Below are 115,343 nucleotides of genomic sequence, written 5' to 3' on the forward strand. Positions count from 1 at the left end.
TCGCGATCTCTCGCTGCCCGCCGACTTCGACGGACCTGAAACCACCACGCCGTGCGCGCGCGTGGCCGACATCGACGGAGTCCCGATGTCGGCGTTGTTGTCCGAGGCCCCGAATCCGCGCGCGGTGATCGTCGCGCTGCACGGCGGAGCAACGAACTCGGCCTACTACGACTGCCCGGGCCACCCCGAACTGTCGCTGTTGCGGTTCGGGTCTGCGCTCGGGTACACCGTGCTCGCGCTCGACCGGCCGGGCTACGGCACTTCTGCACCGTTCGCGGTCGAGATCGCCCCCCACCAACGACGCGTCGACCTCACCTATGCGGCCATCGACCACCACCTCGGGTCGCGCCCGCGCGGCGCCGGCGTCTTCGTGTGGGCGCATTCGGCCGGTTCGGAGCTCGCAGTCCGCATGGCCGCCGACGAACGAGGCACCGACTTACTGGGTATCGAGCTTGCCGGCACCGGTCGCGAACACCAGCCGGTGGCGGCGGAAATCCTGGGCACGCCGCACCAGCCGGCACCACCGGAGGCCGTGCGCGAGTTGCTGTGGCAACCGAGCCACCTGTACCCCACCGAACTGATCGGCGGCGCACCTATCGCCTCATCGACTCCCCGTTACGAGTCAGGTGTCCTGGCGACCTGGGCGCGAATCGACTTTCCGGCGCTCGCGGCGCGGATACGAGTTCCCGTCCACTTCACCGCCGCCGAGTTCGAGAAGGTGTGGCGAATCGACTCCGCTGCACTGCAAGACATCGCGGCCATGTTCACTGCTGCGCCCCGCGTCACTGTCAACGAACAGGCCGGCAGCGGGCACAACCTCAGTCTCGGCCATGGAGCCCCGGACTACTACGCGAAGGTGTTGTCCTTCGTCGAGGACTGCACACACAGCACAACGGGAAAGGACGACTGATGCACGCCGTCGATGTTGCACTGCTACTTGTCAGACTGGTTGTCGGAGTGACCATGATCGCGCACGGACTGAACCATTGGCGCGGCGGTGGCCGTATCGAAGGGACTGCCCGCTGGTTCAGCGGACTGGGTCTGCGGCAGGGCAAGCTGCAGGCGTGGCTGAGTGTTGTCACCGAAATCGGTGCGGGCTTACTTCTCGTCATTGGCCTACTCACACCACTCGCCTGCGCGGCGGTCATCTCGGTGATGCTCGTGGCGGGAATCCTCGCCCACCGGCCCAACGGGTTCTTCGTCTTCAAGGAAGGCTATGAATACGTCCTGGTGCTGTCGGTGACCGCTCTGGCGTTGGCAATGCTCGGGCCGGGAGAGTTCTCGATCGACGCCATCGCAGGCATCGACATCGCCGGCTGGGCCGGTGGGGGCACCGCACTGGGTCTGGGCGTCGCATCGACGGCGGGGCTGCTTGCAGTGTTCTGGCGACCGCAGCCGCGAGAGGTCGTGGCCGCATGATTCCTAATCTCGAATCGGAGGAACACTGATGCGCGTCGGATTCATCGGACTCGGTAGCCAGGGCGCGCCCATGGCACGCCGCATCATTCATGCGGGCTACGACGTCACCCTGTGGGCGCGCCGTCCCGATGCTTTCGTGCCCTTCGCCGACACCGCCGCGACGTTTGCCGACTCCCCTGCCGACCTCGGGGCAGCAAGCGATCTCGTGTGCATCTGCGTGGTCAGCGACGACGACGTCCAGGAGGTGGTCGCCGGTGAGGACGGTGTACTCGAGGGAATGAAGGACGGCGGCGTGATCGCCATCCACAGCACGGTGCACCCGGACACGTGTCACAACCTGGCTGCCAAGGCGCGGGAGCGCGGGGTCTCCGTAGTCGATGCTCCGGTGAGCGGCGGCGGATCGGCGGCCACCGAAGGGCGTCTGCTGGTGATGGTGGGAGGAGCGGTCGACGACTATGACCGCTGCCGGCCGGTGTTCTCGATGTATGCGAACCCTGTCGTCCACCTAGGTCCGCTGGGCGCCGGACAGGTCACGAAACTGCTCAACAATCTGCTCTTCACCGCCAACCTCGCCACGGCGGCCAGCACCCTGAGCCTCGGGCAGTCACTGGGTGTCGACCCCGCCAGACTCGGTGAAGTCATCACACACGGGACAGCCGACAGCTTTGCACTCAGCCGAATCGTCTCTGCCGGCGGCACTCTCGATCGCATCGCGGCGCACGCAGGCGAGCTGCTCCAGAAGGATGTCGGGCTGGTGGCCGGTCTCGCGGCCGCGGCGGAGGTCCCGACGGGAATCGCGATGGCCGCCGCAGACACCACGCTCACCCTGATGGACCACCCGAGATGAGTCGCGTCGGATTCATCGGCGCCGGGCGCATGGGACTCCCCATGGTGCGCAAGCTCGCCGAAGCCGGTCACGAAGTGCGCGCGCTGGGCCGCTCGCCCGAAAGCCGGGCCGCTATCTACGCGTCGGGGGCGGAGGCATTCTCCGATCTTTCCGAGATCGGCCAGGGAGCCGATCTCGTGACGGTATGCGTATTCAGCGACGACCAGGTTCGGCACGTGTGCCTCGACAGCCCGTTGCTGGCGGCCATGCCGAGCGGCGCCGTCCTGGCGGTCCACACCACGGTGAGTCCCCGCACGGTCGAGACCGTCGCGGAACGTGCAGCGGCACACGGCATCGACGTGATCGACGCCGCGGTCAGCGGCGGGCCACCCGATATCGCAGCCGGGTGCTTGACCCTTTTCCTCGGCGGACCCGAGGGCGCTGTGGCACGAACTCGCCCGATACTGCAAAGCTACGGCGATCCCATTCTCCATGTCGGCCCCAGCGGCAACGGTCAACGCGTGAAGCTGGTGAACAATGCACTGTTCGCGGCACAGATCGGACTCCTCGCCGAAGCCGCCGACCTCGGCAGGCAGCTCGGACTAGACGAGTCCGTGCTGTTGGAGGCCCTTCCCCACGGAAGCTCCGCCAGTCGGGTCATGGGCAGGGTCGCGGCGAGAGGCTCGGTGGGGTCCTTCCGAAGCGCGGTCGGTGAGTTCCTCGACAAGGATGTGGCCGTAGTCCGTTCAACCGTCGCCGAACTCGGCGGTGACCTCGGAATCCTCGAAAAAGTCATCAGCGCTGGCCATCCGGTGCGGTACCCCCGATGAGCACTTCCGTACTGCCGGCGCGGCAGGAGGCGTTGTCGATGAACGACGCCGAGCACCCCATTTCGCACACCCGATCGCCGCGGATCTCCCCATGGACCGCGGAATGACGTCACCAAGGAGGTCCTCGTGGAGGGTCTGACAAACAAGGTAATCCTCGTCGCCGGTGCGGCCACCGGCCTGGGCGCCGCCTCTGCGCACCGGTTGGCACAGTGCGGCGCACGGGTCGTGGTCGGTGACCTGAATTTTCCCGGTGCCGAGAAGACCGCTGCAGCCATCAGCGAGGCCGGTGGTCAGGCGGTCGCCGCACAGTTCGACATCTCCGACGACGAGTCCGTCAAGGAATTGCTCGCGTTCTCCGTGCGGACCTACGGACACCTGGACGCAGTCCACATCAACGCCGGGGACATGGCGGCGGTGTCCAAGGACACGAATATCGTCGATATCGACCTCGAGATATGGGACCGCACCATCGCCGTCAATCTCCGCGGCCACATGCTCGTCACCCGCCACAGCATTCCGGAGCTTCTCGCCCGAGGCGGTGGGACCATCGTGTACACCTCGTCCATCGCGTCCTTCACGGGTGATCCCGAACGCCCGGCCTACTCCGCGACCAAGGCGGGTATCAATGCCATGGCGCGGCACGTTGCCTCTCGCTGGGGCCGGGAGGGCATCCGCGCCAATGCCATTACTCCCGGATTGATCCTCACTCCTGAGATCGAGCAGGGGGCCTCGCCGGAGTTGCTGCAATCTTTGATCGCCCGATCCCGCAGCCCGCGCGCGGGCAGGCCGAGCGACATCTCGGGAATGGTCGCCTATCTGATGTCCGACGACGGGGCGTGGATCAACGGTCAGGTCGTCAACGTCGATGGCGGCACTGTCCTGCGCTGAACGGTGTCGCTCGGTTCCCGCCCACGACCGGCCCCACCGCAAACTGCCGATTCAACCGCGGGATCTAGATTCTCACAAATGAAAGTACTATTCTCATTAGTGACTGGCGCCACTGCCGGATATTTCTGCGCAGTGCAGGAGAGGACTTCCAATGAACATTGACGACTTGGTGATGGTCAGCATCGACGACCACGTAGTCGAACCAGCCGACATCTTCGAAAAGCACTTCCCGAAGAGTCTCATGGACCAAGCTCCCAAGCTGACAGCCCACCCGCGGAACCCCAACGTGCAGGCCTGGATGTTCCAGGACGTCGTGGTCGGCAGCTCGGGGCTGAACGCCGTGGTCTCCTGGCCCAAGAACGAGTGGGGAATGGATCCGACGGGCTACGCCGAGATGCGCCCCGGTGTTTACGACATGAGCATGCGGGTACGGGACATGGATGCCAACGGCACCCTTGCCGCAACACTTTTCGCCACCTTCCCGGGATTCGCCGGCACCCATCTGGCCAGCCTGCCGGACAAGAAGCTGTCTCTCGCTGCCTGCCAGGCGTTCAACGACTGGGTCGTCGGCGAGGTCCCCAGCACCTACCCGGGCCGCTTCATCCCGCTCGGCATCATCCCGTTCTTCGACATGGACGCGTCGGTCAAGGAGATCCACCGGCTCGCCGCGATGGGCTGTCGATCCATCAGCATTCCCGAAACGCCCTACGGTGTCGGGTTTCCCGACTTCAAATCGGGTCACTGGGACCCGGTTTTCAAAGCGTGCGTGGAGCACAACATCGTCCTCAGCCTGCACATCGGCGGCGGCTTCGGCCTCGTCAAGCGGCCAGAGGGTTTCAACATCGACGACATGATGGTCTTGACGCCCCTCATCTCGACCATCGCGGCCAACGACATGATGCTCAGCGGGGCTTTCCAGAAGTTCCCCGACCTCAAGGTCGCCATGAGCGAGGGTGGTGTGGGCTGGGTGGCGCCGTGGCTCGACCGGCTGGAGCGGCATATCGAGAACCAGTCGTGGACGGGCATGAGCTTCCTTCCCAAAGGAATGGGCCCTACGGACGTGTGGCGAAAGAACTTCCTGGCGTGTTACATCACCGAGCCGAGCGGTCTGAACAACCGTGAGCGGCTGGGCATCGACACCATCGCGTGGGAGTGCGACTTCCCGCACTCCGATTCCACCTGGCCGAATTCGCCGGAGATGCTGATGGAGGAGCTCGCCGCCTCCCGCTGCACCGACGAGGAGATCGATAAAATCACCTGGAAGAATGTTGCCAGGTTCTTCGATTGGGATCCGTTCGAGCACACTCCTCGCGAGCAGGCCACCGTGGGAGCCCTGCGTGCCCGCGCCACGGACGTCGACGTGAGTGAGACGTCCAAGGAGGAGTACCGCCGACGCTACGAACTCGCGAACTCTTAGGCCAGGAACCTTTTACACGCATGATGCCCGCCGACCGGAGTCGGCGGGCATCATGCGTAGAGGGTCGATCCGCTTCACGTCAGAGTTTGACGACAACCGTCTTGGTAGCGGTGAAGGCGTCGAGGGCCTCGTACCCTTTCTCACGCCCGTATCCGGACTTCTTGAAGCCGCCGAAGGGAAGTTCCACACCACCACCTGCGCCGTAGGTGTTGACGTACACCTGACCTGCCTCGATGTCCGCGGCCATCCGGTGCGCCCGAGAAAGGTCGGAGGTCCACACCGAGCCGAGCAGCGCATACTCGGTGCCGTTCGCCAGTGCGACCGCCTCCTCTTCGGCGGCGAAGGAATTGACCACGAGAACGGGCCCGAAAATCTCCTCCTGAGCGATCGGTGAGACCGGATCCACGTTGTCGATGAGGGTCGGCGCGAAGTATGCGCCGCCGGCGAGCGATTCGTCGTCAGGGACGGTGCCCCCGAACACGACTTCACCCTTGGTGAGATCGTCGACCATGGATTTGACCCGGCCCTGCTGCTTGGCGGACACCAGCGGACCGAGCTCTTTGTCGTCGACACCGGCTCCGATGGTGACGTGGGCGAAGCGTTCGGCGACCCGATCGACCATTTCGGTATGGACGGACTCGTGAACGAGCAGACGCGAACCTGCGGAGCAGGTTTGCCCGGCGTTCTGCAGGATTGCCTTCGCCACCGCCGTGGACGCTGCGTCCAGATCGGCGTCGGGAAAGACGATCTGCGCGGACTTACCCCCGAGCTCGAGTACCACGGGAACGACACGGTCGGCGGCCGCACGCGCGATCACCGCGCCGATCCGGGTGGACCCGACGAACCCGACGTGGTCTATCCCGGTATGCGTGGACAGTGCCGCACCGGTTTCGGCGCCGATCCCGGTGACGACGTTGAACACACCGGGCGGTAAGCCTGCCTCGATAGCCAGCTGCGCGAACGCCACCGCGGTGCGGGGTGTTTCGTCCGCCGGTTTGGCCACCGAGCAGTTGCCGGTTGCAATGGCGGGTGCCACCGCGCGCGCGAGGAGTTGCATCGGGTAGTTCCAGGCCACGATGTGGGCGGTGACCCCGAACGGCTCACGCCGGGTGTACACGTGCAGGTCGGCCGAGAGCGGAATCGACTGACCGTAGTAGGTGTCGATCGCGTGCCCGTAGAAGCTGAAGTAGCGTGCCGACACGTCGACGTCGTTGCGCGCCTGGCTGAGAGGTTTGCCCGAATCCTCGCTCTCCATCCGCGCAAGGTGTTCCTTGTCGCGCAGGATCAGGTGTGCGATACGGGTGAGGATGTTTGCACGATCCTCGGGCTTGGTGCGCCGCCACCACCTGTTCGCCGCACGGGCAGCGAACACCGCGGAATCGACCTGCTGCGCCGTGGCACGTGCGACGGTGCCCAGGGAACGGCCCGTGGACGGGTCGATGTTCTCGTACCACTCGGGGGAATCGACAGATACTCCATTGATGAACGACCGTGTAGTCGCCATGATCGTGGTTCCTTCCCACTCAGGTTGCGTTGTCGGCATCCGACGAGAACATCGCCCGACGCTCGTGCAGAAAGTCGTGCGGATAGCCGAGCCGCACACGTGTGGCCGCGTCGAGCCGCTCCATATGTGAGTCGTCCAGATGGACACTCAGTGCGCCGAGATTATCGTGGATCTGGTTCACGGTACGTGCGCCGATCGACGGCATCAGCCCCTGGCGCAGCACCCAGGCCAGCGCCACGCGCGCGGAGGTGGTTCCGAGTTCTTCCGCGATTTCGACGGCGGCGTTCACACCCCGTTGGTGAGACAGGGACAGCCGCTCCATACCACCGGGAAGCTTCCCGGCCAGTATCCCGCGTGCGAGCGGACTCCACGCGTAGACAGCCAGGCCGAGTGCCCGCGCCATGGGCAGGAGCTCTCGGTCCGGAGTCCGTGCGACGAGCGAGTATTCGACCTGCATGCCGCAAAACGCGGACCAGCCCCTCAACTCGGCAATAGCGGCCGATCGGGAGACGACCCAGGCGGGCGTGTTGGTCACGCCGATCGCGAGGACCTTGCCTGCTCGCACCAGGTCGTCGAGTGCACGCAATGTCTCTTCGACGGGAGTGCACTGGTCCCACGCATGTACCCACAACAAGTCGACATAGTCGGTGCCCAGCCGTCGCAGGCTCGTCTCGACGCTGCGACGCAGGCTCTTGCGGTGGCTGCCGCCCGAGTTCGGATCGTCCTTGTGGGTCGGCAGTGTGAATTTGGTACTCAGGACGACAGAATCGCGCTCGCCCGCTACCAGTCGCCCGACAATCGACTCGCTCGCGCCTTCGGTGTAGTTATTGGCCGTGTCGACCACGTTGCCGCCCGCGTCGCGGAAGGCACTGTAGATTTCCCGCGACGTCTTCTCATCCGCGCCGAACCCCCACTCCGTCCCGAATGTCATTGCACCCAGGCAGAGCTCGCTGACACGAAGGCCGGACGAGCCCAGCACACGCATCCCCATTCCCCTCCTGCGATCCGAGTCAGGCATCGTCGTCCACCACCCAGTTCACAAAACGATGGAGGGGATACATACCGTCGTGAGGGCTGCCCATGCTGCCGGTGAGTGCGCTACCCAGTTTCACGACACGCTGCACGCCCGCCGTGGCAAGATGATCGCGCACCTCGGCCTTCCGGTGTGTCGGGTAGATGCCGACCGTCTGCGTCGCCACCGTCGCGAAGGCGGCGGCGTCGCCCATCGACGCGACCGGCACGACGTTGACCGTCTTGTTCGTCGGGTGGAAGTCGACCGGCTCGGGCGAGCGCACAACCAGGCCGCTACCGTCGTAACCTCCCCAGACCCGATAGTCGGGTTCGAGGAAGCGCATTCCCTCCACCTCCTCACGAATGTCGCTGGGAGTCTTCGGCCCGGTTGCCTCCGCGAAGTCCCGGTCGACACCGAGTCGTGCGGTGAGCGCGGCACAGAACCGGTCGACCTGCCCGATGTCACCCTCGACCGCGATGTGCCGAGCTGCGACGCATGCGTCCTGGTTGAAGATCGTGGCGTCGGCTGCGGCGAGTTCGGCCACCTGCTGCAGGGTCTCCTCCGATGCGAACGCCTCTCTGCCGACGATGGACATCGACACCTTGGGATCGAACGAGATCAACTGGAACCCCGGCCCGGCGTACTTCGCGGCGTTCTCGATCGCGGAGCCGCCACCCCAGGCCACCAGCTTGTCGAAGTACTGAGAGCGGTACAGCACGTTCTCGACCTGCGCGTCGCCCCCGCGCCAGTAGACAGCCGACATCGATCGGAGAATCGGGTGATCGGGCTCGATGTCCGACATGGTTCGAAGTACGGCAACCGTGGTGAAGGGATCAGCAGAGGGCATCTTGAAGACGTTCACCGCCTTGACAAGCGCCGCGTCGGCGATCGAGGTCATGGCTGCGCTCGGTGAGTTCCCTGCGAGCATGTGGACGAGCCGAGGCGGGAAGGCCCGAATCCGGCTCACCCGTCCGTTCGGATCGGTGCGCTCGACCCATCCGTCGAGTAGATTCCGGTCACCGAACGTGCGGTCGAGCCGGTACTCGAGCGCCTCCCTGGTCAGGAACTGCCCGGGCCTGGCGAACGTATTCTCGATGATCCGCCGGGGCAGCGCGCTGACCTGCAGGGTCATCTCGAGGGACTCCTGCAGATATTCGTTCGTTTCGAGCGTGAGATGTTTCGCGGTCTCGACGAGAAAGTCGATGATCTCCGAGAGTGGAACGCCGAAGGCCGGGCCCTGCTGGGTGCGCGGAACGAACAGTTCGTCGAGCTTCAGGCGCGGCGTGGCGAACGGCACGCCGAAGTCGCGGGAGAGATATTCGGTGTCGTCACCCCAGATCAGCTTGCCGCGCACGAAGTGGGGTACACGGATCTTGGACGTACTCGGGGTGAGAGTGGTTGTCGTCGTCATGGTTTCGTCCTCAGTCCTCGATGAATCCGCGGACGTAAGCATCCGTGGTGCCGGCACAGGTGATCTTGTCGTCGTCGACCAGATCCGAGTACCGAGTGATGTCGGGGGCGATCGAGGGCCCCGATCGGCCGCAGGCGCACGCGTCTAGGTCGACGCTGATCTTGTCGCCGGTGATCGTCCCGCCCCAGCGCCCGTCGACGGTCGTGTCGAAGAATGCGGCACGACCCTCGACCTGTCCGTGCGATTCCGGTGCCGGCGCCTCGCCGTTCTTGTCGAGTACGAAGAGTACGAGTCCGGACGGCACGTGGTAGCGCTCGGCGGAACATCGGGGAAGACGCAGATTCAACTCCTGCATGGAGTAGTAGTGGAAGAACCTGCTCGGTGAGATATTCAGCATCCGGTAGATCTGCGCTTGATAGTCGGCAGGCAAGGAGTGGCCCTTCAATCCGCCGCCCACCGTCAGCGCATTCTCGCCGGTGATGTCTCCGTCTTTCGCTCCGAGCTCGCGCAGTATCTCCGTGAGCCGAAACAGGCTTGCGAACTGGGAGCTGAAGAAGATTCGCTCCGAACGATGTTCGAGTATCTGCTCTGCCCAGTAGTGCAGGCGCCGCTCGTTCTCCGCCTGCCGCTTCGCGGCCTCTGCCTCGTGCGCCGCGAGCTCGTCCGGTGTGGCGGTCCCGTCGGCCATCGCCTTGCGCACAGCGGACAGGCGCGCCATGTAGGCGTGGTGCCCGGCGGCGGGGGGCGCGGACGGAAAGGGTGGGATGCCGTCCGGTCGGCCGTAGGAGCCGAGGAGCAGGTCGCGCATGGCATTGTGTCCGCTGAGCCCGGTTTCCGGACCGACAGGAATGAAATGCCACGTGCGTTCCGGCGGTAGACCGAGATCGGTCAGGCCGTCGAGCATGTTCTGCAGCGACACTTCCCGGTCGCGCGGAGACTTGTTCAGAAAGGAACTCTTCCCGCTGGTGCCGCTCGAACTCGACACCAGATGTCCGGCAGCTTCCAACCTGTCGATCAGGCCGTCGACGTCCGCGACGCCGGACAGGTCGACGTCGGTGACCCGGTGGGTCGAGAGGGAATCGAGCCAGCGAGTGAGCTGCCGCCAATTGCCCTTCGCGATCAGCGATTCGGGGTAACTCTTGTAGGCCGTATGCGGGAAGAGCAGGGGAATCATGTCCTCGCGGGACGCGATTCTCTCGATTCCCTCCGCATCTGCCCGCTGCGCGAGAAAGGGCACCTGCCGGCGCCGCTCCTGAAAAAGCGCATCCAGCGTCTCGATGACATTCCGCTGTTTCGTCGTTCCTGACATTGTGCCTCCGGCGTCGTGAGCGAAAATAACTTTACCCTCGGTCAAGTTTTCTTAACTTTACCCACGGTATAGTTATTCTGTCCACACGCCGTCCCGATCTCGGCTGGCAGACTTACCGGCATGACGTCGCCGAAGTCCCGCTCTCGTACAGACCCCACGCCACACCGCGGCGGCCGTCCCACCCGGGAGCAAGCCACGCGGATCGATCGAAGCGTCCGAGAAAGGGCGCTCGAGCTCTTCCTCCAGTACGGCTACGAGGGCACGTCGATGAATGCGATCGCCGAGGCGGCCGGCACCACCAAACCGTCCCTGTACGCCCGCTTCCCCACCAAGGAGGCAGTCTTCCGCTCGGTACTCGAATGGGCGATACAACGCACCGACTGGCCAGTTCCCGAACCACCCGCGCCGAGCCTCGACGACTTGGAGGAGGCCTTGACCGCGATCGCGTCCGCCGCGCTGAGTCGGGCGCTCGAACCGTCGATGATCAGGCTCGAACAGATCGCCATTGCCCATGCTTCGCACTACCCGGAGCTCGCCCGCCGGACTTTCGGTACCGGATTCTGGCCGCGCAAGCAGCTCGTGGTCGACCTACTCAACCGGCACGCGGCAGACGGCTCGATCGTGGCCGAAGACCCCGACCTGCTCGCGGAACACTTCCTCGGGATGGCCTCGGTCGCGCCGGCGCGCCTCGCGTCCTTCGGCATCGTGCACGACCCCGAGGACCGGGCACGCCACACCCGTTCGGCGGTGCAGCTCTTTCTTCGCAGCCTGCGGCCCGTCGACGACGAACGGACGTGAACCGGAGAGCCACGGCCGGCCGGCGCATTACCGCCCGGCTGCTCCGGCTCTCAGGCAGAACACGGTGATGCGATCGATGTCGGTAGCAGTCGGCTGAACCCGCCGCCAGAGGTAGTCCGACAACGTGCCGATCATCGCGTGCGCCGCAAGGGAGGCATCGAATTCGGGCGCCTCGCTTCCCAACTGCCTGAACGGTTCGTGCAGCAATCCGGCCAGCGGATCGCTGGCCGACCGCAGGCCCGACGCCGCGTCCTCGCCGAGACTGCCGGCATTCCACAGGACGGCGCGCGTGGTTTCCGCGACCTCACCGGCAGCCTGGGAGATCACACCCTCGACCCAGCGACGAACCTTTGCCTCAGGCGTGGACTCCTTGTTCATCTGGTGCGCAACGTATTTCCGCAGCCGCTCCGTTCCGTCCTCGAAGAGCGCTGCCACCAGTGCATCCTTCGACCGAAAATGACGATAGAACGCCTCGTTCGACAGGCCGGCCGCTGCGACAATGTCCGCGACCCGCGGGCGGGTGGTCGTTCCACACGCCCGCATCACCTCGAGCGCGGCGTCGAGCAACCCACGGATTTCCATGGCATAGATCGCGCCGCGTTTGGCCAACGCGCGCTGGGCAATACGGTTCGCAAGATCCTCCATCGCGCTAGTGCGCTTCGGCTGGGCCGCGCGAAAGCCGCTCGGGGCGGGCCCAGCACCGCTGAAGCCCTGGCTGCGCCACACGACTCACCAATTCGATCCGAAGGCCCGTCGTCGCGCTGCGATGGAAGGTGAAGAACGGTTGCCCGTCGGAACCCACCCGGGTCGCCTCGGTCACGAAACCGAAGCGTACAAGTTTTTCAGCGTCCGCCGCGACGTCGTCGGACCAGTAACCGGCGTGGTGAATGCCCGGCGCTTGTTCCCACAGAGTTCCGGGGACGCTTCGCACCACTTCGATTCGAGGTGTGGTGACGGAGTATGCGCAGCTGAGATCGACGACGGTGTCACCGTCCGGCACAGTCACCGCGATCGGACCACCTATTTCGTCGCCCCACTCGTACCCGAACAGGGCGCGTAGCTCCATCCGGGTCGCTTCGGGTTTGTCGGTGACGATGCCGAGATGAAAGAGATCCTCAGCCTTCATCGGCCGGTCTCGCCCAACTCCGCGCGGCTTCAAGAAGCAAACTCCGAAAAATAAGAATTGCATTTGTGTTCACGAGAACGATATTCTCATGCTGACGAAGGAGGCGCAATGGCGTGGGATTTCGAGACGGACGCTGAGTACCAAGCGAAACTGGACTGGGCGGATACGTTCGTACGCGACGAGGTCGAGCCACTCGATCACATCTGGGAGCACCAACAGTTCGTTCCCCTCGACGGGGCGCGACGCAAGGCTATCGACCCGTTGAAAGACCAGGTTCGGAAACAAGGTCTCTGGGCCACCCACCTCGGACCCGAACTCGGCGGCCAGGGATACGGAGCGCTCGAGTTGGCGCTCCTGAACGAGATACTCGGCCGATCTTCGTGGGCACCGATCGTGTTCGGGTGCCAAGCGCCGGACACCGGCAACGCCGAGATCATCGCCCATTACGGCACCGAAGCACAAAAGGAGCGCTATCTGCAGCCGCTGCTCAACGGCGAGTTGTTCTCCACCTATTCGATGACCGAGCCCCAGGCAGGCGCCGACCCAGCCCAGTTCACCACGCGAGCGGTCAAGGATGGGGACCACTGGATCATCGACGGCTGGAAGTACTTCTCCTCCAACGCCAGAACCGCATCCTTCCTGATCGTCATGGCCGTCACGAACCCCGACGTCAGCGTCTACAAGGGCATGTCGATGTTTCTGGTCCCGGCGGATACGCCCGGAATCGACATCGTTCGCAACGTCGGCCTGTACGGGGAAGCCATGAACGACGGTACCCACGCCCTCATTCACTACGACGGTGTCCGGGTTCCCGAAGAAGCAATGCTCGGTGGAGAAGGTCAGGCTTTCGCCGTCGCTCAGACCCGTCTCGGTGGCGGCAGGATCCACCACGCCATGCGGACGATCGGTCTCGCACAGAAGGCCCTCGACATGATGTGCGAGCGCGCCCTCAGCCGCGAAACCTCAGGTAGCCGCCTCGCGGACAAGCAATTCGTCCAGGGCTATATCGCCGACTCCTACGCTCAGTTGGCCCAGTTCCGGCTCTTCGTGCTGCACACGGCCTGGAAAATCGACAAGTACAACGACTACAAGAAGGTTCGGAAAGACATCGCCACCGCCAAGGTCGTCATGCCGACCGTTCTGCACGACATCGCCTGGCGCGCGATGCAAGTACACGGAGCACTGGGCGTGACCAACGAGCTGCCGCTGTTCCAGATGATTCACGGCGCCGCCGTCATGGGCCTCGCGGACGGCCCCACAGAGGTGCACAAGACCACAGTGGCCAAGCAGGTACTTCGCGATTACAAGCCCAATGACGACCTCTGGCCCTCGGAATGGATCCCGAAGAAGCAAGAAGCCGCCAAGGCGAAGTTCGCCGAGTACCTCGAACTGGAAGTAGGAAATTTGTGATCGACTTTCAACGCCTGTCGGACTGGATGGACGGTCAGGGCCTTCGCAAGGGTGCCCCGCTCGAACACCGATACCTTTCCGGCGGAACACAGAACGACATCTACGAACTGACCCGCGAAGACCTCCGCTGCGTGATCCGGATACCACCGCCCGAAGCTCCGGCGAACCGCGACAAGGGGATTCTGCGGGAGTGGCAGATCATCCAGGCACTCGAGGGCACCGACGTGCCACACACCGAGGCCGTCGCCGTGTGCGAAGACGCATCGGTCCTCGGCCGGCCGTTCTACCTGATGGGATTCGTCGACGGTTGGTCACCGATGGAGAACAGGAACTGGACCACCCCCTTCGACACCGACCTCGTGGCCCGCGCCGGACTCGGTTACCAATTGGCCGAAGGCATCGCCCTCTTGTCCGCGGTCGATTGGAAGTCCAGGGGTCTCCAAGACTTGGGCCGCCCCGAGGGCTTCCACGAACGCCAGGTCGACCGCTGGACCGGCCTTTTCGCGAAGATCAAGGGCCGCGAACTCGACGGTTTCGATGTGGCTACCGACTGGCTGCGCAACCACAAGCCGCTCGATTTCGTCCCCGGCATCATGCACGGCGACTATCAGTTCGCGAACGTCATGTTTCAGGACGGTGCACCGGCGAAACTGGCCGCGATCGTCGACTGGGAAATGGGCACGGTCGGAGACCCCAAGCTCGACCTGGCTTGGATGCTGGAGGGCTGGCCTGCGGACACCAGCACCCCGGAAGCTGCCACCTGCAGCTACGTCAACCTGCAGGGGATGCCGTCGATGGATCAGCTGGCAGGACACTATTCCGACGTCTCGGGACGCCAGGTCGACGATCTCGACTACTACCGGATCCTCGCCAAATGGAAGTTGGCGATCATTCTCGAACAGGGATACCAGCGTGCAGGCGACAACGAAAAGCTCCTCGCCTTCGGGCCCATCGTCGTCCAGTCCATGATCGCGGCCGCCGAGCTCGCCGAAACGACGGAGTACAAGTCATGACCGACACCGCAGAACTCGTACAGGAACGCCACGGCGCCATTCTGGTCCTTCGCCTGAACCGACCGGAGGCACGGAACGCACTCACCGGCACGCTGATGCGTGACCTCGGCACCGTCGTCGTGGAGGCCGAAGCTGATCCGGACATTCGCGCCATCGTCCTCACCGGCGCGGGCGACCGCGCATTCTGTTCGGGGATGGATCTGCGCTCCTTCGCGGAAGAAGGCGAGGGTGGCTTCAACTCCGAGGGTTACGCGCGACTGGCTTCCGGTCAACTGACCCTCCCGGTTATCGGTGCGGCAAACGGCACGGCCATCGGCGGCGGACTCGAGCTGCTGCTCGGGGCCGATGTCATCGTCGCTTCGTCGACCGCCAAATTTGGCTTCCCGGAGGTCAAGCGGGGTCTGTTCCCCGGTGGCGGCGGAACGACCATCGGCACGAGACTCCCGTTGCACGCCGCGCTGGAGATGACGCTCACTGGCGACTTCATCACCGCAGACCGTGGATACCAGCTCGGATTGATCAATGCTGTGGTCGAAGCTGATGCTGTGTTGGACACCGCCTTGGAGTACGCGGCGCGGATCGCCGTCAATGCACCCCTCGGACTCGCTGCCTGCAAGGAACTCGTCCGTCTCTCGGTCTCCGATGCTGCCCGGGCCGCGGAACGGCTCACCGACTGGCAGTCGATCGTATTCACCAGTGCAGACGCCAAAGAGGGCGCCGCGGCGTTCATCGAGAAGCGCGCACCGATCTGGCAGGGCCGGTGATCTGAGAGTGCGTGCCGCAGTCTGTTCCTCGTACGGGCCCCCCGAGGCTGTGAAAGTCGAAACGCTTCCCTCACCTCTGTTGGAGGCGGGTCAGGTGCGGATCAAGATCGGAGCCGCAGCCGTTAACTTCTCAGATGTGCTGCTGATCGCCGACAAGTACCAAGTCAGTGTCCCACCACCGTTCACACCCGGGAGTGAGTTCGCGGGCGTCGTCGAGGAAGTGGCCGAAGGAGTCAGCGCAGTCTCCGTGGGCGACCGGGTCACCGGAACCGGGTTTGTCGGTGCCTTCGCCGAGGAGATCGTCGTGGCCTCCGACAAACTCACCCTCAAGCAGATCCCGGACGGCATCGATGCACGCGTCGCCGCTGCCTTCGGCGTCGCACACCGCACGGCCTACCACACACTTCGCTCGGTGGCCCGCCTGCGGCCTGGGGACGAGCTGATCGTTCTCGGAGCGGGCGGCGGAGTCGGCCTCGCCGCTGTTCAACTCGGTATCGCACTCGGTGCGTCCGTCACCGCGGTCGCATCGAGCACCGACAAGCTCGTCGTCGCTGCTTCATATGGAGCCGGCCACCTCGTCGATCACCGATCCGGAGATCTGCGCACCCGGCTGAAAGAGGCACTTCCCCAGGGCGCAGACGTGGTGGTGGACCCCGTGGGAGGCGACCTCTCCGAGCCCGCCCTCCGCGCGCTACGCCCGGGCGGCCGCTTCGTTACGGTCGGCTACGCCTCCGGCGTCATCCCGTCCATCCCTCTCAATCTGGTATTGGTCAAAGGAATTCACATTTCCGGATTCCAGTTCAAGGACATTCCAGCCGACGAATTTCATCGCAACGAACAGGAACTGACCGACCTGCTCCTCGAGAATCGTGCAGTCCCCCACATCGGCGCCTCCTATCCGCTCGAGGGCACGGCTGACGCTCTCCGGCTCGTCGCCGACGGCAAAGCCATCGGCAAGGTACTCATCGACTGCGAGCAGTAGTCCGGTGTGACTCCTCCGATGCAGTCGGAGGAGTCACACCGATGACCAAAAACCCAGCCGGTCAAGCTATGTCGGATATCGACCAGGACGGCCAGTTGAGCAGCTCGTTGTGGCGGAAGGTCTCCGTGGCACCGATCGAATCGACCGAAACGGTAGCCGCCGCGAGGGCATGAGCCTTGAAAGCTCTGGCGGCCATACTCAACCGGTGGCTGCCGGCACCGAATCTCTCGTCGAGGTCATCCGGGAAACTATCGCCGAGCAACAGGACCTCGGTCTGGCCCTCGTCGAGGTTGTCGAGTACACCCCGCCGCACGCGGGAGTCGGTTTGGTACAGATCCGCCGACACTGCGATCACCTGCGGACAGGGACCGTGAGGGGAAGCCAGCGCCGATTCCAGGTCGAGTGTGATCGCTCCGAGAATCTGGAGTGGCCGCGCGTCCGAGTGGTCCGCGACGATGGCCGAGACATCCCAGCCTGCCATCGCCTGGTCGAACAGCCACCCTCCGGCGAGCCTCACTACGTCGACCACGTTGGGTGCGACAACAGCAACCCGGTACCTCAGGCTCCGCTGTCGGGCACGAGCTGTCGAGTCAGCGATCGTGCATACTCCCTGAATACGTCGGTCACGGGGATCGAAGGGTCGAGTAGCCATGAGGTCTCCATTCCTCTGAGAAACGCAACAATCTCTACGGCCTTGAGTGCCGGGTCTACATCGGTTCGGTATCGGCCGGCGCGTTGACCACGCCGGATGCCTTCTGCCACGGCCTCGACAGAGGCCCTGGCTCTGCCGAGTAGGCGGTCGTGCAGCGGCGCGTTGGAATCGAGGTTTTCGATCTGGAGGGCGGCGAACATGCCGATCAGCTCCGGTGAGCGCTCAAATCGCTCGGCGACCCGCTCGATCTGCTCGATGAGATCACCCGAGCGGTCTGCGTGAGCGTCGTCGTCGGCATCGCGGGCGTCGAGCACCGCGTGCAACAGCTGCTCCTTCGACTCGAAGTGATGCAGCAGTCCAGCGGGGCTGACCCCGACCGCCTTCGCGATCTGAGCCAACGTCGTGTTGCGCCAGCCGTTCCGCGCCAACAGCCGCTGAGCGGCGGTGATGATCAATTGCCGTCGATCCTCGCCCTTCGCCAGAAGCGTGTCATACGGCCGTGGTTCCGACACCGGACTCCTTCGTTGGACCAACCTACTGAACACACAGTAGGTCAGTTCGACCGGTGTGACAAGGATCTCTTTTGTTGTTACGCGTGGCTACAGTCACATCCGGTCGTCACAGTCCTAGAGACTTGGCGATGATTACCTTCATCACCTCGCTCGTTCCCGCATAAATCCGGGCGACGCGCGCATCCGTGTAGAGGCGGGCTATCGGGTATTCGGTCATGAAGCCGTAGCCGCCGAACAGTTGCAGGCACCGATCGACGACACGCGCTTGCATCTCGGTGCAGAACAACTTGACCCTCGCTGCGTCGGCACCGGACAACTCGCCGTCCACGAGATCGAGCACCGCCCGGTCGATCATCGACTGTGCTGCCTCGACCTCGGCGGACATGGCCGCCAGCTCGAACTTGGTGTTCTGGAATGAAGCGACGGGCGTGCCGAACGCCTTACGTTCCTTGACGTACTCGATCGTCGTCATCACTGCCGCCCGCGCCTGGGCGACCGAACCGACCGCCACTGTCATTCGCTCCTGCGGCAGATTTCGGCCGAGGTAACCGAAGGCGGCACCCTCCTCACCCAGCCGGTTGGCCACCGGAACGCGGACGTCATCGAACGACAGCTCGACGGTGTCCTGCACCTTGCAGCCCATCTTGTCGAGAATTCGACCGCGCGTGAACCCGGGCATGCCGTCCTCCACAACCAGCAGGGTCAGTCCCGCGCGCCGATTGTCCGGATCGGTCGACGTCCGAGCGACGACGATCACGAGGTCGGCGAGCAATCCCCCCGTGATGAACGTCTTGGCACCGTTGACGACATACTCGTCGCCGTCCCGCACTGCGGTGGTGCGAACCCCCGCGAGGTCGGACCCCGTACCCGGTTCGGTCATCGCGATGGCCGTCAGCAACGTGCCTGCCGCCAGACCGGGAAACCAGCGGCTCTTCTGCGCGTCGTCGGCATACGCGAGAAAATACGGAAGGATGACGTCGAGTTGGGTACGGACCGTGCTCAACGTAACCAGAGCGCGGGCCGCCTCCTCCTGCAGGATGACGTTGTAGCGGTAGTCGGGCAGCCCCGCTCCCCCGAACTCCTCGGGGATGGCGGTACCCAGCAATCCCAGGGATCCGAGCTGCTCGAAGACCGCACGTGGCATCCGCCCTGCCTTCTCCCAGATCGGATAGTCGGGGACCACTCGCTTCTCGATGAAGTCGCGGGCCAGTTTTCGGAAAGCTTCGTGGTCTGCGGTGAAAACGTCTCTGCGCATGTCGATTCCTTCCCTTACGCCGACAGCTCGACCAGGGTGGCATTGGCGGTGCCGCCGCCCTCACACATCGTCTGGAGGCCGTAGCGGATTCCGTTGTAGCGCATGTGATGAATCATGCGGGTCATCAGAATGGCGCCCGATCCGCCGAGCGGGTGACCCAGCGCGATCGCGCCGCCCAACGGGTTGACCAGAGCGGGATCGGCACCGGTCTCCGCGAGCCAGGCCAGCGGCACCGAGGCAAAGGCTTCGTTCACCTCGAAAACGCCGACCTCCGGGAGGTCGATGCCCGCCTTGTTCAGCACCTTCTCGGTCGCCGGAATCGGTCCGGTCAGCATGAGGACCGGATCTGCCCCTGTGACGGCACCGGCGCAGTACCGCACGATCGGCGTCAACCCCAGTTCGCGCGCCCTGTCCGGTGTCGTGACGAGCAGAGCGGCGGCCCCGTCGGCGATCTGCGAGGAGTTGCCTGCGTGGATCACACCGTCGTCCTGGAATACCGGCTTCAGGGCAGCGAGCTTGTCGACGTCGGTTCCCCGTCGCACACACTCGTCGACGGCGATCACGCCCGACTCAGTGGATACGGGAACGATCTGGGTGTCGAAGGCACCGTTGTCCAGAGCGGTTGCCGCGCGGTCGTGTGAAAGACTGGCGAACTCGTCGAGCCGGCTCCGGGACAGACCCCACTTCTGGGCGATCATTTCCGCGCCGATACCTTGGTTGAACTGGAAATTGTCGTAACGGGCAAGCGCTTTGGGCCCGTACGGCGCGCCGGAAGCTTTCGCCGCTCCGAGCGGCACCCGGCTCATGACCTCGACACCGCCTGCTACGACGACGTCCTGCTGCCCCGACATCACCGCGTGCACCGCGAAATCGATCGCCTGCTGGCTCGACCCGCACGCTCGGTTGATCGTCGTTCCGGGAACGGTTTCGGGCCACCCCGCCGCGAGTACGGCGTACCGGCCGATGTTGCTCGACTGATCTCCGACCTGAGAGACGCACCCCCAGATCACATCGTCGACGATGCCCGGATCGAGCCGGGTGCGTTCGGCGAGCGCTGTGAGAACCATTGCCGACAGGTCTGCCGGGTGCACGCCGGACAGTCCGCCGTTCCGCTTTCCCACCGGGGTACGGACCGCCTCGACGATTACTACCTCACGCATTGACTTCTCCTACTGTCGGTCTGTCCATGGATCGAAGGTCGGTGGCGTCGCGCGCACGGGCGACCGCCCAGCGACCCGTGAAATGTGGTTCGCGTTTCTCTGCGAAAGCGGCGTATGCCTCCGGAGCATCCGCGGTGGCGAAATTGACCATCTGCGCGCGGGCCTCGTTCGCCAGCGCATCGCGCATCGTTCGGTCGGCTCCCTCGTTGAGCAGCGCCTTGCTCTGCGCGAGTGCAACCGGCGGGCCTGCCACCAGTCGCTCGGCGAGGTGGGTGACGAAACCATCGATGTCCGCGGCCGGCACCACCCAGGTCACGAGATTGAGGGCGTGTGCTTCTTCGGCGTCGATCATCTCGGCCAGCAAGGCAAGTCGCTTCGCCTGCTGTAATCCCACCAGTTTCGGCAGCAGCCAGGAGCCGCCCAGATCCAAGGACAACCCACGCCGCGTAAAGATCTGGGAGAACTTCGCTTCCGGCGTGGCAATCACGAAATCGCATCCCAGTGCCAGGTTCCACCCCGCACCGACAGCCACACCGGTCACCTTGGCGATCGTCGGTTTCGGCAGCTCGTGCAACAGCATCGCTACGTCGGTCAGGCGCCGCATCTTGTCTGCCGGGTGGTCGTCGCTCGGGACAGCGATGTCAGCGCCCGAGCTGAATGCCCCGCCGGCCCCGGTGACAACCACAGCACGTACCGCACGATCGGTTCCGGCTGCGACGAGCGCATCCCGCAATACGGCCCACAATTCCGCGTTGATGGCGTTCTTGCGTTGCGGCCGGTTGAGCGTCAGAGTTCGCACGCCGTCGCGGTCCCGGCACAACAGTATGGAACTGTCAGTCACAGTGTTTCCCCTTCACGAGCACATCAGCGGTAGACCGGCCCGACGGCGCCCTGCTCCCGCAGCCGGGAAAGGTGGGCTTCGGCGATCCCGAACTCGGTGAGTACGGAGTCGGTGTGCTCCCCGAGACCCGGCACCGCCGCCATCGGAGGGTCGTAACCGGCGATGATGGGCGGCGGCAGCAGTGAGGGGATCGGCCCTGCCGGTGTCTCGATCTGCCGCCAGCGATCGCGCGTAGTGAGCTGCGGATGCCCCAGAACCTCACTCGGGAGGTTGTACCGAGAGTTGCCGATACCCGCGGCGTCGGCAATCTTCTGCACGTGGGCAAGGTCGTGGAGCGCACACCATGCACCGATGGCCTCGTCGAGCTCGGCACGGTGCGTGACCCGGCCGGAGTTCGTCCCGAATCGATCGTCGTCGGCAAGGTCGCTGCGCTGCAGTATGTCCCGCGCCAACCGCTGCCATTCCCCGTCGTTCGTGGTGCCGAGTACCACGGTCTGTTCATCGGCCGTCCGGTAGGCGCCGTACGGCGCGACCGCAGGCGACGACATTCCGAGCGGCTGCTGATCTACCCCGGAGTGCCGTGTGTAGGTGAGGGGGTAGCCCATCAGTTCCGTCATCGTGTCGAACATGCTGACCGTGACCGCGCCGAAGCGAGCACCCAGTTCAGGGCGACGCCCCTTCGCGCACAGCAGAGCGAGGATCGACAACGCGGCATACAGTCCAGAACTGACATCGGCTACCGGGGGACCCGGTTTGGCCGGCTCACCCGGAAATCCGGTCACCGCGCATGCGCCCGACTCCGCTTGCACCAGCAGGTCGTACGCTCGCTTGTGCGACAGTGGCCCGCCCGACCCATAACCGTCGATCTCGACCGCGACGAGCTCCGGGTAACGCCCTTCCAGATCTGCGGGCGCGATACCGAGGCGGGAAGTGGCCCCCGGCGCGAGGTTGGACACCAGTACGTCGGCATTGCCGAGTAACCGGTGCAGCATCTCGATCCCGTCGTCGGTTTTCAGGTCGAGTGTCACGGATTCCTTACCGCGATTGGCCCAGACGAAATGGGCCGCAAGGCCGCCGACGACGTCGTCGTAGTGGCGGGCGAAGTCACCACCTCGCGGATTTTCCACCTTGATCACGCGGGCACCGAAGTCCGCGAGCGTCTTGGTGCACATCGGGGCGGAAACGGCCTGCTCGATCGTGACGACCGTGATGCCTTCGAGTGGGCCGCCCGACGCCGCAGGCTCGGCCATCACATCACCATGCCGCCGTCCACCGGCAGCACCTGCCCGGTGACGAAGGAGGCGGCATCGGAGGCGAGGAAGACGAAGGCACCGGCGATCTCTTCGGGTTCAGCCCAGCGTCGCAGCGGGATGCGGTTCAGCATCTGGGCGGCGAACTTCTCGTCCGTACGTATGGTTTCCGTCATCGGGGTGGCAGCGAGCGGTGCCAGCGCGTTGACGAGGATGTTCTTGCGGGCCAGTTCACGCGCCAGCGATTTTGTCATGCCGATGATGCCGGCTTTGGCGGCGGAGTAATTCACCTGACCGAGCGTGCCGGTGATTCCGGCCGAAGAGGTCACGTTGATGATCCGTCCGGTTCCATCGGTGGCAAGGAACGGAAGTGCTGCCTGGGCGCAGTGGAAGGCTCCGAGCAGGTGGATGTCGAGCATCCGCTGGAAGGACTCCTCCTGCAGATCGGCGAACATGGCCGGTGCAGTCACTCCGGCGTTGTTCACGAGTATGTGGAGGACACCCTCGGTAAAGCCGGCCGCCCTGGCCACCGCCGCGTCGGCGGAGTCCTTGTCGCGGACGTCCAAGGCGATGCTGTCGGCCTTACCTCCGCGCGCCGAAATCTTCTCGGCCACAGACGCGGCGGCGGTGGCATCGACGTCCGTGACGAGCACGGCAGCGCCCGCGGTAGCGAGTGCCTGCGCAACTGCCGAACCGATACCCCCGGCGGCACCGGTTACCAGCGCAGACCGTCCGGTCAGATCGAACAACCCAATATTGTCGGCCATCAGTAGCTCCTCGGCAATCCCAAAGTGTGTGATCCTAGATAGTTCAAAATCATTTCCTGACTGATCGGTGCAATTCGCATCAGCCGGGCCTCGCGGAAGTAGCGGGCGACATGATATTCCTCCGAATACCCCATTCCCCCATGGGTTTGCAGCGCTCGGTCCGCAGCCGCGAACCCGGCCTCCGCGCAGAGATACTTGGCGGTGTTCGCCTCACGCCCGCACGGCTGACCGTTGTCGTAGAGCCAGGTGGCCTTTCGAAGAACCAGTTCGGCCGCATCCAGATGCGCCAAGGCATCGGCGAGTGGAAACTGGATGCCCTGGTTCATTCCGATCGGCCTGCCGAACACTTCGCGTTCCTTGCCGTACTTGACTGCCTTTTCGAGCGCTACCCGGCCGATCCCCAGCGCTTCGGAGGCGATGAGCATCCGCTCGGGGTTCAGGCCGTCGAGCAGATACTTGAAGCCCATGCCTTCCTCACCGACGCGGTCCTCGACGGGAATACGGAGATCGTCGATGAACAACTCGTTGGAGGTGACCGCATTTCGCCCCATTTTTGCGATCGGACGGATGTCCACCCGGCTGCGATCGAGATCGGTGAGAAACAGCGTCATGCCATCGGTCTTCTTGGATACGTCGTCGTAGCGTTGGGTGCGGGTCAGCAGGAGAATTTTCTCCGACTCCATCGCCTTCGAAATCCATACCTTGCGACCGTTTACGACGTAGTGGTCGCCTTGCCGCCGCGCGAAGGTCGAGATGCGCGAGGTATCCAGCCCCGCCCCCGGCTCGGTAACCCCGAAACAGACGTGGAGGTCGCCGGAAGCGATGCGCGGTAACGTCCGCTGCTTGAGTTCTTCGGATCCGTGCACCACAACTGGGTGCATTCCGAAGATCGACAGATGAATGGAGCTCGCGGCGTTCATACCACCGCCTGACCGGGCGACTTCCTCGAGCAGCAAGGTTGCCTCGGTGATGCCGAGCCCGTGCCCGCCATACTCCTGCGGCATCGTCATTCCCAGCCATCCACCGTCCGCGATGGCGTCGTAGAACTCCGTGGGGAATTCGTGTGCGCGGTCCTTTTCCATCCAGTACTGGTCGTCGAACCGTTTCACCAACTCGCCGACCGATTTCCGGATCAACTCCTGATCCTCGGTCAGCTCGAAACTCATGCCACCGGGCACAGCCATTACTCTGCTCTCTCTCATTTCAGCCGACCGCCGACGGGACCGTCGAACACGTCTCTGCGTGCCCTGACCGTTTCCGCTCAGTCGGAGGCGGGAAGGGCTTTTGCGGCCTTGATGGTCATGGGGACGCCGTCGCAGCTCAGCTCTCCCACGCCGGGGGACGTGCACAGCACCTCGAGGGTCTCGCTCGCATCGACATAACGTTTGCCGAGGAGTGTGCGGGGATCGGTCATTCCGGCTGTGGAAGGCCGGCCGCCGGTAGCGGGGAGCATCGGTGTGCCACCGCAGGCGATGAGCGGCGCACCCTCGGCCGGGGCGCGCACGACGATCACTCGAGTGGAGCAGACGGCACTGGCGAGCTGCTCACCGGGACGCAGCGGTGCTGATGTGGTCACGATGAATCTCCCTTTCGACGATGCGGTCAGCGGGCAAGTCGAGGACATGGGGACCGCAGGTTTTGAAGCGGAAGCATCACCGGGCGTCTCCGCTTTCCGACGGGGACACCCCACGATGGTCGCTCTCTTACTAGTTGGAAACTATCCTCTCCATTACAGAGAATCAAGCTATTCACAGTCGGATGCATTCGACGAAGAAGCTGCCGGCCGGGCGGTCACGTCAGCCGAGATCGCACTGCCCGACCCTCGGCGAGGCGTGCCGACGACCGAGGCCGACGGCGCAATTTACGCCAGAGATTGACTATCCGAGCAACCCGTGGAAACCTAGTGCTCATAATTGAGAATGTTATTCTCATCGAGAGGAGGTTACGAATGCCCTTACTGCCCCCGCTGCCCGCAGACCGCTGGGACGACAAAGCACGATTCGCCTTCGCCGGGATGCTTCCCAGGGAACGGCAGAATCCGGAAGGGGCGGGCACAGCGTTGGCGACACTCGCTCGCCACCCTGACCTGACAAAGGCATTTCTCGGCTTCAGCGTTCACCTGCTGTACCGGTCGACCCTGCCCGCACGCCTGCGCGAGCTGGCAATCCTGCGGGTCGCGTATCGCCGCGACTGCACGTACGAGCTGACACACCACACGGAACTCGGCAGAGAAGTAGGACTGTCCGAGGACGAGATCGCCTCCGCGCAGCGCGGCGAAGCCGCCGACGGCTTCGAGCAGAAGTTGCTCGCGGCCGTGGACGAACTCGACGAGACATCCCGCCTGTCGGACCGGACCTGGGCCGCTCTCGGTGAACGTCTCGATGAACGGCAGCAAATGGACCTGGTCTTCACGATCGGCGGCTACACCATGATGGCCATGGCTTTCAACACATTCGGCATAGAGCTCGAACAGGAAAGGTAGACCCGTGCCCCACTTCGCGAAACCAGCTGCGGGAAGCTGGACAGAGAGTTTCCCCCAACTCGGTACCGAGCCGGTCGATTACACCGACTCCACTGATCCCCAGTTCTACGAAGACGAGCGGGTCGCAATCTTCAAGCGCACCTGGCTGTTGGTCGGGCGCGTCGAACAGGTGCCGAAGACCGGTGGTTACTTCACCAGAGAACTGAAAGCCGCCGACACCTCACTGATCATCGTCAAGGGGGCCGACGGCACGATCCGCGCCTTCCACAACGTCTGCCGTCACCGCGGTAACAAGCTGGTGTGGAACGACTTCCCGCAGGAAGAAACGGCGGGCACCTGCCGTCAGTTCACCTGCAAGTACCACGCGTGGCGCTACAGCCTCGAAGGCGAGCTCACGTTCGTTCAGCAGGAGGGCGAGTTCTTCGACCTGGACAAGAGCAACTACGGCCTCAAGGACGTGCGCTGCGAGGTCTGGGAAGGCTTCATCTTCGTCAACCTCGATCCCGAAGCCGTATCACTGGAGGAATACCTCGGCGACTACGGCCAGAGCCTCAAGGGTTACCCCTTCCACGAGATGACCGAGGTCTACAGCTACCGCTCCGACATCGCGAGCAACTGGAAGCTGTTCATCGACGCGTTTGCCGAGTTCTACCACGCCCCTGTGCTCCACCAGAAGCAGGCAACCAAGGACGAGGCCGACAAACTCATCGGCTACGGCTTCGAGGCACTGCACTACGAGCTGCAGACTCCCCACTCGATGATCTCCTCCTGGGGTGGCATGTCGCCGCCGAAGGATCTCAACATGGTCAAGCCGATCGAGCGAGTCCTGCGCAGTGGTCTCTTCGGTCCGTGGGATCGTCCCGACATCGAGGGCCTCGATCCCTTGCCGCGCGGCATCAACCCCGCCGGCGCAAAACCATGGGGCATCGACGAATTCGAGATCTTCCCCAACTTCTCGCTCCTGTTCTGGGCACCGGGCTGGTACCTCACGTACCAGTACTGGCCGACAGAGGTCGGTCGCCACACCTTCGAGGCGAACCTCTACTTCGTTCCCCCGAAGAACACGCGCGAACGCCTCGCGCAGGAGCTGGCTGCGGTGACTTTCAAGGAGTACGCACTCCAGGATGCCAACACCCTCGAGGCAACCCAGTCGATGCTTGCCACCGGCACCGTCACCGACTTCCCGCTCTGCGATCAGGAAGTTCTTCTTCGCCACCTTCACAAGACCGTCAAAGATTACGTCAAGGAGTACCGTGATGGCTCTGCCAACTGAGTTCGCCGACCTCGAGCCGTACGCCGGCTGGGCCCTGCAGACCGAGCCCGAGCGCTACGCAAAACGCCTCGCCTCCACCATGCCCGAGATGCAGGAGTTCTACGACGCCGCGTTCGGCCGCCTCGAAGACGCGATCACGTATTGCGACAAGTTCGACTTCGACGACCTGCCCGACGACGCCCGCTCCCTCGTGCACCTGATGCAGTCGCTCGTCATGGTGTCGTTTCCGATCGAGGTGTGGAAGCAGGCCCGGGTGCCCGACAGCGGCGCGGCGTGGGTCGATCTCATCAAGGAACCGGTGGTCTGACATCATGCTGACACTGAAGGCGGCCGGGCTACTCGACATCGATTCCGGCGAGATCATCCGACCCGGCATTCTCCGCATCGAGGACGATCGCATTGTCGGTGTCGGCTCTGACGCCGGCAATGCCGGCGACCACGTGGAAGGGGAGGTACTGGATCTCGGCGACCTGATCCTCCTTCCCGGCTTCATGGACATGGAGGTCAACCTCCTGATGGGTGGACGGGGAGAGAAGCCCGTGTACTCCACCGTGCAAGACGATCCTCCGCTGCGCATGCTGCGTGCGGTGGGCAACGCCCGCCGCACGCTGCACGCCGGTTTCACCACCGTCCGCAATTTGGGACTCTTCGTCAAGACGGGCGGCTACCTACTCGACGTCGCGCTCGGCAAGGCGATCGACGCCGGCTGGGTGGACGGTCCCCGGATCGTGCCCGCCGGACACGCGATCACCCCCACCGGTGGACATCTCGACCCCACGATGTTCGCGGCGTTCGCCCCCGGTGTTCTGGACCTCACCATCGAGGAAGGGATCGCCAACGGGGTCGACGAGGTACGCAAGGCCGTCCGCTATCAGATCAAGCACGGCGCACAGCTGATCAAGGTGTGCGTCTCGGGCGGGGTCATGTCACATACCGGACTTCCCGGTGCGCAGCACTATTCGGATGAGGAACTTCGGGCCATCGTGGACGAGGCTCATCGGCGCGGGTTGCGCGTCGCGTCGCACACACACGGCGCGGATGCGGTGCGTGCGGCGGTGGAAGCAGGCATCGATTGCATCGAGCACGGCTTCCTCATCGACGACGACGCCATCGACCTCATGGTCGAGCGCGGCAGCTACCTGGTGCCCACCACCCGGCTCGCGGATGCCATGGACGTCTCACACGCCCCTGCCGATCTGCAAGCCAAGGCCGCCGAGATGTTCCCCCGCGCACGCACTTCGGTGCTTGCGGCATACAAGGCAGGCGTGAAGATCGCCGTCGGCACCGATGCACCCGCAATCCCTCACGGGAAGAACGCCGACGAACTCGTCGCCCTCGTGGAGCGAGGTATGCCGTCCCTGGCGGTGCTGCAGGCGGCGACCACCACGGCCGCCGATCTGATCGACGTGACCGACCGTGGACGGCTCGCGGAGGGCCTGTTGGCCGACATCATCGGTGTTCCCGGTGACCCGGTGGACGACATCACCGTGACCCAGAATGTGCGGTTCGTCATGAAAGGCGGCAAAGTCTATGTCAACAAATGACGACCTGATGGAAATTCAGCAGTTGCTCGCCCGCTATGCGGTGAACATGACCAAGGGCGACGTCGAGGGGGTGGTCGGTGTCTTCACTGCTGACGGCACCTACAGCGCCTTCGGTGACGCATTTCCCCTCGATCAGTTCCCCGAACTGGTTGCTGCAGCACCCAAGGGCCTGTTCATGACCGGTACCCCCCTCATCGAGTTGTCCGGCGACACGGCAACCGGGACTCAACCACTGTGCTTCGTCGACGAGGCGACACACGACATGCGAATCGGGTACTACAACGACACCTATGCCCGGACCACCGACGGCTGGCGGCTTCGGACACGGGCCATGACGTTCATTCGCCGTAGTGGAGCGCATGATTCGGGGCGCCCGCACGCCTTCGAACGTCCTGGCGCATGAACGTCACAGAATTTCGGGCAGGTCTGCGCGCCTGGCTCGAAGACAACGACCTGTCCGCCGGGCCCGATCATTCGCTCGACGGACAGGTCGCGCAGTTGGCCCGGGTGCGTGGCGCTCTTTACGACGCAGGTTGGATGCGCTACGGCTGGCCCACCGAGGTCGGCGGTGTAGGCGGGCCCGCGGTGCTTCGCGCCGTCCTCGGCGAGGAGGTTGCGACCCGCGACCTGGCCGAGCCAGGAATCTATTCGATGATCGAAGTGCTCGCTCCGACCATGATCTCGTACGCGCGCCCGGAGTTGGCGGCCGAGATGGTGCCTTTGCTGCTCAGCGGCCGTGAGCAGTGGTGTCAGGGCTTTTCCGAACCCGGGTCGGGGAGCGACCTCGCGTCGCTGACCACCCGCGCGGACCCCCGCGGTGACGGCACATGGGTGATCAACGGGCAAAAGGTCTGGACGAGCCTCGCCCAATACTCCACCCGCTGTGTCCTACTCACCCGCACCGCGCCGGGTCATGGCGGTATCACCGCCTTCTTCGTCGACATGAACACACCAGGCATCACCGTGAGGCCGTTGCGCACGATGCACGGCGTCGACGAGTTCGCCGAGGTGTACTTCGACGATGTGGTCGTTCCCGAGGATCGCATGCTCGGCCGTCCGGGCGACGGATGGCGGGTGGCCATGGACCTACTCCCTCACGAACGGTCCACCTGCTTCTGGCACCGAATCGCCTATCTGTTCACCCGTCTCGATCGCTTGCTGACGCAATCGGATGCCGAGGCTTCGGACGACGACGATCTCGGTGCGGCATACCTTGCGCTCCACACCGCTCGGTGCCGCTCCCACGCCACCCAGCAGCGGCTGGCGGACGGAGCCTTACTCGGCTCGGAGACCTCCATCGACAAGGTATTGCTTGCCACCGCCGAACAGCGACTGTTCGACACCGCCCGAGACCTGCTTCCCGGGGTGCTCGAACTCGGCGAGAACGAGTGGCGCACGGAATTCCTGTATTCCCGCGCCGCAACCATTTACGGCGGCACCGCGGAAATACAACGCAACATCATCGCGCGCCGGCTACTCGACCTGGGGGCGGAATGACAGTGTACGACGTGGAGCTCACCCTCCTCGAGGACACACTTCGCAAAACGATGACCATTCGATCGGGTGCAGATCTCGATACCGCCCTCACCGAACTCGGGTGGCACGACATGCTCACCGAAATGCCAGACCTCGCAGTGCCGATGGTGTTCCGGCTCCTCGGGGAGACCGGCGCACACGGACCCTTCCTCAATGACGTGGTGCTGGACGAGGCGGGACTCCCCGTCGGTGGCGCCGTCCCACTGCCGTACACCGGAGGCTCCTCGGTTCTGTGGGACCGCACCGACAAGGCGACCACACCGCAGCACAGCGCACTGGACAGTGAACTACCGCTGGCGATCGTCGACCCCGGGAGTCCGGTCCCGCTCGCTGCGGGCCGCCGAGCGCTCGGTTGGTGGTTGACCGGTACCAGCCGAGCCATGCTGTCCCTTGCTCGAACACACGCGCTGGGCCGCACACAGTTCGGCCGGCCGGTCGCCGCATTCCAGGCCGTACGGCATCGGCTCGCGGAGACCCTCGTCGCCATCGAGGGCGCCGAAGCAACCCTGGCCGCCGCCACCGACGACCTCGGCTCCCTGCTCGCCAAGGCTGCGGCCGGCCAGGCGGCGCTCACTACGGCTCGTCACTGCCAGCAGGTGCTCGGTGGGATAGGTTTCACGGCCGAACACGATCTACACCGGCACATCCGGCGCGCGCTGGTGCTCGACGGCCTCCTCGGCAGTGCGCGAGAACTCACCCGCGAAGCAGGCGCGATGATCCGGGCCGAAGGATCGGCGCCGCGCCTCGTCCAGCTCTGACGCCGGCTGTGACCGAGCGGTCTCGTCAAAGGCCGCTCGGTCCGGGATGATTCGAGAACCAGAGGCTCTCTTCCCGGAGTCGGGTGCTTCTCCAGCCATCCGGGGTGCGCACCACTTCGTGGTGGTAGTTGCCCCCGCAGTAGGTCATGCCGCTCACGCCGGGTAGTTGCATGGGGTTGAAGAACATTGCCCGCACCTTCGCAGTGGCGCCATCGAGATCGATCTCGATATTCGTGACGAAGTGCTGCGTCAGCGGAACCTGGGTCAGCGCATCCCGGAGAAGGGCGACCACCTCGTCTCGCGGCCCGGGCGGGTACCCGACCGAGCTGTAGTCGAGGTGAGCGTCCTCCGTGAACACTGAAGTCAGCAGCGCCCAGTCTTTCGTGTCGACGGCTCGCGCGTACCGATACATCAGCTCCGCAATCTCGGCCTTGTCCTGTACCACTTGCATATTCATGTGGTTCCTCACCCCTCGACAAGCTCATTGGACCCGCACCCAGCTCACCACACAAGCACTCCGCCGCCTGCAGAATGCGATTCTCGAATATCAGAACGCCCTTTCCAAAGGCACTCGACTCGGGCATAATTCATGGATGACCACTAGTGCTTCCCTATCCCTACATGACCTGACCGGCAAGGTTGCCGTCGTCACCGGCGGATCCCGCGGCATCGGAAGAGCCATCGTGCAGGCTCTCGCCGAGGCGGGGGCCGACGTCGTCATCGCCTCGCGCAAGCTCGACGCATGCGAGCTCGCGGCCAAGGAGGTAGAGACGTCCACCGGCAGTCGAGCGTTTCCCGTAGCCTGTCACGTCGGACGCTGGGACGAGTGCGACCAGTTGATCGAACAGACCCTGGAACATTTCGGAAGGCTCGACGTACTGGTGAACAACGCCGGTATGTCACCGCTGTACGAGAACCTCGACGACATCACCGAAGAGCTGTATGACAAGACGTTCGCTGTCAACCTCAAGGGACCATTTCGGCTCGCCGTTCGAGCCGCCACCCACATGGCCGAAAACGACGGTGGCTCCATCATCAATATCGGTACCGCGGGGTCCCTGGTGGCGAGCGCGCGTCAGTTGCCCTATGCCTGTGCCAAAGCAGGGGTCAATGCACTCACGGTCGGCCTGGCCGATGCGTTCGCGCCGAAGGTCCGGGTGAACGCGATCCTGCCGGGCCCCTTCCTGACGGACGTCTCGAAGTCGTGGGCGCCGGCTGAAGGTGAGGAAGCGTCGTTCGTACCGCTGCGTCGCATGGGAAGGCCGGAGGAACTCGGACCACTCGCACTCCATCTCGCCAGTGACGCATCGAGTTTCACTACCGGCGCTATCATCCGGGTCGACGGCGGCGTCACCAAAAAGGTCTGACGACTTACCGCCCGATGGTGGGCCCCGCTTACGGGGACCCACCATCGGAGTCGACACTTCTTCTGGATCCTTTTTACTGAATTTTCGCTTTCATCTCGTCCAGCTTCATCAGAATCGGGTAGCCACTGACGCTCAAGGCGTTGCCGTGTCCGGACTGATGGATGTCGAACACCGACTGGATTGCAGCGTAGAAGCCCTGTACGTCCAGCGTCTGGTTGACCGCGCGCTTGGCCTGGCGCAGCCCGAACGAGGGCATCGTGGCGATATGTTCGGCAAGTGCCCGAGTCTCGGCGTCGAGTTGATCGCGTGGCACGACCTTGTTCACCATGCCGACCTGCTCGGCTTCCGCGGCCGTCACCGGACGACCGGTGAAGAGAATTTCCTTCGCCTTGCGGGCGCCGAGTTCCCAAGTATGACCATGATATTCGACTCCACCGATGCCCATCATCACCACCGGGTCGGAGAAGGAAGCATCCTCGGCAGCGACGATCAGGTCGCACGGCCAGCACAACAACAGTCCGCCCGCGATGCAGCGCCCCTGGACGGCCGCGATCGACGGCTTCGGAACATTGCGCCAACGCAGCGAGTACTCCAGATAGCGACGGGTCTCCGCCCCGTAAATCCATTCCAGGGTGATCTCCGCGGGAGCCGGCCACCGATCGTTGAGGTCGTGACCGGCGGAGAAGTGTTTCCCCTCGGCACGCAAGACGATCACCGCCACATCAGGGTCCTCCGCCGCCTTGGTCCAGGCTGCGTCGAGCTCATCGAGGAGCGCGCCGTTCTGGGCATTGGCGGCCTCGGGGCGATTGAGTGTGATGGCCGCGATCTTGTCGGCGACCTCGTAGTCGATATACATGTCGGGCTCCTCAGCCTCGGGGTAGGCCGAGCACGCGCTCGGCGACGATCGTGCGCTGAATCTCGGACGTGCCGCCGGCAATGGTGCCGGCGAAGCTCCGCGCATAGCGTTCGAACCAACTCGACGCGAAATGGTCGTTGTTCCAGGGCGTGTACGGTGCCGTCAGCGCGGGGTGGACCAGACCGTCGAACCCGGCGCCGTCCAGCGCGTGCTCCGAAGCGGTCTGCACTGCCTCGGATCCCAGGATCTTCAGAACCGACAGGGCCGCTACGTCCTGCTCACCCCGGTCCGCACGGGCCAGCGCCGCAGAGCCCAGCAGCCGCAGCGCCTGATTGTCCATGGCGAGCGTGGCATAGCGATCACGGTCGAGCGCCGTGACAGGCCGGAAATCCTCGACGAGATCCTGCAGTCGATCGGCAAAACCCAGCCACAACAGGGTGCGTTCGTGGCCGAGGGCACCGTTGGCAACGCCCCAGCCCTGATTCAGCCCACCGACGAGGTTCTCCGCGGGCACCCTGACGTCCGTGAAGAACACCTCGTTGAAGTCGAAGTCGTCCTCGGCACACACGGAGGCGAAGGGACGGCGCGTGACCCCCGGGGTGTCGGTGGGAATCAGAAGCACGCTGATTCCCTTGTGCTTCGGAGCGTCGGGATCGGTGCGGACGAAGGTGAGCAACACGTCGGCCTCGTTGGCACCGGACGTCCACACCTTCTGGCCGTTCACCACGAAAGAGTCACCGTCGTGCACCGCGCGTGTACGCAACGACGCGAGGTCGGAGCCCGCACCGGGTTCACTCATGCCGAGCGCAGCAGTGATCTCGGCACGCAGAATGGGTGCAGCCCAACGTTCCTTCTGTTCCGGCGTACCGAACGACAACAACGAGGCGGCGATGATACCGAGGCCCTGGGGATTGAAGCTGTGATAGATCCGGCGCCGGGAAAGTTCCTCGAGATGCACGTACTGCTGCAGGATACTGGCATTCCGGCCGCCGAACTCGGGCGGGTTTCCGGGGAGCAGCCAGCCGTTGTCGAACTGCATCCGCTGCCAGCGGCGGGCCCACTCCGGAACATCCGCACTGGAGCGGGGTCGTTCCCCCGCCTCGGCCTCGCCGGGCAGATGTTCGGCGAGGAAAGCCAGGAACTCGGCCCGGAATTCTTCGACGTCGGCATCAAAATTGAGTTGCACGGTACTCCTCGGCGATGAGCGCCCGATGTTCGGCCGCGCCGCCGAGCAGGAGCTCGCCGGCTTTGGCGCGCTTGAGCGCGAACTGAAGGTCGTTTTCCCAGGTGAATCCCATGGCCCCGAACAGCTGCAGGCCGTTGCGGAAGACCAGCGACTGGCACTCCCCTGCCGCGGCCTTGGCCATTGCCGCAGCCACACGGCGGCGGGGATCGTCGGCGGCGATCGTGAGGGCGGCATAGTAGGCGAGTACGCGGGCACGTTCGACGGCCACGTGCATGTCCGCTGCTTTGTGCTTGACCGCCTGGAAGGAGCCGATCGGAGCACCGAATTGATTGCGGCCCTTCACATGAACGAGCACTGAGTCGAGAATGCGCTGACAGGCTCCGACCATCGTCAGCGCCATGCCGGTCAGGGCCAGCTGACGAGCGCGCTCCGGATTGGCGGCACTGCGGTCGCTTTCGCTCACGCGAACCCCACTGAAGGTCACCTCGGCAAGGTGCAACACGGGATCGAAGATCAGACTGCGCGTTGCGGTCACCCGTTCCGCGGGAACCACGAAGACGCCGGCGCCCGTGACCACAGCCAGCAGATCTGCGCGATCTCCGTCCATGACTCGGTGGGCGGTGCCGTTCAGGAGCCAGCCACGACCGTCGCGGTGGGCACTCACACCGTCGAATACCGCCGCGCCGGACTGCGCAGGATCGGCACACCCCACGGCCAGAGGAGCGAACTGGGTCATCGTCGCAAGGTAGGGCGTGGGATCGGTAGCTCGGCCCAGCTCTTCCAGGACGATCGCCAATTCGACGGCGACATCGGCTTCCGCCAGCTCGGTCCACCCGAGGTCGACGTACACCTTCCACAGAGGACCGGGGTCACCGCCGTCGTCGACGATCGTGCGGATCAGGGTGGGCGGGCACTCCTTGGCCGTGACTTCTCGGACGGTTTTCTGCCACAACCGCTGATCGGAGTCGAACTCGAAAAGCATCCCGGCTTGCCTCCTTGCCAGAGCTGCGAATGGTCTAGCGAGAATAACATTCTCGCCAGACGAAAGTAAGAGTTTCACTTTTGCCCGAAGCCAGCAGGCTGGCGACCCAACGTCATGCTCCTCTCCGGTACAGTGGATACATGTTTGCTACACACAGAGGGGGGGTCCGGCGGTGACCGAAGTCAGCGAAGAGCCGGCCTGGAAGCAGCGCGCAGTCGAACGCTCCATCAAAACCGCCAAGCTCCGCGCCGAGCAGCGGGTGCAGAAATTCCTCGATGCAGCGCAGGCGATCATTACCGAAAAGGGCAGCACCGACTTCACGGTGCAGGAGCTCGTCGACCGGTCCAAGCAGTCGCTGCGTAGCTTCTACCTGCAATTCGACGGCAAACACGAACTTCTCCTCGCCCTGTTCGAGGAAGCATTGACCCGGTCTGCCGATCAGATCCGCGCCGCGGCAGCCAACGAGACCGACCCACTCGACCAGCTTCGCGTCGCCGTCGAGTTGCTGTTCGAGTCGTGCCGCCCCGACCCGGTGGCGCATCGTCCGCTGTTCACCGACTTTGCCCCACAGTTGCTGATTTCCCATCCCGCCGAGGTGAAGGTCGCGCACTCGGCGCTGCTCTCGCTGTTTACCGAGCTGATGGAGCAGGCCGAAGCCGCAGGTGAACTGCGCGCCGAGATCAACCCGCGCCGAATGGCCGCCATGACGATGCAGACGGTCATGTTCATCGCTCAGTCGAGTGGCGGCAACGACGACGCAACCGTCCGTCCCATTTCCGCCGACGAGGTCTGGGCTTTCTGCTCGCGGGGTTTCGCACACTCCTGACGAGAACGGTATTCTCAACAAGAGAAACATCGATTACAGTCGATGTGTGCCCGAGTTATGGAACGACCTTCTCGCCTGCCTCGATCTGCGCCCCTACCCACCCGACACCGATGACCCTACGGTCGCGGTGTTCGAGGGAAGCAACCAGAAACTGGACTACCACCGACTGTTCGGTGGACAGATCCTGGGCCAGTTCCTGGAGGCGGCTCGTCTCACCTGTCCGAGCAAGAGCGTCAAATCCATGCATGCGCTGTTTGCACGGGAGGGCCGCGCCGACGAGCCGGTCCGGTACGAGGTCACGACTCAGCACGAAGGCCGATCGTTCGCAACCGTGGCGGTCGTCGCCCGGCAGTCGGAACGGGTGGTTGCGACTGCCGCGATCTCCCTGCATTGCGGTGAGGACGGACCCGAACATCAGAGCCTCCCCGCGGTTCCCGCCGTCCTTCCGGAAGAATTCCGGGTACACCTCGACCTTCTCCCGTGGGAAACCCGCGCCGCCGCCGACCTGAACGCGACGGCGGCCACAACACCCGATTTCGAATTCTGGATGCGCACACCGGAAGTCGCTGGCGAGCTGGCCCAGGCCCTCACTGCATACGCCACCGACCTGAACCTTATCGGCACGGCGCTGCGCCCACTTCACGGGCTCAGCCAACTCGGTAACGGCACGGCATTCACCTCTGCCGTCACATCGCACAGCCTCTGGTTCCATCGGCCGTTCCGCACCGACAGGTGGCTCCTCCTTCGCCAGCACAGTCCACTGCTGGCGCACGGCCGCTGCTTCGGCCGTGGCGATGTTCTCACCGAGGACGGGAGCCTCGTCGCGTCCTATGCGCAAGAAGCCCTCCTCCGCATCCACCCGTGACACCCGTTCCGTGGTGGCACGTCGACCGATCAAAGGTGTGACATGAGTGTAAATCCCTTGTCCGAGAACGCTGTCGACTCAACTCTTGCCACCCGGCCGTATCGGGTCGTGCAATGGGCGACAGGAAACATCGGCACCCGTGCACTCCGGGCGGTGATCGAACACCCGACGCTGACCTTGGCCGGTGTGTACGTCCACGCAGACGACAAGATCGGCCGCGACGCGGGCGAACTGTGCGGGCTGCCCGCTACCGGCATCACCGCCACCCGGAGCATCGAGGAGGTCGTGGACTCCGGAGCGGATTGTGTGCTGTACATGCCGCGTGCGTGCGACTTCGACGAAGTGTGCTGGTTGCTGGCGTCGGGGATCAATATCGTGACAACCCGCGGTGAGTTCCACTATCCGGCGGGCATGGACCCCGAGGTACGCGCACGGGTCGAGGCCGCGTGCGAGCTCGGCAACACCTCGATCCACAGCACCGGCAGCAGTCCCGGTTTCATCACCGAAGCCGTTCCGCTCGTGTTGACCTCGATCCAGCGACAGCTCGACAACTTGACGATTGACGAGTATGCCGATCTGTCGCAGAGGGATTCGCCCGACCTCTTGTTCAACATCATGGGATTCGGACGCGCTCCCGGTGGTTTCAGCGAAGCCCGGTTATCACATGCGCGAACGAGTTTCGGGCCCTCGCTCCAACTCGTCGCCGACGCCCTCGGGCAGCCGCTCGATTCCGTGGAGGCGAGTGGCGAGGTTGCCACCGCCCGCCACAGAACCCACATCGCCGCCGGGGTCCTGGAGGCGGGTACGGTGGCGGCCCAGCGAATTACCGCCGCCGGTATGCGGGGCGGCCGGGCACTGTTACGCTTCCGCGCTACCTGGTACTGCACAGCCGACGTCGATCCGGCCTGGGACGTCCGCGCCACCGGCTGGCATGTCACTGTCGATGGGGACGCACCCCTCGACATCGACATCACAATGCCGGTGCCACTCGAACGGATGGGTGCGGTGGCGCCCGGTTACACGGCACACCGCGCTGTGAACGCGGTGCCCTTCGTGTGCGCTGCCGCCTCGGGAATCCGCTCGACCACCGACCTTCCCCAGGTCATTGCCTCACTCGGTTGATCCGCGCGCATCACAGAAGGCCGGGTCTTCCGTCTCGTACCGGAAGACCCGTGTGTCGTGGGCGGCCTCGGACGCGGGAGCGAGCAACAGATCAGCCGCCGTGTAGGGGTCGTGGCGGCCGGCCGCGACCGAGGCGGCAAGGTGCGCCAGGCCGGGATGAGTCCGCAGGCGAGTGTGTGCAAGGGAGAGCACCTGTGCCCGCGCCCGGGCTGTCCGGCGCGCGAGTGTGTCGGCGCGACGGTGGGCCTCGATCACCTCCACCAACGTGGACACGCCCTCGGCTCGTGCGGCGACGAGGGTGAGAATCGGCACGTGGGACTCGGCTCGGAGGTCTCGCACGGTCTGGTCGGCGCCATCGCGATCGGCCTTGTTGACGACGAGGATGTCTGCGACCTCCAACAAACCTGCCTTCGCGGCTTGGATAGCGTCACCTGCACCGGGGTTGAGTATCACGATCGTGGGGTCAGCGATGGCCGCGATCTCGATCTCGGACTGCCCCACCCCCACCGTTTCGAGCAGGATGAGGTCATACGACAGCGCCCCGAGCAGGCGGATGGCCGCGGGCACCGCCGCGGCCAGTCCGCCCAGGTGGCCGCGCGTTGCGACCGACCGTATGAGCACACCCGGGTCGTTGATGTGCGCAGCCATCCGGATTCGGTCGCCGAGTAGCGCACCGCCGCTGTACGGCGAGGACGGGTCGACCGCCAGTACCGCCACCCGCAGGCCCCGCTGCCGATACTCTGCGACGAGGGCTCCGATGGTCGTCGACTTTCCGGCACCGGGCGGCCCCGTCACACCGACCACCCGGGCGGGCGCCGCGGCCGGCGAGTCGACCACCGCGGCCAGCGAGTCGAGCACTTCGGAGCGACGGTTACTCTCGACCAGGCTGAGCAACCGTCCCGCCGCACGCACGGATCCTGCACGCGCTGCCGCGACGAGGTCCGACACACTGGATGACGCAAGGAAATCACTGACGGGTCGGCTCACAGTCACGGCGCTGGAACCTCGATCACCGTCGCCGACCCCATTCCCCCGCCCGCACACATTGCCGCCACACCGATACCGCCACCGCGGCGGCGCAGTTCGTGCACCAGCGTCACCAGCATCCGGGCACCGGTCGCTGCGACCGGATGTCCGAGCGAACAACCACTTCCGCTCACATTGACCCTGTCCGGCTCGATCTCGAGCAGCTTGATAGTGGCAACGCACATCGCGGCGAAAGCTTCGTTGATTTCGAACAGGTCGACATCGGCGAGGGAGATACCCGCGCGGCTAAGGGCTTTCGGGATTGCCCTGACCGGCGCCAGACCGGTGAGTGCGGGGTCGATCCCGACGGACGCCCACGACCGGACGGTGGCCAGCGCGGGTAATCCGAGACGGTCACTCGCAATCGTCAGGACGGCAGCGCCGTCGTTGCCACCGCACGCGTTGCCTGCTGTGATGCTGAACCCTTCGATCTCCGGATGCAGCGGCTTCAGTGACGCGAGTTTCTCCAAGCTCGTCTCGCGCCGCGGATGCTCGTCGACCGAGAAGAGTCCGTGGGGCGTGTCGATGGGAACGATCTCCTCCTTGAACCGGCCCTCATCGATGGCCTGTACGGCGTTGCGATGTGAGCGAAATGCCCACTCGTCCATCTCCTGCCGGGTCACGCCCGCCTCGACGGCCGCGTTCCATCCGACCGTGATCGACATATCCATGGTGGGGGCGTTGGCCTGTTCGGGATGGGTGGGCGGGAACCACGGCACCCACTCGCCGTCCACCTTGAACAGTGATTTCGGCGAGGTGGACGCCGAGTTGACTCCGCCGGCTATGACCAGCTCGTCCATACCCGCCCGGATGCTCGCGGCCGCGCTCTGCACCGCGGCCTGGCCGGCAGCGCAGTGCCGGTTGTGCGCCAGCCCGGGAACCTCGGTCAGGCCTGCGGTGAGTGCGGCGTGCCTGGCAACCACCCCGCCGCCGTACAGGCCCTCACCCAAGATCACATCGTCGATCAGACCCGGGTCGATATCTTCCGCTGCTGCGGCGACGACGTGGTGAGCGAGGTCGTGAGCGGTGGTGTCGCGCAACGTTCCCTTCACGGCAGTGCCGATGGGAGTGCGCAGAGCGGAAACGATGACTGCTTCAGGCATGGGAGTTCTCCAGTTCGGCCACAAGGGTGCGGCGCAGTAGTTTTCCGGTCTCGGTTTTCGGGAGTTCATCTCGGAACACGACGGTGTCCGGGGTTTTCGAGGAACGCAGCCTGTCTTTGACCCACTGCCTGATTTCGGCCGGGTCGGCGTCACCGACGAGAACAGCGACTATTCGCTGTCCCCATTCGGTGTCGGGTATTCCGATCACTGCTGCCTCGGAAATCGCCGGGTGGCGGAGCAGCACGTCTTCGATCTCTGCCGGTGCGATGTTCTCGCCGCCGCGGATGATCGTGTCGTCAGCCCTGCCCTCGACGAACAGGTAGCCGTCCGCATCGAGGTGACCGAGGTCCCGGGTCGCGAACCAGCCGTCCGCGTCGAGCACACTGCGTCCGCCGTATTCGCCGGAAATCTGCTCGCCCCGCACGAAGACCAGGCCGGTCTCGCCTGCCGCGACCGGCTCACCGGTTTCCGTGCGGACCTCGATCTCGATCCCGGGCAGCGGCCGCCCGACCGACCCGAGCCGGTCCCGCACAGCCGGATCGCTCGTCGCGAACGCCGCCCGGTGATCTTCGGGGGACAGAACGGCCACCGACGACGCCGTTTCGGTGAGACCGTAGGCGTTGACGAACCCCGTGTCCGGGAATGCGCGCAGCGCGTGCTCGAGAACGGGCCTCGGAGTACGGGATCCGCCGTAGGCCAGGCTCTGCAGCGTCGGCGTTTCCGCGTCGGCGTCGCCCAGTTCGGCGGCGACGCGGGCCAGCATCGTGGGCACCAACATTGCGTGCGTGATGCCCTCGCGCCGGACGGTGTCAAGCCACACGGTCGGGTCGAACCCGGCCAGATAGACGACGCGACGCCCGGTGTACAGGTTCGAGAGGAGGTTCGTCAGGCCGGCGATGTGGTAGGGCGGAACTGCCACCAACGCGGCATCCGTGTCCGCGGCGGATGCGAACTCCATCGTGTTCAGGACGTAGGCCAGCAGGTGCCGATGCCGCAGCACAGCAGGCTTGGGATCGGACGTGGTCCCGCTCGTGTAGATGATCACGGCGACGCTGTCACCGTCCCACTGCGCGGCAGGCGCTTCCGCGGGCGCGTCCGGCACCACGTCGACATCGACGAGTGCGTCGAGATCTTCGGGGCGGAGGATCACGGCGCCGGCATGGCGATCCTGCAGTGCAGTCAACTGCTGATCACCGAGCCGGTAGTTGAGTGGCACGAACGGGACGCCGGCCAGGGCGGCACCGAACAGGGCGACCGGATAGCCGAGATGATTGGCACCGAGATAGAGCACGGCCGGGTGATCCCGGAACCGGTCGGCGGCGCGGTGGGCGAGGTCGAGGAGCTGCGCGGCGGTCAACGAGCGCTCGTCGACGGTCACAACCGCCTTGTCGCTGTCGGTCGCGGCCATCTCTAGAATCATGTTGATGTTCATGAGAACATGATTCTCTCAGTACAAGAGGCTTACTTGCAAGAAGGGAAATTGCGATGCAGATCATGGGTTGTTCCGCGATAGTCGTCGGAGGCACGGGCGGGTTGGGCCAAGCCACCGTTCGCCGTCTCCATGAGGCGGGAGCCAAGGTGGTCGTCGCCGACGTCGCCGACGACAAGGGCAAGGAACTGGAGGAGGAGCTGGGAGTCCGCTACGTGCGTACCGACGCCTCGGACGAGGAATCCGTCGGGGCTGCGATCGCCGAGGCGGAGTCGCTGGGGCCGCTGCGCATCTCGGTGGACACACACGGCGGCCCAGCCGGGGGCGGGCGGCTCGTCGGCAAGGATGGAAGCCCCATGGATCTTGCTGCCTTCCGGACAACCATCGAGTCCTACCTGATCTCGTCCTTCAACGTCATGCGATTGGCCGCGGCCGCAATCGCCAAGCAGGAGCCGATCGACGACAGCGGCCGAGGCGTAATCATCAATACCGCGTCCATCGCGGCCTACGAAGGCCAGATCGGACAACTCCCCTACTCCGCAGCGAAGGGCGGCATCGTCGGCATGACCCTCGTGGCCGCCCGGGACCTCTCCCCCCTCGGTATCCGGGTCGTGACGATTGCACCTGGCACCATCCTGACTCCGGCCTACGGCAAGGCCGGCGATCAACTCGAGGCCTACTGGGGGCCCCAGGTTCCCCATCCCAAGCGGATGGGCCGGCCATCCGAGTACGCGACTCTCGCCGCATCGATCGTCGAGAACGACTATCTCAACGGCGAGGTCATCCGGCTCGACGGTGGCCTGCGATTCCCGCCGAAATAAGTGCGAATGCGGCGGAGGTCTCGGGAACCGTCGTTCCCGAGACCTCCGCCGCACTCATTCCGGCCGCACGTCGGTCACCAGCGTGCTGGTGCCGGTGTGTCGATGCGCAGCGGGCGCTGGTAGGACAGATCGTCTTTGGCTCGCGTGCCTCTCAGGAACGCCTTCTCGGTGAAGAAGCGCGATTGCAACATCGACGCGTCTGCCTTCGCGCTCCATTCGACGGTCGAGCGCCGCACCGCGATCCGCCACCGACCGTCGCGTCGTTCGAGTCGGTCGAGATAGCGGCCGTTGAGTAGCTGCACGGTGACCCCGTCGTTGAGGAGTAATCCCACCAACACGTAGCTCTCGCAGTGGGCGGTATCGCCATCGATCTCGCACGTGTGGGTGGTGATGTTGTGTGTATGCGCCAGAGAGGTGGCCGCGTGTGCGGCATTCGCCCAGTTCGCGTAGTCCGGTCCTTTGTTGGTGCTGGTGCCGTGCTCGTCGATTCCGTCGTCGTGGTAAGTGCCACACAGGAGATCGGAATCGTGGCGATCGCAGCCACGAGAATGCCTGGCAACGCAGTCGAGGATTTCGCCGCGGTCCATCAAGTACCGCACGTCACGCTGGAGCCTTGCGACATCGTCGGTGGTCATCTGCCTCTCCTTCAAAGATGGTCCGGTGAGTGTGGATGGTGGCCGATGCATGCCGGCTGCATGCGCTCAAGCGACGGCTTCCTCGCCGATCAGGGTGGTCCGGTGCAGCAACCGGGGTGAGGTGGGCGCATAGGGGACAGCGCGGTGCAGCATTCCGGTGTTGTCCCATAAGACCAGGTCGCCGCGACGCCAATGATGTCGCAGAGAAAATCGAGGTTGCGTCGACCAGTCGAGCAGACGGTCGAGAAGTGCCCGCCCCTGCTCCTCGGGCCAGCCGACCACGTGGGCGGCGGTCGCGCCGAGCAGAAGCGACTTCCGTCCGTTGCGACGCGTCCAGATCAGGGGGTGCTCGCGCGTCGGCACCCGCGCCCACGCTGCCCTTTGCTTGTCCGACGGATCAGGGTTGGCCAGCAGTTGCGCCGCTGCGAAGCTGTGCACCACGCGCAGATCGGCGAAAGATGCCTTTTCTTCCTCGGTAAGGGCTTCGTAACTGGCGTAGGTGTTGGCGAACTCGGTGTCACCGCCCTCCTCTGATACCTCGAGCGCGGTGAGGAGCGTCGACTTCTGCGGGACCGCGTCAGTGGCGCCGTCGATGTGCCAGTGAAAGGTGCCCTTGTTGTAGGAAGCCAGGACAGTGGTGGCTGGATCCAGACTGATGGCCGAGATTTCCGGGTGGTTCTCCTGACCACCTACCGGCGCCACGACGACGTCGCCGAGCATGCGACTCAGGGCTACCAGGTCGGCATCTGCGATGTGGGCGTCACGAAAGACCACCACACCGTGCATGTCGAGCAAGGCTCGGCACCGGGCGGCAGCCTGCGCGTCGGCGAGTCGGCTGCCCTCGATTCCCGTGATTTCGACACCGACGGTATCGGTGATGGGGGTGACATTGGCAAACATCAGTTCCTCCTTGGAAATATGATTCTCATATCAAGCTATCAATATTCCTATTTCGATACTACAGTTCTCTCATACAGAGATCTGTACTTGATCGACAGGGCATAAGGCACGGCTGGGGCCGTGCGGCAAGGAGATTCACATGCGTATCGGATTGACCGGCGGCGCCTCATCGACCGACAAGATCGTGCACCAAGCGGTACAAGCCGAGGCGGATGGCTTCACCTCACTCTGGTACGCCAGCACCGTCGCCGGTGATCCGCTGGCGGCGGTGACGGTTGCCGGTCGCGCCACGACATCGATCGAACTCGGAACCGCTGTCCTGCAGACCTATCCGTGTCACCCCCTCCTGCAGGCGAATCGGGTAGCCGCCGTTTCCGAAGCAATGGGCCGTCGCGGATTCACTCTGGGTCTGGGCCCTTCACACGAGTCCCTGGTGCGCGAGGTGTACGGACTCTCCTACGAGCGGCCCGGCCAGAACACCGAGGAATATATACGGATCGTCGCCGCACTGCTCCACGGTGAAGAGGTCGACATCCGCGGTCAGGAGTGGACCACACGGAGTGCCGGCCGCATGGTGCCCCTGGTCCACGAGGTGCCCGTCCTTCTTTCGGCCATGTCACCACGCATGCTCCGGGTGGCAGGGCAGTACGCCGACGGCACCATCCTGTGGATGGCTTCCGCGAAGGTGATCGAATCCCGCGTCGCGCCCGCGATCCATGCCGCCGCGACAGGCGCGGGCCGTGCCACTCCCCGGATTGTCGCCGGGCTCCCCGTGGCGGTTCACGACGACGCCGATGAAGCCCGCGAAGCCGTTGCCGCAACCGCCACCATGTACGCGGGAATGCCGAATTACCAACGCATTCTGGAAGTCGGCGGTGCGTCGAGCCCGGCCGACGTTGCCATCGTCGGCGACGAGACGTCGGTGCGCACCCAGCTGCAAGGTCTCCTCGACGCGGGTGCCACCGACATCTGGGCTGCAGCCTTCCCCGTCGGCCCCGACGCGAAAGCGTCGATCGGCCGCACCAAGGACCTTCTCCGAGAACTGGCCACCACCGACGGGTAATTCCCGGGTCACGGCTCACACGACGAAGGCCTGGTCCCCGACCTCCTCTCGAGTCAGGTCGGAAGATCCGCCGGGATCCAGTTCGGATTGCGCTTCTCCATGAATGCCCGCATACCCTCGCGAGGCTCCGGCGAAGTTTCGAGTGCACCGAACATCGTTTGATAGTCGATGAATCCGTAACGCTCGTTCAACATTCGCTTCACTTGGGCGCGGGCCTCGGGGGACGTCTGCAGGACCTCGCGTGCAGCCTCCAACGCGGCGGCCCGCAGATTCTCGTGGGGTACCACGCGGGAGATCACCCCCAGGCGCTGCGCCTCGGCGGCATCGAAGCGGCGCGCGGACAGCATGAGGTCCCGCGCTGCGGCTATGCCGATGTGCGCGGGAAGAGCCGCTGCAAAGGTCGCATCGGGGATACCGCGGAGGAGCTCGGGCACCCGGAATGTCGCCCGATCGCTGGCAACCGCGATATCGGACATCATCGCGACCACCAAACCGCCCGCCTGACAGATGCCGTTGACGGCCGCGATCACCGGTGCCCGACTGTCCCGGATCGTGAGGAACGGGACCACGTCGTTGCCCGCCAGTCCCTCGGGGAGCGAGTCGCCCGGCTCTGCTCGGCCGCCGAGATCACCACCCGGCGCGAACACGTCGCCGACACCGGTGATGATGAGCGCAGCAAGGTCGGGATCGGAATTCACCAGCCGGACAGCCCGCTTCAGACCGAAATACATAGCCGGCGTGAACGCGTTCCGCGCCGCCGGCCGATCGATGACGCACCAGCCGATCGAACCCTCACGCTCGAACCGCAGGCCACCGGTTCCCAAGTCGTCGCCCATACCCTTCTCAGCTCTTTCCCGCCGTGAGCCGGGCGATGTTGGTCTGGAAGTCGTCGGACTGGAACGTCAGCTCCTCGGCGGTCATCGCATAGTCCAGCGTGGCGAGTACGGCCCGCTCGATATGCATGTTCAGCAACCGCTTCGTGCTCTCGACAGCCTGCCGGGGCTGTTCGGCAATGCGTTTGGCACAAGCGAGGGCTTCGCTCAGCGGATCGGCAACCATATGGTTGGCCAATCCGAGCTCGCATGCTTTCGCCGCGGGTATGCGTGCGCCGGTGAGGGCGTATTCCTTGGCTTGCAGCAGACTGATCTGCAGCGGCCAGGTGAGCGGTCCACCGTCGGCCGCGACCAACCCGACCTGCACATGAGGATCAGCGAGGTACGCCGTCTCGGCCATGTAGACGATGTCACTGAGCGCAACCAAGCTGCAGCCCAGTCCCACAGCCGGTCCGTTGACCGCCGCGATCACCGGAATACGGCAGCGTGCCATCCCGAGGACGAGTTCGCGGCCGTGAGCGATGGTCCGGGCGCGCAGTTCGCGGTCTGCCGCGAGCTCGGCGAGGTAGGCGAAGTCGCCACCCGCAGAGAAGGCTTTGCCGCTTCCGGTGAGTACCGCGGCGCGGGCATCCCGGTCTTCGCTCAGCTGAGGCCACAACCGCGCCAGTCCGGTGTGCAAGCCGTCGTTGACGGCATTGAGCGCGTCGGGCCGGTTCAGCGTGATGATGCGCAGGGCACCGTCCGAGCGGACGTCGATCTCCTCGGGCATGTCGTACATGTCAGACTCCCAATCCAAGAATTCGCGAGGCGATGATGTTCTTCTGAATCTGCGACGTTCCACCCATGACGCTCTGTGCGCGGCTGTACAGGTAGGCGCCCAGCATGTCGGTGTCGCGAGTGCCGGCCTCGGACACCGCTGCGTGCCCGACCGATTGTTCGACCCAGGTCATGAGCAGCTTGTCGAGCGACCCCTCCGAACCGTGCGACACACCGTCGAGCTGTTCGGACAGCCTGCGACGGACATGCAGGCGCAGCATCTCCGTCTGCACTGCAGCCCATGCCAATTCCGCAGAGAGGCTCCCTTCCGACCGGGCGACGAGATCGCGTACGAGCTTGTCGTACCTCGCGGCGAAACCGAGCGTGGAGGGCTCTCGTTCGTGCCCGACCACCGTCATCGCCAGCGCCCACCCTTCCCCCGGCGCACCGACCATGTTCTCCGCGGGCACCGTAGCCCCGTCGAAGAGAACCTGACCGAACTCTTTGGTGACGCCGCTCATCATCTGCAGCGGTCGCTGCTCGATTCCCGGTTGCTTCATCGGGACGATGAACGCCGACAAGCCGCGGTGACGGGGCTTGTCAGGTTCGGTACGGGCGAGCAGCAGACACCAATCGGCCACATCCGAATAGCTCGTCCAGATCTTGTGTCCGTGAATGACGTAGTTGTCACCGTCACGGGTGGCGGTGGTGGTGAGTGCTGCGAGATCCGATCCGGCGCCCGGCTCACTGAATCCCTGACACCAGCGCTCGGTTCCGTCGATCATTCCGGGCAGGAAGGTGCGGCGGAGTTTCTCGCTGCCATGCCTGCCGAGTCCGATCACCAGATACCCGAGGCTCGGCCGGGCGGGTGCGCCCGCGATGGCCAGTTCCTCGTCCAGGATGACGTCGTAGACGGGCGGTAGCTCCTGACCACCATATTCTGCGGGCCACGACAAACCGAAGAACCCGGCGCCGTAAAGCGCTCGGTGCCATTCGGGCTGCCGTTCCCAGTACTCGTCACCCGAAGTCGGGAACGTCTTGGCCGTGTCCGCCAGCCAGGACCGCAGTCGGTCCCGGAAGGCGGCTTCTTCCGGCGAGTCACGAAAGTCCACGGTGTATCTCCTCCAGGCGTACGGGGAACAGTTCGGTGGACGTCAGTGCCCGCCGAAGGTAGACGTGCGCGAGGCATTCCCAGGTGTTGCCGATGCCGCCGTGTACCTGAATCGCCGTCTCGCACACGGTTCGGGCAGCACGCACGCAGTAGATCTTCGCGACTCGCGCAGCCTGCTGCGCCTCGCCGGGAGTCAGCTGGTCGAGCGCCCAGGCTGCATGACGGAGCACGCTCACCGAACCCTCGATCAGCGCCTGACTCTCCGCGAGCAGATGCGCCACGGCTTGATAGGAACCGATCGTGTTGCCGTACTGCTCGCGCATCTTTGCGTAATCGACGGCGAGCGCTTGGGCGCCGCGGGACGTGCCGACCAGGTCGGCGCAGGTGACGAGGACGGCGAGGGCATGCCAGCGCTCGACGTGCTCGGCGGACAGTTCGCCGAGGGGTTCGAACGGCTCGACTATGTCCGCGAATCCTCTGGTCAGGTCCGCTCCCGGAACAACGGCTCCCACTCGACCGGCCGAGATCCGGTTTCCGCTCAGAACGAGGGCGCGTTCGAGTCCCCGCGCGTCGGTCGCTTCCCCGTCGAGGGCCACCGCCCATGTCTGCTGATCATCGGAAACGTGCCGGTGTAAATCATCGGCGAGGACGGGTCCGAGGAAGGGAATATCGACCAGGCCCCGGCCGAATTCCTCGGCGACGATGGCGACTTCCACACCCGACGCCCCGTCGGATCGAAGCGATCGCCACCCTGTTGTGGCCACCGCCTTCTCCAACCGTGCGAGCCGAGTGTCGTCGGCGAGGTCCTGGACCGATCCCGGTCCCAGATCGTCGGCCAATTTGGCTGCGGCATCGCGCAATTGTTGCTGTTCACTTGTCAGACGTACGTCCATAGCGCTCCTTGAGTTCTCGGCGCAACACCTTGCCGGACGGCAGGCGAGGAATGTCGGATACGAAGACCACCCGGCTGGGCCGCTTGTAGGACGCCAACCGGTCTCCCACGAGGGTGATGAGTTCTTCGGCTTCGGTCGTGCCGGTCCGTGCGACCGCGGCGATCACTGCTTCCCCGCTGACCGGGTCGGGGACCCCGAACACCGCACAGTCCACGACGCCGGGGTGCCCGTGCAGCACGGCCTCGATCTCGGCGGGCGCAACCTGAAACCCCTTGACCTTGATCATCTCTTTCGACCGGTCGGTGAGCCGAAGCCAGCCGTCCTCGTCGAGGTAACCGACGTCCCCGGTCCGGTACCACCCGTCCACGAACGCCTCGGCATTCGTCTCCTCGGGCAGGTAACCTGCCATAAGCGAATTCGCTCGAGCCTGAATCTCGCCCGGTTCTCCCACGCCCAGCGGCTCACCGGTCTCGAGCGACACCACCCGGATGCTGACGCCCGCAACGGGGCGTCCGACACTGTCCAGACGGGCCCCTTCGATCGGGTTGCAGGCGATCACCGGTAACTCGCTGGCGCCGTACGCGGGTACCCAGCCGACCCCCGCGCGCCGGGTGACGGTCTCGGCGACGCTCGGCGTGACCGGAGTGGCGCCCCACATGATGTAGCGCAGCGACGACAGGTCGAACGATTCGAGGTCGGGATGCTGGGCAATGGCCAGCGCAATCGGCGCGACGGCCATCTCCACCGTGATCCGATCGGTCTCGATGTGCCGCAGCATCCGGTCCACGTCGAACCGACGGTGCAGCCGCACCCATGCGCCGACCTCGAGTGCCGTCATGATGTTGAGGACGCCCAGGATGTGTGAGGGCGGAGTAAGCACCTGCATCCTGTCCGCCGACGACAGTTGCAGCGCGTCACACCACTGCCGCACGGCGGCACCGAAAGATGCGTGCGTGTGCCGCACGGCCTTCGGCATCCCGGTGGTGCCCGAACTGAACACGAGTAGGGCCTCGGCAATTGGATCGGGTGGCGGAAAGGAGCATTGCGCGGGGTCGACCGGATCGTCGAGGCTCAGCATCGGCAGAAGTCCGGCCAGGACCGGACTGTCCCCGACCGCGAGCGTCGGATTCGTGAGCGCCAGCGCGTGCGCGACTTCGTCATGCTTGTACGCCGGGCTGATCAGCACGACGGCGGCGCCGAGCCGCCAGATCGCTCGAACGGCCACGACGAATTCCGGCCGGTTCGACGACATCAGAGCAACACGGTCACCTGCCTTCACGCCGCGACCGGCCATTTCGGCAGCCAGCCCGTCGGCCAGAGCGTCGAGTTCACTGAGGCTGTATTCGCGCTCCTCGAACACGAGCACGGTCGCTTCTTCTTCCTCGTCGGGGGCCCGGTATCCGATGCCTGCCCCGTCTCTCGTGTGGGAATTCACCATTGAGAAGTCCTATCTCGTTAGAGAGAATGATATTCTCTCACAGTTAGAATCTCAATATCAGGAGGCGACGGGCATGTCGAGACCACCCTTGTTCCAGCGCGCGACCGTGACGCGAATCGTCAAGGAGAGCTCGGACGCGCGCACGCTCGTGCTCGCACCGCACGACGGTCCGTTCTCCTATCGGGCCGGGCAGTTCTGCACATTCCGGGTCGACGTGGACGGAACCGAGCTGTTCCGCTCCTACTCCATGTCGAGCGCACCGGAGACCGATGGCGAGCTGATGACGACGGTCAAACGGGTTCCCGGCGGCAAGGTGTCGAACTGGCTGCACGACAACGTCGCCGAGGGTGACGCCGTCGAACTGACACGGCCCGCGGGAACCTTCTGCCTGCGTCCGACCTCGGCGCCGTTGCTCGGGTTCAGCGGTGGCAGCGGGATCACCCCGATCCTGTCGCTGGCGAAGAGCGCGCTGGCGACCACGGACCGGCATGTCCGGCTGCTGTGCGCCGACCGAGACCACGCATCGGTGATGTTCGACGCGGTACTGAACGAACTCACCGAGCGCTATCCCGACCGGTTCTCGTTCGTACGGCACCTCGACGACCGGGGCGGATTTCTCGACGCTGCCGCCGTACGCCACTTCGTCGGCGCCGAAGGAGATGCCGACTCCTACCTGTGCGGGCCCGAGCCCTTCATGGCTCTGGTGGAGTCGGCCTTGCCAGGGCCGGGCAGGATCTTCAGTGAGCGGTTCGGCGCCGCGGCCCCGACGGCGCCATCGGCCGACGCACCCGATTCCGGGGTCGAGGGAACCGTCTCGATCGTTCTGGGACGGAAAAAGGTGTCGGTGCCCAGAAAAGCGAACGAGACCCTGCTGGAGAGCGCCCGGCGCGCCGGGCTCACGCCACCGTTCTCTTGCGAATCAGGCAACTGCGCCACCTGCATCGCCACCGTGACCGAGGGCAGCGCGACCATGCGGGTGAACGACGCGCTGAGCGACGACGAGGTGGCCGAAGGCTACGTCCTCACCTGCCAAGCCGTGCCCGACACCGGGTCGATCAAGGTCCGCTACGAGTGAACCGGCAGGCCGCCGTGCTCACCGAGGCGCGGCGGCGGCCCGTAATCCGGGTCGAAGCCGGCCACGCGGATGGGGCTTCCGACCAACCGGAAGTCACCGGCAGTGGCGATCATCTCCGGTGTGGCTGCGAGTGCGTCGGGCAGTGAACGCACCGCTGCCGCAGGCACTCCCAACGGTCGCAGCCGGAACTCCCAGCCCGTCGCGGAGTCGGCCGCCAGAGCCGCGGTCACGACTGCGAGGACCTCGTCACGACGTTCCGTGCGCTCGGCCATCGTCGGAAATCCTTCGATCCCCGCTTCCGTAGCGAACTTCCGCCAAAACGCGTCATGTGTGATGAACAGGGCGAGATGGCCCTCCGCAGTCGGAAACAACTGCGCAGGCACGTAGTACGGATGGGCACCGAACGGCATACGTCGCGGCTCGGTGCCTTCGTTGAGATACGCCGACGCGCGGTAGTTGAGTTGCGACAGCATGACGTCGCGCAACGACACCTCCACTTGACCGCCGCGTCCGGAGATGATCTGGGCCAGCAATCCGAGTGCGGCTGCCATTCCGGTCGAGTTGTCGGCAGCGGAGTACCCGGGCAGCGTCGGCGGCCCTGCCGGGTCACCGGTGAGTGCGGCGACACCCGTGACAGCCTGAATCACGTAGTCGAAAGCTGGGTCGTCTCCCTCGTCGAGACCGTAACCGGTGAGCGCGACACAGACTATTTTGTCGTTCCATCGACGCAGAGCGTCGTAGGTCAGGCCGTACCGGTGAATGGCGGACGGCTTCAGGTTGACGAGCAGGGCATGGGATTCGGCCGCAAGTTCTCCGAGACGGGCCTGTCCCTCGGCGGTCGTCAGGTCTACGCAGATACTCCGCTTACCCCGGTTCAGGCTGGCGAAGTAGGCGTCGCTCACCTGCCGCGAGAGGTCACCGCTCGGTGGTTCTATCTTGGTGACCTCTGCGCCGAGGTCTGCGAGCATCATGGTGGCGTACGGACCCGCGAGGATATGGCCGACCTCGAGGATCCGGATGCCCTCGAGTGGCCCCGCAGTCACCGCAACTCCTTGACGAGTTCGGCGACGACGTCCCGGGTACGACGCTTCGAAGCGATCAGCTCGTCCCGGTTGTCGCCGATCGGCAGCAGGCGCATCGACAGGTCGGTGACCCCCGCGTCGGCGTATCGGCGGAAGCCCGCAAGGATGGCGTCCTCGTCTCCGGCGACGCACAGATCACCGATGTCCTCGGCGTCGCCGTATCCCAGGAGCCGCTGATAGTTGGGGGAGATCTCCGCTTCCCCGAGGATCCGGTTGGCGCGCTCACGCGCGGTGTCGACTTCCGAAGGCCGGCAAAGACAGACCGGGACACCCGCGATGATGCGTGGAGCCGGACGCCCCACATTGTCGGCAGCCTTGGTAATTCGCGGGACGACATGGTCGGCGACCGCTCGCTCGTCGGCCATCCAGAGGATGGTCCCGTCGGTTCGCTCGCCTGCGATCGTCAGCATCACCGGGCCCAGGGCTGCTACCAGGACCGGCATCGGGGCCACCGGTCCGATCTCGAGCGGGTTGTGCACGGTGAAGGTGTTGTTCTCGATATCGACCGGGCCGGGTGCGAGCAGCGCGGCGTCCAGTACGTCCAGGTAATCGCGGGTGAACGCGGCCGGCTTCTCATAGGGGAGACCGAGCATGTCCTGAACGATCCAGTGGTGTGAGGGGCCGACTCCCAGCGCCAAACGTCCTCCGGTGGCGGCATGCGCGGAGAGCGCCTGTCGCGCCAGTGCGACGGGGTGTTGCGCCTGCAGAGGTACTACCGCCGTGCCGATTTCGATGCGGGACGTCCTCGTTCCCATCAACGCCACGGCGATCAGCGCGTCGAAGTCCGTGGGGACCTGCGGAACCCAGACGGAGTCCAACCCTGCGCTCTCCGCCCACTCCACGTCGTCCAGCATTCGGGCGACCTTCCGCGCGGAGTCCCCTCGCTCGGGCCCGATCATCACTCCGATTCGCACTGTTCCTCCAGGTCCGAAAATTGTTCTCGCACGCGTGGCCGGGTGGTCGACGCGGTGTAATCGCCTTTCGGCTTCTATGACGAAAGGTCAAGAGGGAGCGGGAGTGCCGGTGAGTGCGCGCACTCCGGTGACCAGATCCTCCAGGGGGGTGCTGGTGGGGAAGACCGCCGCAGCTCCCGCGGACAGCAGGCGCGGAACGTCCTCCTGGGGAATCGTGCCGCCGACCACCACAGCGATGTCACCGGCGTCCGCAGCGCGCAGCGCATCGACCGTTCGCGTGGTCAGCGCCACATGGGCGCCGGAGAGAATGCTCAGACCGACGACGGCAACATCCTCCTGGAGGGCAATCGACACGATGTCCTCGACCCGCTTGCGGATACCGGTGTAGATCACCTCGAAACCGGCGTCGCGGAGTGCGCGGGCGACGATCTTGGCGCCGCGATCGTGACCGTCCAGTCCAGGCTTCGCTACGAGTATGCGGGCGCTCATCAGAACACCACCGGCTGCTGGAATTCGCCCCAGACAGCTTTGAGCGCGGATACCATCTCGCCGACAGTGCAGTAGGCGTTGGCGCAATCGATCAACGGGTGCATGAGGTTTTCGGTTCCTTCCGCGGCGCGGGACAGAGCGGTGAGGCAGGCATTGACCGCCTCGGGATCACGTTCGGCTTTCACTTTCGCCAGCCGTTTCAGCTGCAGCTCGCGCCCTTCGGCGTTCAGCTCGTACGTGGAGATTTCGGGCGGCGGCTCCGGCGAGACGAACCGGTTGACCCCGACCACCGGGCGTTCCCCCGATTCGACGTCCTTGTGCAGCTTGTACGCCTCGTCGGCGATGAGGCCTTGCAGGTACCCGTCCTCGATGGCGCGAACCATGCCGCCGTGCTGATCGAGATCGTCCATGATCTCGATGAGGCGGGCCTCGGTGGCATCGGTCAGCGCTTCGACGAAGTAGGAGCCGCCGAGCGGATCCGCGACACGCGTCACTCCGGTCTCGTAGGCCAGAACCTGCTGGGTGCGCAGCGCCAGGGTCGCCGACTCCTCACTGGGCAGGGCGAACGGCTCGTCCCACGCCGCGGTGAACATCGACTGCACTCCCCCGAGCACCGAAGCCATCGACTCGTACGCCACTCGCACCAGATTGTTCTGTGCCTGGGGTGCGTAGAGGGACGCGCCGCCGGCAACACAACCGAACCGGAACATCGACGCCTTGTCCGTCACCGCACCGTAGCGCTCCCGCACGATCGTGGCCCATCGACGACGTCCTGCCCGGTACTTGGCGATCTCTTCGAAGAAGTCCCCGTGCGTATAGAAGAAGAACGAGATCTGAGGAGCGAACTCGTCGATCGTCATTCGCCCACGTTCGACCACCGTGTCGCAGTAGGTGACTCCGTCTGCGAGCGTGAAGGCCATTTCCTGCACCGCGGTGGCTCCGGCGTCGCGAAAGTGCGCACCGGCGACCGAAATAGCGTTGAACCTCGGCACCTCGGCCGCGCAGAATTCGATGGTGTCGGCAATCAGCCGTAGCGACGGCTCCGGCGGCCAGATCCACGTGCCCCGGGAGGCGTACTCCTTGAGGATGTCGTTCTGGATCGTCCCGGTGAGCTTCGCCCGCGGCACGCCGGCCCGCTCGGCCGCGGCCACATAGAACGCCAGCAGTATCGCCGCCGTCCCGTTGATGGTGAAGCTGGTGCTGATCTTGTCCAGCGGGATGTCGGCGAAGAGGACTTCGGCGTCGGCGAGGGTGTCGACCGCGACCCCGACCCGGCCGACTTCCTCGGTGACCTCGGGGTCGTCGGAGTCGTAACCGCATTGGGTGGGCAGGTCCAGTGCCACCGACAATCCGGTGCCGCCCTGTTCGAGCAGGTACCGATAGCGCTGGTTGGACTCTTCCGCGGTGCCGAATCCGGAGTACTGGCGGAACGTCCACAACCGGCCCCGGTAGCCGGAGGCGAAGTTGCCGCGGGTGAAGGGAAAGGTGCCCGGGGCGGGCGGCTCTGCGCGCCTGTCGGTCGGCCCGTAGACCGGCTCCAGCGGGATGCCCGAAGAGGTTTCAGCGAAGTCGTTCACGATGGATACAGTACTTGCAGAAAATGAGAATGCCAATATCATCGTCGAGAACGCAATGATCGACAGTGTCGGAACAGGGAGAACGATGTCCAGCCAGCAGAACGCACTCAATGACCGGACCATGATCGTTTCCGGCGGTAGCCGCGGGATCGGACTGGCGATCGCGATCGCCGCGGCCAAGCAGGGGGCAAACGTGGTTGTGCTGGCCAAGACGGCGGAGCCGCACCCGCGCCTTCAAGGGACGGTCCACACCGCCGTCGCGGACATCGAGGCCGTCGGAGGCAAAGCAGTCGCCGTGGTCGGTGACGTCCGCCGCGAGGAGGATGTGCAGCGCGCCGCCGACACCGCGGTGGAGCGGTTCGGCGGCATCGACATCTGCGTGAACAACGCCAGTGCCATCGCGCTCGAGGGAACCGAGGAACTGTCAGCCAAGAAATACGACCTCATGCAGGACATCAATTGCCGCGGGACGTTCCTGCTGACCCGCGCCTGCCTTCCCTATCTTCGGAGCTCCCCCAACCCGCATGTGCTCACCATCTCGCCTCCGGTGAACCTGAACCCGCGCTGGCTCGGCGCACACCCGTCGTACACGTTGTCGAAGTACGGAATGAGCTTGCTGTCGCTCGGCTGGGCGGCCGAGTATGCCGACGCCGGGATCGCAGCGAACTGCCTGTGGCCGCAGACCTACATCGCCACCTCCGCGGTCGCGAACATGGAAGACGGCACCTCCCTGCTCTCCTCGTCGCGCAGTCCGGAGATCATGGCCGACGCAGCAGTCGAGATTGTGTCCCGGCCCGCGAAGGAGACCAGCGGACACTGCTACATCGATGCGGACGTGCTCGCGGAGTTGGGCGTCTCGGACCTGTCCCGCTACGGCGGCGGGGACGCCCCCCAGCTCGATCTCTTCCTCGACTGACGGGACAGGACCCTACGAGGAAGCTTCGCCGCGCTCGACGGGTCGACAATCGACCGACCGGCTGCGACAGGCCGGGAAACCAGTGCCGTAATCTTTGGTGCGAACCGACACGAACCTTTGCCTTGGAGCAAAGGTTCGTGAAGGTGTCGTGACCGGGAGTGTCACGGCCTCTGCGCCCAGAGACGAGAGAACGGTGCCCCGCACTCAGGAACACGCCGAACGTTATCGCGACGCACTCACCGCGCTCGCTGCGGCAACTCAGCGCCCGGCAAACGTCGTCAACACCGGCGCAGGCTACGCAATTCGCGTCGATTTCGAGTACAACCGCTACCTGCTGGCATCGAACGGAACCGACGGATTGGTCGACCAGACCGACGCCGCCGCTCTGTGGAAGGTGAGCCTCCACCAGGGTACGGCCGACGGCACCGCCGACGAAGTGCTGGCGGTCGCGGAGCATTCGTGGCTGGTCGACGCTTTCGACATCGCTTTCGCGGACATTCGTGCCAGCGGCAAGTGGCAAGCTGCGGATGCCTCGTTCGACGAATTCAACCCGACGAACGACGAATTCAACCCGACGAACGACGATCAGACCGCAAGCTGACGTGACGAGAAGTGACCCGCCGGCAGCTGCCGTGCGGGTGACGCGTGTTCAGACCCCCGCGTGGGGCGAGTTCTGAGATTCGACTGCCTGTTCCAATTCGGCGTTTCGCGCCGCCAACAGCGCGTTCTGCGCTTCCAGTTCGAGGATCTGGCGGATACCGATCAGATTGACCCCGTCGGCGACGAGTTCGGTGATCTTGTCGAGGCGCGCAATGTCGTCTTCGCTGTACCGGCGCGTGCCGCCGCCGGTACGAGTCGGCGTGATCAATCCGCGCCGTTCGTACAACCGCAGAGTCTGGGGCCCGATGCCCGTCAGCTCCGAAGTCACCGAGATCCCGTAGACACCTCGCTTCGAACGAGGTGGCATCTGAGAGGACGTCACCGGATCTCCCTTCTTCTCAGGGAATACCAATCCTATCAAGGATCGACAGACACAATGTGACGCGGGGGGTACAAATTCGGTCGAGGTGGACCCTCGGTGGAGGAGACCATCGACAATCTTCGTCACGATCGCGGTGCCACACAACTTCACGACCCGCACTCTCGCCGCAACCGCTAGACAGGATTCCACTTTTTCGGGCGACCCATGTCTGCGCTGACCGCAAGTTCCGCACCACCCAATCTCGCCGATAACCGCAGCTAAACGCGCTATTAGACCGTGTGCGCCCCATCCTCCGACGAGCCTCCTCGGCAGATACCGCGGCGCTCGACGAACAAAATTCCTGATCGGCTCGCTTGAACTTCTAGTTCCAGGGCTGTACAACAAAATCTATCTTCACCAACGCAGATAAGTTCTCGGTCAGACATCGAGCGGGCATCGCACGACAGACTGCCGGGCGCGAGGAAAGGAGAAAACGATGGCCAGCCGACATGCGAACGCGACCCCCGACGACGGAGAGGTTCTGGTCCTTCGGGCGGGCAGCGGAGGAGCGATCGTCAGTGGCCTCCTCGCGACGCTCGCCCTCAGCACCCTCGCCGTCCTCGATTCGCTTCCGACCTGACCCGACTCGAACCAACTCACATTGCCGTCGAAAGAGAGACCAGGGTGATAACGCGACCGTCCGTGATCGTCTCCGTCGCCGTCCAGTGCGTAATCGGAGTGTCGGTCATTGCCGGGTTCACGGCCGCGGCGACCGGTTCGATTCCCCTTGCTGCGTTGGTCAGCACAGCCCTCCTCGGGGTCGCCGGCCTCTTCGCTGCTACCCACCGATCCGCTCGAGAATGAGAACAATGCAGACCACACGACAGGACGCCATGATCATGCCCACTGTTTCATCGTTTTCCGCCCCCACTCGATCCGCCGCCGGGCGGAGCGCGAGCGCGATGAGCACCGAGGAGATCAAGGCACGCATCGAGGCCATGTATGCGGCCCGGGACGTCGACAACCCCCCGGCACTCGTCGACTAGGGCCGCACCGCCGCTTCACCGCAACGAAGACTTTTTGCCGACACCATCAGCGCTCCCGCTGATACCGGCCGGTCAGAGAAGGGCTGAGTACATGACCATGTCCATCCCGCTCGCCGAAGCACCCCGCGAGCTCCGCCGCACCACCCCGATCTCCTCCACGACGTGCCGGAAGCTGCCCCGGACACAGCTCTCCGTCGATGTCCCGCCGAATCCTCGGCCCGCGCGTACACCGGACACCACCCACCGCGCCCGCGATCAATACCGTGACGTACCCGCACAATGCGAAGCCATCGCTCAGCTCGACGCCTCTGATCCGCGCCGGGAAGTGCTGCGCGAGAGGCTGATCGAACGATGCCTCCCGCTGGCCGAACACATCGCCCGCCGATTCCACGAACGCGGAGAACCGCTGGACGACCTGATCCAGGTCGCGCGGCTCGGTCTCGTCAAGGCCGTCGACCGATTCGACGCAAGCTACGGAGCGAACTTCGTGTCCTTCGCGGTCCCGACCATCACCGGCGAGGTGCGCCGCCACTTCCGGGATACCGGGTGGGCCATGCGCGTGCCGCGCAGCATGCAGGAACTTCACCTCGCCCTCATGGGAGCCACCAAACAACTGACCACCACGCTCGGTCGGGCGCCTACCGCAAGCGAACTGGCGAAGGCACTCGACATCGACAAGAGCGAGGTTTTGGAGGGACTGCGCGTAGCTAACGCCTACAGCACCCTGTCGGTCGACTACCCGCTCACCGACGACGAAAGGCCGCTGTCGGAGACGCTCGGTGATATCGATCCGGCGTTGTCCCGCGTCGAAGATCACGTGACCGTCCAACCGCTGCTGGACGCGCTGCCGGACCTCGAGCGCACCGTGCTCGTGCTGCGCTTCTTCGGGAACATGACGCAGTCACAGATCGCCGCGCGGGTGGGCGTATCGCAGATGCAGATCTCGCGACTGCTGGCCAAGACACTGAAGGATCTGCGAACCAAGCTCGAATGACGCATTTGTGGTCAACATGAAAGGAGTGCCGATGGTCAATTTTCTCGACAAGGTCAAGGGACGAGCCCGGGCACGTGGTCGGCGCGAGGACCTCACCGACACCGCGAGCCGCCCCGACCGTGGGTCGACGGCGGACTCAGGGGAAAGCGCCGACCCCACCGCCCTGCTGAGGGACACGTTCATTCCGTAGGGGCCCCGGATCCTCGTGCCGCATTCGGCACGAGGATCGGTCGGAGAGCCTCCTGTCAGGATTGAACTGACGACCGCTCGCTTACAAGGCGAGTGCTCTACCACTGAGCTAAGGAGGCGGACACGCGCGCCCATCATATCCATAAGGAGAACGCCGTCGTCCTCCGGCCATATTGGATAGCGTTGATGCCATGAGTACCTCGGAGATCGCCACTGTCCTTGCTTGGCACGACGCCCTCAACTCCGGCGACATCGACACGTTGCTGTCGCTGTCGAGTGACGACATCGAGATGGGTGGACCGAAGGGTGCGACCCAGGGCCTGACGCCGCTGCGGGAATGGGCGTCGACCGCGAACATCACGCTGATCCCGAAGCGAATGTATTACTACGACGGCGTCATCGTCGTCGAACAGCAGGCCACGTGGGCGACCGCACCCGAGGAGACGAGTATTGTGGCGTCCGCGTTCCGAGTAGTCCACGATCAGGTCATCTCCACTTTCCGCCACGAGACACTCGATGCAGCGTTGAAAGCAACCGATTTGACCGAGAAGGATCGTGTCTCAGACACGTAGTATGGCGAAGCTCACAGAGGGTATGGCAAAGCTCACAGACACGCTCCAGCGTTTGACCGGCGACCGCCGGGCCACCGTCGACACGGTGACGGCGGCGCCGACGCCACTCCAGCCGATCGACCTCACCGATGACGCGGTGGTTGCCGAGGTTCTCGACCTCGCCGTCCGGGTCGGTGAAGTTCTGCTCGCCTCGGGGACGGGCGCGATGGACACCGCCGAACAGGTGCAGTTCATCGCGGCGACCTACGGCCTCGCGCAGTGCGACGTGGACGTCACCTACAACTCGATCGTCCTCTCCGCCTACCGCGGGCCCACCCTTCCCCCCGCGAGCACGATGCGGATCGTGCACTACCGCTCCATGGACTTCACCCGCCTCGCCGCGGTCGACCGCCTCACTCGGCGTATCCGCCGCGAGGCCGTCACTCCGAGCGAGGCCCACGAGGCACTGACCGCTGTCACGACGGCGCCGCATCCCTACAACCGGTGGATCGCGACGTTGGCGTGGGCGTCGATGGCCGCATCCATCTCCGTGTTGATGGGTGGTGGGGTGCTGGTGGCGTCGGTCGCCTTCCTCACGACGATGGTGATCTACCGGGTCAACCGCGTCCTCAACCGGGTGGGGCTGCCGTTCTTCTTCCAGCAGGTGGCTGGCGGTCTCGTGGCCGCTGCCCCGGCCGCCACTCTTTATACGTTCCAGGATCAGCTGGGTGTCGAAGTTCGACCGTCGCAGATCATTGCGGCCGGCGTGGTGGTGCTGTTGTCCGGATTGTCACTGGTCGGCTCCGTCCAGGACGCCATCACGGGCGCACCCATCACCGCGGCCGCCCGATTCTTCGAAGTGGTCATGATGACCGGCGGCATCATCGCCGGTGTGGCCATCTCGCTGCGGGTCACCGGGTTGTTCGGTTCCACACTTCCGCCGGTCAACGTGGAGATCGACGAACTCACCCAACTGCCCGTGCTGGTCATGTCGGGCGCGTTCGCATCGATGTTCTACGCGCTCGCCTGCTACGCCGAGCAGCGTGCGCTGACGGCGGCCTGGATGGGCGGTGCGGCCGGGTCGCTGGTCTACATGGTGGCGCATCAGTTCGGAGTGGGGCCCATCATCGGCTCCGCACTCGCGGCGACAGTGGTCGGTTTTGCCGGTGGTCTGATGGCTCGCCGAGCGCTCACACCGCCTCTGGTGGTCGCCGTGGCCGGCATCACCCCACTGCTTCCGGGCCTCTCGCTGTATCGAGGGCTGTATGCACTGCTCAACAACGAGGTAGTGATCGGACTGAGCTCACTGCTCGCCGCCTTCGGTATCGGCTGCGCACTCGCGGCGGGCGTCACACTCGGCGAATGGCTGGCCAGGACCCTCCGGAGGCCGCGCATTCTGCGGTACACAGAGAACATCCGCCGCCCCGTCATCAAGACGAGGCGGCGGAAGCCCGTGGAAACGCCCAGGGCGGCCTGAAAGACACAGAACCGTTCGATCCGTCCCAACCGGGGCGGATCGAACGGTCGTGGTCTCGGTGAGCTGTCACCGCAGTGCAGCTCCGAGCAGGTCAGCTCTTGTCGACGCTGTGACGACCACCCGACTTCTCATCGGCCTCCATGGCCTCACGCAGGCTTTTCGGCCGCATGTCCGTCCAGTTCTTCTCCACGTACTCGAGGCATGCTGCGCGGCTCTCTTCGCCGAAAACCACACGCCAGCCCGCCGGCACCTCAGAGAACGTCGGCCACAGAGAGTGCTGCTCTTCGTCGTTCACCAGCACGTAGAAGCGGCCTTCTTCGTCATCGAATGGATTGGTGCTCATCTCGCCTCGCTTGTCGCATACGTGTCCTGTGCGTTCACACTAGCAAGCGTGCCGATCCGGCCACGCCGTGTTACGACAGATGTCAAGATCTCTCCCGCCCGCACGGCAACGTTCGACAGGAGCGACGACGTGATTCCGTGCGTTTTCTCCGTGCCGCCCTGAAGGTAGATTCCCGCTGTGACGTCCGGCGAAACCGCCAGCCGATAATCGCGCCCTACCTCACGCGGCGGGTGCACAGCCGGTGCGAGTTCGCCGAGGAGCGGTTCGAGAGGCGCCGGAGTGAACCCGGTGGCAAGAATCAACGCATCACAGGCGAGTGTGTCCGTGAGGCCGTCGACGGCGCTGCGTACCGCCACATCGATGCCGTCCGAACTTTCCTCGACGGAGACGATCTCGGAGGCGCGGCGCATGAAGAGGCGGCGGCGACCACGAACCCGCTCCTGGTACTCCTTGGCATACAGCTCGTTGATGAGTTCGATGTCCACCACCGAATAGTTGGTGCTGCGATGGACATCGAGCAGCCGCAGGCGCTCGACCTCGGGTGCGCCGTGCAAATCGTCCACGGCCTCCGGGTCGAAGATTCGGTTGGCGTAAGGACTGTCGTCCGCCGGGCTGTAGCCGTACCGCGAGAAGACGCTGTGGACTTCGGCATCGGGGTAGTTGGCGTGCAGGTACTGCACAATTTCGGCAGCACTCTGGCCGGCCCCCAGAACGGCGAATCGCCGGTGGGCGAGGGTGGGCAACTCACCGATGCGGAACAGGAACTGATGATTGTGGAAGCACCGCATGGAGGGCGTGGCCCACTCCGGAATACGCTCGCGCAGACCCGCACCCATCACGACGTTGCGGGCGATCACCGCTGTGCCGTCCGACGCCCGGACCTCGAAACGGTCGATCATTCCCTCGCTGTTGCGGATTCCTCGCACCGATTCCACCGCCGTGCCGTACCGGACATCCGCGCCGACACGTCCGGCAGCCCACTGCAGGTAGTCGTGAAACTCGTGCCGGGTGGGGAAGAACGTCTGGTGATTAACGAAATCGACGAGACGTCCGCGCTCGAAGAGGTAGTTGAAGAAGGTGTACGCGCTGCGCGGGTTGCGGAATGTGACGAGGTCCTTGGGGAAAGCGATCTGCATCGTCGCCCCGTCGAGCAGCATTCCGGGATGCCACCCGAAACGATCCTGCTTCTCCAGGAACTGCGCGCTGATCTGCTCCCCCGGCGCGCAGTTCGCGTTGTGTTCCTCGATGGCAATCGCCAGTGCGAGATTCGCAGGTCCGAACCCGACACCCACGACATCTCGCACTGGGAGATCCGTATCGACCATTTCCGGCGAATCGTTCATAGCACGCTGTCCCGTCCTCGACGCCGCGTCGCACCCGACCCAGCTGCCGTCTGCCCTAGAAGGTAGTGAAGCCTATCCTTATTTCGAGCACAGTACCAAGAAGAAAGCCCCTCTGGGACAGCCATCTCGGCACCGACTCTGCGATCCGGATCACGTGAAGTCATGCCACCTCCCCGCTCCAGTTCGCCACGAGCGCCGTCAACTCCGCGGCCCACCTCGCCACGGTGTCGAACTCCAGCACTGCCGAGGAGAAGGAGAAGTAGGCGTGCACCGCCCCCTCTCCGACAGGCTCGTAGAAGCTCAGAGTCAGGTCTGCATCCGGCACTCCGACCGGCACCGGCATCAACCCGTCCAGCGCACCGAGATGCGACAGGCGTGCCTGCTCGTGATGCACCAGCATGATCTGCGGACGCATCACCCTCGCGTCGCCTTCGCCGAGGGCGTCGACGACCTCGGCGAAGGCGATGTCCTGATTGTCCAGGGCATCGAGGTTGTTCGCACGGATACGCCGCAACAGCTCCGTGAAATCCGGTTCTCCACTCGTGTCCGTCCGCAGCACAACGATGTTGAAGAAGCAGCCGATCAGGTGGTCCAGTGCCTCCTCCGGGCGTCCCGCTACCAGAGAACCCATGGGAATGTCCGTACCGGCACCGTGCCGCGTCAGGACGGTCGCGAGCGCCGCCTGCAACACCATGAAGAGGCTGGTTCCGGTACGGCTCGCCAGCGCATCGATCGCGGCGTGCAGATCCGCGTCGATCTCCACGGGCACGATCTCCGCCTGCGGCGCGGACTGCGAAACCGGGCAAGGCAACTCCAACTGCGCCGGTAGTCCGGCCAGCCGCTCCCGCCAGTACGCGAGCTGTCGGGCGTGCCGACTGCCCGGGTCCGCCGGGTCGCCCAGAAGCGACCGCGACCACACGACGTAGTCGGGGTAACTCACCGGCAGCGGTTCCCACTCCGGGGCATTGCCGTCCGAACGCGAGGCGTACGCCCCCAGCAGATCCCCGAGCAACGGCACCACCGACCACTCGTCCACCGCGATGTAGTGCATTGCGAGAAGCAGGGCCTGGGTTCCGTCCGCGCCGCCGACGAGATAGGCACGGAGCGGCGGCTCCTCGGTGAGGTTCATCGGCTTCTGGGCCAGCGCGAAGACCGTGCGGTGCACGTCACCTTCGCCGACGTCGACCACGTCGAGCGTCGGCGGAACCGCTTCCTGCGCAATCACGGTGCCGTCGATCTCGACATACACGGTGCGCAACGGTTCGTGACGGGACGCGACATCGCCCAACGCCTGCGCCAGGATCACCGGATCGACCGTCCCGCCGAGTTGCAGGGACAGTGCATGACTGGCCGTCGCGTCGCTTCCGGCCGCGCGGAACTGGTTCCAGAACCGGCGTTGCGGACCGGACAACGGCACCACGTCCGGGCGTGGGTACGCCGGTGCGAGCACCGGCCTCCCGCTTCCGCCTGCGGCGATCACGATCGCCGAGAGTTCGGCCACCGTGGACCGGTCGAAGATGTCGCGAATGCCGATGTCGACACCGAATCGCTGACGAATCCTGCCCACCAACCGCATCGACGCCATCGAGTTTCCACCCAGGTCGAAGAAGTTGTCGTGAATTCCCACCGACGGCAGGTGCAGTATCTCCGCGAACGCCCCGGCGATCTCCTTCTGCTCCGGCGTCTGGGGGGTACCGTCCCCCGTCAACGCGGACCAGTCCGGCCGAGGAAGCGCCTTGCGGTCGAGCTTTCCGTTCGGCGTCAACGGCAGATCGCCGTCGAGCACCACGACCAGGGTGGGCACCATGTAGTCGGGTAGTCGTGTGGCCACATGCTCGCGCACGGCCCGTGGGTCCACGGCGTCGGACAGGGAATCCTCCGACGGGGTCACATAGCCGACGAGCCGGACGATGTCGCCCTCTCTGTCTGCCACCACAGCAGCCTGCTTGACACCCGGATGACTCCCGAGCGCTGCGATGATCTCGCCGAGTTCGATGCGGAATCCACGAATCTTCACCTGATCGTCGACACGCCCGAGGAACTCGATGTTGCCGTCTGCCCGCCAACGCGCCCGGTCACCCGTCCTGTACATCCGCGAACCCGCGGCCCCGAAAGGCGAAACCACGAAGCGTGCCGCGGTGAGGTCGGGCCGGCCCAGATACCCACGTGCGAGCCCACGCCCGGCGATGTACAACTCCCCCGCCACCCCGGGCGGGACCGGCTGCAGGCGGTCGTCGAGCACGTACGCCTGCTCATTGGGGTCGGGGATGCCGATCGGCACGGCCGAGGTCCAGCCCGGTTCGGCCTGCCACAGAGTGTTGTTGACGGTGGCCTCCGTGAGCCCGTACGCGGCGAGGAGATTGAGCCTCTCCGCCCATCGGCCGATCAGCTCGGGCGGCACCGTTTCCGTGCCCACCAGCACCGTGCATCCCTCGGGGACGACGCACCCTGCGGGAAGCGCCGCCAGCAGGGACGGCGGGATGATCGCGTGCGTCACCGCGTGCTCGGCCATGAAGTCGGTGAGTTCGGGTCCTGCCACCCTGGCGTCGTCCGGGACGATGACCAGACGTGAACCCGTGCACAGGGCCATCGACAGCTCGAAGACCGCCACGTCGAAGCCGATCGATGCGAACTGCATGACCACCGAACCGGGCACCAGTCGCATCCGCTCCTGCGCCGTGGCCACCAGGCTGGGGATGCCGTCGTGGGTGAGGATCGCGCCCTTCGGTTTTCCGGTGGAACCCGACGTGTAGATGACGTACGCGGCGTGGTCCACACCTCGCGGCGGACACGGCAGATCTTCGCCGTGCGCGGTGTCGAGTTCGGCGAGAATCGATGCGTCGTCGAGGAGGACGCGGCTCAGCCCGTCGACCTCCGCGATGCGCGGGCTCTCCGACACGGTCGTCACGAGTACCTGCGCGCCGGAGTCGGCGAGCATGTACGAGATGCGGTCGGACGGATGGTTCAGGTCCAGCGGCAGATAGGCGGCACCCAGCTTCAGTGCGGCGAGAACCACGGCCACCATGTCCGCCGACCGCGGAACAGCCAGTCCGACAACGCTCTCGACCGACACCCCGCGACGATGCAGCAGTGCCGCAATGCGGTCGGCGCGTGCACTCAATTCCGCATAGGACGCCTGACCGTGCTCGTCGACCACAGCGACGGCGTGCGGAGCGGCATCCACGTGGCGTGCGAACGCCTCGTAGAACGTTTCCTCCGCCACGGGCAGCGCGGTGTCGTTGAACCCACGCACCACCAGTTCTCGTTCGTCGTCGAGGAATACGTCGAGATCACCGACCGGAACGTCCGACTGCACTGCGACCGTGTCGAACACGGAGATCAGTCGACGTGCGATCTTCGCCGCGGTGTCGCGGTCGAACAGGTCGCTGCCGTACTCGAGACGCAGTTCCACCCGGTCCTCGTCGAGGTACTCGGTGAAGTTGAACACCAGGTCGAACTTGGCGGTGCGCTCCTCGAACTCCACCGGAGTCACCGAAAGACCGGGTGCGAGAGCAGCATCCGCCGTCCGGCCGTGGTAGCCGACCATCACCTGGAACAGCGGATTCCGGGCCAGGGTGCGGCCGGGATTGATCTTCTCCACCACCGCTTCGAATGGCACGTCCGAGTGCGCGAACGCCGCCAGGTCGATGCCGCGGACCCGACCCAGCAACTCGTCGAACGTCGGATTGCCGGACACGTCCGTCCGCAACACGACGGTGTTGACGAAGAACCCGATCAAGTCGTCGAGACCCTGCTCGCTTCTGCCCGCGACGGGTGCCCCGATCGGCAGGTCGTCCCCCGCACCGAGCCGGTGCAACAACGCCGCGGATGCCGCGTGCATCACCATGAACATGGTCGTGCCGGTGGCGCGCGCCAAGGTACGGAGCGAGCGCGTGGTGGCGGCGTTCAGCACCGTTTCGATGGCACCACCCGAAAAGCTCGGTCGCGCCGGGCGGGTGCGGTCGGCGGGGAGCACCAGTTCTTCGGGTGCCCCGTCGAGGGTCTTCGCCCAGTAGTCGAGTTGACGGCTCACCAGGCTCGACGGGTCCTGCGGATCGCCGAGCATCTCCCGTTGCCACAGGGTGTAATCGGCGTACTGCACGTCGAGCGGTTCCCATGCCGGTGCCGCATTCTGCGCCCGGGAAGCATAGGCCGTCATCAGGTCCCGGAGGAACGGCCGGTCCGACCATTCGTCGGTGGCGATGTGGTGCAACACGATCGCCAGCACCTGCTCGTCACCGATCCGGATCAGGGCCGCTCGGATCGGGATCTCCGTCGCGAGATCGAACGCGCGCCCGACCGTGTCACCGACCAGTCGGAAGAGTTCGGCATCCGTGCCGTCCACCACGCAGACGTCGGGTCGCACATCGCCGAGGATCACCTGCACCGGTTCGCCGTCGTGCTCCCCGAACACGGTGCGGAGCGATTCGTGCCTCGCCACGACGTCGGCCAGCGCCTGTGCCAGCAACCCGGGATCGAGCCCGTCCCGCAGTCGCAGCACGATCGGGAAGTTGTAGGCCGCCGAACCCGGGTCCATCTGCTGGAGAAGCCACAAACGTTGTTGCGCAGCCGAAAGCGGGAGATTTCGGGGGCGCGGTCTCGCGGTCAGCACGGAACGCGTCGACCCCGTGTTACCCCGGATGCGGTCGGCCAGTTCGGCGACGGTGGGCGCCTCGAACAGGTCGCGCATGACGAGGTCCGTGTCGAGGGCGGCCCGGGCCCGGCTGATCAGACGGGTGGCCAGCAGCGAGTGCCCGCCGAGGTCGAAGAAGTTGTCGTCGACACCCGGGGTCGGAACGCCGAGGATGTCACCGAACAGGTCGGACAGCACCCGTTCGGTGGTGTCCCGCGGCTCGGTGCGTGCACCGGCGTCGACGCCGAGCACCTCCTCCGCAGACGGGAGTGCCTTGACGTCGAGTTTGCCGTTGACGGTCATCGGCAACGACTCGACCTCGATGACCGCGGCCGGGATCATGTAGTCCGGCAGGGTTGCGCGCAGCGCCCGTGAGTACTTGTTAACATCCCGCGGTTGATAAGTACTCACGGGGACGGTGTAGCCCACGAGCCGCTTGAAACCACCCGGGCCGGTATCGACGACCACTGCGGCCTGGCGCACGTCGTCCAACGCTTCGAGCGCCGACGCGATTTCGCCGAGTTCCACCCGGTGGCCGCGGATCTTCACCTGATCGTCCGTGCGGCCGAGGAAGTCGAGATTCCCGTCCTCACGGCGGCGGACCAGATCGCCCGTCCGATACATACGTACGGATGTGCCGAACGGATCGGCGACGAACCGCTCCGCCGTCAACGCGAACCGGTCGAGGTAGCCGCGCGCCAGCCCGACACCGGAGATGTACAGCTCACCGGGAACACCGTCCGGGACCGGACGCAGCCAGGCGTCCAGTACATACGCCGAGGTGTTCCAGATGGGAGTTCCGACCGTCGGAGTGACGCTGTCGCCGGTGCCTGCCCCGAGGGTGTTGATCGTGTACTCGGTGGGGCCGTACAGGTTGTAACCGCACGTTCCCTCGGTGTCCCGCAGACGGTTCCATACCGAATCCGACACGGCCTCACCGCCGAGCAGCACGAGAGGTGGCCGATGGTGTCCGTCACCGTCGTCGAGCAATCCCTCCTCGATCAGGTGTTGCGCGTACGTGGGCGTGACGTTGACGACGTCGATCCGATGGGTGTCGCAGTAGGACACCAGGGCTTCGGCGTCGCGGCGGAGGTTCTCGTCGCAGATGTGGACCTCGTGGCCTTCGACGAGCCACAGCAGTTCCTCCCACGACATGTCGAACGCGAACGACACGGTGTGGGCGATGCGCAGACGCCGGCCACCCGCGGCGCTCACCACCGGTTCGAAGATTGCCTCGCGGTGGTTGAACTGCATGTTGGTCAGACCGCGGTACGGGGTGACCACACCCTTCGGCTTGCCTGTCGATCCCGACGTGTAGATGACGTACGCCGGATGGTCCAGCCGTCCCGGCGTCCCCGGCACGAAGCTTCCGAGTTCGTCATCGGACAGCGGCTCCGAAGACACGGTGTCGAGAAGCGCGGTATCGACCGCGAGGACGTCGACGTGGGCCGCGGCCAGCGTGCCCGCGACCTCGGCGGTGGTCACCAGGGTGACCGGGCGTGCATCGTCGAGCATGCCCACCAGGCGTTCGGCGGGGTGGTCCAGTTCGAGCGGCAAGTAGGCGGATCCGGTGCGCAGCACGGCGAACAACGCCACGACCATCTCCACCGACCGCGGAACTGCCAGCGCGACAATCTTCTCGGGGCCGGCGCCGTGATCGAGCAGGAGCCGCGACATGCGGTTGATGTCTGCGTCGAGTTCCGCATACGTCACCGTGCGGTCCCCGAAGACGAGAGCCGAGTGGTCCGGGCGCTGCCGGGCGGCGTCTGCGAACAGGTCGGCGATGGTCGCGTCGGGCAACGCTCTGGTCGCCGGCGGGGTGACCGCGGCCCCACCGGGAATACTGCCCACCATCCCGGACATGTCGGTGGACCACTGTGCGAGCAGGTCCACGAAGCGGGCCAGCATGGCTTCCACCCGCGACTGCGACACGCGATGGGGATGGAATTCGAACTTCACCTTCACGCTGGCGCCCGGCGTCACGACGACGGTCAGCGGGTAGTGGGTGTGGTCGATGCTGTCGCCGCCGCTGATGTCGTGGGCGGCGTTGAGCGCCGACACCTGCTTCTCATCGACGAAGTTCTGCAGCACATACAGCACGTCGAAGAGCTGCCGATGGTCCGAGACGCGCTGAATCGAGGCAAGACCGAGGTAGTCGTACGGGGTCAGCGCCAGCCGCTCGGACTGCGCCCGGCGCAGCAGCTCGGTGACGGTCTCGCCGGGACGCAACGTCAAGCGGACCGGGACCGTGTTGAGGAACATGCCGGCGACGGCGTCGAGGCCCGGCACCTCGGGGGGCCGGCCGGCCACCGTGGTGCCGAACACCAGGTCCGCTCTTCCCGTTTCGATCCCGAGTACGACGGCCAGTGCCGCATTGAGTACGGCGTTGAAGGTGACACCGGCACCGCGGGCGGCGGCACGAAGGCGCTCACTGAGGTCCGCATCGAGCACGGCGTCCCGACGTTGTGGCGGCTGTGGGTCGTCCACCGCTGCCGCGGCCACCAGGGTGGGTTCCTCGAGTCCGCGGAGGGCTTCCGTCCATGCCGCCTGCGCTGCGTCCGGGTCCTGTGCGGCCAGCCAGGTCAGGTAGTCCTCGAAGGTCCCCTCCGGGGAACCGAAACTCGAGTCGTCGCCCGCCGAATCGTAGAGGGCGAGAAGTTGACTCACCACCAGGCCGTTGGACCAGCCGTCCCACAGCAGGAACTGCCGGTTGACCACCAACCGGTCGTGATCGTCGGCGAGATGGAGAACCATCACGCGCCACAGCGGCGGAGCCGTCAGATCGAACGGCGTCAGACGGTCGCGGGAGGCCAAATGCTCGGCGTAGTCGGCCCGTTCGGTGTCACCCAGATCCCGAAGATCGTATTCGGTGATCGGCACGTCGAGCCCGGCGCTGACGAATTGCACCGGAGCCGAGAGCCCGTCACTGACGAATCCCGCCCGGAGCGTGGGGTTGCGTCGTTGCAGGGTGCGCAGCGCAGCGGCAAGGCGGTCGGGGTCCAGTCGGTGCGCGAAATCGAGCGAGAACTGCGCCGTGTAGATGTCCGAACCTGCCGCGAACCCTGCCTGGAAGTACAACCCTTCCTGAAGTGGTGACAACGGGAGCACCGTCTCCACGCCTGCAGGGCAGGTCGCCGCGATGCGGTCGATCTCATCCTGGGTCAGGCGAACCAGCGGCAGATCCGACGGGGTCAGTAGCGCCGGCCCACGATGTTCGGATACCGACTCCGCCAACTCGCCGAGAGCCGACGCCCAACCCTCGCTGAGCGCGATCGCGTCGTCCTCGCTCAGGTCGTCTCCCGACCAGGCGAAGACGGCGTGCAGCTGCGAACCCTGTTCACCGTCTTCGCAGAGCACGTTGATCACCAATCGGTAGGGCGCGCCGAAATCGGAATCGGGGTCCGAGAGGAGGGAATCGGATTCGGCCGCCGGGCTCCACGGCCCGGACACCGCGTGTGGCATCCGGCCCAGGTAGTTGAACAACACCTGGGACTCGGACCGCGACCCGAGGAGTCGAGCGGTCCGCGCGTTGAGGTACCGCAACATGCCGTATCCGATGCCGCCGTCGGGCGCCGCACGCAGCTGTTCCTTGACGGCCTTCAGGGTGTCGAGTGGGCCGCCGGCGCTAGGCAACCGCACCGGGGCGACGTTTGTCAGCCAGCCGACCGTGCGCGAGAGGTCGAGTCCCGGAACCAGTTCCTCGCGGCCGTGCCGTTCGAGGTCCACCACGAGGTCCTGGTTGCGTTCGCTCGCTGCGCGCCACCGGTCGACGGCCAGCCGCAGTGCGGCGACCAGCACGTCCGTGACGTCAGCGCCGACCGCTGCGGGAACGGTGGTCAGCAGCGCGTTCGTCAGCGCGGAGTCCAGTCGCACGGTGCGACGAGCGCCACTGCTCACCACCGCGGTACCGGAGACACCGGGGACGAGGTCGGCGCCCGGCGCGGTGACCTCGAGCCAGTGGTCGAGTTCGGCGAGACGTGTCGGCTCGTGCGCCTGTTCCGTGACGATGCGCGAGAACGTCCGCAGCGACGTGGGCACCGGATCGAGTGCCGCGGCCTGTCCGCTGTCGGCGGCCACCCAGGCCATGGCGAGGTCTTCGACGAGGATTCGCCAGGACACCCCGTCGACGACCAGGTGATGGGCGACGAGCAGAAGCCTGCCGAGCTCGTCCGGTCCCGCGTCGAACCAGACGGCCGACACCATGATCCCGCTGTCGGGGTCGAGCCGGTCGGTGGCGGCGTCGGATTCCGCGGCCACCAGCTGACGCAGTGCCTTGTCGTCGAGTCCGGTCGCGTCGACCCGGCGGATCGACGCCTCCGCCGTCTCCGTGATCTCGAGTGACCAGACTCCGGGCGCATGCCGGATCAGGTGCTGGCGAAGCCCGTCGTGATGGGCGATCACCGAGCGCAGCGCGGAAGTGAGCACGTCGCTGCTGGTGCCGGCCGGTGTGTGCAGGAGAACGGCCTGGTTGAAGCGGTCTTTCTCGCCGCTCCACTCGGACAGCCGGTGGACGACGGGAAGCGGCAACAGCGCCCCCGTCCCCGACTCGACAGGCACTGCGGCCTCGGCCACGGCGGCCGGCGTGTCACCTGCGAGCCTCGCGAGGGCAGCCGGTGTCCGCTGCTCGAAGATCTGGCGCGGGGTGATCGTCAACCCCTCCCGCCGTGCGAGATTGACGAGCCGGATGGCCAGGATGCTGTCTCCACCGAGCATGAAGAAGTCGTCGTCCACCCCGACCACGTCGAGCCCGAGGACCTCGGCGAAACGGGCGGCGAGCATTTCCGCGGTGTCGTTGCCGCCGGCGTGTGCCGACGCGGCCGGAGCCGGGAGGGCGGGCGCGGGAAGAGAGGTGCGATCCAGCTTGCCGCTCGGGGTGAGCGGGAAGGCGTCGAGGATGACGAAGAGGACGGGCACCATGTACTCGGGCAGAGCGGAACTCAGCCGGGCACGAACGTCGTCGAGGTCGATGTCACCCACGAGGTAGCCCACCAACTGCTGCCTGCCCGGCCGGTCCGAACGGACGACGGCGGCCGCCTGCCGCACTCCGGGACAGGCCGACAGGTGCGCCTCGATTTCGCCGAGCTCGATTCGGAAGCCCCGCAGCTTCACCTGATCGTCCACTCGGCCGACATACTCGACGGCTCCGTCAGCATTGATCCGTGCGATATCGCCGGTGCGGTACATGCGAGTACCGGAGGGTGAGAACGGGTCGGCGACAAACCGCTCCGCACTCAGCGCTGCCCTGCCGAGGTATCCGTCGGCCAGCTGCAGACCCGACAGATACAGCTCTCCCGATGCACCCGGCGGCACCGGATGCAGGTACCGATCCAGGACGTACAAGCCGGTGTTCGACGTCGGGAAGCCGATCGGCACCGACGACGCTGCAGCGTCGATGTTCTGCACCGACGCCGCGTAGCTCACCTCCACGGAGGCCTCGGTCGGCCCGTACAGGTTGTCCACTTCCACACCCGGCAGCACCTCGGCCACCCGCCGTGCCGACGCCACGGGCAACGCCTCACCGCTGCAGGCGATGATCCTCAGCCCGGTGCACCCGGCCGCGGCAGGCTCGGCGAGGAACGCCTCGAGCATCGTGGGGACGAAATGCACTCTGGTTACCGACTTTTCGACGATCACATCCGTGAGATAGCCCGGATCCTTGTGTCCGTCCGGTCGCGCGAGTACGACGGTAGCGCCCGCGAGGAGAGGGCCGAAGAGTTCGGGCACCGAGACGTCGAAGCTGGCCGGAGTCTTTTGAAGCACCCTGTCCGATGGGGTGATCGGCCGGAACGACTGCATCCACAGCAGTCGGTTGACGATACCGGCGTGCGGCACGACGACGCCCTTGGGCCGACCGGTCGAACCGGACGTGTAGATCACGTACGCGGGATGGCCCGGCGAGCCCGTCTCGGGCAGCGGCGCCGACGAGTAGTCGTCCGCTTCGCTGACACGCACCTGGGGAACGCCTGCGTCGGTGACGAGAGCGGCGGTTCCGCTGTCGGTGACCACGCACACCGGGTGCGCGTCCTCGAGCATGTATGCCAATCGCTCTGCGGGGTAGCCGGTGTCGAGCGGCACATAGGCTCCGCCCGCCTTGCCGATCGCCAGCAGCGACACCATCAGGTCGAGTGAACGTGGCAACGCCACGGCCACCCTGGACCCCGGGTAGACGCCACGCTCGATCAGCAGCCGCGCGAGACGGTTGGCCCGGGAATGCAACTCGGCATAGGTAAGTTGTTCGTCCTCGAACACGACGGCCACCGCGTCGGGTGTTCGGGCTGCCTGCTCCGCGAGAAGAGCGGTGAGTGTCGTGTCGGGCAACGCCGGACGCGCATCGGGCACGGCCGGGTGGACCGGTCGACGTGAAGCCAGAACCACACTCGACACTGCTTGGTCGGCGTCGCGAGTGACCTCGCGAAGATAAGCCACCATCGATTCGGCGAAACGGTCGGCTGTCGCCGAATCGATGCGTGTGGCATCGTATTTCAGCTCGAGGACCACCGTGTCACCGGGCACGACGATCAGCGTCATCGGGTACGGCGGGTGCTCGTCGAAACGCACGTTCGTCAGGTGTACGGAGCCGGACGGGTCGGTGGCAGCGCCGTCACCCAGCGGATAGTTCTCGAAGACGACGAGTGTCTCGAACATGGTGTGCAAGCCGGCATCGCGGCGCAGTTCGGCCAGTCCGACATGCTGGTGGTCGAGCAACGCCGATTGCTCGTCCTGCCATCGCGTGAGCGCCTCGGCCACCGTTTCGGTGGGCCGATACCGTAGTCGCGCCGGGACGGTGTTGATGAACAACCCCACCATGGATTCGATTCCGTGCAGGTCGCCGCCGCGCCCGGACACCGTGGAGCCGAACACCACGTCGTCCGTGCCGGTGAGTCGGCCAACGACAAGTCCCCAGGTGCCGTGCACGAGCGTGCTCAGGGTCAGTCCGCGGGCCCGGCCGACGGCCACGAGTGCGTCGGTGTCCGCGGCCGGCAACGCCACCTGCACGCTGCGAATGCCGGACTCGCTCGGGGACGCGGTGCGGGGCAACTCCACCGGCTCCGGTAGGTCCCTGAGCGCTTCTCGCCACACCTCGAGGGACGCGTTCCGGTCGCGCCCCGCCAGCCATTCGAGGTAGCTGCGGTACGGGGTGGGCGCCGGCAACATCGGCGGTGTACCCGACGTGCCGTAGAGGGCCAGCATCTCGCGCAGCATCACCGGCACCGACCACCCGTCGGCGATCACGTGGTGGATCGACTGCAGCAGAAGATACTTCTCCGACTCCAGTCGGGCGAGCGTGTAGCGCAGCAGCGGCGGCCGGTCGAAGACGAAGCCTCGAGAGCGGTCCGCGGCAAGCACCTCCTCGATCCGGTGGGACGGGTCCGCGACTTCGGTGAGGTCCAGCACGTCCATCGGTACCCGGACACCGTCGCGGATCACCTGCACGATCCGGCCGTCCGACACGGACGAGATTCCGGTGCGCAGCGCAGCGTGCCGATCGACCACGGTCTGCAAGGCCCGGTGTAGTGCGCTGGGGTCGACGGGGCCGCTCAGCTCGATGACCTGTTGCACCACGTAGGGGTCCGAATCCGTGTCCTCGAACGCCGACTGGAAGTAGATTCCCTCCTGCAACGGCGTCAGCGGGAGCACATCGGACGGACCCGACAACGCGTCGACGTCGTGCTGTGTCAATCCGACCAGCGGGAAGTCCGAGGGCGTGCGCCCGCCCAGGCGTTCGATCCCGGCTACGGCCGACAACGCCGTGGTCCACTCTTCGGCGAGCGCCTCGACGTCGTCCCGCCCGAGAATTCCGGGCGCCCAGGTGAAGGAGGTGCTCAGCACCGGCCCGTCCCCGCCGTCTTCGGCAATCACGTTCAAAGTCAGGACGTGCCCGAGCGGCATGCGTGGGTCGTCGGCGCCGCCCATCGCCTGAGGCAACCAGTCGACCTCTCCCCCGGCCGCGACTCGGCCGAGGTAGTTGAAGAGCACCTGAGGGGTCGGCGCGTGCCCGAGTTCCGGCACCGAGTCACCGAGGTAACGCAGTGCCCCGTAACCGAAACCGGCTCCCGGGATGCTGCGCAGCTGCTCCTTGACGGCCTTCAGCGCCGACGCCAGCGCCTCGTCGCCGTCTGCCCCACCGGGGTCGATCGCCACGGGATACACCGTGGTGAACCAGCCGACGGTCCGAGACAGATCGACCGCCGGTCCACCGGGCGTGCGCACCAGGTCTTCTTCGCGTCCGTGCCCTTCGAGATCGAGCAGGACCGGACCGGGCACGGCCTCCGCTCGACGACCGGCCCGCCACCTCGAAGCGGCCACGGCGAACGCGGTGAGCAGCACGTCGTTGACCGATCCGGAGAACGCCGCGGGTACGGCCGAAAGCAGCGGGCGGGTGAACTCGGGCGAAAGTGCGACCGTGAGAGTTTCGGCCTGACCGGCCAGATCGACCGCGGGGTCGAGTGGACGGGATCCGAGCATCTGTTCGGGAGTCGACGTCACTGCCTTCCAGAACGGTAGCTCGGCATCGAAAGATCCTGTGTGTGCGCGTTCTTCGAGCAGCGCAGACCACCGGCGTAACGACGTGCCGACGGGCGCAAGGGCGGGCTCGGCACCGGAGATGAGAGCAGTTCCCGCCTGCGCCAGGTCTTCGAGAATGATGCGCCAGGAGACGCCGTCGACTACCAGGTGGTGCCCGATCAGAAGCAGCCTGCCCGGACCGGAGGCCGCCCGGAAGAGGACGGCCTGCAACATCACGCCGGCGTCAGGATCGAGCCGGTCGAGAGCTGCCTCGGTTTCGCCGTCGAGCCGCTCGGAAAGGAGCTGATCCATCCTGCCCTCGACCTCGACGACGCGCAGCACGTCGGGTGCAGAGGAGGGATCCCAATGCGGCACCGACAGTGTCCACCGCTTCCCGCGAACCAACCGTGCTCGCAGGGCATCGTGCCGCTCGACGACGGCCGAGAGCGCTTCGCGCGCACACTGTTCGTCGAATTCGAGCGGGGTCTGCACCAGCACCGACTGATGGAACCGGGTGATCTCGTCTCCCGCCTCGCTGATGCGGGCGAGGATGGGAGTGCCGGCGACAGCGCCGAACGCGATGTCGTCCGTGTCGACCGCTGCCACCTCGCGTCCGGCCTCGGCCCGGGCGAGCGCTTCGGCGGTGCGGAGTTGGAACACCTCGCGCGGACTGATCGACAACCCTTCCCTGCGGGCATGGTTCACCAACGAGATGGCGACGATACTGTCGCCGCCGAGGGCGAAGAAGTCATCGGTGACCCCGACCGACTCCACCCCGAGGACTCCGGCCATCAACGCGCACAACGACTCCTCGACGGCGGTACGCGGGGCGACCTTGTTCCCCGCCGCGCCGAAATCGGGTTCCGGCAGGGCCCGCCGATCCAGTTTGCCGTTGGCCGTGAGCGGAAACCGGTCGAGAATCACGAAAGCCGACGGCACCATGTACTCGGGCAGTCTCGACGACGCCCACGTCCGCAGTTCGGAATCGTCCAGTGCCGAACCGGAGTCGGGCACGAGGTAGGCGGCGAGATACTTGGCGCCGGTCGGCGTCTCCCGCACCACCACGGCGCTGTGCCGCACGGCGGGATGCGCGGCGAGTCCCGCCTCCACATCCTCGAGTTCGAGGCGCATCCCCCGGATCTTCACCTGATTATCGGCGCGGCCGAGAAAGTCGAGCGAACCGTCGGGGGTCCACCGGGCCAGGTCACCGGTGCGGTAGAGGCGTGAACCGTCGGCGGCAAAGGGATTGGCAACGAAGCGTGCCGCCGTCAGCGCCGACGCTCCGACATACCCGCGTCCGAGCAGGAATCCGCCCGCGTAGAGCTCACCACTCGCACCGAGCGGTACCGGGTTCAGGTGGCCGTCCAGAACATAGAGTTGGGTGCCGGGGTTGGGGCGGCCGATCGACGTCGCGATCCGTGCGGCGTCTTCCCGGTACACGACGTGAGACACACCGATGGTCGCTTCCGCCGGACCGTAACCGTGATACAGCGTCGTCGACAACTGAGCGCGGAAACGTTCGAACAGTTCCGGTGTGAGAACCTCACCGCCACACCACACATGCTTCAGTACCGACATCCGATCCGTGCCCCGCGACAGGTCGAGAAGTACATCGAGCATCGAGGAGACGAGGTAGACGAACGTCACCGACTCCTGCGCGATGAGGTCGAGCAGGTACTGAGGGTCGCGCTCCCCGCCGTGTTCGGCCACCACCAGCCGCCCACCCGACACCAGTGGCAGCAGAATTTCGTTGACCGAGATGTCGAAAGACAAGGGGGCCTTGAACAACGACGCGTCCCCGGTTCCGAAATGCAGAATTTCGTCACGCTGCCACAGCAAGCGGGCGCACACCGCGTCGTGGCGAATCATCGCACCTTTGGGCCGGCCCGTCGATCCCGAGGTGAAGATGACGTACGCCAGTCGGGCACCTTGCACGGTGAGAGCTGGCAGGTCGGTGGAGTAGCCCGCGTACGCCCAGTCCGCCAGGTCGACCGGGACGGCGCTGCCACCGGCGTCCGCCACCCCGCCGGGTCCGGTGAGGACGAGGCCCGCCCCCGCGTCCTCGAGTACGGCAACGCGACGATCCTGCGGCCACGACGGGTCGAGGGGAACGAAGGCGCCGCCCGCGCACACCACGGCCAGGAGCCCGACCACCATCTCGGCCGAGCGCGGTAACCCCACGGCCACAACGTCTTCGGATCCCACGCCACGAAGCCGCAGGTGCTGGGCGAGCTGAGCCACCCGTTCACCGAGCTCGCGATAGGTGAGGCGGATCTCGCCGGCGACCAGCGCCTCCGCATCCGGGCTGCGTCGCACTTGCTCCTGGAACAGTTCGGGGATCGTCGCCGACTCCTGTGCGCGCCCAGAGTCGTTGAATTCCGTCAGCAGTTGGTGACGTTCGGCCTCGGTCAACGGGTCGAGAGTGGAGATGGTCGCGGAAGGGTCGGCGACGAACTGGCCGACGAAGTGTTCGAGCCGGCGACGGTGTTCCTCGAGTTCGGCGTCCAGGCCGTAGGGCGCGCGTAGATCGATTTCGATGGCTTCCGAATCCTGTCCTCCGCGAATGGAGAAGTCGAGGTCCGATACCGGTCCAGTGGCCGAACTCCGCACCCACGCCGGGAACCCGCCGAACGTGAGCGAATGCTCGAACATCATCGAATTGATACCTGGTCCGAAAATCTGCCGGTCCGGGTCGATCGATCGCAGGTCCCGGGCGAGATCTTCACCGCGGTAACGGCCGTGCCGCAGCACCGAGACGAGTGTCGTGTCGATTCGCCGGGCCAGCGCGCCCACAGTCATGCCGGAATCGACCTGAATCCGCAACGGCAGGATGGTGGAGGCCATCCCGGGCACCCGGCGCATGTCGCGCCCAATCCGCGCCGCCATCGGCAGCGACAACGTGAGGTCGCGCCTGCCGGTGATCCGGTGGATGTACGCCACCAGGATCGCGAGAGGGAGCCGCGTGCGGCGGATTCCGGCGTCGGCGGCAAAGGCGTAGAGGGCGTCGGCGTCCTCCCCGTCGATCTCGACTACTGCCGAAATCGGTGCTTCCGACCGGTCCTCGACAAGAGGGAGCAACCGCGGGGGTTCCGGTGCGTCGATCACCTGCTGCAGCCAGAATTCGCGATCGGCTGCGAATTGCGCAGACCCGCGGTATTCGCGATCGGCGGCAAGCAGCGAGTCGAGGGGCCAGGGGCCGGCGGCGGTCTCGAGATCGGGGTCGTCGTAGCGCTCGACGACGTCCGCTACCAGCCGTGTGATGCCATAGCCGTCGATGATGCTGTGGTGATATCGCTGGTACCAGATCAACGATTCGTCCCCGGTGCGCAGCAGGGCGTGGTGGAACAAGGGCTCCTTGCTCCCTACAGAGACCACGGTCTGCATGTCACGGTCCATCCAGGCACGCGCACTGGACTCCGGATCCTCGTCGGCGCGCAGGTCGACGACGCTCAGGGACCAATCGTCGGGGGATGTGGGCACCTGCAGGAGCTCGTCGTCGTCTCCCCGCTCGAAACGCACGTGCAGCGCCTCGGCACGTTCGACCGTCTTCCGGACAGCGGCGATCGTGCGGTTCAGATCAATCGGACCAGCGACCTCGACGACCAGCGACAGGTTGTACACCGGGCTGCCCGGGTGCAGCTCCTGCCCCACCCAGACCTCGGACTGCGCGGCAGTGAGGGGCAGCGCGGTCGGCATAGAAGCAGACGTATGCGCGCTCTCTGCAGAGAGGAACTGAGCCTGGGCAGCCGCCGAGTGGTCCGGTGACATGGTGATCCGATCGTCCGTCGAGAGTGCTCGTCGCACGACCAGCACCCGACGGAGTTTAGGTTAGGCTACCCACCAGCAACAACCGATTCCCAGTTTCTTCACAGGTGCCAAATATCACTGTAACGCCGGCGGCTCAACCCTACGTCGACCGGAACGCTCAGTCCGCGAGGAACTCCAGCAGAACCTTGTTGATGACCTCGGGCTGCTCGAGGTAGCCGTAGTGCCCGACATCTGGGATCTCGTAGTAGCGAGCCGACGGGATGGACTCGGCGACCTCACGAGAGAGATACGGCGGGATCATCCGATCGTCGGCAAACCCGACCGACAGACACGGTGTGGTAATCGCCCGGTACGCCTGCCGGCGGTCGAACGTGCGGTCCATCTCCATCTGAGCGCGCACACCGGCGGACGTCCTGCCGCCACTGAACTCGAAGAGATCGAGCCAATCCCTGGCGGTGTGCGGGTCGACGAGCGAGGCCGGAGACAGATTCATCACCGCGGTGACCGCCGCCCGGTATTTGGCCGGAAGCTCGACGCCGCTGTCGTGCAGCGCGCGCTCGCCCTCGGTGAGTGTCTGCTGGAAGTAGTCCATGCGGGCATGACCGGCGAGGAAGGCGGCCTTGTAGACGAGGTCCGGGCGCGACAACGCGAGTTCCTGAGCGACCCGGGCACCCATCGAGGTGCCGACAACTCGTGCGGGCCCGCCGCCGAGGTGTTCGATCAGTGCCGCGGTGTCCGCAACGAGGTCATCCATCGTGATGCCCTCCACACTCTCGGCGGAAGGAGCGATGCCGCGGTTGTCGAAAGTGCAGACCCGATAGCCGGCGTCGACGAGCGCGGGGGTCTGGTGAAGATCCCACACACGTCCCGGACTGCCGGTGCCCATGATGAGTACCACGAGATCGCCGGACCCTTTGACCTGGTAGTTCAAGGATATTCCGTTGATCGTGGCGATCGTCATGTCTGCCTTCCTTCCAAGGGCGCTCTCCCAAATTGGGTTGGATAGCCTAAGCTCGCATTGCTGCCGCTTCTGTGCGGCGCTGATCGTCAAGCTCGTCCAGGAGGACCGCGTTGAGAGTCGCCACACTCGGATATCAAACCTGGGGTCACCGTACCCTGAAGGCCCTGCTCGAGTCGGAGCACGAGGTCGTCCTTGCGATCACGCATCCCAAGAGCGAGCACGTCTACGAACAGATGTGGGCCGACTCCGTCGCAGATCTGGCCACCGAGCACGGCGTCCCTGTTCATATCGCGAACAAGCCCGACGAAGATTTCAAAGCGGCCCTGAAACAAGCGGACCCCGACATCATCGTCGCCAACAACTGGCGCACGTGGCTGCCGCGGGACGTATTCGACTCGCCCCGCTACGGCACCCTCAACATCCACGACTCCCTCCTGCCCAAGTACACGGGATTCTCACCGCTCATCTGGGCGCTCATCAACGGTGAAGACGAAGTTGGGCTCACCGCGCACCTCATGGACGAAGAACTCGACGCAGGCGACATCGTCCTGCAGCGGTCCACCCCGGTCGGACCCACGGACACCGTCACCGACCTGTTCCACCGCACCGTCGAGATGATCGGACCGATCACCCTCGACGCCCTCGACCTCATCGCGTCCGGCCGCACCGACTGGACACCGCAGGACCGCTCGCAGGCCACCTTCTTCCACAAGCGGGCGCCCGAGGACAGTCGCATCGACTGGACCTGGCCGGCCGACGCCATCGAGCGGCTGATTCGCGCGCAATCCGACCCGTATCCCAACGCCTTCACCCATTACAAGGGCCAGCGCATCAGAATCCTCGAGGCCGCAGTGTCCGAGGGCAACTACGGCGGAACCCCCGGGCGTGTCTTCATCCACGAAGGCGACGGCATGGTCATCGTCGCTGGACCCGACGCCCGCACCGGCAGGAACAAGGGACTCAAGATCCGGCGCGTCCGACTCGACGACGGCACCGAACTGGCCGGCACCGAATTCTTCCCCCACGGCGGCGGCTACCTAGGCTGAACGTCTCGCGCGGACACCATCCAAGGGCGAAAGTGCCATTCACCGCCTCAGGAGCGCCGAAAGGTACATTCGCCCGTAATGTTCCAGGGGTCAGCGCCCCTCCCACGCCGACCAGAGCTGCGCGTAGCGGCCGCCGGCGTCGACGAGTGCAGAGTGCGGTCCTTCCTCCACGATCCGGCCGTGTTCGAGCACGACGACGCGGTCGGCAGTGGCGGCCTGGGTGAGCCGGTGCGCCACGATCAGCGTGGTCCGACCGCGGGTCGCGGCCTCGGCGGATGCCTCGAGGTCCCGTGCCCCGGCGCTGCCGGCCTCGGCAGTTGCCTCGTCGAGCACGGCGACCGCGGGATCAGCGAGGACGAGGCGGGCCAGAGCCAACTGCTGTGCCTGCGCAGCAGTCAGTTCGTGCCCACCCTCGCCGACGACGGTGCGGACACCATCGGTGAGCGCGTTCACCCAGTCGGCTGCACCCACCGTCTTCAGTGCCATGGCCGCGTCCTCCTCGGAGGCACCGGGGGCCGCTAGGCGCAGGTCGTCGATGAGAGGCCCCGCGAATACGTGTACCTCCTGGCTGACGATGGCCACCCGACGGCGGAGTTCGCGCGACGACAACTCCGACAGCGCGGTGCCCCCGATGCGCACCGAACCCGACGTGGGGACGATCGACCCGGCGGCAATCGCTGCGACAGTGGTCTTCCCGGCCCCTGTCGACCCGACCAGTGCGACTCGTTCGCCGTCCTCGACGCGCAGGCTGATGCCGTGCACCACGTCATGCTCGCCGTCGTAGGTGTGCCGGACTTCGACCAGTTCGAGGGTCGATTCGGCAGCAGCAGGGACCCCTGCGACGCCACCGGCCTCGTCTCGCCGAGCAACCACCCCGACGAGCCGCGCGAGGCTTGCGCCCGCCGACTGCACCTCGTCGAAGGTGTACATGAGCATGCCGATCGGATTGAACAATCGGTGGAAGAGCAGAGCAGCGGTGGTGGTCTGTCCGACCGTCACGAGGTCGCGTTGCACCAGCGCGAAGCCCACGGCGAGGATGGTCGCCAGACCGACGAATTCGGCTCTGTTGCCGCGACCGGCGAAGCGGGTGAAGAGTGCGAACACGCCGACGGACAGATTCCGGGTTTTCCGCGAGGCGTCGTCGATCTGTCCGAGGTGAAGGTCTTCGAGACCGTAGGCCCGCACCGTGCGGGCACCCTGCATGCTGCTGATCAGCGCTTGCGAGCGCTCGCCCATCGCCACGCGTTCGCTCGCGTAGACGGGGGCCGACCGCGGGAGATACCAGCGCATCGCGAGCGCATACATCGGCAAGGCCACCATGCCCGCGAGCCCGAGACGCCAGTCGATGCCCAGCATCGTGACGATGCTCAGCAGCACCAGAAGTATCGCCGTCACCAGGTTGGGCACCACATCGCTCACGGCCTTGCCGATCACCGCCACGTCGTCGCCCACCCGGGACAGCAAGTCGCCCTTGCCAACGCGTTCGATCGTCTGCACCGGAAGCCGTAGCGCCCGGTCGACGGTCCGCTCCCGCAGGTCCGCGAGGATCCCCTCGCCGAGACTCCGGATGAGGAACGACGCACAGCCGGCGCAGACTCCGCCGATCACAGCGGCCGAGGCGATCACCGCGACCACCCACCCGATCGTCGACGGTGGGGCGCCGGCCTGCACTCGGTCGACGAGGACACCGAACACGTAGACGGGCACCAGTGCCATCCCGGCGGCAGAGGCCGCCACGAGCAGGGTGAGCAGGCTTCGTCCGCGCCGCCGGCCCAGCTCGGTTCTCAGCCATACCCAGGTATCGCGTGCGGACGCGATGGGGAGCAGTCCACTCATCGCAGCACCGCCCGCCGGTAGTGCGCGTCCTCGGCGGCCAACTGTGCGTGCGTGCCCTCGGCGACGACCGTTCCCTCGTCGAGGACGACGACGCGTTCGGTCACCGACAGCAACGCAGGACTGCTCGTGAGGAGGATGGTCGTCTGGCCGCTTCCCGCGGAATCGCGGTGCCTCGAGTCGGCGATACCTCCGGCGATCATGTGTTCGGTCACCGCGTCCACCGCCGTTGTAGGGTCGTGCAGCACCAGCACCGGAGACCTCCTCATCAGCGCCCGGGCGAGCGCAACGCGCTGGCGTTGCCCGCCGGACAAGGACGCCCCGCGATCGGTCACCTCGTGGTCGAGACCGTCCGGGTGTGCATCGATGACATCGACCGCTGCAGACGCCCGCAGGGCCGCCTGGACCTCGGCTTCCGGCGCATCCGGCCGGCCTGCGGTGACGTTCGACGCCACCGTTCCGGAGAACAGGTCACCGTTGTGGGGTTCGACCAGCACAGTCCGTCGCGCGTGTCCCAGCTCGGCATCCGAGAGTCGGACGCCGCCGACGGTCACCTCTCCCTGGTAGCGCTCGGGCGGAACCTGCCCGGACAGCAGCGCGGCCAACGCCTCGGCGTCCTGCGGCCGGTAGGCGACGACGCCGAGTAACTCACCGGAACCGACCCGGAGGTCCAGCGCTGTGAGAGACCGGTAGCTCACGCCCGACAACGACAGCTCGCTGCCGGCCGGGATGAGGCCGGAACCCGCGGGCAACAGCGGTTCGGCGTCCAGGACCAACGCCACCCGATCTGCCGATGCCCGGGTGAGTGCGAGAGATCCCGGCAGACCCGCCAGGACGCCGAGCGGTTCGATGAAGAACTGTGAGAGGCCGACGACGGTGATCAGTTCCCCGATCGTGATCCGCCCTTCCAGAGCGAACCAACCCGCGAATCCCGCGATCCCGACGGCGAGCAGTGCGCTGACGGTCATCGACACGCCGGTGAACACCGCCGAGCTTCGCGCGGTGTGGAGGGTGGCGTCGAGGGCATCCCGGCTCGCGCTGCGGTAACGCTGCGACGCAGCGTCCTCGGCGCCGATCCCGCGGAGGGGACGAAGCCCACTCACCAGGTCGGTGGCCATGCCGGAGGCCCGCGCGACCGCGGCTTGCTGGTCGGTGGCTCGTCGGGTGATGAGCGGGGCCGCACGTTGCAGGAGACCCAGGATGACGGGCGTTCCGACGAGGACCGCAAGCCCGAGCGGGACGTCGATGAGTAGCAGGGCGACAGCCGAGCCGACGGCTGCCGTGAGGGCCGAGGCCGCGCGCGGCACGATGTCCGCGATGAAGGCGGACCGATCTGCGTCGGTCGAGGACACCGAGAGCAACTCCCCGGCGCGCAGGTCGGTGCGCACGCCGCGGGGGTCGAGTATTCGGTGCGCCACCTCCATCCTCAGCCGGTGTCCCTCGTTCTGCATCACCAGCACGAGGAATCGGGCACCGAACCGCCACGCTGTGGTGAGAACGACAAACAGCAGGGCAAGAGCACACAGCCAGACCACCAGCGCCGACGTATCGCCCGTCGCCACCGCGCGGTCGACGATGACGCCGATTGCGATCGGCACGAGCGTTTCGGCCACCTGATGCAGGCAGACCAGAACTGTGCCGATACCCAGGCGCACACGATTGCGCACCAGAGCTCGACGCAGAATTGCGGCGCCACCAGTCTTCACGCAGACAACTCCCACCCTGACGGTTCCCGACAAGTAAGCAGACCCTAACTAGAGGAACACTATCGGAAGGGCAACTAGCGTCGACGTGCCCGGTTCTCATAGAGTCGCCGATACGAACTACTGCGTTGACGCAGCAGCAAGCCCCGAGAGGACAAGAATGGCCGCGAACACGACCGCCGAGACCGACATCGCGGACGAGGATCTCGAACCCTTGGCCGACGAGACCGCCCGCCAGGCACAGCGCGTTGTCGCTGCATACGCCGAGGACGCCGACGAGTGCAGGATGCTGCTCTCGATGCTCGGAATCGGGCCCACCGCCAAGCTCGACTGATAATTTCATCCACTCCGACCGCGAAGGAAGCCCGTGGCACTCAGCTCGGAATCGTCAGTTTCGTCATCGAGTTCGACATCTGACCCTGTCTCCGGGCAAGCCACCTTCGTCGTCGTGGCGAATCGACTCCCTGTCGATCTCGAGCGGCTGCCGGACGGCACCACCAAGTGGAAGCGGAGCCCCGGCGGACTCGTCACCGCGCTCGAGCCGATCCTTCGCCGTAACAAGGGTGCATGGGTCGGCTGGGCGGGTGTCGCAGACGCCGATCTGGAGCCGGTCGTCGAGGACGGGCTCGAGCTCTACCCCGTCCCGCTGAGCGGCGCCGAAATCCGCGACTACTACGAGGGCTTCTCCAACGCCACCCTGTGGCCGCTCTACCACGATGTCATCGTGAAGCCGGAGTACAACCGCGACTGGTGGAACGCCTACGTCGAGGTGAACCGGCGGTTCGCGGAGGCAACGTCCAAGGCGGCGGCGCACGGTGCCACCGTCTGGATCCAGGACTACCAGCTGCAGCTCGTGCCGAAGATGCTGCGTATGCTCCGCCCCGACCTCACGATCGGCTTCTTCCTGCACATCCCGTTCCCGCCGGTCGAACTGTTCATGCAGATGCCGTGGCGGACCGAGATCGTCGAGGGACTTCTCGGTGCGGATCTCATCGGATTCCACCTCCCGGGTGGTGCGCAGAATTTCCTGTTCCTCGCTCGACGCCTCGCCGGCCAGCCGACGTCGCGCGGCACTGTCGGTGTCCGCTCCAAGCTCGGTGTCGTGCAGGTCGGCTTCCGGACGGTCCGCGTGGGAGCGTTCCCCATCTCCATCGACTCCGGCGAGCTGGACGAACAGTCACGTTCCAAGTCGATCCGCGACCGTGCGAGACAGATCCGTAAGGAACTGGGAAACCCGCAGCACATCATGCTGGGCGTCGATCGACTCGACTACACCAAGGGCATCGACGTCCGCCTTGCTGCGCTGCACGAACTCCTCGACGAACACCGGGTCGACCCGGCGAACACCGTGCTGGTGCAGTTGGCCACGCCCAGCCGCGAGCGGGTCGACAGCTACGTCCAGATGCGCGACGACATCGAGCGGAAGGTGTCGCGCATCAACGGTGAGTACAGCGAGGTCGGCCGGCCGGTGGTGCACTACATCCATCGCCCGATCCCGCGCGAAGAACTGATCGCCTTCTTCGTGGCCGCCGACGTGATGCTCGTGACGCCACTGCGCGACGGCATGAACCTCGTCGCCAAGGAGTATGTGGCGTGCCGCAGCGATCTCGGCGGCGCCCTCGTGCTCAGCGAGTTCACCGGGGCGGCGGCCGAACTCCGGCAGGCGTTCCTCTGCAATCCGCACGACCTCGACGGTGTCAAAGACGCGATGGAACAGGCGTTGAACCAGCCGCACGAAAGCGGTCGCCGGCACATGCGTGCGCTGCGTCGGCAGGTGCTCGCGCACGACGTCGACCGCTGGGCGAAGGCATTCCTCGACGCACTGTCGCACAGCGGTGCGGCCGGGCCGGCGTTGATCGCGCCGGCCGAGGCCGACGAGGCCGAGTACGCCGACCACATCACCGACGCCGACGAGGCCGGTTACACGACCGAGGACAACTGACTGCGGCGTCCTAACTGACCCGACGTGACCAGGAACGCGACGAGGTCGCGGATCGTCTCGTCGGCGGGACGAGGGACGTACCCCAGTTCGGACGCCGCCTTCGCACCGTCGATGACCGGTGCCGCGAGCAGCGCCGCCATCGCCGAGCGGGACAGCACATCGGAACCGAACCTGGCTCCGATGGGTTCCGCGAGGGGCAGCACTCGTTCGATCACGCTGAGGGGGAACGAATACATCGGTCCACGCCGACCTGCCGCTCGGGCGGCCTTCCGCACGGCGTCGTGCATGCCCAGCATGTGCCCCGAGATCAGATAGTTCTCCCCCGTCCGCCCCTTCTCCCCGGCGGCGATCAACCCGGCGGCCACGTCGCGAACGTCGACGAAGTCGAACGCTCCCTGCACCGCGGCAGGCACCCGGCCACGAGCAGCGTTGCGTAGCAGGCTGTTTACGCGGGAGAGACCATAGTCCACGGGGCCGTACACCCCGGTGGGGTTACAGATCACCGCGTCGAGACCGGTATCGATCACCGCACGCAGTTCGATCTCACCGGCCCATTTCGACCTGTCGTACACGGGGATCGACGCGTCCACTGATCGCGGCGACTGCTCGTCGAGCACTCCGCCGCAGTTGCTCTGATCGAACGAGTGCACGGAACTGCAATGCACCATCCGCCGCACACCCACGGCAAGCGCAGCCTCGGCCACGGTGCGGACGCCCTTGGTGTTAATGGTCCACGCCAGGTCGTCCTTCTGCGCGAGGGTGATCATGGCGACGAGGTGATAGACCACCTCGACACCGTCCAGGGCCCTCTTCATCGATTCCACGTCGAGCACGTCGCCGTTCACCCACGTGACTCCCCCGGGAGCGTGCTCGGAACGGATGCGGTCGATGGCGGTCACCTCGTGCCCGGATCGGACCAGGAGATCGAGCAGATTGGTGCCCACGAATCCTGCGGCCCCGGTTACAGCAACTTTCATCGACGACTCCCCGTTCGGTTGTGGCCCTGCGACACAACGTGATGCGTCGGCAGTCGGCCCGGAAGCCCCGACAGTACTAGAACATGTTTCACTTTGTGAAGGTCCGCGAGACTCGTGTGCGGGTCACCGCTACACCGTCGACACCGCTACACAGGGGTGAGCTGATCGACGAGCCAGCGGTCGTCGACCTTCTGCAGCGAGACCCGCACCCGGCTACCCGACGTCCGAGCATCCGGTGCTTCGGCACTGGTAGTGGTTTGGTTGAGGTAGAGCAGGACCACCGCCTCGGTGGGGGTGGTCGACACCGGTGCGGCTGCTTGCACCGTCACCTGAACCGTCAGCTGCTTCTCCTTGGCCCCCGGGGCGATGGTTTCCTCCACCAGGGAGGTGTAGTCGTCGCGGAAGGAGCCGGTGATTCCGTCTGCCGCAGCAGCCAATTGGCTGTCGACGTTGGCGAAGTCGTACGCCAACATCGCAACGGCCTGCCTGCTCGCCGCGTCGACCGCCTCGGAGCGGGCCTGTTCGGCCAATTGGTCCTGGCGATGGCCGTACCAGAGGAATCCCACGCCGACAGCGAGGGCGACGATCACAAGCGCCGTCACGATCTTCAACGCTGCCGCCTTGGTGACGACCGGGAGCTTTCGCCGTTGTTCTGCGGACGTGTCGACGTCGTTGTCGGTCATGGGACGAACTCCACCTTCGATGCGGTCAACTTCCCGTTGTCGTCACTGACGGTCACCCGCATCCGGAAGTCACGCGGCGACGGCTCCGGCTGTTCGGTGCTGGTGACCATGGTGCGGGCCGCGACGAGCACGTCGGCCGAAATGTCTGTCTCGCTCTGAATTCCCGCTTCGAGGACTTCGCCCTCGGTGGTGACGTTTGCATCGCGGACCACACCGACGAACGGGTCTTCCCTGCCTTGAAATTCGGCCAGGAAGGCTCCTGACGCACCCGCTAGGATTCGGTCGACATCTTCTTTCGCGGTCTCCGGATGGATCGTCGTCAGGTTCAGTACGGTCTGTCGCGCCGTGTCGATGAAGGCCTGGCGCCGGTCGTCTCGTTCGCGCGCCGACCGTTGGTCGAGCAGCAGGACGACGGCGGCCACGACCAAGGCGAGAACGACGACCGCGACCGCACCGTAGCCGATCAGCGACTTCCACGAACGACGCGTCCCCTTCTCGTCTTCGGGCGGTGGCAACGCCCCGCCCGACTTGACGGCACCCTCGGCGGCCGCCTTCTTCGTCGAGATCGTCTCTGCCACCGGTTCGCGCTCGGGCTGGGGCGCTGTAGCAGGGTGCGCGTCGCTGGACTTCGCCAATACGACCGGTTGCGGCGTTCCGGTCTCACCGACCGGTGGACCTGCGTGACGTACCGCTCGCCGCCTGCTGCGCTCCTTCCGTGCCGGGGAGGCCTCCCCCACCGCGTCAGCGGCACGCTCTTGTGTCGATGAACTCAAATCTGCTGACCTGTCATCATCGTCTGCCACGTCGAGTCCTTTCTCGGCGATCCTGACGCCAGATCCGGTTGGGTGTACGTCTTACCATCCGAACCGACAAAGCTACCCGTTCCCGGGTCGTACGGGACGGCCGCGACCGGCCCACTCGGTGATCCTTCGTAGGAACTGGGGATAACAGGAACGGCCGTATACGAGGGTACATCCGGCGGCATGATCGGCCCGTACGGCGGGTTGTTACCCGCGGCCTCCCACCCGTCCCGGCACGCCTGCACGGTCGGCGCCCGGCGGCCGGGGTATTCCATGCAGGGAAGGTTGCGTGCACCACGGACGACCGAAGGATCATCCTGCGCCGCTTTGCAATACAGATCGTTCGGAGTCGCGATAGGTTCGGTCTGATCGCCAGTGCGCCGCTGATCCGGCGGCAGAAAACCTGTGGTGCACGCCGGCGGATCGTGGAGTTCCAGGGCGAAGTCGACGATCGCGCCGTCCTCGACCGGTCCGCCTTTGGCGGCGGTGACGAGCGCGGCGGTCAACGGTGGGTAGATGACGAGAACTTGCTCGATACTCTTGTTGTAGATGACGCCGACCTGTCCGACGCTCACCAGGTTGCTCAGCAGGATCGGCAGGGTGGGCTGCAACTCCTGGAAAAGTTGGGTGGCTTCGACGGCCGTCCCGGGACCCTTCTCGAGCACTCCCCTGATATCGGAATCGCTGGCCCGGAGCTGATCGGTGAAGGTGACAAGGTCCTGGGTCCAGGATCGGATGGCGTCACTGCTGACGGTCTGCGTATCGAGCAGAGGGCCGATCTGATCGATCAGGTCTATCGTCGCGTCGCTGTTGGCATCCGCCTCTTCGACGAACAGACGGGCCGAGTCGATGAGCCGCTGCAGGTCGGGGCCGGAACCGTTGAACGCGGTGAACGCCTCGTCGATCACGGTACGTAACCGAGTATCGGAGATGCTGGCCAACAGCACGTCGGCTTGATCGAGCATCTCGCCGACATCCTGCGGTACGGCGGACCGATCCAGTGGAATGACGTCACCTGCCGCGAGATCCGGGCCCTCCGACGTCCGCGGAATCAGGTCGACGTACTGCTCGCCGATGGCCGACACACTCTTCACCACTGCGTCGACGTCGGCTGGAATCTTGTAGCTGCTGTCGAGCGACAGCTGGGCCTCGACTCCGTCGTCGGTGAGCGCGACACGATCGACGACACCGACGTTGGTTCCCCGATAGGCAACGTTGGCGTGGGAGTACAGCCCTCCGGTGGACGGAAGTTGCACCACGATGTCGTAGCGCCCGATGCCGAACATGACCGGCACCTTCACATACTGGATCGACATCACCGCGAGGCCGATCACCGTGAGGATCGAGAAGATGATCAGCTGGATACGTACGAATTTCCTCATGGTGCCGGGGCCCCTCCCAGTTGCGGCGGAAGGCCGGGAATCTGCGGGAGACCGGGAATCTGCGGCAGTCCGGGGAGAGCGGGTGCCTGCGCGGGTTTCGGTGCCTGCGGCGGGGCGGGCAGCAGCGGAATCTGCAGCGGGTCGCCGGACTGTCCGGCGACACCGGCGAGCGAACCGACAGCTCCTTCCACTCCACCGAGTGATCCACCCAGGGCCGTACCGGTCAGGAAGTTGCTGTCGACCCTCGCCGCACTCAGGTCGACGGTCATCATCAGGTTCGCGTAATCGCCTCGAATGGCCTTGTCCATCGTCCTCATCGGGAACGGGTAGGTGAGCATCAGGGTCAGGACGTCGGTGAGTGCGCTGCCCGAATTGGCGAGTTCCGCGAGCACCGGTGTGAGGTTACGCAAGTTTTGTTCCAGCTCTTCCCCGCTGCTGTCGACGAGACGGGTCGCGGTGTCGCTGAGTTTGCCGAGCTCCACCAGCGCCGTCGTCAGATTCTGACGCTGCGCCACAAGCACTTCGAGTCCAGGTGGGATGTCGTCGAGCGCTGCCTCGAGCGTGGGCTTCTGCTGGTTGACGGTGACGGAGAGTCGATCGAGCCCCTCCATGGCACCGATGATGTCACCGCGCTGTTGGTCCAGGCTCGTGACCAACCGGTCGAGTTGTGGAAGCAGGTCACGGACCTCGGCCTCGCGCCCGCCGAGTGCAGCGTTCAATTCTTCGGTGATGTCCCGGATCTGGGCAATACCTCCGCCGTTCAGAACCACAGACAAGGATGACAGCGTCTGCTCCGTCGTCGGGTATGCCCCTGCACGCTCGATCGGGATCACGTCCCCTTCCGCCAACCTGCCCTGTGGCTCCGCGTCGGTGGGCGGCGCCAACTCGAGATGCTGCGAGCCCAGGAGGCTCGTCTGGCCGATCTTGGCGGTCGCATTGGCGGGCAGTTCGACATCGTTGTTCAGCGAGACGGTGACCTGCGCGTGCCAGTCCTTCACGTCGATTCCCGTGACGGTACCCACGGTGACGTCATTGACGCGGACCGGTGAATTCTGCGAGAGAGTGGTGACATTGGGCATCTCGATCTCGACGGTGTACGCGTCACCGCCGGTGCCTTCCGTTCCCGGAAGGGGAAGCGAATTGAGACCCTCCCACTCACAGCCGGTCATGGTCAGCGACAAGGCGAGCACCCCGGCCGCGATCCCGCCACCCCGCACGCGTCTGCCCCGGAACCCGGTCATCGTCCACCTCCCGGCTGCAGCAGGTCGTTCAAGTCCCTCGGCACCGCGACGGTCGGTATTCCGGCCAGCGCACCCGTCGCCGGCGGTGCGGACCGCGGGGGTACCGATCCGGCCAGGCTCGGCGGACTGTACTGAAGCTGATCCGGGAACGCGTTCACACCCGTCGTGGGATTGCTGAGAATGGGCAGGTAGTTCATCGTGAGCGAGTTCAGCACCGGCGACAGGTATTGCGTGCACAGATCGGCGCTGCGCTGGGAATCGTTGGCTTGCAAACTTTGGATCGCCCCACACATGAAGTTGACGGGGTTGCCGAAGTTCGCGAATGCCACGGCTCCGACCAAGGACCCCTGCGCCGGCTTGTAGATGTTGCTGAAGTTGGCCAGTGCCGTGGGGGCGACGTGCAGCGTCTGTTCCAGCTGCGGTCGCTTGTCGGCGAGCACCTGGGTGGCATCGGCCAGGCGACCGACCTGCTCGGTGAGCGCGGCCCTGTTCTCGACGACGAACCGGTTGACGTCGCCAAGTGCGAGATCCAGGTCGACCAGGGCGGTGCCGAGTTCGTCCGAATTGGTGGCGAGCAAGTTCGACACCGAGGCGAGCCGGCCCTCGAACTGCACGATCTGCTCGTTGCTCGACGAGAGGGCTGCTACGAATGTTTGCAGGTTCCGGATGGTGGAGAACAGATCGGTCCGTCCGTCGGACAGCGTCCGCATGGTCTCCGACAGTTCACGCAGCGTGTTACGCAGGGATTCACCGTTGCCGTCGAGGTTGTTCGCTGCGGTGTCGATGAACGTTCCCAGCGATCCCTGCGGGTCGGCGCCCTGCGGCCCGAGCGCTTCGGACAGTTTGTTCAGCTCCGACTTGATCTCGTCCCACTCCACCGGCACCGCGGTGCGCTGCACCGGAATATCTGCCCCGTCCTGCATGGTCGGGCCCCCGGCATAGACGGGCGTCAACTGGACGAACCGGCCGGACACCAGGCTCGGCGCAACGATGATCGCCTTGGCGTCGGCGGGGATCTCCACACTCTTGTCGACGCTCATGGTGACCTTGGCGAAGTCGGGACCCGGCTCGATCTTGCCGACGCTGCCCACCTTGACGCCCAACACCCGCACGTCGTCTCCGGAATAGAGGCCGGTCGTGGTCGGAAAGTAGGCGGTGACGGTGTTCTCGAACAGTCGCGGCAGAAAGACGACCAGGCCGCCGACGATCAGGGCCACCACGACGCCGGCGATCGCACCGCGAATCCACCACTTCTTCCGCGCACCGGTTTCTTCTGTGTGTGTCATCGGGGCCTCAGTTCGAGGGACGGCCCGGTCTGCAGGTAGGCCTGCAGGTCGTTCGGCAGATGCTCCGGCCACAGGATCGCGTCGTTCAGCCCCTGCAGCAGGTTGCCGATGCCGATGTTGTAGACGTACGCCATGAAGAAGGGCCCGCTCCCCACAGATTCACCCAGCTGCGTCGCGTACGGTGCGAGGCCGTCGAGCGCCTGCGAAATGTTGTCCTTGTTGCGTTGGAGGATGTCGACCACGGAGTTCAGCTTGTCGAGCGTCGGCTTCATCTGCTCCTGGTTGTCCTGCACCAGGCCCGTCAGTTGCCTCGACACCGCCGAGATGTTCACGATCAATTGGCTGATCGCGGCCCGGCGACGGTCGAGTTCACCCAGCAGTTCGTTGCCGTCGACGATCAGCGAGTTGATCTGGCCGCTGCGCTCGGCGAGTATGCCCGTCACGTTCTCGGCGCGAGAGAGCAACTGCTTCAGCGTTTCGTCGCGTGAATTGATGCTTTCCGACAACCGGGTCAGCCCGTCGAGCGCGGTGCGCAGCTCCGGAGGGGTGTTCTCGAGCGCACCCGACATCGCGTTCAGCGCGTCGTTGACCTGATCGGTGTCGAGCTCGGACACCGTCGTGGTGAGGTCGCCGAGTGCATCGTTGAGCGAGTAGGGCGAATTGGTGCGGTCCAGCGGGATTGTCGATCCCACCGGCAGCGTCTCCGTTCCTCGCGGAGTGACCGCAAGCGACTTGCGGCCGAGAATGGTATTTGTCTTGATATCCGCCTCGGTCACATCACCGAGTGCTATGCCGTCCTCGACAGTGAAGGTGACGAGCACGTGCTGCCCGTCGAGCTCGACGTCGGAGACCTTGCCCACGTCGACCCCCGCCAGGGTGACCGTGTCACCTGCCATCAGGCCACCGGCGTCCTCGAACATGGCATTGTAATGTGTTCCGCCCGACAGGAACTGGAGCTGGTCGTACTGGAGGGTGGCGATCACGATCATGGCGGAGACTGCCACACCGATCAGCCCGACCTGGACGGGATTGCGTTCTTGTCTCATGGTTACGGTGCACACCTCCCCGCTGTCTGTCCGCCTGGCATGTTGAGAAGCAGATCCGATCCCTCCGGTCCGGTGAACTTGAACTTGACCGTGCACACGTACATCTGGAAGAAGCTGCCGTACGTGCCGATTCGGATGAGTCGGCGATAGGCGTCCGGCAGGTTCTGGAGCACCCAATCGAGAGTCTCTTCGCCCATCTGCAGCTGCGTTGCAGTGCGATTCGCCTCCGCAACGGTGCTCTGCAACGGCGGGCGGACGCCTTCGAGCAACTCCGCAAGGTCTCCTGTGCCGCCGGCGATCCTCGGGATGGCGTCACCGATCGGATCGCGGTCCTGCGCGAGGCCGCTCACCAATTGCTGCAGTTGATCGAGAGTGGACCTGAACTGATCACCGCGGTTGTTGATGGTTCCGAGAACCTCGTTGAGGTTGGTGATGACCTCACCGATCAACTGGTCGCGGTCCGCGAGTGTGTTGGTGAACGAACTGGTACTGCCCAGCAGTGACACAAGTGTGCCGCCCTGCCCCTGGAAAACCTGCACCAGCGCCGCCGAGAGATCGTTGACCTGCTGCGGATTCAACGAACGCAGGAGCGGCTTGAACCCACCGAGCAAGAGGTCCAGGTCGAGTGCGGGAGATGTCTGATCCACCGGGATGGACCCCCCCTCCGGAAGCGGCTCCACCGACCCCGCACCCTCGAGGAGTTCCATGTAGCGATCACCGACGAGGTTCTCGTATCGGACCGTAGCCTTCGTTCCTTCGAACAACGAGTACTTCGACTCCACGTCGAACTCCACGTCGGCAAGGTTGTCGTCGTCGATCTTCACGTTCTTGACCGCGCCGACCGGCACACCGGCAATGCGCACCTTGTCACCCGGTTTGAGACCGGACACATCGACGAACGTCGCCGAGTAGTCCTTGGACGTGCTGAAACGGTACTGGCTGAACACCACTGCGAGGCCCACGAAGATCAGGGTCATCACGGTCGCGAAGATCGCCAGCTTGACGGTTGTGCTTCTCACGGTCACTGCCCACCCGGCTCCGGGTAGACACCGGCGAACAGAATCTGGAAGACCTTCGGCATGTGTACCTGTACTTCGGTCGACGGCACGAACGGCACAGTACCCGTGTCAGCGACGAGGAACTTGGCGTGCACGTTCGGATCAGGATTCGGGAGGCCTGCGCAGTTGGGTCCTCCGGACGCGTTCACCTTCGGCAGATCCTCCGGGTAACTGTAGGGCTCCTGGCCATACATGAAGCTCGCACTCAACGCGATTCCCGGCTGATTGCCGCCGATGAGTTGTTCGGCAAGGGGAATCACGTTGTTGAGGCCGACGAGGAAGCAGGAGATCTCCGGCGAATATTCCGCCAGTAGATCCGTGGTGGGGAGCAGGAGGTCGAGGGTGTCCGTCAGCCCCTGCTCGTTGTCGGTCAGCACCGTATTCGCCGTGTCGGCCAAGCCCGTGGCGTTCAACAGCACTGCGTCGAGATTGTCCTGTTCCTCGACCACCGTGCGGCTGGTGGCGGTCACGTTGTCGAGGGTTTGCAGCAGTTCCGGGGCGGTGTCGGCGTAGACGTTCGTAACCACGGCGGCCTTCGCCAGATCCTCCTGCAACTGAGGGAGACTGGGGTTCACCTTGGCGAGGTAGCGGTCGCTCTGCTCGAGCAGTGCACCGAGTTCGTCGCCGCGACCGCGCAGCGCGGAGGCGATGGCCCCCAGTGTCGCGTTGAGCTTCTCGGGTTCGATCTGATCGAGCACATCCGTCAGATGCTGGAAGACCGAGTTGAACTCGACGGTGACGTTGTCGGAGGCGATGACGGCGCCCGGTTCGAGATGCGTGGTGGCGGGATCTTCCGGCATGACGAAGTTGACATATTTGGCGCCGAATACGGTAGTCGACTTGATTTCCACCGCGGCGTTGGAAGGGATCAGCGACATCATGTCGGGGTACATGTCGAGCTTCAGTTCGGCACCGTCGGTGACGTGCTCGACGGAGCCGACGCGACCGACCTCGACGCCGAGCAGCTTCACTTTCGCGTCCGGTTCCATGACCAGGCCCGCCCGGTCGGAGGTGACCGTGACCGGTGTCGATTCCGTGAAAGCGCCGTTGAACATGGCCAGCGAGAAGGCGATGATCGCCAGCAGACCCGCGACGAGGACGAGAGCCGCGAGCTTCTTCTTTCCGCCCGAATCAGTCATCTACCGGCACTCCTATCCCGAAAGGTTGAAGTTGCCGGAACCGCCGTATATGGCGAGGGAGATGAGGAGGGTAACCGTGACCACCGCTATCAGCGACGACCGCACCGCGTTGCCCACGGCCACGCCGACTCCGACGGGACCACCCGACGCGGTGAAGCCGTAGTAGGTGTGGATGAGCATGATGGCGATCGCCATGACGATGGCCTGCGCGAACGACCACAGAATGTCCGTCGGTATCAGAAAGGTCGAGAAGTAGTGGTCGTACACACCGGCGGACTGGTCGTAGAGAACCACGGTGGCGAATCGGCTGGCGATGAAGGATGCGATCACCGCAAGGGCGTAGAGCGGAACGATCGCGATCATTCCGGCCATCACCCGGGTGCTGACCAGGTACGGGATCGAGGGGATCGCCATCGTCTCGAGGGCATCGATCTCCTCGGACACGCGCATGGCACCGAGCTGGGCGGTCGAGCCCGCCCCGATCGTGGCCGCGAGTCCGATACCCGCGATGACCGGGGCCGCGATGCGTACGTTGATGAACGCGGCGAAGAAGCCTGTGAGCGCCTCGACACCGATGTTGCCGAGCGAGCTGTATCCCTGGACGGCGATGGTGCCTCCTGTGAAGAGCGTCAGAAATCCGACGATCACCACGGTTCCACCGATCACCGCCAGCGCACCCGTGCCCATGCTGATCTCGGCGATGAGCCGCAGAGTTTCCTTCGGGTACCGCCTCACCGCACGAGGGGCCCAGGCGATGGCGCGCGCAAAGAACAGCGCCTGCTCGCCGAGCCGGTCAATCGAACGGGACGTCGACGCGAATTGCCGGCGTGTGCGGGGAAACCGCCCGGCCGCTGCGAGAGACATCTACTCCACCACCATGTCGATCACCCTGCCGTCAGCTTGATGCCGACGGCGGTGACGAGAACGTTGACCACGAACAGCGCCATGAAGGAGAACACGACGGTCTGATTGACGGCGTCACCGACACTCTTGGCGCCACCTTTCACGTTGAGGCCGAGATAGGACGCGACAAGACCCGCGATCATGCCGAACAGACCGGCTTTGACCTCCGAGATCACGAGCTCACCGAACCCCGTGAGAAGGGTGATGCCGTTGACGAAGGCCCCCGGATTCACATCCTGGATGTACACCGAAAAGACGAACCCACCGAGAATCCCGATAGTGCAGACCAGGCCGTTCAGCAGTAGGGCCACGACGGTCGAGGCGAGCACGCGGGGTACGACCAGCCGATGAATCGGGTTGATACCGAGCACCCGCATCGCGTCGATCTCTTCGCGGATCGTGCGGGCCGAGAGGTCTGCGCAGATCGCGGTGGCGCCCGCCCCGGCCACGATGAGCACGGTCACGATGGGGCCGACCTGGGTCACGGTGCCCAGCGCCGCACCCGCGCCACTGAGATCCGCGGCACCTATCTCCCGGAGGAGGATGTTGATGGTGAAGCTCACCAGAACGGTGAACGGGATGGCGACCAGCACCGTGGGAACCATCGATACCCGGGCAACGAACCACGCCTGGTCCACGAACTCGCGACGCTGGAAGGGCCTCGAGAACACCGCCCTGAGCGTCTCGGCCGACATCGTGAAAAACCCGCCGACAGCGCGCAATGGCACCTCGAGGAGGTCTACCATTCGTCCTCCTCGTCCCTGATCGCACCCAGCACCGACTGTTGATTGAGCCCAGCCCCCCAACGGCCTGTGACTCAGGTCATATTAACTAGAACGTGTTCACCTGTCAAAAATAGCCGATCATCAGCAAGAATCGTCCCACATCGAGCACTTCGAGGAGGGCGTTTTCGTCCAAAAAAAGAGCCGCGATGCGTCCACCTCGAACGTCGACCGAGTACGTCTAAAGTGTTAGCACACAGCATGTTTGGTCACGATATGCCGTCTCCCTACCGAACCCGGACCGAGCCGCCTGCACGCCGCTGCGTGGACGTCACTCAGCCCTCGCCATGGAGGTGCCGAAGCCGAAATCGACGGTAAAACTAGAACAGGATCTAGCGTGTGTAGGCACATCGCTGCCTCCCCCGTCGCACCGTCTCGACCCCAGCCGGTCGCTGTGTATTTTCACCCAGTATCGCCCATCACGCGGGTATTACCTGGGAAAATGGGCGGTAACGCCGGATGTGTCGTCGACGCGCCGCGACGGCTCGTTCAGCCCAGCTCACGCAGGGCAGCCGACGCGGAGAACGTCGCGGCCGGATCGCGTTCACCGAAGTAGCTGCCGAGGCTCTCGGCCAGACTCGCCGGCGTCCATCGAGAGTCTGTCGCGTCGAATCGGCGCTCGACGACCGGAGCCGCCATCAACGCGACCATCGGGCCATAGACCACGAAGAGCTGCCCGTTGACGGTGTCGGCCGCGGGCGAGGCGAGGTAGGTGACCAACGCCGCCACATGCTCCGGCGACAGTGGGTCGATCCCCTCGGCCGGCGCCTCACCGAAGACGTTTTCCGTCATCGACGTGCGCGCACGGGGACAGATCGCGTTGGCCCGTACTCCATAGCGAGACAACCCGCGAGCGGCGGAGAGGGTCAGAGCCGTGATGCCCGCCTTGGCCGCACCGTAGTTTGCCTGCCCCTCGGGCCCTAGCAGGCCTGCCTCCGAGGACGTGTTGATGATGCGGCCGTACACGGGCGCACCCGCCTCCTTGGATTTTCCGCGCCAATAGGAGGCGGCGGAGCGGCACAGCAGAAAGTGCCCGCGCAGATGCACCTTCAGTACCAGATCCCAGTCTTCGTCCGACATGTTGAACAGCATGCGGTCCCGCGTTATCCCGGCATTGTTGACGAGGATGTCGAGGCTGCCGAATTGGCCGCGCGCCGCTTCCATGATCGCGTCGGCAGTGGACCGTTCACCGATGTCGCCGGCGACGAATTCGACCTTGGCGCCTAGACCTCGGATCTCTTCGAGTGTTTCTTCGACGGCGTCGGAGGTCACCAGGTCGTTGACCACGAGGGACGCACCCGCCCGCGCCAGACCGATCGCCTCGGACTTTCCGAGCCCGGATCCGGCGCCGGTGACGACGCCTACCTTGCCGTCCAAGTTCACATCGCGGTCAGCAACATCAGTCATGAAGCGGCACTCCTGGTCGTCTGCAATCGCCGCCGGGTTGCACACCCGGCGCCACGGTGGACGTCGTCACTGTAGAACGTGTTCTTATTTTGGGCAACGACGGTCAAGGGTGTTCGGTGAGCGCCGCCCTCGGACACTGCGCGATGGCAGTCCGCACGTCTTCCTCCCGGTCAGCGGGTGGGTGAGCGGTCGAAATGTGCAGATTATCGTCGTCGTCAAGGTCGAAGATGTCGGGGGCAATCCCTACGCACACACCGTTGGCCTCGCACCGGTCGAAATCGACTCTGACCTCCATGGCAACCCTCACTTCTCCTCGTCACGTCGCTCGTCGGCCCGGGCGCCGCCAGGCTGCGGCGCACACCGTTCCTGCGATAACACTAGAACCTGTTCCAGTCGTGTGCAATGATTCGTTCCACGACTGCGAGCAGGCCCACCGAGCGCGCCCCCCAGCCGGTCGGGCCCGACTCCCCGCCATCGCACCGTAGAGACTGGAACGTGTGCCAGTTGAGACGAGTTCCGGGCCTTCGGACTGGAGAGGTATTTGGATGCACATCACCTACACGCCACAACAGCAGGCGCTGCGCGAAGAATTGCGCGCCTACTTCGCGCAGTTGATGACGCCGGACCGGCGGGAGGCTCTCGCCGCCACCACCGGCGAGTACGGCGAGGGCAACGTCTACCGCGACGTCGTCGCGCAGATGGGCAAGGACGGCTGGTTGACGCTCGGCTGGCCGAAGGAATACGGCGGCCAGGAGCGTTCGGCGATGGAGCAGCTGATCTTCACCGACGAGGCCGCCATCGCCGGTGCCCCCGTGCCATTCCTCACGATCAACTCCGTAGCCCCCACGATCATGCACTTCGGTACGCCTGAGCAGAAGTCGTTCTTCTTGCCGAAGATATCCGCGGGCGAGCTGCACTTCTCCATCGGATACTCCGAGCCCGAGGCAGGGACGGACCTTGCAAGCCTGCGCACCACCGCCGTCAAGGACGGTGACGACTATGTGATCAACGGCCAGAAGATGTGGACGAGCCTGATCGCATACGCCGACTACGTGTGGTTGGCGTGCCGGACCGACCCCGAGGCGAAGAAGCACAAGGGCATCAGCATGCTGATCGTGCCCACCACGGCCGAAGGATTCTCGTACACACCCGTCCACACGATGGCCGGTCCCGACACCAGCGCCACCTACTACCAGGACGTGCGCGTACCGTCCTCCGCACTCGTGGGTCCCGAACACGGTGGTTGGGCGTTGATCACCAACCAGCTCAACCATGAGCGTGTCGCGCTCACCTCGGCCGGACCGATCCTCACCGCACAGCGGGAAGTGCGGGAGTGGGCGCAGAACACCAAGTTGCCGGACGGCCGCCGCGTCATCGACCAGGAATGGGTTCAGATCAATCTGGCCCGGGTCCATGCCAAGGCCGAGTACCTCAAGTTGATGAACTGGGAGATCGCCTCGTCGACCGGGGCAAGCGAAGCGACAGGGGATGATTCAGCGCACGCTCCGGGCCCGGAGGCGGCGTCGGCCAACAAGGTCTACGGAACCGAGTTCGCCACCGAGGCCTACCGACTGCTCATGGAAGTCCTCGGCCCGTCGGCCACGCTTCGGCAGAACTCCCCCGGCGTCCTGCTGCGCGGACGCATCGAGCGGATGCACCGTTCTTCCCTCATCCTCACTTTCGGTGGCGGAACCAACGAGGTGCAGCGCGACATCATCGGTATGACGGCCCTCGGCCTCCCCCCTGCGAAGCGTTAGGACACGACCATGGATTTCACCCTCACCGAGGCTCAACAGGATCTGGCCGGTCTCACCCGGAGCATCGTCACGGATCTCGTCACGAACGACCGCCTGCGGGAGCTCGACGTGGCCGAAGACCGCCTCGATCGCGAACTGTGGTCCACACTCGGCTCGTCCGGTGTCCTGGGCGCCGCACTACCGGAGTCGGTGGGCGGCGACGGTTTCGGCGTTCTCGAGCAGTGCAGCATCCTGGTCGAACTGGGCAGGGCCGTCGCACCGGTCCCCTACCTCTCGTCCATCGTCATGGCGGCGGATGCGCTCGCGCGATACGGCAACGAACAACAGCGTGCGGAGTGGGCAGCGGCCGCAGCGGCCGGTGCGAAAATTCTCACCGTCGCCCTCGACGAGGAACTCAACGACGACCCGGGCGCTCCCGTCACCCACGCCGAACCCGGACCCGGCGGCTGGACCCTCGACGGCACGAAGATCGTCGTCGACGCGGCGCCGTCCGCAGAGTTGTTCCTGGTGCCGGCGACGACCCCGGACGGCGTGGCGGTGTTCCTCGTCCGCCCCGACGACGACGGGGTGACCGTCACCAGGCAGCAGACCGTCGATTTCGCCTCCACCGGCGAGGTGGCGCTGCACGGAGTCGTCCTCGGTGCCGATCGACTCCTGGGCACCGTCGAGCAGGGCAGCGAGATCGTCGATCGACTCGTCGAACGAGGATCTCTCGGCGCCTGCGCGTACCAGTACGGCGTGCTCGATCAGGCTCTGACGCTGACCGCCGCCTATGCCCGCGAACGGGTGCAGTTCGGCAGGCCCATCGGCAGCTTCCAGGCCGTGGCTCAGCGACTCGCCGACGCGTACATCGACGTCAAGGGCGTCCGGCTCACTCTGTGGCAGGCAGCATGGCGGCTCAGCGAAGGACTGCCCGGCGAGGGCGACGTCCAGACCGCCAAATTCTGGGCGTCCGACGCCGGTCACCGGGTGGCCCACACGGCGGTTCACATTCACGGCGGTGTCGGGCTCGACCTGGATCATCCCGTGCACCGGTACTTCCTCGCGGCAAAGGCCCTCGAGTTCCGGCTCGGCTCCGCCACCCGGCAGCTCCGGACCCTCGGCGCCGAACTGGCCACCGTCCCCGCATGACGGCGACACTCGCACGCACGGTGGCGGACCTGCTTCGCGGTGTCGCCGACAGCGAGTCCGAGGGGCTGTACTTCGAGGACCGTTTCCTGTCCTGGTCAGACCACCTGCGGGCGAGCCTGCAGCGCGCCGCGGTTCTCGATGATCTTCTCGATCCCGAACGCCCGCGGCATTTCGGTGTCCTGATGGACAACGTGCCCGAGTTCTCGCTCCTCGCGGGTGCGGCGGCACTCTCCGGCGCAGTCCTCGTGGGCCTCAACACCACCCGGCGCGGCGACGCGCTGGCCCGCGATGCGGCGCTCGCCGACTGCCAGGTCATCTTCACCGAGAACAGTCGTTCGGATCTGCTCGACGGACTGCTGCTCGAGGTCCCGGTGATCAACGTGGACTCCGCGGAGTGGGCCGGCATGCTGTCGGTACAGCGGCCATCTTTTCAACAGGTAACGCCCGAGCCCGGCGATCTCTTCATGCTCATCTTCACCTCCGGGACGAGCGGCGACCCCAAAGCCGTGCGCTGTACGCACGCGAAGATCACCGGGCCCGGGCTGATGCTCGCCGAGCGGTTCTCGCTGTCACCGGACGACGTCGTGTACCTGTCTATGCCGATGTTCCACTCCAACGCCATGATGGCCGCCTGGTCTGTGGCGCTCGCAGCCCGTAGCTCGATCGTGTTGCGGCGCAGGTTCTCCGCGTCCCACTTCCTCGCCGATGTCCGGCGGTACGGGGTCACCTACGCCAACTATGTGGGAAAGCCGCTGTCGTACGTGCTGGCAACGCCGGAGGAGCTCGACGACGCCGACAACACGCTGCGAGTGATGTACGGCAACGAGGGATCCGCTCCCGCGGTTGCCGCATTCTCCCGGCGTTTCGGCACGCAGGTCGTCGACGGATTCGGTTCCACCGAAGGCGGAGTGGCCATTTCCGCTACTCCCGGCTCACCGCCGGGCGCACTCGGGCGGCTCCCCGACGGAATCGCGATCCTCGACCCGGAGTCGGGTCTGCCCTGCCCTCCTGCCGAATTCGATGCATCCGGTCGCCTGGTCAACGCCGAGGCCGCCACCGGGGAACTCGTCAACGTCAACGGTCCCGGCGCCTTCGCCGGCTACTACGACAATCCGGAGGCCGACGCGGAGAGGATCCGGGACGGAAAGTACTGGAGTGGCGACCTGGCCTACCGCGATGCCGACGGATTCGTGTACTTCGCCGGCCGCAGCACTGGATGGTTGCGCGTGGACGGCGAAAACCTCGGCTCCGCGCCCATCGAACGAATCCTGCTGCGCTACCACGGGTTCGCGGAGGTGTCGGTGTATGCGGTACCCGACGCCGAGGTCGGCGACCGGGTGATGGCCGCAGTCGTGCCCACCCGCGAATTCGATCCCGTCGACTTCGCGGAGTTCCTCGACGCTCAGGCCGATCTCGGTCCGAAACAGCGCCCGACCTTGGTGCGGGTGTGCTCCGAGTTTCCCCGCACGGCCACGTTCAAGGTACTCACACGCACACTCAGCGCGCAGCGATGGAACTGCGCGGATCCTGTCTGGGTCCGCGACGGTACCGGCTACTCCCGCCTGTGAGTGGCGAAGTACGCTCCCGCCTACTTCGCCACCCCAGTACCGCTACTTGTACGAAACGAGCCGGGACACTGCCGCCTCGAAGCCGGAGACGAGCTCGTCCATCACCTCGGACACGGGCCGGATTTCGTTCATCCGGCCGACGATCTGCCCTACCGGCATCGCGACGACGTCAGGATTCTCCGAAGCGGCAATCCGCTGATGAGCGTCGCTGACCAGCAGATTCTGCAACGGCATCGGCAGTGGCGCAGGCGCTTCCGGCTTCGACCACGCATCGGTCCACTTGGTCTTCAGCAGGCGGGCGGGCTTACCCGAGTAGATGCGGGACCGCACCGTGTCAGCCGAAGTCGCACCGAGCAAGGCCCGTTGGATTGCGGATGGTCCGTCTGCCGACGCACTGCCGAGCTTGTACTCCGACGTCGTGAGCCAGTACGAACCCATCCAGACACCGGATGCCCCGAGCGACAGGGCGGCCGCCACCTGACGGCCGCTACCGATGCCGCCGGCGGCCAGCACAGCAGCGGAATCGCCTACCGCGTCGACGATCTCCGGAACCAGCACCATCGACGCGATCTCACCTGTGTGCCCGCCCGCTTCATATCCCTGCGCGATGACGATGTCGACGCCGTTCGCAACGTGCCTGCGCGCATGCTCGACCGCCCCGGCGAGCGCCGCCACGGGAACACCCTTGGCGTGGGCCTGATCGATGACATCCTTGGGCGGCGAGCCCAGTGCGTTGGCGATCAGGGCGATACGGTGATTGAGCGCGACATCGACATGCGAGCGGGCCACCGAGTGAAGCCAGCCGAGCACCCCCGTCGCATGCTCGGTGCCCGTTTCCAACGGCGGCACACCCAGCTCGTCCAGGGTGCGGTTGACGAAGGCACGATGTTCCGCCGGAATCAGCGACTCCAGGTCCACCGACGTGCCCTCCGTCGGGATCTTGGCCGGCATCACGATGTCGACTCCGTACGGTTTGCCGTCGGTGTTCTCGTCCATCCACGTCAGGACGTCCTCGAGTTCCTCCGGGTCGTTGAACCGAACACAGCCGAGCACGCCCAGGCCGCCGGCCCGCGAAATAGCCGCGGCCACATGCTCGGACGGCGTGAACCCGAAGATGGGGTACTCGATGCCGAACTTCTCACTCAAAGCTGTGTGCATTACGCGCCTTTGCTCGTCACGGTGTCGCTCTGGGCCGAACCGTTGCCGTTGTGGTCGTCGGCGGGTCGGGTTTCCGTTTGTTCCTTGGCCCAGCGGTAGTCGGGCTTACCTGCAGGCGAACGTTTGATCTCGTCCACGAACCACAGGCTGCGCGGCACCTTGTATCCGGCGATTTCCTTACGCGCGGCCGATGCGATCTCGTGCAGGCCGGGACGCGCCCCGCCGCGCGTCTGGACGACGGCAGCGACGCGCTGGCCGAATCGCTCGTCAGGCACACCGACCACCAGGGCGTCAAACACGTCGGGATGCGACTTCAGCGCGCCTTCCACCTCTTCGGGGAAGATCTTCTCGCCGCCGCTGTTGATACAGACCGAACCACGTCCGAGCATCGTGACGGTGCCGTCCGCCTCCACCTGCGCGAAGTCGCCGGGGATCGAGTAGCGGACACCGTGATACTCCCGGAACGTCGCCTTGGTCTTCTCTTCGTCCTTGTAATAGCCGATCGGGATATGCCCTTTGCGCGCGAGAATGCCGACCTTGCCCGAGCCGGGCTCCACCGGGTTCCCGTCGTCGTCGATGACCGAGGTGGAGGCGTCGATCTTCACCGTCGGTCCGCCGCCGTGCGATTTGCCCTTCTCCACCACACTCAATCCGCCGAAGCCGGTTTCGGACGAGCCGATCGAATCGGTGATCATCCGATTGGGCAGCAGTTCCAGGAATTTCTCCTTGATACTGGGCGAGAACAGCGCCGCCGAACTGGCCATCAGAAACAGCGACGACAGGTCGTACGGCTCACCGGTGGCCGGGTTGCCCTCGATCAGGGCGTCGAGCATGGGCCGCGCCATCGCGTCGCCCGTGATGAAGACGAGATTGACCTTGTGCTGGTCGACGATGCGCCAGACGTCGTGGCCGTCGAACTCCGGGTGCATCACGCATTTGCCGCCACCGAACAAGCTTTGGAAAGTGGCCCACTGGCTGCCGCCGTGAATCATCGGCGGAATGGGGAAGCGGGTCATTCCGGCGGTCTCGGCACCCTGCTTGGCAAGGTCCCACTCGTCCTCGACGTACTCACCGGTCATGAAATTGATACCGCCACCGAGCACTCGCCAGACATCCTCCTGACGCCACATGACGCCCTTCGGCTTGCCTGTCGTGCCGCCGGTGTAGAGCATGTAGATGTCGTCGTTGCTGCGCTCCTCGAAGTCGCGCTCCGGAGAACCCTGCGCCAACGCGGTCTCGTACTCGACGCCGCCGTACGACGAGTAGTCGAGATCGGTTCCGTCCTCGATGACGACGACGGTCTTCACCAGAGGCGTGCGGGGCAGCACAGCGGCAACCTTGTCGGCGTACCGACGCTCGTGCACGAGCGCGACCATGTCCGAATTTTCGAAGATGTATTGCAACTCGTTCTCGACGTACCGATAGTTGACGTTGACCATCACGGCCCGGATCTTGAACACCGCCACCATGGCCTCGATGGCCTCGAGGGTGTTGCGGCTGTAGATGCCCACCTTGTCGCCTGGCCGGACACCCTGTTCGCGCAGGTAATGGCCTAGTCGATTGGCCCTCTCCTCCATCTGCGCGTACGTCACTTCCCGGTCGTCGGACACCAACGCGACGCGGTCCGGAACGAGGTCGATTGCGTGCTCTACGAGGTCTGCGATATTAAGGGCCACGTCAACAAAGTAGAACGTGTTACCGTTTCTGGCAAGACCCAATCTGAGAGCCAGCTCACACACCCTTCGGGAGACTTCAGTGTCCTCTACCACCACCGAGAAATCCGACGTTTCAGCACAGTCGCCGCACTGCCTCGTCGAGAAGCGCGGGCACGTCCTGATCGTCACGATGAACCGCCCCGAGGCGAAGAACGCGCTGTCCGGTGAAATGATGGCGATCATGCGCGACGCGTGGGATCAGGTCGACGCCGACCCGGACATCCGCGTCGCCATCCTCACCGGTGCCGGCGGAGCCTTCTGCGCGGGCGCAGACCTCAAGGCCATGACGGTGCAGCACCCAGGCGACTCCTTCTCGGGAGGGGGTGAGGGAAGCCAGCCGGCGTGGGATCTGTCGAAGATCGAGGCTCTCCTCAAGGGCCGTCGCCTCACCAAGCCCCTCATCGCAGCGGTCGAGGGACCCGCCATCGCAGGCGGAACCGAAATCCTTCAGGGCACCGACATTCGCGTCGCCGGCGAGAGCGCCAAATTCGGTGTGTCCGAGGCGAAATGGGGGCTCTTCCCGCTCGGCGGTTCGGCGGTGCGCCTCGTCCGGCAGATCCCGTACACCATCGCTGCGGACATTCTCCTGACCGGACGCCACATCACCGCCGCCGAAGCCAAGGAGATCGGCCTCATCGGACACGTCGTTCCCGACGGTCACGCCCTCGACAAGGCCCTCGAACTCGCCGACCTCATCTCCGCCAACGGCCCCCTCGCCGTCCAGGCCATCCTGAAGACCATCCGCGACACCGAAGGTATGCACGAGGAAGACGCCTTCCAGATCGACGCCGCACTCGGCACCGCGGTGTTCACCAGCGCCGACGCGAAGGAGGGCCCCCGCGCCTTCGCCGAAAAGCGTGCGCCGAAGTTCGAGGGCCGCTGACCCGACCCCACCGCTCACCTCTCCACCCACCCCCAGCCGGGCGAATGTACCTTTCGGTGCATCTGAGGCGCCGGAAGGTACATTCGCCCCAGGGTGTGAGGCTTATCCACAACCCCTAGTTGTCCACAGGCCTCACCAAAACACCTGGTGAACAACCCTGCCGCTGGCAGCGGGTGCGTCATCATCGAGTCCATGCGACGGGGACAATGGGGGCATCGGCTCGAAGACTTGTACGGAATCAGCCGATCAGGGATCATCCGCACCGCCGAACTGAGGCATTGGGGAGTGTCGAACTCGGCGATCGACGCCCGATGCCGTCCGGGCGGGCCGTGGCAACGGATCCTTCCCGGCGTCGTGATGCTCGGCAACGGCCACCCGACCGCACGTCAGCGTGCTGTGGCTGCGATCGTGCTCAGCGGCGACAACGCCATCCTCACCGGACGTGCAGCGCTACACGAGTACGGGTACGGAACGTCGTACTCCGGCGATGCCCACGTCCTGATCGCCACGCACCGGCGTGTCCAGTCCACGGGCTTCGTCCTCGTCGAACGCACGACGCGGATGCCGGCGCCGGTGATGCGCAACGGGCTTCCCTGCGCCCCGCTTCCACGCGCGTTGCTCGACGCGGCACGACGGTGCCGCACTCTGGACAGCACTCGATCCCTCATCGCCGAGGTGATCCAGCGAGGCGGGGCGAGAGTCCCGGAACTCATCGCGGAGTTGGACGCGGGCAGTGGCCGCGGCGCAGCACTCCCCCGTGCCGTGCTACGCGAGGTGAGCGCCGACGTCCACTCGGTGTCCGAAGCCGAAGCCCGCCGCTTGTGGACGCGGAGCGGCCTACCCCGAATGGTGTTCAACCGCAGGATCGTCGACGCCGACGGGCAGTTCATCGCCATGCCGGACGGTTGGATCGACGAGGTCGCGTTCGCCTGGGACATCGACTCGCTCGACTGGCATCTCGCGCCCAAGGCCTACAAATCGACCGTCGAGCGCCGAACCCGGATGCAGAACCACGGCATCATCGTGCTTCCGACGCTCCCTAGTGCCGTCCGCGACCACCCCGACCGCGTGATCGACGACCTCCGCAGCCACTACCAGTTGGCGTCGTCCCGCCCCCGACCGGAGGTCCGGATGCAAACAGCGGCCGGATGAATGTACCTTTCGACGCACCTGAGGCGCCGAAAGGTACATTCGCCCGGCGGAAGGGGGACGAGGGCAGGGGCAGGGGCAGGGGCAGGGAGGTCAGCCCAGGACCGCGGAGGCGAGCTGCCGCACGTGCGGGGCGTCGCGGCACGAGACGAGGAGTGTGGTGACTCCGGCGTCTGCCCAGCGTTTGACGTCGGCCCGGACTTCGTCGACGTTGCCGATGATCATGGTCTCGGTGACCATGTCGTCGGGGACTACGGCGGCGGCGTCGTCTTTGCGGCCCGCACGGAAGAGCCGGCCGATTTCTTCGACCTGTTCGCCGTATCCCATGCGGGTGTACACCTGGGCGTGGAAGTTCAGTTCGGGTGCGCCCATGCCGCCGACGTAGAGCGCTGTCATCGGTTTGAGCCCGTCGATGGCTGCAGCGCGGTCGTCGGTGATGATCACCTGACAGGTGGCCGCCACTTCGAAGTCTTCCCGGGTACGACGAGCACCCTGCCGCGCGAAGCCCTCGTCGAGCCATTCGTTGTACATGGGGGCGAGGCGGGGTGAGTAGTAGATCGCGAGCCAGCCGTCGGCGATTTCGGCGGTGAGCGTCACGTTCTTCGGACCTTCGGCGCCGAGCCAGATCGGGATGTCCGCCCGGAGGGGGTAGGTGATCGGTTTGAGGGGCTTTCCCAGGCCGGTGCTGCCCGGCCCGGTGTACGGCAACGGGTAGTGCGGCCCGGCACTGGTGACGGGCTCTCGACGGTCGAGCACCTGGCGCACGATCGACACGTACTCACGGGTGCGCGCCAGGGGTTTCTCGAAGGGCTGGCCGTACCACCCCTCGACCACCTGCGGGCCCGACACCCCGAGCCCGAGGATCGCCCGACCACCGCTGAGGTGGTCGAGGGTGAGCGCGTGCATCGCGCAGCTCGTCGGGGTACGCGCCGAGATCTGCACGACCGAGGTGCCGAGGCGGACACGTTCGGTGCTCGAGCCCCACCACGCGAGGGGTGTGAAGGCGTCGGATCCCCATGATTCGGCGGCGAAGACGGCGTCGAATCCTTCGGCTTCGGCGGCGGCGATCAGCTCCGGGACATTCGCCGGCGGCTGCGCGCCCCAGTATCCGAGTTGCAACCCGAGCTTCATCGTGTGCCTCCGCATCGACCGTCGTCAGAAGTGACCCTTGCCACAAACACTAGAACCTGTTCTACTCGAAGTTGTGACCATGGGAAAGAGCGCGGTGGCCGAAAAGTTCTCGAACACTCCATTGAGCGCCCCGCTGAAACTTCAATTCGACTACACCCGGTCGGTGGGCCCGACCATCGGAGCCTTCGTGACTGCGCTGCGCGACCGCAAGGTCATCGGCGCGCGCGGATCGGACGGACGGGTCTACGTTCCGCCGCCCGAATTCGACCCCGACACGGCGGAACCGCTCACCGACTTCGTCGGCGTATCCGACGCCGGAACCGTGGTGAGTTGGACATGGATGCCGGATCCTATTGCCGGACAGCCGCTCACCGAGCCATTCGCGTGGGCGTTGATCAAGTTGGACGGCGCCGACACCGCCTTGGTGCACGCGGTGGACGTGCCTTCCGTCGCCGCGATGAGCACGGGAATGCGTGTGCGGGCGCGGTGGGCGGAGCAGCGCGTCGGACGCATTCAGGACATCGTGTGCTTCGAACCGGGTGAGTCGGCCGGCGACGCCGGGACGCCCGAGAACTCGGAGCCGGTCACGATGGTGACGACGCCGGTCGACCTCGACTACATGCATTCGGCGTCGGCCGAGGAGAGCTACTACCTTCGAGGGCTGAAGGAAGGCAAGCTCATCGGCGGCCGCACCGGCGCGGACGGCAAGGTGTACATCCCGCCCCGCAGCGCCAATCCCACCGACGGCATCCCGACGAAGGAGCAGGTGGAGCTGCCGGACCGGGGCATCGTCACCACCTTCTGCATCGTCAACGTCCCGTTCCTCGGTCAGCGCATCAAGCCGCCGTACGTCGCAGCGTATGTGCTGCTCGACGGCGCCGACATCGCATTCCTGCACCTCATTCTCGAGTGCGACGCCGCCGACGTCCGGATGGGCATGCGCGTGGAAGCCAAGTGGAAACCACGCGAGGAGTGGGGTTACACCCTCGAGAACATCGAGTACTTCAGGCCGACGGGTGAGCCCGACGCCGAGTACGACACCTTCAAACACCACCTGTAAGGGCGCGGCACAATGACAGATATCGCAGTCGTCGGGTTCGCGCACGCACCGCACGTGCGTCAGACCACCGGCACCACCAACGGCGTCGAAATGCTGGTCCCCTGCTTTCAGCAGCTGTACGACCAACTCGGGATCACGAAGTCGGACATCGGCTTCTGGTGTTCCGGCTCGTCCGACTATCTGGCGGGTCGGGCGTTCTCGTTCATCTCCGCGGTCGACTCGATCGGTGCGGTTCCGCCGATCAACGAATCTCACGTCGAGATGGATGCGGCATGGGCCTTCTACGAAGCCTGGGTCAAGATCATGACCGGGGAGGTCGACACCGCCCTCGTGTACGGCTTCGGCAAGTCGTCGGCGGGCAATCTCCGCAAGGTCCTGTCGATGCAACTCGACCCCTATCTGGTGACACCCCTCGCCCTCGACTCGGTGTCGATCGCGGGCTTACAGGCCCGTCTCGGGCTCGATGCCGGAAAGTGGACGACCGAGGAGATGGCGGCCGTGGCGGCCCGCAGTCGAGCGGCAGCCGAGAGCAACCCGAACACCCAGCTGTCCGGGCATGTCGACATCGAGACGTTGCTGGCCTCACCGTTCGTCGCCGATCCGCTGCGCGCCCACGACTGCGCACCGATCACCGATGGGGCTGCCGCGGTGGTACTGGCAGCCGGCGACCGTGCCCGTGAGCTGTGTGAGCGTCCGGCGTGGATCACCGGGATCGAACACCGGATCGACTCCCCGAACTTCGGTGCCCGCGACCTGACGGTGTCGCCCTCCACGACGTCGGCGGCCCGGGCCGCCACCGGCGGTGACGTCGGCGGAATAGACGTGGCCGAACTGCACGGTCCCTTCACCCACCAGGAGCTGATCCTGCGCGAGGCCATCGGACTGTCCGATTCGACGACGATCAATCCCTCGGGAGGTCCGCTCAGCGGGAACCCGATGTTCGCGGCGGGCCTGGAGCGCATAGGTTACGCAGCCAGGGCCATCATGGACGGCAACGCCGGGCGCACGCTGGCGCATGCCACGAGTGGCGCTGTGCTGCAACAGAATCTGGTCGCAGTCTTGGAGGGACGCAACTGATGGCGAATCAACTAGCCGCCGTACTCGGCACCGGCCAGACCCACTATGTGGCTAAGCGGCACGATGTGTCGATGGCCGGCCTGGTCCGCGAGGCCATCGACCGCGCCATGGAAGACGCACGCGTGGGTTGGGACGACATCGACGCCGTCGTGATCGGCAAGGCACCCGACCTGTTCGAAGGTTCGATGATGCCGGAACTCGCGATGTCGGATGCGTTGGGCGCCAATGGTAAACCGCTTCTCCGCGTGCACACCGCGGGGTCGGTCGGCGGATCCACGGCTGTCGTGGCGTCGAGCCTCGTGAAGGCGGGCGTACACAAGCGAGTGCTGACGGTGGCCTGGGAGAAGCAGTCCGAGTCGAATGCCATGTGGGCGTTGTCGACCCCCATCCCTTTCAACATGCCAGTGGGTGCCGGCGCGGGAGGCTATTTCGCTCCGCACGTCCGGTCCTACATTCGGCGGTCGGGAGCGCCTGAGCACATCGGCGCGATGGTGGCGGTGAAGGACCGCCTCAACGGCAGCCTCAACCCGTACGCCCATCTGCAGCAACCCGATATCACCCTGGAGTCCGTGCAGGCTTCCCAGATGTTGTGGGATCCGATCCGATATGACGAGACCTGCCCGTCCTCGGACGGCGCCTGCGCCATGGTGATCGGCAACGAGGAGGCGGCGGAGCGGGTGACGGCAGAAGGTCGCGAGGTCGCCTGGATTCACGCCACGGCCATGCGTACCGAACCCACCACGTTCTCCGGGCGGGATCAGGTGAACCCGCAGGCTGGCAGGGATGCTGCCGCCGCCCTGTGGGAGGCCGCCGGAATCAAGGACCCCCTCGACGAGATCGACGTCGCCGAAATCTATGTCCCCTTCTCGTGGTTCGAACCGATGTGGCTCGAGAACCTCGGCTTCGTGTCCGAGGGTGAGGGGTGGAAGCTGACCGAAGCGGGCGAGACGGCCATCGGTGGACGACTTCCGCTCAATGCGTCCGGTGGTGTCCTCTCGTCCAATCCGATCGGCGCCTCGGGAATGATCCGGTTCGCCGAGTCGGCCATGCAGGTGATGCACCGCGCCGGTGAGCACCAGGTGAAAGACGCACGCAAGGCTATGGGCCACGCCTACGGTGGCGGCTCTCAATACTTCTCGATGTGGGTGGTCGGATCCGACCGGCCGGACAACCAATAGCGGGGTCACCATCATGAAATTCACCGTCGGCATTGCCATGAATCCCCTCGACCAACTACCTGCCCTCGCGAAAACCGCCGAGGAATGTGGCTTCTCGTCGATCGCGCTGCCCGACTCGCTGTTCTTCATGGAGAAGCAGAGCACCGACTACCCGTACACCCCGGACGGTTCGCGGATGTGGAACGAGGAAACGCCCTGGGTGGATCCACTGATCGCCGCCGCGGCGATGGGCGCTGTCACCTCCAAGATCGAGTTCTACACCCAGGTCCTCAAACTCGGATCCCGCAACCCCGTACTTCTCGCCCGCCAAGTGGGATCCGTGGCGAATCTGACCGGCAATCGCTTCGGCTTCGGGGTCGGCATCGGCTGGGCTCCGGAGGAATTCGAATGGTGCGGGGTTCCGTACGCGAAACGGGGCGCCCGCGTCGACGAGATGATCGAGGTCATCAAATTGATACTCGGTGGCGGAATGGTCGAGTACCACGGTGCGTTCTACGACTTCGACCGCCTGCAGATGAGCCCGGCCCCGACGAAACCGGTGCCGTTCTACGTCGGCGGGCACACCGACGTGGCACTTCGCCGGGCTGCCAGGGTGGGCGACGGCTGGACGTCGGCAATGATCAAATTCGACGATCTCGTCCAGGTGATCGCACGCCTCCGTGAACTCCGCGAGGAGTACGGGCGGGCCGAACTGCCGTACGAAATACAGACCGTCTGCATCGACCGCTTCGGCAAGGAGGGGTACGCGGAACTGGCCGAGGCGGGAGTGACCGACACCATTGTCGTCCCGTGGATCTTCGACGGCATCGGGTTCGACGGACCTCTCGAAGCCAAGCAGGACTCCATGCGTAAGTTCGCCGACCAGTACATCGACTAGGGGTGCACATGACCACCACCACCGACCACCCGGCACGCCTCGCGGGGCAAGCGTCACGAGAGGCCGCCAGCGGAAGACGCAAGGACGAGTGGCTCGCCTTGTTCGCCGACGACGCCTGCGTGGAAGACCCTGTCGGTCCCTCGCATTTCGACCCCGAAGGCAAAGGGCATCGTGGACTCGAGGCGATCTCACGGTTCTACGACATGACGATCGCGACCATCGAGTCGCTCGAATTCCTCATCACCGACTCGCTGGTGTGCGGCAACGAGAATGTGACCATCGGGACGATACGGTCAGTCGTCGGCGGAGCACAGATCGACGCCGAGGGCGTGATCATCTACCGGGTGAACGAGGAAGGCAAGATCGCATCTCTCCGCGCCTTCTGGGAGGTCGAGCGGGCGATGAAGACTGTGCGCACACTCTGACGCTCGAACTTCCCGCGCGTAAGGCCCCGGTTCACCTACGGACCGGGGCCTTCGTCGTGCGTCGATTCGAATTAGGAAACAGCGGGAGATAGAACAGCGGCGTCGGAGAGGATGAGGGTGCCCTCCGACGCCGCTGAATTTTTGGGGGTCAGTGCTTGACCGGGCAGCCGCCAGACGTCGTCTTGTAGTCCACTGGGAACTCCTTGATTCCGTTGAGCCAACCCGAGCGCA

The 115,343-nt window shown here is 65.3% G+C and carries 104 protein-coding genes and 1 tRNA gene (2 of these 105 only partly in view); 46 read left to right on the forward strand and 59 right to left on the reverse strand.

Features of this window, described 5'->3' with window-relative positions; all coding sequences use genetic code 11:
• From R4P95_RS04590 to R4P95_RS04615, 6 genes are all read left to right on the forward strand, one after another.
• Window positions 1–910: the 3' portion of an alpha/beta hydrolase gene (locus R4P95_RS04590; RefSeq protein ID WP_213573590.1), read on the forward strand. Its footprint begins 14 nt before the window's first position; 910 of the gene's 924 nt are visible here — the last part of the coding sequence; the start codon falls outside the window, past its left edge; its stop codon occupies window positions 908–910.
• Complete coding sequence (locus R4P95_RS04595; protein WP_213573592.1) at window positions 910–1,419, forward strand: DoxX family protein; 510 nt, start codon at window positions 910–912, stop codon at window positions 1,417–1,419. The genes R4P95_RS04590 and R4P95_RS04595 overlap by 1 nt, the downstream gene beginning before the upstream one ends.
• A 28-nt stretch (window positions 1,420–1,447) precedes the next feature.
• Complete coding sequence (locus R4P95_RS04600) at window positions 1,448–2,266, forward strand: NAD(P)-dependent oxidoreductase (protein ID WP_213573594.1); 819 nt, start codon at window positions 1,448–1,450, stop codon at window positions 2,264–2,266.
• Window positions 2,263–3,075, forward strand: coding sequence for an NAD(P)-dependent oxidoreductase (locus R4P95_RS04605; protein WP_317743719.1), 813 nt, complete (start codon window positions 2,263–2,265; stop codon window positions 3,073–3,075). The genes R4P95_RS04600 and R4P95_RS04605 overlap by 4 nt, the downstream gene beginning before the upstream one ends.
• A 126-nt stretch (window positions 3,076–3,201) precedes the next feature.
• Window positions 3,202–3,963 carry an SDR family NAD(P)-dependent oxidoreductase gene (locus R4P95_RS04610; RefSeq protein WP_317743720.1) on the forward strand — a complete coding sequence of 254 codons (762 nt, stop codon included), beginning with the start codon at window positions 3,202–3,204 and terminating at the stop codon, window positions 3,961–3,963.
• Window positions 3,964–4,114: 151 nt separating this feature from the next.
• Window positions 4,115–5,380 (forward strand): amidohydrolase family protein, encoded by a 1,266-nt coding sequence (locus R4P95_RS04615; RefSeq protein WP_317743721.1) that lies wholly within the window; start codon window positions 4,115–4,117, stop codon window positions 5,378–5,380.
• 79 nt (window positions 5,381–5,459) lie between these two features.
• On the opposite strand, the gene R4P95_RS04620 is transcribed toward R4P95_RS04615, so the two are convergent.
• The 4 genes from R4P95_RS04620 to R4P95_RS04635 are packed head-to-tail and all read right to left on the reverse strand — an operon-like array spanning window position 5,460 to window position 10,616.
• Window positions 5,460–6,884 (reverse strand): aldehyde dehydrogenase family protein, encoded by a 1,425-nt coding sequence (locus R4P95_RS04620; RefSeq protein WP_213573602.1) that lies wholly within the window; start codon window positions 6,882–6,884, stop codon window positions 5,460–5,462.
• A 19-nt stretch (window positions 6,885–6,903) separates the two neighbouring features.
• Entirely contained in the window at window positions 6,904–7,875 is a 972-nt protein-coding gene (locus R4P95_RS04625) for an aldo/keto reductase (protein WP_213573604.1), read from the reverse strand.
• A 19-nt stretch (window positions 7,876–7,894) separates the two neighbouring features.
• Entirely contained in the window at window positions 7,895–9,307 is a 1,413-nt protein-coding gene (locus R4P95_RS04630; protein ID WP_213573606.1) for an acyl-CoA reductase, read from the reverse strand.
• 10 nt (window positions 9,308–9,317) lie between these two features.
• Window positions 9,318–10,616, reverse strand: a complete 1,299-nt coding sequence (locus tag R4P95_RS04635; RefSeq protein WP_213573608.1) for a hypothetical protein — start codon at window positions 10,614–10,616, stop codon at window positions 9,318–9,320.
• Window positions 10,617–10,736: 120 nt separating this feature from the next.
• Here R4P95_RS04635 and R4P95_RS04640 point away from each other — a divergent pair, with 120 nt between their 5' ends.
• The gene (locus tag R4P95_RS04640; protein ID WP_317743722.1) at window positions 10,737–11,414 is read left to right on the forward strand and encodes a TetR/AcrR family transcriptional regulator; all 678 of its coding nucleotides are present in this window, start codon (window positions 10,737–10,739) and stop codon (window positions 11,412–11,414) included.
• A 27-nt stretch (window positions 11,415–11,441) separates the two neighbouring features.
• Here R4P95_RS04640 and R4P95_RS04645 read toward each other — a convergent pair whose 3' ends face one another.
• Window positions 11,442–12,059 carry a helix-turn-helix domain-containing protein gene (locus R4P95_RS04645; RefSeq protein ID WP_317743724.1) on the reverse strand — a complete coding sequence of 206 codons (618 nt, stop codon included), beginning with the start codon at window positions 12,057–12,059 and terminating at the stop codon, window positions 11,442–11,444.
• A gap of 4 nt (window positions 12,060–12,063) precedes the next feature.
• Window positions 12,064–12,540: a VOC family protein gene (locus tag R4P95_RS04650; RefSeq protein WP_317743725.1), complete on the reverse strand. Its 477-nt coding sequence runs from the start codon at window positions 12,538–12,540 to the stop codon at window positions 12,064–12,066.
• Between the two features lie 108 nt (window positions 12,541–12,648).
• Between R4P95_RS04650 and R4P95_RS04655 the strand changes: the two genes are divergently transcribed.
• From R4P95_RS04655 to R4P95_RS04670, 4 genes are read left to right on the forward strand one after another with little or no spacing between them, the layout of a single operon-like run.
• The gene (locus tag R4P95_RS04655; protein ID WP_317743726.1) at window positions 12,649–13,950 is read left to right on the forward strand and encodes an acyl-CoA dehydrogenase family protein; all 1,302 of its coding nucleotides are present in this window, start codon (window positions 12,649–12,651) and stop codon (window positions 13,948–13,950) included.
• The gene (locus R4P95_RS04660) at window positions 13,947–14,963 is read left to right on the forward strand and encodes a phosphotransferase family protein (protein ID WP_317743727.1); all 1,017 of its coding nucleotides are present in this window, start codon (window positions 13,947–13,949) and stop codon (window positions 14,961–14,963) included. Before R4P95_RS04655 ends, R4P95_RS04660 begins: the two co-directional genes overlap by 4 nt.
• A complete protein-coding gene (locus tag R4P95_RS04665; protein WP_213573620.1) occupies window positions 14,960–15,727 on the forward strand; it encodes an enoyl-CoA hydratase-related protein in 768 nt (255 codons plus the stop codon). Before R4P95_RS04660 ends, R4P95_RS04665 begins: the two co-directional genes overlap by 4 nt.
• Window positions 15,728–15,734: 7 nt before the next feature.
• A complete protein-coding gene (locus R4P95_RS04670; protein ID WP_317743728.1) occupies window positions 15,735–16,709 on the forward strand; it encodes an NADPH:quinone oxidoreductase family protein in 975 nt (324 codons plus the stop codon).
• A 61-nt stretch (window positions 16,710–16,770) separates the two neighbouring features.
• Here the strand turns inward: R4P95_RS04670 and R4P95_RS04675 are convergent, their stop codons facing one another.
• The 9 genes from R4P95_RS04675 to R4P95_RS04715 form a co-directional block, all read right to left on the reverse strand.
• Entirely contained in the window at window positions 16,771–17,271 is a 501-nt protein-coding gene (locus R4P95_RS04675; RefSeq protein WP_213578294.1) for a hypothetical protein, read from the reverse strand.
• Complete coding sequence (locus R4P95_RS04680) at window positions 17,268–17,873, reverse strand: TetR/AcrR family transcriptional regulator (RefSeq protein WP_213573623.1); 606 nt, start codon at window positions 17,871–17,873, stop codon at window positions 17,268–17,270. Before R4P95_RS04680 ends, R4P95_RS04675 begins: the two co-directional genes overlap by 4 nt.
• Before the next feature lie 106 nt (window positions 17,874–17,979).
• Window positions 17,980–19,128 (reverse strand): acyl-CoA dehydrogenase family protein, encoded by a 1,149-nt coding sequence (locus tag R4P95_RS04685; RefSeq protein ID WP_208962623.1) that lies wholly within the window; start codon window positions 19,126–19,128, stop codon window positions 17,980–17,982.
• 14 nt (window positions 19,129–19,142) lie between these two features.
• Window positions 19,143–20,288: an acetyl-CoA C-acyltransferase gene (locus R4P95_RS04690; RefSeq protein WP_317743729.1), complete on the reverse strand. Its 1,146-nt coding sequence runs from the start codon at window positions 20,286–20,288 to the stop codon at window positions 19,143–19,145.
• The gene (locus R4P95_RS04695) at window positions 20,281–21,129 is read right to left on the reverse strand and encodes an enoyl-CoA hydratase/isomerase family protein (protein WP_213573627.1); all 849 of its coding nucleotides are present in this window, start codon (window positions 21,127–21,129) and stop codon (window positions 20,281–20,283) included. The genes R4P95_RS04690 and R4P95_RS04695 overlap by 8 nt, the downstream gene beginning before the upstream one ends.
• A 23-nt stretch (window positions 21,130–21,152) precedes the next feature.
• A complete protein-coding gene (locus R4P95_RS04700) occupies window positions 21,153–22,379 on the reverse strand; it encodes a CaiB/BaiF CoA transferase family protein (RefSeq protein WP_213573629.1) in 1,227 nt (408 codons plus the stop codon).
• Window positions 22,379–23,146 (reverse strand): SDR family NAD(P)-dependent oxidoreductase, encoded by a 768-nt coding sequence (locus tag R4P95_RS04705; protein ID WP_213573631.1) that lies wholly within the window; start codon window positions 23,144–23,146, stop codon window positions 22,379–22,381. The genes R4P95_RS04700 and R4P95_RS04705 overlap by 1 nt, the downstream gene beginning before the upstream one ends.
• Window positions 23,146–24,312, reverse strand: a complete 1,167-nt coding sequence (locus tag R4P95_RS04710; RefSeq protein WP_109334870.1) for an acyl-CoA dehydrogenase family protein — start codon at window positions 24,310–24,312, stop codon at window positions 23,146–23,148. Before R4P95_RS04710 ends, R4P95_RS04705 begins: the two co-directional genes overlap by 1 nt.
• 95 nt (window positions 24,313–24,407) lie before the next feature.
• Window positions 24,408–24,722: a hypothetical protein gene (locus R4P95_RS04715; RefSeq protein WP_213573633.1), complete on the reverse strand. Its 315-nt coding sequence runs from the start codon at window positions 24,720–24,722 to the stop codon at window positions 24,408–24,410.
• A 372-nt stretch (window positions 24,723–25,094) separates the two neighbouring features.
• On the opposite strand from R4P95_RS04715, the gene R4P95_RS04720 reads away from it, so the two are divergent.
• From R4P95_RS04720 to R4P95_RS04750, 7 genes are read left to right on the forward strand one after another with little or no spacing between them, the layout of a single operon-like run.
• Entirely contained in the window at window positions 25,095–25,628 is a 534-nt protein-coding gene (locus tag R4P95_RS04720) for a carboxymuconolactone decarboxylase family protein (RefSeq protein ID WP_213573635.1), read from the forward strand.
• A 4-nt stretch (window positions 25,629–25,632) separates the two neighbouring features.
• On the forward strand, window positions 25,633–26,901 hold the full coding sequence (locus R4P95_RS04725) for an aromatic ring-hydroxylating oxygenase subunit alpha (protein WP_213573637.1): 1,269 nt from the start codon (window positions 25,633–25,635) through the stop codon (window positions 26,899–26,901).
• Window positions 26,885–27,208, forward strand: coding sequence for a hypothetical protein (locus tag R4P95_RS04730; protein ID WP_159919385.1), 324 nt, complete (start codon window positions 26,885–26,887; stop codon window positions 27,206–27,208). Before R4P95_RS04725 ends, R4P95_RS04730 begins: the two co-directional genes overlap by 17 nt.
• A 4-nt stretch (window positions 27,209–27,212) precedes the next feature.
• Window positions 27,213–28,445 (forward strand): metal-dependent hydrolase family protein, encoded by a 1,233-nt coding sequence (locus tag R4P95_RS04735; protein WP_317743730.1) that lies wholly within the window; start codon window positions 27,213–27,215, stop codon window positions 28,443–28,445.
• Complete coding sequence (locus tag R4P95_RS04740; RefSeq protein ID WP_213573641.1) at window positions 28,432–28,848, forward strand: nuclear transport factor 2 family protein; 417 nt, start codon at window positions 28,432–28,434, stop codon at window positions 28,846–28,848. The genes R4P95_RS04735 and R4P95_RS04740 overlap by 14 nt, the downstream gene beginning before the upstream one ends.
• Complete coding sequence (locus R4P95_RS04745; RefSeq protein ID WP_213573643.1) at window positions 28,845–29,942, forward strand: acyl-CoA dehydrogenase family protein; 1,098 nt, start codon at window positions 28,845–28,847, stop codon at window positions 29,940–29,942. The genes R4P95_RS04740 and R4P95_RS04745 overlap by 4 nt, the downstream gene beginning before the upstream one ends.
• Complete coding sequence (locus R4P95_RS04750) at window positions 29,939–30,739, forward strand: acyl-CoA dehydrogenase family protein (protein ID WP_213573645.1); 801 nt, start codon at window positions 29,939–29,941, stop codon at window positions 30,737–30,739. Before R4P95_RS04745 ends, R4P95_RS04750 begins: the two co-directional genes overlap by 4 nt.
• 25 nt (window positions 30,740–30,764) lie before the next feature.
• Here the strand turns inward: R4P95_RS04750 and R4P95_RS04755 are convergent, their stop codons facing one another.
• The gene (locus tag R4P95_RS04755) at window positions 30,765–31,196 is read right to left on the reverse strand and encodes a nuclear transport factor 2 family protein (protein ID WP_317743732.1); all 432 of its coding nucleotides are present in this window, start codon (window positions 31,194–31,196) and stop codon (window positions 30,765–30,767) included.
• Between the two features lie 136 nt (window positions 31,197–31,332).
• Here R4P95_RS04755 and R4P95_RS04760 point away from each other — a divergent pair, with 136 nt between their 5' ends.
• A complete protein-coding gene (locus tag R4P95_RS04760; RefSeq protein ID WP_317743734.1) occupies window positions 31,333–32,106 on the forward strand; it encodes a glucose 1-dehydrogenase in 774 nt (257 codons plus the stop codon).
• 73 nt (window positions 32,107–32,179) lie between these two features.
• On the opposite strand, the gene R4P95_RS04765 is transcribed toward R4P95_RS04760, so the two are convergent.
• The 3 genes from R4P95_RS04765 to R4P95_RS04775 are packed head-to-tail and all read right to left on the reverse strand — an operon-like array spanning window position 32,180 to window position 35,130.
• Window positions 32,180–32,962 carry an enoyl-CoA hydratase gene (locus R4P95_RS04765; protein ID WP_109326981.1) on the reverse strand — a complete coding sequence of 261 codons (783 nt, stop codon included), beginning with the start codon at window positions 32,960–32,962 and terminating at the stop codon, window positions 32,180–32,182.
• 10 nt (window positions 32,963–32,972) lie between these two features.
• Window positions 32,973–34,148: an acyl-CoA dehydrogenase family protein gene (locus tag R4P95_RS04770; RefSeq protein WP_213573651.1), complete on the reverse strand. Its 1,176-nt coding sequence runs from the start codon at window positions 34,146–34,148 to the stop codon at window positions 32,973–32,975.
• Window positions 34,132–35,130 carry an acyl-CoA dehydrogenase family protein gene (locus R4P95_RS04775; protein ID WP_317743735.1) on the reverse strand — a complete coding sequence of 333 codons (999 nt, stop codon included), beginning with the start codon at window positions 35,128–35,130 and terminating at the stop codon, window positions 34,132–34,134. Before R4P95_RS04775 ends, R4P95_RS04770 begins: the two co-directional genes overlap by 17 nt.
• A 172-nt stretch (window positions 35,131–35,302) precedes the next feature.
• On the opposite strand from R4P95_RS04775, the gene R4P95_RS04780 reads away from it, so the two are divergent.
• The 3 genes from R4P95_RS04780 to R4P95_RS04790 are packed head-to-tail and all read left to right on the forward strand — an operon-like array spanning window position 35,303 to window position 37,943.
• Window positions 35,303–35,956, forward strand: a complete 654-nt coding sequence (locus R4P95_RS04780; RefSeq protein WP_213573655.1) for a TetR/AcrR family transcriptional regulator — start codon at window positions 35,303–35,305, stop codon at window positions 35,954–35,956.
• 46 nt (window positions 35,957–36,002) lie between these two features.
• Window positions 36,003–36,821 carry an acyl-CoA thioesterase gene (locus R4P95_RS04785; protein WP_213573657.1) on the forward strand — a complete coding sequence of 273 codons (819 nt, stop codon included), beginning with the start codon at window positions 36,003–36,005 and terminating at the stop codon, window positions 36,819–36,821.
• Between the two features lie 42 nt (window positions 36,822–36,863).
• On the forward strand, window positions 36,864–37,943 hold the full coding sequence (locus R4P95_RS04790; protein WP_213573658.1) for a dihydrodipicolinate reductase: 1,080 nt from the start codon (window positions 36,864–36,866) through the stop codon (window positions 37,941–37,943).
• On the opposite strand, the gene meaB is transcribed toward R4P95_RS04790, so the two are convergent.
• From meaB to R4P95_RS04805, 3 genes are read right to left on the reverse strand one after another with little or no spacing between them, the layout of a single operon-like run.
• Window positions 37,932–38,936: a methylmalonyl Co-A mutase-associated GTPase MeaB gene (gene meaB, locus R4P95_RS04795; protein ID WP_249354011.1), complete on the reverse strand. Its 1,005-nt coding sequence runs from the start codon at window positions 38,934–38,936 to the stop codon at window positions 37,932–37,934. The genes R4P95_RS04790 and meaB overlap by 12 nt on opposite strands.
• Entirely contained in the window at window positions 38,933–40,072 is a 1,140-nt protein-coding gene (locus R4P95_RS04800; protein WP_213573660.1) for a thiolase family protein, read from the reverse strand. The genes meaB and R4P95_RS04800 overlap by 4 nt, the downstream gene beginning before the upstream one ends.
• The gene (locus R4P95_RS04805) at window positions 40,065–41,504 is read right to left on the reverse strand and encodes a class I adenylate-forming enzyme family protein (RefSeq protein ID WP_317743736.1); all 1,440 of its coding nucleotides are present in this window, start codon (window positions 41,502–41,504) and stop codon (window positions 40,065–40,067) included. Before R4P95_RS04805 ends, R4P95_RS04800 begins: the two co-directional genes overlap by 8 nt.
• A gap of 53 nt (window positions 41,505–41,557) precedes the next feature.
• Here R4P95_RS04805 and R4P95_RS04810 point away from each other — a divergent pair, with 53 nt between their 5' ends.
• Entirely contained in the window at window positions 41,558–42,322 is a 765-nt protein-coding gene (locus R4P95_RS04810) for an SDR family oxidoreductase (protein ID WP_109326970.1), read from the forward strand.
• 74 nt (window positions 42,323–42,396) lie between these two features.
• Here R4P95_RS04810 and R4P95_RS04815 read toward each other — a convergent pair whose 3' ends face one another.
• Both R4P95_RS04815 and R4P95_RS04820 read right to left on the reverse strand, forming a co-directional pair.
• Entirely contained in the window at window positions 42,397–42,957 is a 561-nt protein-coding gene (locus R4P95_RS04815; protein ID WP_213573664.1) for a nuclear transport factor 2 family protein, read from the reverse strand.
• Between the two features lie 66 nt (window positions 42,958–43,023).
• Complete coding sequence (locus R4P95_RS04820; RefSeq protein WP_213573666.1) at window positions 43,024–43,857, reverse strand: TauD/TfdA dioxygenase family protein; 834 nt, start codon at window positions 43,855–43,857, stop codon at window positions 43,024–43,026.
• A gap of 139 nt (window positions 43,858–43,996) precedes the next feature.
• Here R4P95_RS04820 and R4P95_RS04825 point away from each other — a divergent pair, with 139 nt between their 5' ends.
• Window positions 43,997–44,920 (forward strand): TIGR03564 family F420-dependent LLM class oxidoreductase, encoded by a 924-nt coding sequence (locus tag R4P95_RS04825; protein WP_213573668.1) that lies wholly within the window; start codon window positions 43,997–43,999, stop codon window positions 44,918–44,920.
• Window positions 44,921–44,973: 53 nt separating this feature from the next.
• Here R4P95_RS04825 and R4P95_RS04830 read toward each other — a convergent pair whose 3' ends face one another.
• Genes R4P95_RS04830 through R4P95_RS04850 form a run of 5 tightly spaced genes read right to left on the reverse strand, consistent with a single transcriptional unit; the run spans window position 44,974 to window position 49,951 of the window.
• Window positions 44,974–45,756 carry an enoyl-CoA hydratase/isomerase family protein gene (locus tag R4P95_RS04830; protein WP_213573670.1) on the reverse strand — a complete coding sequence of 261 codons (783 nt, stop codon included), beginning with the start codon at window positions 45,754–45,756 and terminating at the stop codon, window positions 44,974–44,976.
• 7 nt (window positions 45,757–45,763) lie between these two features.
• Window positions 45,764–46,531 (reverse strand): enoyl-CoA hydratase/isomerase family protein, encoded by a 768-nt coding sequence (locus tag R4P95_RS04835; protein WP_213573672.1) that lies wholly within the window; start codon window positions 46,529–46,531, stop codon window positions 45,764–45,766.
• Between the two features lies 1 nt (window position 46,532).
• Window positions 46,533–47,621 carry an acyl-CoA dehydrogenase family protein gene (locus R4P95_RS04840; RefSeq protein ID WP_213573674.1) on the reverse strand — a complete coding sequence of 363 codons (1,089 nt, stop codon included), beginning with the start codon at window positions 47,619–47,621 and terminating at the stop codon, window positions 46,533–46,535.
• The gene (locus R4P95_RS04845) at window positions 47,608–48,513 is read right to left on the reverse strand and encodes an acyl-CoA dehydrogenase family protein (RefSeq protein ID WP_213573677.1); all 906 of its coding nucleotides are present in this window, start codon (window positions 48,511–48,513) and stop codon (window positions 47,608–47,610) included. The genes R4P95_RS04840 and R4P95_RS04845 overlap by 14 nt, the downstream gene beginning before the upstream one ends.
• Window positions 48,491–49,951 carry a class I adenylate-forming enzyme family protein gene (locus R4P95_RS04850; protein WP_213573679.1) on the reverse strand — a complete coding sequence of 487 codons (1,461 nt, stop codon included), beginning with the start codon at window positions 49,949–49,951 and terminating at the stop codon, window positions 48,491–48,493. The genes R4P95_RS04845 and R4P95_RS04850 overlap by 23 nt, the downstream gene beginning before the upstream one ends.
• Window positions 49,952–50,024: 73 nt before the next feature.
• Between R4P95_RS04850 and R4P95_RS04855 the strand changes: the two genes are divergently transcribed.
• Entirely contained in the window at window positions 50,025–51,026 is a 1,002-nt protein-coding gene (locus R4P95_RS04855; RefSeq protein WP_317743737.1) for a ferredoxin--NADP reductase, read from the forward strand.
• On the opposite strand, the gene R4P95_RS04860 is transcribed toward R4P95_RS04855, so the two are convergent.
• The 4 genes from R4P95_RS04860 to R4P95_RS04875 form a co-directional block, all read right to left on the reverse strand.
• Window positions 51,017–52,069 (reverse strand): CaiB/BaiF CoA transferase family protein, encoded by a 1,053-nt coding sequence (locus R4P95_RS04860; RefSeq protein WP_213573683.1) that lies wholly within the window; start codon window positions 52,067–52,069, stop codon window positions 51,017–51,019. The genes R4P95_RS04855 and R4P95_RS04860 overlap by 10 nt on opposite strands.
• Window positions 52,066–53,022, reverse strand: a complete 957-nt coding sequence (locus R4P95_RS04865) for an LLM class F420-dependent oxidoreductase (protein ID WP_213573685.1) — start codon at window positions 53,020–53,022, stop codon at window positions 52,066–52,068. Before R4P95_RS04865 ends, R4P95_RS04860 begins: the two co-directional genes overlap by 4 nt.
• Window positions 53,023–53,109: 87 nt before the next feature.
• Window positions 53,110–53,511: a cobalamin B12-binding domain-containing protein gene (locus R4P95_RS04870; RefSeq protein WP_317743738.1), complete on the reverse strand. Its 402-nt coding sequence runs from the start codon at window positions 53,509–53,511 to the stop codon at window positions 53,110–53,112.
• On the reverse strand, window positions 53,511–55,088 hold the full coding sequence (locus R4P95_RS04875) for a methylmalonyl-CoA mutase family protein (RefSeq protein ID WP_213573687.1): 1,578 nt from the start codon (window positions 55,086–55,088) through the stop codon (window positions 53,511–53,513). Before R4P95_RS04875 ends, R4P95_RS04870 begins: the two co-directional genes overlap by 1 nt.
• 85 nt (window positions 55,089–55,173) lie before the next feature.
• Between R4P95_RS04875 and R4P95_RS04880 the strand changes: the two genes are divergently transcribed.
• Both R4P95_RS04880 and R4P95_RS04885 read left to right on the forward strand, forming a co-directional pair.
• A complete protein-coding gene (locus R4P95_RS04880; protein WP_213573689.1) occupies window positions 55,174–56,004 on the forward strand; it encodes an SDR family oxidoreductase in 831 nt (276 codons plus the stop codon).
• Window positions 56,005–56,197: 193 nt separating this feature from the next.
• Window positions 56,198–56,605, forward strand: a complete 408-nt coding sequence (locus R4P95_RS04885) for a hypothetical protein (RefSeq protein WP_213573690.1) — start codon at window positions 56,198–56,200, stop codon at window positions 56,603–56,605.
• A gap of 48 nt (window positions 56,606–56,653) precedes the next feature.
• Here the strand turns inward: R4P95_RS04885 and R4P95_RS04890 are convergent, their stop codons facing one another.
• Window positions 56,654–56,971, reverse strand: a complete 318-nt coding sequence (locus R4P95_RS04890; RefSeq protein ID WP_159926889.1) for a MerR family transcriptional regulator — start codon at window positions 56,969–56,971, stop codon at window positions 56,654–56,656.
• Between the two features lie 490 nt (window positions 56,972–57,461).
• Between R4P95_RS04890 and R4P95_RS04895 the strand changes: the two genes are divergently transcribed.
• Window positions 57,462–57,605 (forward strand): hypothetical protein, encoded by a 144-nt coding sequence (locus R4P95_RS04895; RefSeq protein WP_204164875.1) that lies wholly within the window; start codon window positions 57,462–57,464, stop codon window positions 57,603–57,605.
• Between the two features lie 16 nt (window positions 57,606–57,621).
• Here R4P95_RS04895 and R4P95_RS04900 read toward each other — a convergent pair whose 3' ends face one another.
• Entirely contained in the window at window positions 57,622–57,771 is a 150-nt protein-coding gene (locus R4P95_RS04900; RefSeq protein ID WP_213573692.1) for a hypothetical protein, read from the reverse strand.
• Between the two features lie 63 nt (window positions 57,772–57,834).
• On the opposite strand from R4P95_RS04900, the gene R4P95_RS04905 reads away from it, so the two are divergent.
• The 3 genes from R4P95_RS04905 (at window position 57,835) to R4P95_RS04915 (ending at window position 59,195) form a co-directional block, all read left to right on the forward strand.
• A complete protein-coding gene (locus R4P95_RS04905; RefSeq protein ID WP_317743739.1) occupies window positions 57,835–58,011 on the forward strand; it encodes a hypothetical protein in 177 nt (58 codons plus the stop codon).
• A gap of 91 nt (window positions 58,012–58,102) precedes the next feature.
• On the forward strand, window positions 58,103–59,005 hold the full coding sequence (locus tag R4P95_RS04910) for a SigB/SigF/SigG family RNA polymerase sigma factor (RefSeq protein WP_317743741.1): 903 nt from the start codon (window positions 58,103–58,105) through the stop codon (window positions 59,003–59,005).
• A 31-nt stretch (window positions 59,006–59,036) separates the two neighbouring features.
• Window positions 59,037–59,195 carry a hypothetical protein gene (locus tag R4P95_RS04915; RefSeq protein ID WP_317743742.1) on the forward strand — a complete coding sequence of 53 codons (159 nt, stop codon included), beginning with the start codon at window positions 59,037–59,039 and terminating at the stop codon, window positions 59,193–59,195.
• 46 nt (window positions 59,196–59,241) lie between these two features.
• On the opposite strand, the gene R4P95_RS04920 is transcribed toward R4P95_RS04915, so the two are convergent.
• Window positions 59,242–59,313, reverse strand: a tRNA-Thr gene (locus R4P95_RS04920).
• A 72-nt stretch (window positions 59,314–59,385) separates the two neighbouring features.
• Between R4P95_RS04920 and R4P95_RS04925 the strand changes: the two genes are divergently transcribed.
• Together R4P95_RS04925 and R4P95_RS04930 are read left to right on the forward strand one after the other, a co-directional pair.
• Entirely contained in the window at window positions 59,386–59,766 is a 381-nt protein-coding gene (locus R4P95_RS04925) for a nuclear transport factor 2 family protein (protein WP_109326936.1), read from the forward strand.
• A 22-nt stretch (window positions 59,767–59,788) separates the two neighbouring features.
• The gene (locus R4P95_RS04930) at window positions 59,789–61,222 is read left to right on the forward strand and encodes a threonine/serine exporter family protein (protein WP_317743947.1); all 1,434 of its coding nucleotides are present in this window, start codon (window positions 59,789–59,791) and stop codon (window positions 61,220–61,222) included.
• Window positions 61,223–61,313: 91 nt separating this feature from the next.
• On the opposite strand, the gene R4P95_RS04935 is transcribed toward R4P95_RS04930, so the two are convergent.
• The 4 genes from R4P95_RS04935 to R4P95_RS04950 form a co-directional block, all read right to left on the reverse strand.
• Complete coding sequence (locus R4P95_RS04935; protein WP_109326935.1) at window positions 61,314–61,565, reverse strand: MbtH family protein; 252 nt, start codon at window positions 61,563–61,565, stop codon at window positions 61,314–61,316.
• The gene (locus R4P95_RS04940; protein ID WP_317743743.1) at window positions 61,562–62,908 is read right to left on the reverse strand and encodes a lysine N(6)-hydroxylase/L-ornithine N(5)-oxygenase family protein; all 1,347 of its coding nucleotides are present in this window, start codon (window positions 62,906–62,908) and stop codon (window positions 61,562–61,564) included. Before R4P95_RS04940 ends, R4P95_RS04935 begins: the two co-directional genes overlap by 4 nt.
• A gap of 160 nt (window positions 62,909–63,068) precedes the next feature.
• Window positions 63,069–79,814: a non-ribosomal peptide synthetase gene (locus R4P95_RS04945; protein WP_317743948.1), complete on the reverse strand. Its 16,746-nt coding sequence runs from the start codon at window positions 79,812–79,814 to the stop codon at window positions 63,069–63,071.
• A gap of 157 nt (window positions 79,815–79,971) precedes the next feature.
• The gene (locus R4P95_RS04950) at window positions 79,972–80,775 is read right to left on the reverse strand and encodes an alpha/beta fold hydrolase (protein ID WP_109326929.1); all 804 of its coding nucleotides are present in this window, start codon (window positions 80,773–80,775) and stop codon (window positions 79,972–79,974) included.
• A gap of 110 nt (window positions 80,776–80,885) precedes the next feature.
• Between R4P95_RS04950 and R4P95_RS04955 the strand changes: the two genes are divergently transcribed.
• A complete protein-coding gene (locus R4P95_RS04955) occupies window positions 80,886–81,821 on the forward strand; it encodes a methionyl-tRNA formyltransferase (RefSeq protein WP_317743745.1) in 936 nt (311 codons plus the stop codon).
• 90 nt (window positions 81,822–81,911) lie between these two features.
• On the opposite strand, the gene R4P95_RS04960 is transcribed toward R4P95_RS04955, so the two are convergent.
• Complete coding sequence (locus R4P95_RS04960; RefSeq protein ID WP_317743747.1) at window positions 81,912–83,657, reverse strand: ABC transporter ATP-binding protein; 1,746 nt, start codon at window positions 83,655–83,657, stop codon at window positions 81,912–81,914.
• A complete protein-coding gene (locus R4P95_RS04965; RefSeq protein WP_317743749.1) occupies window positions 83,654–85,360 on the reverse strand; it encodes an ABC transporter ATP-binding protein in 1,707 nt (568 codons plus the stop codon). Before R4P95_RS04965 ends, R4P95_RS04960 begins: the two co-directional genes overlap by 4 nt.
• A 157-nt stretch (window positions 85,361–85,517) precedes the next feature.
• On the opposite strand from R4P95_RS04965, the gene R4P95_RS04970 reads away from it, so the two are divergent.
• Window positions 85,518–85,691 (forward strand): hypothetical protein, encoded by a 174-nt coding sequence (locus R4P95_RS04970; protein ID WP_201453505.1) that lies wholly within the window; start codon window positions 85,518–85,520, stop codon window positions 85,689–85,691.
• 33 nt (window positions 85,692–85,724) lie between these two features.
• Window positions 85,725–87,299, forward strand: coding sequence for a trehalose-6-phosphate synthase (locus tag R4P95_RS04975; protein ID WP_213573706.1), 1,575 nt, complete (start codon window positions 85,725–85,727; stop codon window positions 87,297–87,299).
• Here the strand turns inward: R4P95_RS04975 and R4P95_RS04980 are convergent.
• The 13 genes from R4P95_RS04980 to R4P95_RS05040 all read right to left on the reverse strand — a co-directional run bounded on the left by R4P95_RS04980 (window position 87,278) and on the right by R4P95_RS05040 (window position 100,298).
• On the reverse strand, window positions 87,278–88,276 hold the full coding sequence (locus R4P95_RS04980) for an NAD-dependent epimerase/dehydratase family protein (RefSeq protein WP_213573708.1): 999 nt from the start codon (window positions 88,274–88,276) through the stop codon (window positions 87,278–87,280). The genes R4P95_RS04975 and R4P95_RS04980 overlap by 22 nt on opposite strands.
• A gap of 146 nt (window positions 88,277–88,422) precedes the next feature.
• Window positions 88,423–88,959 carry a h domain protein gene (locus R4P95_RS04985; protein ID WP_317743750.1) on the reverse strand — a complete coding sequence of 179 codons (537 nt, stop codon included), beginning with the start codon at window positions 88,957–88,959 and terminating at the stop codon, window positions 88,423–88,425.
• Window positions 88,956–89,537, reverse strand: coding sequence for a hypothetical protein (locus R4P95_RS04990; protein ID WP_249354016.1), 582 nt, complete (start codon window positions 89,535–89,537; stop codon window positions 88,956–88,958). The genes R4P95_RS04985 and R4P95_RS04990 overlap by 4 nt, the downstream gene beginning before the upstream one ends.
• Before the next feature lie 191 nt (window positions 89,538–89,728).
• Window positions 89,729–91,141: an MCE family protein gene (locus R4P95_RS04995; protein WP_213573714.1), complete on the reverse strand. Its 1,413-nt coding sequence runs from the start codon at window positions 91,139–91,141 to the stop codon at window positions 89,729–89,731.
• The gene (locus R4P95_RS05000) at window positions 91,138–92,382 is read right to left on the reverse strand and encodes an MCE family protein (RefSeq protein WP_317743752.1); all 1,245 of its coding nucleotides are present in this window, start codon (window positions 92,380–92,382) and stop codon (window positions 91,138–91,140) included. Before R4P95_RS05000 ends, R4P95_RS04995 begins: the two co-directional genes overlap by 4 nt.
• Entirely contained in the window at window positions 92,379–93,668 is a 1,290-nt protein-coding gene (locus R4P95_RS05005) for an MCE family protein (RefSeq protein WP_317743753.1), read from the reverse strand. The genes R4P95_RS05000 and R4P95_RS05005 overlap by 4 nt, the downstream gene beginning before the upstream one ends.
• Window positions 93,665–94,714 carry an MCE family protein gene (locus R4P95_RS05010; protein ID WP_109326918.1) on the reverse strand — a complete coding sequence of 350 codons (1,050 nt, stop codon included), beginning with the start codon at window positions 94,712–94,714 and terminating at the stop codon, window positions 93,665–93,667. The genes R4P95_RS05005 and R4P95_RS05010 overlap by 4 nt, the downstream gene beginning before the upstream one ends.
• A gap of 2 nt (window positions 94,715–94,716) precedes the next feature.
• Complete coding sequence (locus R4P95_RS05015) at window positions 94,717–95,739, reverse strand: MCE family protein (RefSeq protein ID WP_159919305.1); 1,023 nt, start codon at window positions 95,737–95,739, stop codon at window positions 94,717–94,719.
• Window positions 95,736–96,911: an MCE family protein gene (locus R4P95_RS05020; protein WP_213573719.1), complete on the reverse strand. Its 1,176-nt coding sequence runs from the start codon at window positions 96,909–96,911 to the stop codon at window positions 95,736–95,738. The genes R4P95_RS05015 and R4P95_RS05020 overlap by 4 nt, the downstream gene beginning before the upstream one ends.
• Window positions 96,912–96,923: 12 nt before the next feature.
• Window positions 96,924–97,775, reverse strand: a complete 852-nt coding sequence (locus tag R4P95_RS05025) for an MlaE family ABC transporter permease (protein ID WP_213573721.1) — start codon at window positions 97,773–97,775, stop codon at window positions 96,924–96,926.
• 20 nt (window positions 97,776–97,795) lie between these two features.
• A complete protein-coding gene (locus R4P95_RS05030; protein ID WP_109326912.1) occupies window positions 97,796–98,560 on the reverse strand; it encodes an MlaE family ABC transporter permease in 765 nt (254 codons plus the stop codon).
• Window positions 98,561–99,085: 525 nt separating this feature from the next.
• Window positions 99,086–100,003, reverse strand: coding sequence for a 3-oxoacyl-ACP reductase (locus R4P95_RS05035; protein ID WP_317743754.1), 918 nt, complete (start codon window positions 100,001–100,003; stop codon window positions 99,086–99,088).
• Window positions 100,004–100,106: 103 nt separating this feature from the next.
• Window positions 100,107–100,298 carry a ferredoxin gene (locus tag R4P95_RS05040; RefSeq protein ID WP_109326911.1) on the reverse strand — a complete coding sequence of 64 codons (192 nt, stop codon included), beginning with the start codon at window positions 100,296–100,298 and terminating at the stop codon, window positions 100,107–100,109.
• 250 nt (window positions 100,299–100,548) lie between these two features.
• Between R4P95_RS05040 and R4P95_RS05045 the strand changes: the two genes are divergently transcribed.
• The 3 genes from R4P95_RS05045 to R4P95_RS05055 are packed head-to-tail and all read left to right on the forward strand — an operon-like array spanning window position 100,549 to window position 104,459.
• Complete coding sequence (locus tag R4P95_RS05045) at window positions 100,549–101,760, forward strand: acyl-CoA dehydrogenase family protein (RefSeq protein ID WP_213573725.1); 1,212 nt, start codon at window positions 100,549–100,551, stop codon at window positions 101,758–101,760.
• A 9-nt stretch (window positions 101,761–101,769) separates the two neighbouring features.
• Window positions 101,770–102,891 (forward strand): acyl-CoA dehydrogenase family protein, encoded by a 1,122-nt coding sequence (locus tag R4P95_RS05050; protein WP_317743756.1) that lies wholly within the window; start codon window positions 101,770–101,772, stop codon window positions 102,889–102,891.
• Window positions 102,888–104,459, forward strand: coding sequence for a long-chain-fatty-acid--CoA ligase (locus R4P95_RS05055; protein WP_317743757.1), 1,572 nt, complete (start codon window positions 102,888–102,890; stop codon window positions 104,457–104,459). The genes R4P95_RS05050 and R4P95_RS05055 overlap by 4 nt, the downstream gene beginning before the upstream one ends.
• A gap of 42 nt (window positions 104,460–104,501) precedes the next feature.
• Here R4P95_RS05055 and R4P95_RS05060 read toward each other — a convergent pair whose 3' ends face one another.
• Window positions 104,502–105,617, reverse strand: coding sequence for an NAD(P)H-dependent flavin oxidoreductase (locus R4P95_RS05060; RefSeq protein WP_213573731.1), 1,116 nt, complete (start codon window positions 105,615–105,617; stop codon window positions 104,502–104,504).
• Entirely contained in the window at window positions 105,617–107,293 is a 1,677-nt protein-coding gene (locus tag R4P95_RS05065) for an acyl-CoA synthetase (protein WP_317743950.1), read from the reverse strand. Before R4P95_RS05065 ends, R4P95_RS05060 begins: the two co-directional genes overlap by 1 nt.
• A 79-nt stretch (window positions 107,294–107,372) precedes the next feature.
• Here R4P95_RS05065 and R4P95_RS05070 point away from each other — a divergent pair, with 79 nt between their 5' ends.
• The gene (locus R4P95_RS05070) at window positions 107,373–108,215 is read left to right on the forward strand and encodes a crotonase/enoyl-CoA hydratase family protein (RefSeq protein ID WP_213573734.1); all 843 of its coding nucleotides are present in this window, start codon (window positions 107,373–107,375) and stop codon (window positions 108,213–108,215) included.
• A 192-nt stretch (window positions 108,216–108,407) separates the two neighbouring features.
• Window positions 108,408–109,367: a hypothetical protein gene (locus R4P95_RS05075; RefSeq protein ID WP_213573736.1), complete on the forward strand. Its 960-nt coding sequence runs from the start codon at window positions 108,408–108,410 to the stop codon at window positions 109,365–109,367.
• Window positions 109,368–109,457: 90 nt separating this feature from the next.
• On the opposite strand, the gene R4P95_RS05080 is transcribed toward R4P95_RS05075, so the two are convergent.
• On the reverse strand, window positions 109,458–110,495 hold the full coding sequence (locus R4P95_RS05080) for an LLM class F420-dependent oxidoreductase (RefSeq protein WP_317743759.1): 1,038 nt from the start codon (window positions 110,493–110,495) through the stop codon (window positions 109,458–109,460).
• A gap of 79 nt (window positions 110,496–110,574) precedes the next feature.
• Here R4P95_RS05080 and R4P95_RS05085 point away from each other — a divergent pair, with 79 nt between their 5' ends.
• From R4P95_RS05085 to R4P95_RS05105, 5 genes are read left to right on the forward strand one after another with little or no spacing between them, the layout of a single operon-like run.
• Entirely contained in the window at window positions 110,575–111,555 is a 981-nt protein-coding gene (locus R4P95_RS05085; protein ID WP_159926881.1) for a Zn-ribbon domain-containing OB-fold protein, read from the forward strand.
• Between the two features lie 12 nt (window positions 111,556–111,567).
• On the forward strand, window positions 111,568–112,632 hold the full coding sequence (locus R4P95_RS05090; protein ID WP_213573740.1) for a thiolase domain-containing protein: 1,065 nt from the start codon (window positions 111,568–111,570) through the stop codon (window positions 112,630–112,632).
• Window positions 112,632–113,810, forward strand: a complete 1,179-nt coding sequence (locus R4P95_RS05095) for a thiolase domain-containing protein (protein WP_213573742.1) — start codon at window positions 112,632–112,634, stop codon at window positions 113,808–113,810. Before R4P95_RS05090 ends, R4P95_RS05095 begins: the two co-directional genes overlap by 1 nt.
• A 13-nt stretch (window positions 113,811–113,823) precedes the next feature.
• The gene (locus tag R4P95_RS05100; protein WP_213573744.1) at window positions 113,824–114,687 is read left to right on the forward strand and encodes a TIGR03619 family F420-dependent LLM class oxidoreductase; all 864 of its coding nucleotides are present in this window, start codon (window positions 113,824–113,826) and stop codon (window positions 114,685–114,687) included.
• 8 nt (window positions 114,688–114,695) lie between these two features.
• On the forward strand, window positions 114,696–115,112 hold the full coding sequence (locus R4P95_RS05105; RefSeq protein WP_317743761.1) for a nuclear transport factor 2 family protein: 417 nt from the start codon (window positions 114,696–114,698) through the stop codon (window positions 115,110–115,112).
• 148 nt (window positions 115,113–115,260) lie between these two features.
• Here R4P95_RS05105 and R4P95_RS05110 read toward each other — a convergent pair whose 3' ends face one another.
• Window positions 115,261–115,343: the 3' end of a cytochrome P450 gene (locus R4P95_RS05110; RefSeq protein WP_109326883.1), read on the reverse strand. Its footprint extends 1,174 nt past the window's final position; only the last 83 of its 1,257 coding nucleotides appear in the window; its start codon lies off the right edge, out of view — the gene reads right to left on this strand; it ends in the stop codon at window positions 115,261–115,263.

Source organism: Rhodococcus sp. IEGM 27 (assembly GCF_033142305.1).
Classification (GTDB): domain Bacteria; phylum Actinomycetota; class Actinomycetes; order Mycobacteriales; family Mycobacteriaceae; genus Rhodococcus_F; species Rhodococcus_F oxybenzonivorans.

Coding starts and splice junctions, on each gene's coding strand:
- R4P95_RS04595 (WP_213573592.1), top strand. CDS start 910: ATGCACGCCGTCGATGTTGCACTGCTACTTGTCAGACTGGTTGTCGGA.
- R4P95_RS04600 (WP_213573594.1), top strand. CDS start 1,448: ATGCGCGTCGGATTCATCGGACTCGGTAGCCAGGGCGCGCCCATGGCA.
- R4P95_RS04605 (WP_317743719.1), top strand. CDS start 2,263: ATGAGTCGCGTCGGATTCATCGGCGCCGGGCGCATGGGACTCCCCATG.
- R4P95_RS04615 (WP_317743721.1), top strand. CDS start 4,115: ATGAACATTGACGACTTGGTGATGGTCAGCATCGACGACCACGTAGTC.
- R4P95_RS04620 (WP_213573602.1), bottom strand. CDS start 6,884: ATGGCGACTACACGGTCGTTCATCAATGGAGTATCTGTCGATTCCCCC.
- R4P95_RS04625 (WP_213573604.1), bottom strand. CDS start 7,875: ATGGGGATGCGTGTGCTGGGCTCGTCCGGCCTTCGTGTCAGCGAGCTC.
- R4P95_RS04630 (WP_213573606.1), bottom strand. CDS start 9,307: ATGACGACGACAACCACTCTCACCCCGAGTACGTCCAAGATCCGTGTA.
- R4P95_RS04635 (WP_213573608.1), bottom strand. CDS start 10,616: ATGTCAGGAACGACGAAACAGCGGAATGTCATCGAGACGCTGGATGCG.
- R4P95_RS04640 (WP_317743722.1), top strand. CDS start 10,737: ATGACGTCGCCGAAGTCCCGCTCTCGTACAGACCCCACGCCACACCGC.
- R4P95_RS04645 (WP_317743724.1), bottom strand. CDS start 12,059: ATGGAGGATCTTGCGAACCGTATTGCCCAGCGCGCGTTGGCCAAACGC.
- R4P95_RS04650 (WP_317743725.1), bottom strand. CDS start 12,540: ATGAAGGCTGAGGATCTCTTTCATCTCGGCATCGTCACCGACAAACCC.
- R4P95_RS04655 (WP_317743726.1), top strand. CDS start 12,649: ATGGCGTGGGATTTCGAGACGGACGCTGAGTACCAAGCGAAACTGGAC.
- R4P95_RS04665 (WP_213573620.1), top strand. CDS start 14,960: ATGACCGACACCGCAGAACTCGTACAGGAACGCCACGGCGCCATTCTG.
- R4P95_RS04685 (WP_208962623.1), bottom strand. CDS start 19,128: ATGCGCAGAGACGTTTTCACCGCAGACCACGAAGCTTTCCGAAAACTG.
- R4P95_RS04690 (WP_317743729.1), bottom strand. CDS start 20,288: ATGCGTGAGGTAGTAATCGTCGAGGCGGTCCGTACCCCGGTGGGAAAG.
- R4P95_RS04700 (WP_213573629.1), bottom strand. CDS start 22,379: ATGGCCGAGCCTGCGGCGTCGGGCGGCCCACTCGAAGGCATCACGGTC.
- R4P95_RS04705 (WP_213573631.1), bottom strand. CDS start 23,146: ATGGCCGACAATATTGGGTTGTTCGATCTGACCGGACGGTCTGCGCTG.
- R4P95_RS04710 (WP_109334870.1), bottom strand. CDS start 24,312: ATGAGTTTCGAGCTGACCGAGGATCAGGAGTTGATCCGGAAATCGGTC.
- R4P95_RS04720 (WP_213573635.1), top strand. CDS start 25,095: ATGCCCTTACTGCCCCCGCTGCCCGCAGACCGCTGGGACGACAAAGCA.
- R4P95_RS04730 (WP_159919385.1), top strand. CDS start 26,885: ATGGCTCTGCCAACTGAGTTCGCCGACCTCGAGCCGTACGCCGGCTGG.
- R4P95_RS04735 (WP_317743730.1), top strand. CDS start 27,213: ATGCTGACACTGAAGGCGGCCGGGCTACTCGACATCGATTCCGGCGAG.
- R4P95_RS04740 (WP_213573641.1), top strand. CDS start 28,432: ATGTCAACAAATGACGACCTGATGGAAATTCAGCAGTTGCTCGCCCGC.
- R4P95_RS04745 (WP_213573643.1), top strand. CDS start 28,845: ATGAACGTCACAGAATTTCGGGCAGGTCTGCGCGCCTGGCTCGAAGAC.
- R4P95_RS04750 (WP_213573645.1), top strand. CDS start 29,939: ATGACAGTGTACGACGTGGAGCTCACCCTCCTCGAGGACACACTTCGC.
- R4P95_RS04755 (WP_317743732.1), bottom strand. CDS start 31,196: ATGAATATGCAAGTGGTACAGGACAAGGCCGAGATTGCGGAGCTGATG.
- R4P95_RS04760 (WP_317743734.1), top strand. CDS start 31,333: ATGACCACTAGTGCTTCCCTATCCCTACATGACCTGACCGGCAAGGTT.
- R4P95_RS04765 (WP_109326981.1), bottom strand. CDS start 32,962: ATGTATATCGACTACGAGGTCGCCGACAAGATCGCGGCCATCACACTC.
- R4P95_RS04775 (WP_317743735.1), bottom strand. CDS start 35,130: ATGCTTTTCGAGTTCGACTCCGATCAGCGGTTGTGGCAGAAAACCGTC.
- R4P95_RS04790 (WP_213573658.1), top strand. CDS start 36,864: ATGAGTGTAAATCCCTTGTCCGAGAACGCTGTCGACTCAACTCTTGCC.
- R4P95_RS04800 (WP_213573660.1), bottom strand. CDS start 40,072: ATGCCTGAAGCAGTCATCGTTTCCGCTCTGCGCACTCCCATCGGCACT.
- R4P95_RS04805 (WP_317743736.1), bottom strand. CDS start 41,504: ATGAACATCAACATGATTCTAGAGATGGCCGCGACCGACAGCGACAAG.
- R4P95_RS04810 (WP_109326970.1), top strand. CDS start 41,558: ATGCAGATCATGGGTTGTTCCGCGATAGTCGTCGGAGGCACGGGCGGG.
- R4P95_RS04815 (WP_213573664.1), bottom strand. CDS start 42,957: ATGACCACCGACGATGTCGCAAGGCTCCAGCGTGACGTGCGGTACTTG.
- R4P95_RS04820 (WP_213573666.1), bottom strand. CDS start 43,857: ATGTTTGCCAATGTCACCCCCATCACCGATACCGTCGGTGTCGAAATC.
- R4P95_RS04825 (WP_213573668.1), top strand. CDS start 43,997: ATGCGTATCGGATTGACCGGCGGCGCCTCATCGACCGACAAGATCGTG.
- R4P95_RS04830 (WP_213573670.1), bottom strand. CDS start 45,756: ATGGGCGACGACTTGGGAACCGGTGGCCTGCGGTTCGAGCGTGAGGGT.
- R4P95_RS04835 (WP_213573672.1), bottom strand. CDS start 46,531: ATGTACGACATGCCCGAGGAGATCGACGTCCGCTCGGACGGTGCCCTG.
- R4P95_RS04845 (WP_213573677.1), bottom strand. CDS start 48,513: ATGGACGTACGTCTGACAAGTGAACAGCAACAATTGCGCGATGCCGCA.
- R4P95_RS04850 (WP_213573679.1), bottom strand. CDS start 49,951: ATGGTGAATTCCCACACGAGAGACGGGGCAGGCATCGGATACCGGGCC.
- R4P95_RS04855 (WP_317743737.1), top strand. CDS start 50,025: ATGTCGAGACCACCCTTGTTCCAGCGCGCGACCGTGACGCGAATCGTC.
- R4P95_RS04870 (WP_317743738.1), bottom strand. CDS start 53,511: ATGAGCGCCCGCATACTCGTAGCGAAGCCTGGACTGGACGGTCACGAT.
- R4P95_RS04880 (WP_213573689.1), top strand. CDS start 55,174: ATGTCCAGCCAGCAGAACGCACTCAATGACCGGACCATGATCGTTTCC.
- R4P95_RS04890 (WP_159926889.1), bottom strand. CDS start 56,971: ATGCCACCTCGTTCGAAGCGAGGTGTCTACGGGATCTCGGTGACTTCG.
- R4P95_RS04895 (WP_204164875.1), top strand. CDS start 57,462: ATGGCCAGCCGACATGCGAACGCGACCCCCGACGACGGAGAGGTTCTG.
- R4P95_RS04905 (WP_317743739.1), top strand. CDS start 57,835: ATGCAGACCACACGACAGGACGCCATGATCATGCCCACTGTTTCATCG.
- R4P95_RS04910 (WP_317743741.1), top strand. CDS start 58,103: ATGACCATGTCCATCCCGCTCGCCGAAGCACCCCGCGAGCTCCGCCGC.
- R4P95_RS04915 (WP_317743742.1), top strand. CDS start 59,037: ATGGTCAATTTTCTCGACAAGGTCAAGGGACGAGCCCGGGCACGTGGT.
- R4P95_RS04925 (WP_109326936.1), top strand. CDS start 59,386: ATGAGTACCTCGGAGATCGCCACTGTCCTTGCTTGGCACGACGCCCTC.
- R4P95_RS04930 (WP_317743947.1), top strand. CDS start 59,789: ATGGCAAAGCTCACAGACACGCTCCAGCGTTTGACCGGCGACCGCCGG.
- R4P95_RS04935 (WP_109326935.1), bottom strand. CDS start 61,565: ATGAGCACCAATCCATTCGATGACGAAGAAGGCCGCTTCTACGTGCTG.
- R4P95_RS04940 (WP_317743743.1), bottom strand. CDS start 62,908: ATGAACGATTCGCCGGAAATGGTCGATACGGATCTCCCAGTGCGAGAT.
- R4P95_RS04945 (WP_317743948.1), bottom strand. CDS start 79,814: ATGTCACCGGACCACTCGGCGGCTGCCCAGGCTCAGTTCCTCTCTGCA.
- R4P95_RS04950 (WP_109326929.1), bottom strand. CDS start 80,775: ATGACGATCGCCACGATCAACGGAATATCCTTGAACTACCAGGTCAAA.
- R4P95_RS04960 (WP_317743747.1), bottom strand. CDS start 83,657: ATGAGTGGACTGCTCCCCATCGCGTCCGCACGCGATACCTGGGTATGG.
- R4P95_RS04970 (WP_201453505.1), top strand. CDS start 85,518: ATGGCCGCGAACACGACCGCCGAGACCGACATCGCGGACGAGGATCTC.
- R4P95_RS04980 (WP_213573708.1), bottom strand. CDS start 88,276: ATGAAAGTTGCTGTAACCGGGGCCGCAGGATTCGTGGGCACCAATCTG.
- R4P95_RS04985 (WP_317743750.1), bottom strand. CDS start 88,959: ATGACCGACAACGACGTCGACACGTCCGCAGAACAACGGCGAAAGCTC.
- R4P95_RS04995 (WP_213573714.1), bottom strand. CDS start 91,141: ATGAGGAAATTCGTACGTATCCAGCTGATCATCTTCTCGATCCTCACG.
- R4P95_RS05000 (WP_317743752.1), bottom strand. CDS start 92,382: ATGACCGGGTTCCGGGGCAGACGCGTGCGGGGTGGCGGGATCGCGGCC.
- R4P95_RS05005 (WP_317743753.1), bottom strand. CDS start 93,668: ATGACACACACAGAAGAAACCGGTGCGCGGAAGAAGTGGTGGATTCGC.
- R4P95_RS05010 (WP_109326918.1), bottom strand. CDS start 94,714: ATGAGACAAGAACGCAATCCCGTCCAGGTCGGGCTGATCGGTGTGGCA.
- R4P95_RS05020 (WP_213573719.1), bottom strand. CDS start 96,911: ATGACTGATTCGGGCGGAAAGAAGAAGCTCGCGGCTCTCGTCCTCGTC.
- R4P95_RS05025 (WP_213573721.1), bottom strand. CDS start 97,775: ATGTCTCTCGCAGCGGCCGGGCGGTTTCCCCGCACACGCCGGCAATTC.
- R4P95_RS05030 (WP_109326912.1), bottom strand. CDS start 98,560: ATGGTAGACCTCCTCGAGGTGCCATTGCGCGCTGTCGGCGGGTTTTTC.
- R4P95_RS05035 (WP_317743754.1), bottom strand. CDS start 100,003: ATGACTGATGTTGCTGACCGCGATGTGAACTTGGACGGCAAGGTAGGC.
- R4P95_RS05040 (WP_109326911.1), bottom strand. CDS start 100,298: ATGGAGGTCAGAGTCGATTTCGACCGGTGCGAGGCCAACGGTGTGTGC.
- R4P95_RS05045 (WP_213573725.1), top strand. CDS start 100,549: ATGCACATCACCTACACGCCACAACAGCAGGCGCTGCGCGAAGAATTG.
- R4P95_RS05050 (WP_317743756.1), top strand. CDS start 101,770: ATGGATTTCACCCTCACCGAGGCTCAACAGGATCTGGCCGGTCTCACC.
- R4P95_RS05055 (WP_317743757.1), top strand. CDS start 102,888: ATGACGGCGACACTCGCACGCACGGTGGCGGACCTGCTTCGCGGTGTC.
- R4P95_RS05060 (WP_213573731.1), bottom strand. CDS start 105,617: ATGCACACAGCTTTGAGTGAGAAGTTCGGCATCGAGTACCCCATCTTC.
- R4P95_RS05075 (WP_213573736.1), top strand. CDS start 108,408: ATGCGACGGGGACAATGGGGGCATCGGCTCGAAGACTTGTACGGAATC.
- R4P95_RS05080 (WP_317743759.1), bottom strand. CDS start 110,495: ATGAAGCTCGGGTTGCAACTCGGATACTGGGGCGCGCAGCCGCCGGCG.
- R4P95_RS05085 (WP_159926881.1), top strand. CDS start 110,575: ATGGGAAAGAGCGCGGTGGCCGAAAAGTTCTCGAACACTCCATTGAGC.
- R4P95_RS05090 (WP_213573740.1), top strand. CDS start 111,568: ATGACAGATATCGCAGTCGTCGGGTTCGCGCACGCACCGCACGTGCGT.
- R4P95_RS05095 (WP_213573742.1), top strand. CDS start 112,632: ATGGCGAATCAACTAGCCGCCGTACTCGGCACCGGCCAGACCCACTAT.
- R4P95_RS05100 (WP_213573744.1), top strand. CDS start 113,824: ATGAAATTCACCGTCGGCATTGCCATGAATCCCCTCGACCAACTACCT.
- R4P95_RS05105 (WP_317743761.1), top strand. CDS start 114,696: ATGACCACCACCACCGACCACCCGGCACGCCTCGCGGGGCAAGCGTCA.